The sequence below is a fragment of the Labrenzia sp. VG12 genome (genome assembly GCF_002237595.1).
Classification (GTDB): domain Bacteria; phylum Pseudomonadota; class Alphaproteobacteria; order Rhizobiales; family Stappiaceae; genus Roseibium.
Genome location: NZ_CP022529.1, coordinates 5,744,470 through 5,859,463, shown reverse-complemented (window position 1 = coordinate 5,859,463; position 114,994 = coordinate 5,744,470). Strand labels below are relative to the sequence as shown.

101 protein-coding genes, 1 tRNA gene, 1 pseudogene and 1 riboswitch (2 of these 104 running past the window's edge) are annotated in these 114,994 nt (G+C 60.3%); of the genes and pseudogenes, 49 read left to right on the top strand and 54 right to left on the bottom strand.

The window, feature by feature from the left end; all coding sequences use genetic code 11:
* Positions 1-1,143: the 5' portion of a nitrogen regulation protein NR(II) gene (locus tag CHH27_RS27005; protein WP_094074349.1), read on the bottom strand. The gene continues 57 nt to the left of window position 1, outside the view; only the first 1,143 of its 1,200 coding nucleotides appear in the window; its start codon is at positions 1,141-1,143; the stop codon falls past the left edge of the window.
* Positions 1,144-1,217: 74 nt separating this feature from the next.
* Entirely contained in the window at positions 1,218-2,390 is a 1,173-nt protein-coding gene (locus CHH27_RS27000) for a pyridoxal phosphate-dependent aminotransferase (RefSeq protein ID WP_094074348.1), read from the bottom strand.
* A gap of 288 nt (positions 2,391-2,678) precedes the next feature.
* On the opposite strand from CHH27_RS27000, the pseudogene CHH27_RS26995 reads away from it, so the two are divergent.
* A pseudogene (locus tag CHH27_RS26995) lies at positions 2,679-6,199 on the top strand (NahK/ErcS family hybrid sensor histidine kinase/response regulator).
* Positions 6,200-6,238: 39 nt separating this feature from the next.
* Here CHH27_RS26995 and CHH27_RS26990 read toward each other — a convergent pair.
* Positions 6,239-8,587 carry a bifunctional diguanylate cyclase/phosphodiesterase gene (locus tag CHH27_RS26990; protein ID WP_208988400.1) on the bottom strand — a complete coding sequence of 783 codons (2,349 nt, stop codon included), beginning with the start codon at positions 8,585-8,587 and terminating at the stop codon, positions 6,239-6,241.
* Positions 8,588-8,995: 408 nt separating this feature from the next.
* Positions 8,996-9,679, bottom strand: coding sequence for a response regulator transcription factor (locus tag CHH27_RS28410; RefSeq protein ID WP_094074346.1), 684 nt, complete (start codon positions 9,677-9,679; stop codon positions 8,996-8,998).
* Between the two features lie 565 nt (positions 9,680-10,244).
* On the opposite strand from CHH27_RS28410, the gene CHH27_RS26980 reads away from it, so the two are divergent.
* On the top strand, positions 10,245-11,114 hold the full coding sequence (locus CHH27_RS26980) for a thioesterase family protein (protein WP_094074345.1): 870 nt from the start codon (positions 10,245-10,247) through the stop codon (positions 11,112-11,114).
* Positions 11,115-11,128: 14 nt separating this feature from the next.
* On the opposite strand, the gene CHH27_RS26975 is transcribed toward CHH27_RS26980, so the two are convergent.
* The 3 genes from CHH27_RS26975 to CHH27_RS26965 all read right to left on the bottom strand — a co-directional run bounded on the left by CHH27_RS26975 (position 11,129) and on the right by CHH27_RS26965 (position 15,840).
* Positions 11,129-11,659, bottom strand: coding sequence for a hypothetical protein (locus CHH27_RS26975; RefSeq protein WP_208988399.1), 531 nt, complete (start codon positions 11,657-11,659; stop codon positions 11,129-11,131).
* Between the two features lie 114 nt (positions 11,660-11,773).
* Positions 11,774-13,429, bottom strand: a complete 1,656-nt coding sequence (locus tag CHH27_RS26970; RefSeq protein ID WP_094074344.1) for a cisplatin damage response ATP-dependent DNA ligase — start codon at positions 13,427-13,429, stop codon at positions 11,774-11,776.
* Positions 13,430-13,518: 89 nt separating this feature from the next.
* Positions 13,519-15,840 carry a methyl-accepting chemotaxis protein gene (locus tag CHH27_RS26965; RefSeq protein ID WP_094074343.1) on the bottom strand — a complete coding sequence of 774 codons (2,322 nt, stop codon included), beginning with the start codon at positions 15,838-15,840 and terminating at the stop codon, positions 13,519-13,521.
* A gap of 308 nt (positions 15,841-16,148) precedes the next feature.
* Between CHH27_RS26965 and CHH27_RS26960 the strand changes: the two genes are divergently transcribed.
* Positions 16,149-18,209: a DEAD/DEAH box helicase gene (locus CHH27_RS26960; protein ID WP_094074342.1), complete on the top strand. Its 2,061-nt coding sequence runs from the start codon at positions 16,149-16,151 to the stop codon at positions 18,207-18,209.
* 45 nt (positions 18,210-18,254) lie between these two features.
* Here the strand turns inward: CHH27_RS26960 and CHH27_RS26955 are convergent, their stop codons facing one another.
* Positions 18,255-19,082, bottom strand: coding sequence for a MipA/OmpV family protein (locus CHH27_RS26955; RefSeq protein ID WP_094074341.1), 828 nt, complete (start codon positions 19,080-19,082; stop codon positions 18,255-18,257).
* A gap of 300 nt (positions 19,083-19,382) precedes the next feature.
* Here CHH27_RS26955 and CHH27_RS26950 point away from each other — a divergent pair, with 300 nt between their 5' ends.
* Both CHH27_RS26950 and CHH27_RS26945 read left to right on the top strand, forming a co-directional pair.
* Positions 19,383-20,015 (top strand): TetR/AcrR family transcriptional regulator, encoded by a 633-nt coding sequence (locus tag CHH27_RS26950; RefSeq protein WP_157739119.1) that lies wholly within the window; start codon positions 19,383-19,385, stop codon positions 20,013-20,015.
* 70 nt (positions 20,016-20,085) lie between these two features.
* Positions 20,086-20,727, top strand: coding sequence for a PAN domain-containing protein (locus CHH27_RS26945; protein ID WP_094074339.1), 642 nt, complete (start codon positions 20,086-20,088; stop codon positions 20,725-20,727).
* A 10-nt stretch (positions 20,728-20,737) separates the two neighbouring features.
* On the opposite strand, the gene CHH27_RS26940 is transcribed toward CHH27_RS26945, so the two are convergent.
* Genes CHH27_RS26940 through CHH27_RS26930 form a run of 3 tightly spaced genes read right to left on the bottom strand, consistent with a single transcriptional unit; the run spans position 20,738 to position 23,631 of the window.
* Positions 20,738-22,123, bottom strand: coding sequence for a right-handed parallel beta-helix repeat-containing protein (locus CHH27_RS26940; RefSeq protein ID WP_094074338.1), 1,386 nt, complete (start codon positions 22,121-22,123; stop codon positions 20,738-20,740).
* Entirely contained in the window at positions 22,116-22,559 is a 444-nt protein-coding gene (locus tag CHH27_RS26935; protein WP_198338311.1) for a DUF4440 domain-containing protein, read from the bottom strand. The genes CHH27_RS26940 and CHH27_RS26935 overlap by 8 nt, the downstream gene beginning before the upstream one ends.
* Positions 22,560-22,608: 49 nt before the next feature.
* A complete protein-coding gene (locus CHH27_RS26930; protein WP_094074337.1) occupies positions 22,609-23,631 on the bottom strand; it encodes a ligase-associated DNA damage response exonuclease in 1,023 nt (340 codons plus the stop codon).
* A 335-nt stretch (positions 23,632-23,966) separates the two neighbouring features.
* Between CHH27_RS26930 and CHH27_RS26925 the strand changes: the two genes are divergently transcribed.
* Both CHH27_RS26925 and pdeM read left to right on the top strand, forming a co-directional pair.
* Positions 23,967-26,471: a ligase-associated DNA damage response DEXH box helicase gene (locus CHH27_RS26925; RefSeq protein ID WP_094074336.1), complete on the top strand. Its 2,505-nt coding sequence runs from the start codon at positions 23,967-23,969 to the stop codon at positions 26,469-26,471.
* A complete protein-coding gene (gene pdeM, locus CHH27_RS26920; RefSeq protein ID WP_094074335.1) occupies positions 26,468-27,205 on the top strand; it encodes a ligase-associated DNA damage response endonuclease PdeM in 738 nt (245 codons plus the stop codon). The genes CHH27_RS26925 and pdeM overlap by 4 nt, the downstream gene beginning before the upstream one ends.
* Before the next feature lie 45 nt (positions 27,206-27,250).
* Here the strand turns inward: pdeM and CHH27_RS26915 are convergent, their stop codons facing one another.
* From CHH27_RS26915 to CHH27_RS26895, 5 genes are all read right to left on the bottom strand, one after another.
* On the bottom strand, positions 27,251-27,562 hold the full coding sequence (locus CHH27_RS26915; protein ID WP_157739118.1) for a hypothetical protein: 312 nt from the start codon (positions 27,560-27,562) through the stop codon (positions 27,251-27,253).
* A 307-nt stretch (positions 27,563-27,869) separates the two neighbouring features.
* On the bottom strand, positions 27,870-29,012 hold the full coding sequence (locus tag CHH27_RS26910) for an AI-2E family transporter (RefSeq protein ID WP_094074333.1): 1,143 nt from the start codon (positions 29,010-29,012) through the stop codon (positions 27,870-27,872).
* Between the two features lie 308 nt (positions 29,013-29,320).
* The gene (locus tag CHH27_RS26905) at positions 29,321-30,100 is read right to left on the bottom strand and encodes a TIGR02186 family protein (RefSeq protein WP_094074332.1); all 780 of its coding nucleotides are present in this window, start codon (positions 30,098-30,100) and stop codon (positions 29,321-29,323) included.
* A complete protein-coding gene (locus CHH27_RS26900) occupies positions 30,097-31,026 on the bottom strand; it encodes a sulfite exporter TauE/SafE family protein (protein ID WP_094074331.1) in 930 nt (309 codons plus the stop codon). The genes CHH27_RS26905 and CHH27_RS26900 overlap by 4 nt, the downstream gene beginning before the upstream one ends.
* A gap of 193 nt (positions 31,027-31,219) precedes the next feature.
* Positions 31,220-35,191, bottom strand: coding sequence for a peptidoglycan-binding protein (locus CHH27_RS26895; RefSeq protein ID WP_094074330.1), 3,972 nt, complete (start codon positions 35,189-35,191; stop codon positions 31,220-31,222).
* 424 nt (positions 35,192-35,615) lie between these two features.
* Here CHH27_RS26895 and CHH27_RS26890 point away from each other — a divergent pair, with 424 nt between their 5' ends.
* A complete protein-coding gene (locus tag CHH27_RS26890) occupies positions 35,616-36,077 on the top strand; it encodes a MerR family DNA-binding transcriptional regulator (protein ID WP_094074329.1) in 462 nt (153 codons plus the stop codon).
* Between the two features lie 93 nt (positions 36,078-36,170).
* Here the strand turns inward: CHH27_RS26890 and CHH27_RS26885 are convergent, their stop codons facing one another.
* Positions 36,171-36,920 (bottom strand): VOC family protein, encoded by a 750-nt coding sequence (locus CHH27_RS26885; RefSeq protein ID WP_094074328.1) that lies wholly within the window; start codon positions 36,918-36,920, stop codon positions 36,171-36,173.
* 337 nt (positions 36,921-37,257) lie between these two features.
* On the opposite strand from CHH27_RS26885, the gene CHH27_RS26880 reads away from it, so the two are divergent.
* From CHH27_RS26880 to CHH27_RS26850, 7 genes are all read left to right on the top strand, one after another.
* Positions 37,258-39,054: an acyl-CoA dehydrogenase C-terminal domain-containing protein gene (locus CHH27_RS26880; RefSeq protein WP_094074327.1), complete on the top strand. Its 1,797-nt coding sequence runs from the start codon at positions 37,258-37,260 to the stop codon at positions 39,052-39,054.
* A 114-nt stretch (positions 39,055-39,168) separates the two neighbouring features.
* Positions 39,169-39,807 carry a glutathione S-transferase family protein gene (locus CHH27_RS26875; protein WP_094074326.1) on the top strand — a complete coding sequence of 213 codons (639 nt, stop codon included), beginning with the start codon at positions 39,169-39,171 and terminating at the stop codon, positions 39,805-39,807.
* A 24-nt stretch (positions 39,808-39,831) separates the two neighbouring features.
* Positions 39,832-41,040 carry an acetyl-CoA C-acetyltransferase gene (locus CHH27_RS26870; RefSeq protein ID WP_094074325.1) on the top strand — a complete coding sequence of 403 codons (1,209 nt, stop codon included), beginning with the start codon at positions 39,832-39,834 and terminating at the stop codon, positions 41,038-41,040.
* A gap of 163 nt (positions 41,041-41,203) precedes the next feature.
* Positions 41,204-43,414: a 3-hydroxyacyl-CoA dehydrogenase NAD-binding domain-containing protein gene (locus tag CHH27_RS26865; RefSeq protein ID WP_094074324.1), complete on the top strand. Its 2,211-nt coding sequence runs from the start codon at positions 41,204-41,206 to the stop codon at positions 43,412-43,414.
* Positions 43,415-43,571: 157 nt separating this feature from the next.
* Positions 43,572-44,645, top strand: a complete 1,074-nt coding sequence (locus CHH27_RS26860; RefSeq protein ID WP_094074323.1) for an AraC family transcriptional regulator — start codon at positions 43,572-43,574, stop codon at positions 44,643-44,645.
* Between the two features lie 534 nt (positions 44,646-45,179).
* Positions 45,180-45,458, top strand: coding sequence for a DUF6460 domain-containing protein (locus CHH27_RS26855; RefSeq protein ID WP_094074322.1), 279 nt, complete (start codon positions 45,180-45,182; stop codon positions 45,456-45,458).
* Positions 45,459-45,571: 113 nt separating this feature from the next.
* A complete protein-coding gene (locus tag CHH27_RS26850) occupies positions 45,572-46,522 on the top strand; it encodes a hypothetical protein (protein ID WP_094074321.1) in 951 nt (316 codons plus the stop codon).
* Here the strand turns inward: CHH27_RS26850 and CHH27_RS26845 are convergent.
* On the bottom strand, positions 46,493-47,455 hold the full coding sequence (locus tag CHH27_RS26845; RefSeq protein WP_094074320.1) for a histone deacetylase: 963 nt from the start codon (positions 47,453-47,455) through the stop codon (positions 46,493-46,495). The genes CHH27_RS26850 and CHH27_RS26845 overlap by 30 nt on opposite strands.
* Positions 47,456-47,610: 155 nt before the next feature.
* Between CHH27_RS26845 and CHH27_RS26840 the strand changes: the two genes are divergently transcribed.
* Positions 47,611-48,951, top strand: a complete 1,341-nt coding sequence (locus tag CHH27_RS26840; RefSeq protein WP_094074319.1) for an MATE family efflux transporter — start codon at positions 47,611-47,613, stop codon at positions 48,949-48,951.
* 148 nt (positions 48,952-49,099) lie between these two features.
* Here the strand turns inward: CHH27_RS26840 and CHH27_RS26835 are convergent, their stop codons facing one another.
* The 3 genes from CHH27_RS26835 to CHH27_RS26825 form a co-directional block, all read right to left on the bottom strand.
* Positions 49,100-49,612, bottom strand: coding sequence for a DinB family protein (locus CHH27_RS26835; RefSeq protein ID WP_094074318.1), 513 nt, complete (start codon positions 49,610-49,612; stop codon positions 49,100-49,102).
* 84 nt (positions 49,613-49,696) lie between these two features.
* Positions 49,697-50,791 carry a quinone-dependent dihydroorotate dehydrogenase gene (locus CHH27_RS26830; protein ID WP_094074317.1) on the bottom strand — a complete coding sequence of 365 codons (1,095 nt, stop codon included), beginning with the start codon at positions 50,789-50,791 and terminating at the stop codon, positions 49,697-49,699.
* A complete protein-coding gene (locus CHH27_RS26825; protein ID WP_094074316.1) occupies positions 50,788-51,132 on the bottom strand; it encodes a DUF952 domain-containing protein in 345 nt (114 codons plus the stop codon). The genes CHH27_RS26830 and CHH27_RS26825 overlap by 4 nt, the downstream gene beginning before the upstream one ends.
* 177 nt (positions 51,133-51,309) lie before the next feature.
* Between CHH27_RS26825 and CHH27_RS26820 the strand changes: the two genes are divergently transcribed.
* From CHH27_RS26820 to CHH27_RS26805, 4 genes are all read left to right on the top strand, one after another.
* Positions 51,310-51,945, top strand: coding sequence for a helix-turn-helix transcriptional regulator (locus CHH27_RS26820; protein ID WP_094074315.1), 636 nt, complete (start codon positions 51,310-51,312; stop codon positions 51,943-51,945).
* A gap of 17 nt (positions 51,946-51,962) precedes the next feature.
* The gene (locus CHH27_RS26815; protein WP_094074314.1) at positions 51,963-52,862 is read left to right on the top strand and encodes a thermonuclease family protein; all 900 of its coding nucleotides are present in this window, start codon (positions 51,963-51,965) and stop codon (positions 52,860-52,862) included.
* 157 nt (positions 52,863-53,019) lie between these two features.
* Entirely contained in the window at positions 53,020-54,996 is a 1,977-nt protein-coding gene (locus CHH27_RS26810; RefSeq protein ID WP_094074313.1) for a methyl-accepting chemotaxis protein, read from the top strand.
* Between the two features lie 91 nt (positions 54,997-55,087).
* On the top strand, positions 55,088-55,891 hold the full coding sequence (locus CHH27_RS26805) for a pyrroline-5-carboxylate reductase (protein ID WP_094074312.1): 804 nt from the start codon (positions 55,088-55,090) through the stop codon (positions 55,889-55,891).
* Positions 55,892-56,007: 116 nt separating this feature from the next.
* Here CHH27_RS26805 and CHH27_RS28405 read toward each other — a convergent pair whose 3' ends face one another.
* Complete coding sequence (locus CHH27_RS28405; protein WP_198338509.1) at positions 56,008-56,223, bottom strand: hypothetical protein; 216 nt, start codon at positions 56,221-56,223, stop codon at positions 56,008-56,010.
* A gap of 312 nt (positions 56,224-56,535) precedes the next feature.
* Between CHH27_RS28405 and CHH27_RS26800 the strand changes: the two genes are divergently transcribed.
* Positions 56,536-57,975, top strand: coding sequence for a VWA domain-containing protein (locus CHH27_RS26800; RefSeq protein WP_247646164.1), 1,440 nt, complete (start codon positions 56,536-56,538; stop codon positions 57,973-57,975).
* A gap of 52 nt (positions 57,976-58,027) precedes the next feature.
* Here CHH27_RS26800 and CHH27_RS26795 read toward each other — a convergent pair whose 3' ends face one another.
* On the bottom strand, positions 58,028-59,686 hold the full coding sequence (locus CHH27_RS26795) for a lysine--tRNA ligase (RefSeq protein ID WP_094075040.1): 1,659 nt from the start codon (positions 59,684-59,686) through the stop codon (positions 58,028-58,030).
* 214 nt (positions 59,687-59,900) lie between these two features.
* On the opposite strand from CHH27_RS26795, the gene CHH27_RS26790 reads away from it, so the two are divergent.
* From CHH27_RS26790 to CHH27_RS26780, 3 genes are all read left to right on the top strand, one after another.
* Positions 59,901-60,314, top strand: a complete 414-nt coding sequence (locus CHH27_RS26790; RefSeq protein ID WP_094074311.1) for a tellurite resistance TerB family protein — start codon at positions 59,901-59,903, stop codon at positions 60,312-60,314.
* Between the two features lie 19 nt (positions 60,315-60,333).
* Entirely contained in the window at positions 60,334-61,419 is a 1,086-nt protein-coding gene (locus CHH27_RS26785; RefSeq protein WP_208988398.1) for a S9 family peptidase, read from the top strand.
* 121 nt (positions 61,420-61,540) lie between these two features.
* Positions 61,541-61,948 carry a hypothetical protein gene (locus CHH27_RS26780; protein ID WP_094074310.1) on the top strand — a complete coding sequence of 136 codons (408 nt, stop codon included), beginning with the start codon at positions 61,541-61,543 and terminating at the stop codon, positions 61,946-61,948.
* A 12-nt stretch (positions 61,949-61,960) separates the two neighbouring features.
* Here CHH27_RS26780 and apaG read toward each other — a convergent pair whose 3' ends face one another.
* Entirely contained in the window at positions 61,961-62,362 is a 402-nt protein-coding gene (gene apaG / locus CHH27_RS26775; protein ID WP_094074309.1) for a Co2+/Mg2+ efflux protein ApaG, read from the bottom strand.
* Between the two features lie 173 nt (positions 62,363-62,535).
* Here apaG and CHH27_RS26770 point away from each other — a divergent pair, with 173 nt between their 5' ends.
* Positions 62,536-63,147, top strand: coding sequence for a CDP-alcohol phosphatidyltransferase family protein (locus CHH27_RS26770; RefSeq protein ID WP_094074308.1), 612 nt, complete (start codon positions 62,536-62,538; stop codon positions 63,145-63,147).
* A gap of 7 nt (positions 63,148-63,154) precedes the next feature.
* On the opposite strand, the gene CHH27_RS26765 is transcribed toward CHH27_RS26770, so the two are convergent.
* Positions 63,155-64,069 carry a LysR family transcriptional regulator gene (locus tag CHH27_RS26765; protein ID WP_198338309.1) on the bottom strand — a complete coding sequence of 305 codons (915 nt, stop codon included), beginning with the start codon at positions 64,067-64,069 and terminating at the stop codon, positions 63,155-63,157.
* Positions 64,070-64,162: 93 nt separating this feature from the next.
* Between CHH27_RS26765 and CHH27_RS26760 the strand changes: the two genes are divergently transcribed.
* The gene (locus CHH27_RS26760) at positions 64,163-64,777 is read left to right on the top strand and encodes a LysE family translocator (protein WP_094074306.1); all 615 of its coding nucleotides are present in this window, start codon (positions 64,163-64,165) and stop codon (positions 64,775-64,777) included.
* Between the two features lie 707 nt (positions 64,778-65,484).
* On the opposite strand, the gene CHH27_RS26755 is transcribed toward CHH27_RS26760, so the two are convergent.
* Both CHH27_RS26755 and CHH27_RS26750 read right to left on the bottom strand, forming a co-directional pair.
* A complete protein-coding gene (locus CHH27_RS26755) occupies positions 65,485-65,997 on the bottom strand; it encodes an Hcp family type VI secretion system effector (protein WP_094071493.1) in 513 nt (170 codons plus the stop codon).
* A 1,201-nt stretch (positions 65,998-67,198) separates the two neighbouring features.
* Positions 67,199-68,398: an O-succinylhomoserine sulfhydrylase gene (locus tag CHH27_RS26750; protein WP_094075038.1), complete on the bottom strand. Its 1,200-nt coding sequence runs from the start codon at positions 68,396-68,398 to the stop codon at positions 67,199-67,201.
* Positions 68,399-68,442: 44 nt separating this feature from the next.
* A riboswitch (SAM riboswitch) is annotated at positions 68,443-68,522 on the bottom strand.
* A gap of 128 nt (positions 68,523-68,650) precedes the next feature.
* Here CHH27_RS26750 and CHH27_RS26745 point away from each other — a divergent pair.
* The 5 genes from CHH27_RS26745 to CHH27_RS28565 all read left to right on the top strand — a co-directional run bounded on the left by CHH27_RS26745 (position 68,651) and on the right by CHH27_RS28565 (position 72,318).
* Positions 68,651-69,787 carry a 2'-deoxycytidine 5'-triphosphate deaminase gene (locus tag CHH27_RS26745; protein WP_094074305.1) on the top strand — a complete coding sequence of 379 codons (1,137 nt, stop codon included), beginning with the start codon at positions 68,651-68,653 and terminating at the stop codon, positions 69,785-69,787.
* A gap of 53 nt (positions 69,788-69,840) precedes the next feature.
* Positions 69,841-70,314 carry a hypothetical protein gene (locus tag CHH27_RS28010; RefSeq protein ID WP_094074304.1) on the top strand — a complete coding sequence of 158 codons (474 nt, stop codon included), beginning with the start codon at positions 69,841-69,843 and terminating at the stop codon, positions 70,312-70,314.
* Positions 70,259-70,852: a YigZ family protein gene (locus CHH27_RS26735; protein ID WP_094074303.1), complete on the top strand. Its 594-nt coding sequence runs from the start codon at positions 70,259-70,261 to the stop codon at positions 70,850-70,852. Before CHH27_RS28010 ends, CHH27_RS26735 begins: the two co-directional genes overlap by 56 nt.
* 643 nt (positions 70,853-71,495) lie before the next feature.
* Positions 71,496-72,083 (top strand): hypothetical protein, encoded by a 588-nt coding sequence (locus tag CHH27_RS26725; RefSeq protein ID WP_094074301.1) that lies wholly within the window; start codon positions 71,496-71,498, stop codon positions 72,081-72,083.
* Between the two features lie 112 nt (positions 72,084-72,195).
* Complete coding sequence (locus CHH27_RS28565; RefSeq protein WP_256386410.1) at positions 72,196-72,318, top strand: hypothetical protein; 123 nt, start codon at positions 72,196-72,198, stop codon at positions 72,316-72,318.
* A 5-nt stretch (positions 72,319-72,323) separates the two neighbouring features.
* Here the strand turns inward: CHH27_RS28565 and CHH27_RS26720 are convergent, their stop codons facing one another.
* Positions 72,324-73,124: an ion transporter gene (locus tag CHH27_RS26720; RefSeq protein WP_094074300.1), complete on the bottom strand. Its 801-nt coding sequence runs from the start codon at positions 73,122-73,124 to the stop codon at positions 72,324-72,326.
* Positions 73,125-73,310: 186 nt separating this feature from the next.
* Between CHH27_RS26720 and CHH27_RS26715 the strand changes: the two genes are divergently transcribed.
* Positions 73,311-73,384: transfer RNA gene (locus CHH27_RS26715), tRNA-Gly, on the top strand.
* Between the two features lie 24 nt (positions 73,385-73,408).
* Here CHH27_RS26715 and CHH27_RS26710 read toward each other — a convergent pair.
* On the bottom strand, positions 73,409-73,636 hold the full coding sequence (locus CHH27_RS26710) for a DUF1127 domain-containing protein (RefSeq protein WP_094074299.1): 228 nt from the start codon (positions 73,634-73,636) through the stop codon (positions 73,409-73,411).
* Between the two features lie 147 nt (positions 73,637-73,783).
* Between CHH27_RS26710 and CHH27_RS26705 the strand changes: the two genes are divergently transcribed.
* The gene (locus CHH27_RS26705; protein ID WP_157739116.1) at positions 73,784-74,230 is read left to right on the top strand and encodes an Lrp/AsnC family transcriptional regulator; all 447 of its coding nucleotides are present in this window, start codon (positions 73,784-73,786) and stop codon (positions 74,228-74,230) included.
* Positions 74,231-74,931: 701 nt separating this feature from the next.
* Entirely contained in the window at positions 74,932-75,795 is an 864-nt protein-coding gene (locus tag CHH27_RS26700) for a transporter substrate-binding domain-containing protein (RefSeq protein WP_208988397.1), read from the top strand.
* 8 nt (positions 75,796-75,803) lie between these two features.
* On the opposite strand, the gene CHH27_RS26695 is transcribed toward CHH27_RS26700, so the two are convergent.
* Positions 75,804-76,652 carry a sterol desaturase family protein gene (locus tag CHH27_RS26695; RefSeq protein WP_094075037.1) on the bottom strand — a complete coding sequence of 283 codons (849 nt, stop codon included), beginning with the start codon at positions 76,650-76,652 and terminating at the stop codon, positions 75,804-75,806.
* Positions 76,653-76,768: 116 nt separating this feature from the next.
* On the opposite strand from CHH27_RS26695, the gene CHH27_RS26690 reads away from it, so the two are divergent.
* Positions 76,769-77,413, top strand: a complete 645-nt coding sequence (locus tag CHH27_RS26690) for an alpha/beta family hydrolase (RefSeq protein ID WP_094074296.1) — start codon at positions 76,769-76,771, stop codon at positions 77,411-77,413.
* Positions 77,414-77,428: 15 nt separating this feature from the next.
* On the opposite strand, the gene CHH27_RS26685 is transcribed toward CHH27_RS26690, so the two are convergent.
* From CHH27_RS26685 to CHH27_RS26665, 5 genes are all read right to left on the bottom strand, one after another.
* Positions 77,429-80,830 (bottom strand): efflux RND transporter permease subunit, encoded by a 3,402-nt coding sequence (locus CHH27_RS26685; RefSeq protein ID WP_094074295.1) that lies wholly within the window; start codon positions 80,828-80,830, stop codon positions 77,429-77,431.
* A gap of 11 nt (positions 80,831-80,841) precedes the next feature.
* Positions 80,842-82,212: an efflux RND transporter periplasmic adaptor subunit gene (locus CHH27_RS26680; RefSeq protein ID WP_094074294.1), complete on the bottom strand. Its 1,371-nt coding sequence runs from the start codon at positions 82,210-82,212 to the stop codon at positions 80,842-80,844.
* 214 nt (positions 82,213-82,426) lie between these two features.
* The gene (locus CHH27_RS26675) at positions 82,427-83,401 is read right to left on the bottom strand and encodes an Hsp33 family molecular chaperone (RefSeq protein WP_094074293.1); all 975 of its coding nucleotides are present in this window, start codon (positions 83,399-83,401) and stop codon (positions 82,427-82,429) included.
* A gap of 12 nt (positions 83,402-83,413) precedes the next feature.
* A complete protein-coding gene (gene argF, locus CHH27_RS26670; RefSeq protein ID WP_094074292.1) occupies positions 83,414-84,343 on the bottom strand; it encodes an ornithine carbamoyltransferase in 930 nt (309 codons plus the stop codon).
* Complete coding sequence (locus CHH27_RS26665) at positions 84,340-85,539, bottom strand: aspartate aminotransferase family protein (protein ID WP_094074291.1); 1,200 nt, start codon at positions 85,537-85,539, stop codon at positions 84,340-84,342. The genes argF and CHH27_RS26665 overlap by 4 nt, the downstream gene beginning before the upstream one ends.
* Before the next feature lie 428 nt (positions 85,540-85,967).
* Here CHH27_RS26665 and CHH27_RS26660 point away from each other — a divergent pair, with 428 nt between their 5' ends.
* The gene (locus CHH27_RS26660; RefSeq protein WP_094074290.1) at positions 85,968-86,498 is read left to right on the top strand and encodes a GcrA family cell cycle regulator; all 531 of its coding nucleotides are present in this window, start codon (positions 85,968-85,970) and stop codon (positions 86,496-86,498) included.
* 445 nt (positions 86,499-86,943) lie between these two features.
* Here CHH27_RS26660 and phoB read toward each other — a convergent pair whose 3' ends face one another.
* From phoB to CHH27_RS26615, 9 genes are all read right to left on the bottom strand, one after another.
* Entirely contained in the window at positions 86,944-87,642 is a 699-nt protein-coding gene (gene phoB, locus CHH27_RS26655; protein ID WP_094074289.1) for a phosphate regulon transcriptional regulator PhoB, read from the bottom strand.
* Between the two features lie 80 nt (positions 87,643-87,722).
* Positions 87,723-88,418, bottom strand: a complete 696-nt coding sequence (gene phoU, locus CHH27_RS26650; protein WP_094074288.1) for a phosphate signaling complex protein PhoU — start codon at positions 88,416-88,418, stop codon at positions 87,723-87,725.
* Positions 88,419-88,448: 30 nt separating this feature from the next.
* On the bottom strand, positions 88,449-89,237 hold the full coding sequence (pstB, locus tag CHH27_RS26645) for a phosphate ABC transporter ATP-binding protein PstB (protein ID WP_247646349.1): 789 nt from the start codon (positions 89,235-89,237) through the stop codon (positions 88,449-88,451).
* A gap of 20 nt (positions 89,238-89,257) precedes the next feature.
* Positions 89,258-90,607: a phosphate ABC transporter permease PstA gene (gene pstA, locus CHH27_RS26640; protein ID WP_094074286.1), complete on the bottom strand. Its 1,350-nt coding sequence runs from the start codon at positions 90,605-90,607 to the stop codon at positions 89,258-89,260.
* Positions 90,607-92,079: a phosphate ABC transporter permease subunit PstC gene (gene pstC / locus CHH27_RS26635; protein WP_094074285.1), complete on the bottom strand. Its 1,473-nt coding sequence runs from the start codon at positions 92,077-92,079 to the stop codon at positions 90,607-90,609. Before pstC ends, pstA begins: the two co-directional genes overlap by 1 nt.
* Before the next feature lie 80 nt (positions 92,080-92,159).
* Positions 92,160-93,197, bottom strand: a complete 1,038-nt coding sequence (locus tag CHH27_RS26630; RefSeq protein WP_094074284.1) for a substrate-binding domain-containing protein — start codon at positions 93,195-93,197, stop codon at positions 92,160-92,162.
* A 316-nt stretch (positions 93,198-93,513) separates the two neighbouring features.
* On the bottom strand, positions 93,514-94,512 hold the full coding sequence (locus tag CHH27_RS26625) for a substrate-binding domain-containing protein (protein ID WP_208988395.1): 999 nt from the start codon (positions 94,510-94,512) through the stop codon (positions 93,514-93,516).
* 138 nt (positions 94,513-94,650) lie between these two features.
* The gene (locus CHH27_RS26620; protein WP_094074283.1) at positions 94,651-95,988 is read right to left on the bottom strand and encodes an ATP-binding protein; all 1,338 of its coding nucleotides are present in this window, start codon (positions 95,986-95,988) and stop codon (positions 94,651-94,653) included.
* Between the two features lie 188 nt (positions 95,989-96,176).
* Positions 96,177-96,656, bottom strand: coding sequence for an SRPBCC family protein (locus CHH27_RS26615; protein ID WP_094074282.1), 480 nt, complete (start codon positions 96,654-96,656; stop codon positions 96,177-96,179).
* Between the two features lie 145 nt (positions 96,657-96,801).
* On the opposite strand from CHH27_RS26615, the gene CHH27_RS26610 reads away from it, so the two are divergent.
* Complete coding sequence (locus CHH27_RS26610) at positions 96,802-97,701, top strand: MBL fold metallo-hydrolase (RefSeq protein WP_094074281.1); 900 nt, start codon at positions 96,802-96,804, stop codon at positions 97,699-97,701.
* A gap of 41 nt (positions 97,702-97,742) precedes the next feature.
* Here the strand turns inward: CHH27_RS26610 and CHH27_RS26605 are convergent, their stop codons facing one another.
* A complete protein-coding gene (locus CHH27_RS26605) occupies positions 97,743-98,738 on the bottom strand; it encodes a DUF1499 domain-containing protein (protein ID WP_094074280.1) in 996 nt (331 codons plus the stop codon).
* A gap of 145 nt (positions 98,739-98,883) precedes the next feature.
* On the opposite strand from CHH27_RS26605, the gene CHH27_RS26600 reads away from it, so the two are divergent.
* The 3 genes from CHH27_RS26600 to CHH27_RS26590 all read left to right on the top strand — a co-directional run bounded on the left by CHH27_RS26600 (position 98,884) and on the right by CHH27_RS26590 (position 100,880).
* Complete coding sequence (locus CHH27_RS26600) at positions 98,884-99,321, top strand: hypothetical protein (protein WP_094074279.1); 438 nt, start codon at positions 98,884-98,886, stop codon at positions 99,319-99,321.
* 281 nt (positions 99,322-99,602) lie between these two features.
* Positions 99,603-99,746, top strand: coding sequence for a hypothetical protein (locus tag CHH27_RS28005; protein ID WP_198338308.1), 144 nt, complete (start codon positions 99,603-99,605; stop codon positions 99,744-99,746).
* 159 nt (positions 99,747-99,905) lie between these two features.
* Complete coding sequence (locus CHH27_RS26590) at positions 99,906-100,880, top strand: magnesium transporter CorA family protein (RefSeq protein ID WP_094074277.1); 975 nt, start codon at positions 99,906-99,908, stop codon at positions 100,878-100,880.
* A 43-nt stretch (positions 100,881-100,923) separates the two neighbouring features.
* On the opposite strand, the gene pdxH is transcribed toward CHH27_RS26590, so the two are convergent.
* A complete protein-coding gene (pdxH, locus tag CHH27_RS26585) occupies positions 100,924-101,559 on the bottom strand; it encodes a pyridoxamine 5'-phosphate oxidase (RefSeq protein ID WP_094074276.1) in 636 nt (211 codons plus the stop codon).
* Between the two features lie 80 nt (positions 101,560-101,639).
* On the opposite strand from pdxH, the gene CHH27_RS26580 reads away from it, so the two are divergent.
* Both CHH27_RS26580 and CHH27_RS26575 read left to right on the top strand, forming a co-directional pair.
* Entirely contained in the window at positions 101,640-102,107 is a 468-nt protein-coding gene (locus CHH27_RS26580) for an RT0821/Lpp0805 family surface protein (protein WP_208988394.1), read from the top strand.
* Positions 102,108-102,304: 197 nt separating this feature from the next.
* Positions 102,305-103,288 (top strand): DnaJ C-terminal domain-containing protein, encoded by a 984-nt coding sequence (locus CHH27_RS26575; protein ID WP_094074275.1) that lies wholly within the window; start codon positions 102,305-102,307, stop codon positions 103,286-103,288.
* A gap of 81 nt (positions 103,289-103,369) precedes the next feature.
* Here CHH27_RS26575 and CHH27_RS26570 read toward each other — a convergent pair whose 3' ends face one another.
* Positions 103,370-103,861: an SRPBCC domain-containing protein gene (locus tag CHH27_RS26570; protein WP_094074274.1), complete on the bottom strand. Its 492-nt coding sequence runs from the start codon at positions 103,859-103,861 to the stop codon at positions 103,370-103,372.
* 10 nt (positions 103,862-103,871) lie between these two features.
* Complete coding sequence (locus CHH27_RS26565) at positions 103,872-104,225, bottom strand: helix-turn-helix transcriptional regulator (protein ID WP_094074273.1); 354 nt, start codon at positions 104,223-104,225, stop codon at positions 103,872-103,874.
* Positions 104,226-104,322: 97 nt separating this feature from the next.
* Between CHH27_RS26565 and CHH27_RS26560 the strand changes: the two genes are divergently transcribed.
* Genes CHH27_RS26560 through CHH27_RS26550 form a run of 3 tightly spaced genes read left to right on the top strand, consistent with a single transcriptional unit; the run spans position 104,323 to position 105,861 of the window.
* Positions 104,323-104,853: a MarR family winged helix-turn-helix transcriptional regulator gene (locus CHH27_RS26560; protein WP_094074272.1), complete on the top strand. Its 531-nt coding sequence runs from the start codon at positions 104,323-104,325 to the stop codon at positions 104,851-104,853.
* A complete protein-coding gene (locus CHH27_RS26555; protein ID WP_094074271.1) occupies positions 104,850-105,170 on the top strand; it encodes an antibiotic biosynthesis monooxygenase in 321 nt (106 codons plus the stop codon). The genes CHH27_RS26560 and CHH27_RS26555 overlap by 4 nt, the downstream gene beginning before the upstream one ends.
* Positions 105,163-105,861, top strand: coding sequence for a GNAT family N-acetyltransferase (locus tag CHH27_RS26550; RefSeq protein WP_094074270.1), 699 nt, complete (start codon positions 105,163-105,165; stop codon positions 105,859-105,861). Before CHH27_RS26555 ends, CHH27_RS26550 begins: the two co-directional genes overlap by 8 nt.
* A 29-nt stretch (positions 105,862-105,890) precedes the next feature.
* Here CHH27_RS26550 and CHH27_RS26545 read toward each other — a convergent pair whose 3' ends face one another.
* Positions 105,891-106,409 (bottom strand): ClbS/DfsB family four-helix bundle protein, encoded by a 519-nt coding sequence (locus CHH27_RS26545; RefSeq protein WP_094075034.1) that lies wholly within the window; start codon positions 106,407-106,409, stop codon positions 105,891-105,893.
* A 76-nt stretch (positions 106,410-106,485) separates the two neighbouring features.
* Positions 106,486-107,112, bottom strand: a complete 627-nt coding sequence (locus tag CHH27_RS26540) for a GNAT family N-acetyltransferase (RefSeq protein ID WP_094074269.1) — start codon at positions 107,110-107,112, stop codon at positions 106,486-106,488.
* A 356-nt stretch (positions 107,113-107,468) separates the two neighbouring features.
* Between CHH27_RS26540 and CHH27_RS26535 the strand changes: the two genes are divergently transcribed.
* Positions 107,469-107,693: a hypothetical protein gene (locus CHH27_RS26535; RefSeq protein WP_157739115.1), complete on the top strand. Its 225-nt coding sequence runs from the start codon at positions 107,469-107,471 to the stop codon at positions 107,691-107,693.
* 41 nt (positions 107,694-107,734) lie between these two features.
* Here CHH27_RS26535 and CHH27_RS28175 read toward each other — a convergent pair whose 3' ends face one another.
* The 3 genes from CHH27_RS28175 to CHH27_RS26525 are packed head-to-tail and all read right to left on the bottom strand — an operon-like array spanning position 107,735 to position 110,383.
* Positions 107,735-107,959, bottom strand: coding sequence for an FAD-binding oxidoreductase (locus CHH27_RS28175; RefSeq protein ID WP_208988393.1), 225 nt, complete (start codon positions 107,957-107,959; stop codon positions 107,735-107,737).
* Positions 107,947-109,056, bottom strand: coding sequence for an FAD-binding oxidoreductase (locus CHH27_RS26530; protein ID WP_208988392.1), 1,110 nt, complete (start codon positions 109,054-109,056; stop codon positions 107,947-107,949). The genes CHH27_RS28175 and CHH27_RS26530 overlap by 13 nt, the downstream gene beginning before the upstream one ends.
* Before the next feature lies 1 nt (position 109,057).
* Positions 109,058-110,383 carry an FAD-binding oxidoreductase gene (locus CHH27_RS26525; RefSeq protein ID WP_094074267.1) on the bottom strand — a complete coding sequence of 442 codons (1,326 nt, stop codon included), beginning with the start codon at positions 110,381-110,383 and terminating at the stop codon, positions 109,058-109,060.
* A gap of 203 nt (positions 110,384-110,586) precedes the next feature.
* Here CHH27_RS26525 and CHH27_RS26520 point away from each other — a divergent pair, with 203 nt between their 5' ends.
* Positions 110,587-110,817 carry a hypothetical protein gene (locus CHH27_RS26520; RefSeq protein WP_208988391.1) on the top strand — a complete coding sequence of 77 codons (231 nt, stop codon included), beginning with the start codon at positions 110,587-110,589 and terminating at the stop codon, positions 110,815-110,817.
* Between the two features lie 6 nt (positions 110,818-110,823).
* Entirely contained in the window at positions 110,824-113,205 is a 2,382-nt protein-coding gene (locus CHH27_RS26515; RefSeq protein ID WP_094074265.1) for a fatty acid cis/trans isomerase, read from the top strand.
* Between the two features lie 60 nt (positions 113,206-113,265).
* Here CHH27_RS26515 and CHH27_RS26510 read toward each other — a convergent pair whose 3' ends face one another.
* Positions 113,266-114,153, bottom strand: a complete 888-nt coding sequence (locus tag CHH27_RS26510; protein ID WP_094074264.1) for a LysR family transcriptional regulator — start codon at positions 114,151-114,153, stop codon at positions 113,266-113,268.
* A gap of 182 nt (positions 114,154-114,335) precedes the next feature.
* Between CHH27_RS26510 and CHH27_RS26505 the strand changes: the two genes are divergently transcribed.
* Positions 114,336-114,994: the start of a GMC family oxidoreductase gene (locus tag CHH27_RS26505; RefSeq protein ID WP_094074263.1), read on the top strand. 955 nt of this gene lie beyond the right edge of the window; 659 of the gene's 1,614 nt are visible here — the first part of the coding sequence; its start codon is at positions 114,336-114,338; its stop codon lies beyond the right edge, outside the window.

Sequence of the window (114,994 nt, the reverse complement as noted above, 5' to 3'; positions counted from 1 at the left end):
GTTATCCGGCGGATCAATGGGCAAGGTCAGCAGAAAGGAGGCTCCGGTTCCCTGAGACACCGGCTCATGCCGCAAGTCGCCCCCGTGATTTTGCGCGATCGAGCGCGAAATGGCCAATCCGAGACCAACACCCTTGTGTTTTGCCCCGGTGAATGCCCGGAACAAGCCGTCGACGACTTCCGCCGGGACCCCTGGACCATTATCCGTCACCCTGAACTCCAGCCGGTCCGCGGCGCGGCGGACAGACAACACAACCTTGCGATCGACCTGGTCGGCCACCGCCTCGCGTGCATTGCGCAGAAGATTGATCAGTATCTGCCGGATCTGAACCGGGTCCGCCTTCAGGGGAGGCAAGTCCGGCTCGACATCCGCCTGCATGACGGGGGCGCTGTCGCCAGCCCCGAGCTCCGCCATTTCCAGGCAGGTTGCGACCAGCTGTGCCACCTCCACGCTTTGCCGTTCCGGCGCCTTCTTTTCCACCAGCTGACGCATGCGCTGGATAATGTCACCCGCGCGCTCGGCTTCCCGGACGGCCTTGTCGATCACTTCCAGGATCAGGGGATCCAGTGAGGCCTCAGCCCTGGCCTTGCGGGACACTGACTGGAGATAAAGCAGGACGGCGGTCAGCGGCTGGTTCAACTCGTGCGCGATGGCCGCTCCCATCTCGTCGAGAGCGCTGATCCGCGTCATATGCAGCAGTTGCGCCTGTGTCTTGGCCAGCCGGTCCTCGATCTGCTTGCGCGGACGCAAATCCCGCAAGATGCCGATGAACTGGCGTCCGCACGGTGTGCCGGCTTCTCCCACAGACAATTCGATCGGGAAAATCGTCCCGTCCTTGTGCTGGGCCTGAACCTCGCGACCGATACCGATGATCTTTTTCGTCCCGGTCTTCAGATAATTGTCAACATAGCGATCATGCGCCCGGGCATATTCGGGAGGCATGATCCGGCTGACATTGCGCCCAAGGAGATCCGCGGCCTCATATCCGAACAGGCGCTCGCAGGCCTTGTTGAAGGCAAGCACCTGCCCACGGTCATTGATCACGACAATGCCGTCTGCCGCCGTATCGAAAACGCTCGCAAGACGCGCTTCCGTTACCGCGGCATGTTCCTCATCCTGGTCGATTACGTCGTCGTGGGCCATCCCGGTACCCAAATGGAAATCACGTCCATTCAAGGTTTAAGGGGTTTCACGTATGCCAGCAACCCATTGAATGTCTAAATCTCTGGTATCCAAGCGCTAATTCGACGCACCGCTTCCCTCAGCTGATCCTCGCTGCGCGCATAACACAATCGCAGGCAGTGTGCGCCACCTTCTCCAAAGGCCGTTCCCGGGGCCAGACCGACACCTGTCTGGCGAACGAGATCCAGAGCGAAGCGACGGGTATCCGTCACGCCATCCACCGAAAAGAACAGGTAAAATGCGCCTTGAGGCGGCACGACACGAACCCGGTTCAGACCCTTGAGCCCGTTGACGACGCAGTCCCGCCCGGCGCGCGCCCTGGCGACCTGCTCCTTCAGGAACTCCTGCCCTTCCGTCAAAGCCGCGACGGCGCCCCATTGCGAAAAGGACGGCACGCCAGAGGTCGAATACTGGATGAGATTTTCAAAAACCTGCCCGAGTGCGGGCGGGGCTGAAATCCAGCCAACCCGCCAACCGGTCATGGCCCAGTTCTTGGACATGGAATTGACAAAGATGATCTGATCATCGTCTTCGGCAACGTCATAGAAAGACGGCGCCCGCTCGGCATCACCGTAATAGAACAGAGCGTAGATTTCGTCGGCGATAATCCAGAGGCTGTGGCGGCGTGCCAGCTCGAGAAATGCCTTGAGCAGGTCTTCGCTCGCTGCCCAGCCCGTCGGATTGCACGGAGAATTCAGAAAAAGCGCCGTTGTCTGGGGCGTGATCGCCGCCTCGACATCTTCGACGCTCAAGTGCCAGCCGGTCTCATCTTCATGCATCGGCACACTGACAGCCCGTGCACCGTGCACTTCGACCGCTGCAGTGATGTTCGGCCAGGCCGGTGTCGGCACTATGACGTCACTGCCGGCATCACAGACCGCTTGCACGGCGAGCTGGATTGCCTGCATCCCGGAGCCGGTGACATAAAAGCGTTCCGACAAGAAGGGCCGGCCATAAAGGCGCTGATGATAGTCGGCGAGAGCTTCACGCAGCGGCGGAATTCCGCGCTGCCAGGTGTAAAACGTCTCACCCCGGTCGAGGGACTCCTTGGCGGCTCTCGAGATGAAATCCGGCGTCGGCAGGTCGCCCTCTCCCGCCCAGAGGGGGATCAGGTCCTCGCGCCCCCATCCAGCATTGAATATCTCGACAATTCCGCTTTCCGGCGCCTTGCGCGCACCCATGCTCAACCGGTCAATCAGGCTGGTCACACTCAAATCCCCTGTGTCCTGTTTTGGCGCAGCTTAGCCCGTTTGACGCTCGATGTTTCATGAAAGAATGTGAAACAGACTTCACCAGTCGTGATCGGTCCGGAAGGGACAACCCGTTGAACCTGATCGTGCTTCGCAGCGATCTCCATCACATGACCAATGGACAGAACATCCTGGCTGTGGTCCGATCAGCACGGATAGCGAACGAAGAATTCGCGACTCGGTTCCAGAGGCCATAGCCGAGGCACGGGAACCGGGCAACCGCTCGGGAGGACGGTAAACCAGACCATGATGCACGGATGGCTCGTGATATTGGCCGCGACGGCCTATATTCTGTGCTTGTTCGCGATTGCCAGCTATGGCGACCGCATGACCCGGCGCAAGTCACCTCGCTCGCGCGGCCGCCCGTTTATCTATGCCCTGTCGCTGTCGGTCTACTGCACGTCCTGGACGTTTTTCGGTTCCGTCGGCAATGCCAGCCGAACCGGCATTGAGTTTCTGACCATCTATATCGGCCCGCTGCTGGTGTTTGCCCTCGGCTATCCGCTGTTGCAGCGGATCATCCAGATTTCAAAGACGGAAAGCATCACCTCGATTGCCGATTTCATCGGCGCCCGTTACGGCAAGAGCCAATCGGTGGCTGCTCTGGCAACGATCATCGCGGTGATCGGTGTCATTCCCTATATCGCGCTGCAGCTGAAGGCCCTGTCGCTGTCGATCACGACGCTTGCCGGGTCGCTGATTTCACCCGGCTTCATGTTTGCGCCGATCTTTGACGACATCACGTTGATGATCGCCCTCGGCATGGCGATCTTCAGCTGGGCCTTCGGAACACGCTACATCGATGCGACCGAGCACCAGGAAGGCCTGATGCTGGCAATCGCCGCGGAAGCTGTGGTCAAACTGATCGCCTTTCTGGCCGTCGGTATATGGGTTACCTACTTCCTTTTCGACGGACCGCTGCACCTGATCCGCTCGATTTCGGAAGCGCCGGAGGTTGCCGAAGTCTTCGACCAGCCGATGAATATCGGCAACTGGCTGGTCATGTCCTGTCTGTCCGCCTTTGCCGTGCTGCTGCTGCCTCGGCAATTTCACGTCACCGTCACCGAAAACAACTCCGATGCGGAGCTGCGGCGGGCGACCTGGATGTTCCCGCTCTACCTGGTGCTGATCAACCTGTTCGTGATCCCGATCGCAGCTGCCGGCATGTTGCGCTTCGGTCAGGATATCAATCCGGACACTTACGTTTTGGCCCTGCCGCTCGATGCAGGCCAGCACTGGCTTGCATTATTTGCCTTTATCGGCGGATTGTCCGCAGCGACTGCGATGGTGATTGTTGCCACCGTGGCGCTGTCGATCATGATTTCCAATGACATCGTTGTGCCCCTGCTTCTTCGGCGGCACAGCGAAGAGGAGATCGTCAACACCTCCGGAAAGGACATGAGCAGCCGTCTGCTCACAATTCGAAGGCTGTCGATCTTTGCCATTCTTCTTCTCGCCTATGCCTATTACAAGGCAGCGGGGAATACGGCTGCGCTCGTCTCGATCGGGCTGCTGTCCTTTGCGGCCATTGCGCAATTTGCACCGGCCTTCATAGGGGCCCTGTTCTGGCGGCGGGCAACGTCTCTTGGCGCGATCGCCGGGCTTTGCGGCGGCTTCTTCGTCTGGGCCTATACGTTGCTGCTGCCGACCTTCGCCAAATCGGGCCTCATGTCCGACGGCTTTCTCGCAACTGGCCCTTTCGGCATCGAGGCTCTGAACCCGCAAGGCCTGCTCGGCCTCGACATGGATCCCTTCATTCACGGCACACTCTGGAGCCTGGGTGTCAATATCTGCCTGTTTGTCGGCGCTTCCTTCCTGCGCAAGCCGCTGCCGGCGGAAACGCTGCAGGCGAACGTGTTCGTGCCGGCCGAACTCACGCCTTCCCCCAACCTCCGGTACTGGCGCACGTCCGTCACTGCAGGCAATCTGCAGGCGACAGTGGCGCGCTACCTTGGCGAAGAACGGACCGAGCGCTCTTTCCTCAGGTTCGCCAGCGAACGGGGCAAGGAGCTGGATCCGAACACTTTGGCGGATGCCAACCTGCTCCGGTTTTCCGAACAGCTGCTTGCCAGTGCCATCGGTGCGGCGTCATCACGGCTGGTGCTGACCTTGATGCTGAAACGGCATGACCCGTCGACCAAAGGCGCGGTCAAGCTGCTCGACGATGCCTCCATGGCGATCCAGTACAACCGCGATCTCCTGCAGACCGCCCTGGACCAGGTGCGCCAGGGCATCGGGGTGTTTGACCGGGACCTGAGGCTGATCTGCTGGAACCGCCAGTTCCGTGACCAGTTGGGACTACCGGCAGAATACGGTCAGGTCGGAACAACCCTCGACGCCATCCTGCGCTTCAATGCGGAGCGGGGTGAATTTGGTGCGGGCCCTGTCGAGGCCCTGATTGCCGACCGGATCGAGAAGCTGGTGCTGCTTCAGGAGACCTTCCAGGAAAAGCTGGAATCAAGCGGCACCGTGTTCGAGGTGCGCATCAGCCCCATGCCCGACGGCGGCATCGTGACCACCTACACCGACATCACCGAACGCGTCCTGGCGGAAGAGGCGCTTGCCAGAGCCAACGAGACGCTGGAACGCAGGGTACGCGAACGCACGGAAGAACTTACCCACGTCAACGAACGTCTTGTGGAAGCGACACGCGCGGCTGAGGAAGCCAATATCGGCAAGACGCGGTTTCTGGCAGCCGCCGGGCACGACATCCTGCAGCCGCTCAACGCGGCCCGCCTTTATGCCTCCGTGCTGGTCGACAAGCTCCGGGAGGCCGAGGACGGGGAACTGGTGCGCAACGTCGAAATGTCGCTGGAATCGGTCGAGGACATTCTTGGCGCCGTTCTGGATATTTCCCGGCTCGACACGGGTGCGCTGAAACCCGAGCCGACTGTGTTCAGACTTGACGAGCTGCTCAGCGGACTTGCACTGGACTTTCAGCCTGTTGCGGAAGACAAGGGCCTGGACCTCCGCATTGTTCCGACATCCGTGTCGGTGAGAACAGACCGCAGACTGTTGCGCCGCCTGTTGCAGAACCTGGTGTCCAACGCCTTGAAGTATACGCAGGAAGGACGTGTCCTGGTGGGCTGCCGCCAACGCGGCAATCGGGTTCTGGTCGAGGTTCACGACACGGGCATGGGCATCCCGAAAAGCAAGCAGAAAGCCATCTTCCAGGAATTTCATCGCCTGGATGACGGCATGCGCATGGCGAAGGGCCTGGGTCTGGGACTGTCGATTGTCGAACGGATCAGCCACGTCCTGAAACATCCGGTCGAGCTGCGTTCCGAAGCCAACAAGGGCTCTTGTTTCTCAGTCGAGTTGCCCCGATCGACGGCGGTACCCGACAGTGCGCCCGTGCACCAGATTGCCCCCCCTCCGGTCAGCTTGAAGGTCTTTGTGTTGTGGCCATCGATAACGAACCCGACATCCTGAGCGGCATGCGCCACCTGTTGACCAACTGGCATTGCCGCGTCATCACCGCCCCTGACGAAACGCAAGCGGCGCTGGAACTGAACAAGGCGGGGCTTACCCCGGACGTCATTCTGGCGGATTACCATCTCGACAACGGCACCGGCATCGAGGCAATCGTGAAACTTCGCTGGAAATTCGGCCAGCATACCCCGGCGATCCTGATCACTGCGGATCGCAGCCGGGCGGTGCGCACCGAAGCCAGCGACAAGGACATCGCGTTTTTCAACAAGCCGCTCAAGCCCGCCGCCCTGCGTGCCCACCTGGCGCGCTGCCAGGCGGGACAGGCTGCAGAATAGGCGCAATCCGTTTCAGCTCGTGAACAGAGCGGTTGGGCGTCAGGAAACCGAGCGCATGTCGGAAGGGTTCCTGGGCGCCGTGCTGGGTGACCGGTCTTCCCAGTCTTCCTTGCGGATCTGCGCAATCCTCATCGGATTGGAGTCCGGTTTCCCAAAATAATAGCCCTGCATCGTGTCGCAGCCGAGCGTACGCAGGGCATCGACCTGGAACTGGCGCTCGACCCCTTCTGCCGTCACTTCCAGTCCAAGATTATGCGCCAGGGCGATAATGGCCGAGATGATCGCAAGGCCGTCGCTGCGCTCGCCGATCTCGTCCACGAAGGACTTGTCGATCTTGATCTTGTCGAACTTGTATTGCCGCAGGTAGGACAGTGACGAGTATCCCGTTCCAAAATCGTCCAACGCGATCTTGATGCCGCGATCCCGCAGTTTCTCCAGCTTGGCCGCGGCAGAACCGAAGTCACGCAGGAAGACCGATTCCGTGATTTCCAGGACGAGGCGTTCCGGCGGAAAACCGGTTTCCTCCAGGACCGCACAGACATGATCAACCAGGTTTGGATCCATGAACTGGACCGGCGACAGGTTGACCGCGACACTTTCCAGATCGGGACAAAGAGCTGCCGCAGCACACGCCTTCTTCAGGACCCAACTGCCCAGCGGCAGGATGAGCCCGGCATGTTCGGCAATCGGGATGAACGTATCGGGTGGAATCTCGCCACGGACCGGGTGCAACCAGCGCACCAGAACTTCACTGGAGACCACCTCCCCGGACCTGGCATTCACGATCGGCTGGAAATCGACATTGAGTTTTTCATATTCGAATGCCTCACGCAGATCCGATTCCAGCTCCCGGCGCTCGAGAACTTCGCGCTCCATTTCATATTCAAAGGCGAGCGCGCGTCCCCTGCCACCTTCCTTGGCCTTGTAGAGCGCAATGTCGGCCTTGCGCATCAGGTCGTCCAGCGTGTCCCGACTGTCGCGGAACCGCGTGTAGCCAACGGTTGCGCCGATCGCAAAATCGCGCCGGCCGATCCGGAACGGCTTGCGAGCGGCGCTGACCAGATCATTGGCAAAAGCCAGAGCAGCCTCGTCGCTCTCGAACCGGCCAAGTGCGGCAAACTCGTCCCCTCCAAACCGGGCCAGAACCGTCGTCTCGCCGCCGATCACCTTGAACCTGCTGGCAACCTGCCGCAGCAACTCGTCACCTGCCGGGTGGCCACTGGTGTCGTTCACGACCTTGAAATTGTCCAGATCAATCAGGAACAGGGTCAGCGTGTCGTCACTGAAACTGGTCTGGCTCTCCAGCCGCATCTCGGCCTGTTTGAGGAACCAGCTTCGGTTGCCGATACCGGTCAGAGAATCGTGTTCGGCAAGGTGAGAGACCAGAGCGTTCGCCCTGCGCGTTTCAGTTACGTCGGACGCCACCCCGCGATAGCCCGCATAGGAGCCATGTTCATCAATGACCGGTCGCGCGGCCAGGGACCACCAGCGCTCCTCGCCCTGTACGTCAATGCCTATGACGATGTCCCGAAACGCCTCTTGCTCGTCAAACGCGTTTTCCAGCCTGACCAGCGCCGTGCGTGCTTCGGCTTCGTCGAGGGAATAGGCCAGATCGACCATGCGCTTGGTTTCAAGCTCCGACCGCGTGCGCCCACTTGCATGCAGGAACCGGTCAGAAATGTTGCGGAGAAGACCCGCGCTGTCGGCTTCCCAGATCCAGTCGCTGGCCTTTTCTTCAAATTCGTTGAGCAACAGGGCGATCAGCTCGCCACGCTGCTCGAGTTCCGCTTCTGCCAAAAAATGCGAGGCAAACAGCCAGCCTGCGGAAGCCACGCTGCAAATGACAACCATCGTGTAGCTGGTCAGCAGCAAAAACAGCATCAAGATGTCAGCGCTCGGTCCGATCGCAAGAGACACCAGCGACGCCAGATAGAGGATCCCCACCCAGCGGAACGCGGCCTGTGGGACTGTGGCCAACGTAAACCCGCCACCACACAGCATGCCGATCGTCACGCAGGAGGCCATCCAGATCCCATTGGCGTTCCCAGAGACAAAGGCGGCAATTGGCACCACCGCCCAGAAGCTGCTGAAAACCGTTGCATGCAAAACGGCTTTGTTGAGCGCGTTTCGGGACACGAACTCGACGGGCTCTTTGCGGGACTTCAACCACTTGTGCGTCGTGAACGCCAGGAACCCGCAAATGCCGATCAACCAGGCAGCAAGATACTCGACCGGCAGAAAGGACCGGAACGACAGTGCAATGACAATCGTGTTGATGACATTGGCGAAGATGATGAAGGGCGTCAGACGCGCAATGCTGGCAATCTGTGCCGCACGGACCTTGCGCGCCACCTGCTCGTCGACGACCGGGTGACCGAAGGCGAGCAAAAACGCTTTCGTGGGATTGCTTTCTTGCTTGCCAGCCTGTTCCGGGCCCTGGCTGCGACTCACAGCAGAAAACGATTTGCCCGGCCTGAAAAACGCCATGCAAATGGTCGCAAGGATCAGTGTCCAATTGGAGCTGAGCCGCATTTTGTCTCCGCAATAGGGTCCCGCACTGTGCGGCGCACAGCCCCACGAAGACGATTGTTACCGCCATTCCCTGAAATTCCGGTAAAAGAACTGGTAGAAATCAGGAGCCTTGAAATTCAGCCGGTCGGGCTGTCCGAGCGACGCAGGGAAGACGGTTCAGGTCCGTCTTTCCAAACAAAAACGGCAGGTCAATCCCTGCCGCCCAAGTGCTCTTCAGGAGATGGTGCCGAAGACAGGCACATATTTAGGCGACCAGGGACAGCCCTAGGGAGCGTTCGCAGCTTCCGTAGCCTCGCCGCCCAACTGCCACTGACCTGCCTCGATTTTGGAGGCGGCAATCACGGCCTGGGTGCGGCTTTCCACGCCCAGCTTCTGGAGAATGGCGGAAACATGCGCCTTGACGGTCGCCTCTGACACCGACAATTCATATGCAATCTGTTTGTTCAGCAGGCCTTCGGACAGCATCATCAACACCCGCACCTGTTGCGGGGTGAGCGTTGCAAGGCGTTGCACGAGGTCACCACTACCATCGTCCGCCGTCAGGTCGACATCGGGCGGCGTCCACATATTGCCGGTCATGATCTCGGAAATCGCTTCCCTGATCACCTCAATACCGTGGGACTTCGGAATGAAACCCGAGGCGCCGAACTCCACGGCCCGCCGGATCGCCTGCGGGTCCTCATTCGCGGAGACCACCACCACCGGCACCCCGGCATATTGTGCCCGCAGATACATCAGCCCGGAAAAACCGCGCATTCCCGGCATCGACAAGTCCAGGAGAATAAGATCGACGTCACCGTCCTTTTCCAGGCTGGCGGTCACGTCTTCCAGCGCGCCTGCTTCCTCGATCGCAGCAGTCGGGTACTGCGTCTCGATCGTCTGGCGCAGCGCACCGCGAAACAGGGGATGATCATCTGCGATAATGAACCGATACGACGTCGCCGACACCTTGCTGTTCCTCCCTCGAGGGCCTTGAGTTCGCTCTCCCTGCTCAGAGAGACCGTGCGCTCGTTCCTCCCAGCGCTCAGTCAGACCAGATTTCTCAGGCAGAGCCCTTTTGTTGCGGCCTTTGAGAAGTATGTTTGCAACACCGATAACGCGCAAGTCAAACAATGCTTTCGGACTAGGCGTGAACGACCTCCGATTTGCGACCCATCCGCCAGGACCTTCAACATGGTGACAACAAATTTTGAGCTGATTCAGGGACCATGAACCAACCAGGTTGCAAGTTCTCGACTTGAACCTGTCAGTTCTACGAAGTCCGTTCTTGAAATTGCGCTTAGCGTTCTCTCGAAAATCAAGCCAAAGAATTGCAAGGCACCCTGAAAGACAACTCATGATTAGTGAGATAGCAAATTCAGTTGAATAATAAACTTCAGTTGCGAGCAATTCGTCGGATACACTCGTTTTCCATAGTCTGAATTTGCGGTTGCTATTCATTGCAAAGACAGCAACAAATGACCTGCCTCTGGTGGGCCTAAAAACAATATCACTGAGTGCGCGAAACCATACTATGACCATCCAAACCACCCTATTGTCGTTTGTAAATCGCTGGGAATGCGACGAAAATGATCACCTGAACGTCCAGTTTTACTTCAGCCGGTTTGACGAGGCAGACCGGCAGTTCAGACTGCTATCCGGGCTCAGTGAAACGCTGGTCGGCGCCCGCCGTGTCCGGCATGTGCGCTTTCACGCAGAACTGCGGACAGGAGATCTGATCACCGTTCATTCCAGCATTGCCTTTGACGGCCCCCATATGCTGACGGTGATTCACGAACTGCGTGACGGCGCCACCGGAGAACTGGCGGCAACCGCCCTCGATGGCTATGAACCAAGCGCGAACTCAGCCAAGACGCTGAGACAGCGTTTCAAGGCATTTCAGACGTCGATGATCGACGAGGCAGCGCCACGCGGCATTCCGGCCGGGCCAGCGAACCCGCGTGTAACAATTGCCAACCTGGAAGCCAAGGGTGCACAGATTGCCTATCGTGGCACCGTCCTGCCGCGGGATGTTGGCGTGGATGGCCGGGCGGACGACCGGTTTGCGCTGTCCTGCTGCACCGACGGTGTGGCCCATGTCTGGCAACGCACGCCAATGACCCACGCCTACCTGACCGAAAACGGATTTGGCCGGGTCGCAGTGGAAATGAAGCTCACCTGGGCCACCCCGCTGAAATCGGGCGACACGATGATTGTCCTGTCCGGCTTTACCGGCGTCAGCGCAAAGACATTCGCCATGCGTCATCACCTGTTTGAAAGCCGGACAAGCCGGCTTGTGGCAACGCTCGACGTGATTGCCCTGACCATGGATCTTGAAAAAAGAGCGGCCGTGGAGCTGCCTCCGGAGGCGCATCAGGCCATCAACAAGATGCTGATCGACTAAGGCGCTTTTCCGGCTCAGTTCCCCTCGCCGTCAAGGTCCTTCTGCAGGTCGCGGACCATGCCGAAGAAGCGCCGCATTGCGCTTTCGGTAAAGGTGAGAACCTTCTCAAGCTCCTCATCCTCTTCGCTCAAGAGCGACGTGGTGTCATCCTTGTCCCGTTCGGAGCGGTCCAGAGCGGATCCGGGCGGCAGTTGCCGGTCCGGGCCGCCATCCCCACTCTCCAGCTGTTCAAGCCGGGCACTCAGGCGGTCCACTTCGCCAGCAAGTTCGCTGATCTCCGCAAGGTAGGCTTCTTCGGCAAGCGGAACGGGGTTGCAGCGCCAGGCGTCATTGCGCTCCTGGCAGATCGACACCGTGCCATTCTGACGATCCACGCGCAGGATCTCGTCATCAACGGCGACCAGGGAGAACCGGTCCGGTCTGCCCTCGCTTACGGCTTCCGCATCAGCTTGGGACATGTTGTCCTGCGCAGCGGCCCCAGCACTGAGCATCAGCGCGGTCAGTCCACCGGCAATCAGCGTCTTCAAGGTATCACGTGTCATCATGTCGCCTTTCCGATGCCGGCAGGCACCGGCTGTGTTCAGGTGTTCAAGACCTGACATGATTCCATGGCCAAAGCACGACCAATCCCGGCTTTTTCGCCAAGTGTCACCAGAGCGTCACCCTGTTTCACGCGGCAGCAGGGCTTCCAGTGTTTCCAGCCGGTCCGCCTCGGCAGCCGGTTTGTCCCAACGAAGGCGTGCGATCCTGGGAAACCGCATGGCAACACCCGATTTGTGACGCCCGGACCGATTGAGACCCTCAAACGCCACTTCCAGAACCAGGCCCGTCTCGGGACCGTAGGCCACTTCCCGCACAGGGCCGAAGCGGTTGGTCGTGTTGTTGCGCACGAACCGGTCGATTTCCCTGAGCTCTTCGTCGGTGAAGCCGAAATAGGCCTTGCCGACGGGCACAAGTTCGAGCCCGTTGTCCCCGTCTCGCCAGACACCGAACGTGTAATCGGAATAGAAAGACGATCGTTTGCCGTGACCTCTTTGTGCATACATCAGGACAGCGTCGACCAGATGCGGCTCGCGCTTCCATTTGAACCATTGCCCCTTTGGGCGGCCCGGCACATAGGGTGCATCCCAGCGTTTCAGCATCAGACCTTCAACGGCCTCCGCGTCGGCCTCAGCCAGATGATCCTGCGGAGCTGCACGCGCCGCCGTGATCTCCTCCCAGCTGGCCACCTCCACCATTGGCGAGAGGTCAATTCGGGGATTGGAAAGTCCTTGCACGAAATCTTCAAGCAGCTTGCGACGGTCGGCGAGGGGACGGTCGCGCAGGTCCGTCCCCTCCAGGGCCAGAAGGTCATAGGCACGGATCGCGGCAGGGTACTCGCGCAACAGTTTCGGGCCGGCCGTCTTGCGATTGAGCCGCTTCTGCAGATCGGAAAACGGCCTGACCTTGCCCTCCGACACCACCAGCAGCTCTCCATCGATCGATGCTTCGAAGCCCAGCAGGTCGACTATGTCCGGAAAGGCTCTGGAGATATCCTCACCCGTCCGGCTGAAAAGGCGCCTGACCTCCTGGCCATCGGAGGTTTTTCCCGCAGCGGCCTGAACCCGAATGCCGTCCCATTTCCATTCAACTGCAAAGTCCGCCGCCGCGAGCTGTGGTGTGTCCTTTTCGACATCAAGCGGGTGGGCCAGCATCGCCGGACGGAATGGCGCCGGATCATCAGTCTCGGGCGGGCCGGCCCTTCCCTCGGCCCAGGCGAACAGGGGTTCGTACGGGACCTTCAGCCCGTGCCAGACCTCCTCGACCCGGTCCACTTCCAGTTCACCCAAGCGTGCCACGGCAGACTTCGCCAGACGCGCCGATACGCCCACACGCAATCCACCTGTCACAAGCTTGAGCAAGGCCCATCGCCCTGTTTCATCAAGCGCATCCAACCAGCCGGCGAGCAGACCAGGCACGTCTGTCTTTCCAGACCCGGCAAGCATCTCGACGACCTGTGCAAGACCCGGTGCATCCGGCGACGCGGCGGCCAGAGACCTTTCCTGTCTTGGCCACATGAGCGCGATGGTCTCAGAAAGATCGCCGACAAAATCATAGGAAAGCGCGAACAGCTGCGGGTCTGCCCGCTCACTGATCAGGCCTCTGAGAAGAGCCGGTTTGGCATGTTTGAAGGACAGTCCGCCGGTCAGAGCTGCCAGGGCGTATCCCCGGTCAGGATCGGGCGTGTCTCTAAAATAGCGGACAAGCAGGGCCTCCTTGGCAAGGCGGCGCGGCTCCAGGGAAAGCCTGTCCAGTAGTTGGGAAAAGCATTGCATCAAAAAAGATCCAACCGGGAAAGTTGCGCGCACGCAAGTCTTTCCCGGTTAGATACAATTTTGCATCACTGTTTCAAGCAGACAGCCAGTCAGGCTGCGGCGGATTTCTCGCCCATGGCATGCAGGAACTGCAAACCGACGATGTCGTCTCGAACCCACTTGATTTCCATCGAATAGGCATTGCCAGACTGGTCTTCATAAGTCAGCTGCAGGCCTTCATGTGCGCCTTCAAAGTTCATGACACCAATGCCGCCTTCGGAGCTGTTCATCAGGCGCGTTTGATACGAGCGACCATCACTGGCCACCAGCGTCACCCGCTGCCCCATCTCCTGCTTGCGGCTGGCCCGACGGCGTTCCTCGACGTCGCGAGTCATTTCTTCCAGGAAGCCCTCAATGCCGTGCGCCATCTGATCGGCGACCTGCTTGACCTCACCGGCGATGCGGTCAACCGATTCCGCTTCGCTGGCGGTCGCCTGGATCGCCTGGTCCACGGTCTCTGCGCTGTTGACGGCATTGCTGGTCTCGCTGGCCGCCATGGTGATGCTCTGCGAGATCTCCTGTGTGGCAACGCTCTGCTCGCCAACGGCCGCCGTGATGGCCCCAGTGACTTCACTGATCATCTCGATGGAACCGGTGATCCGCCTGATGGACTCCACCGCCTCGTCGGTCAGACCCTGAACGGACGAAATCTGGCTTGAGATTTCCTCGGTCGCCTTTGCTGTCTGCGTCGACAGTTCTTTCACTTCTGCGGCAACCACCGCGAAGCCCTTGCCGGCTTCCCCGGCCCGCGCGGCCTCGATCGTTGCGTTGAGCGCCAGCAGGTTGGTCTGTTCCGCAATGGCGCGGATCATCTCGACCACCGTTCCGATTTTTTCGACCGCCTCGGCCAGGCTGGAGACGCTTGCATCCGTGCGCTTGGCGACATCCGTTGCCTCGTCGGTTGCGCTCGAGGCCCGTTCCGACTGGCTCATGATTTCCTGGATGGCGGCGGACATTTCCTCCGCTGCAGCGGCAACCGTCTGAACATTGTTGGAAGACGAAGCCGATGCGTTCTTGGCCTGGGTTGCGGCACCCGAAGCGTCCTGCGAAATGGCACGCACCCTTGACGCAATATCGGTCATGTCGCCGGTCTTCTGGTTCACGTCGCCTGTGACGCTATCCATCAGTTCTTCAAATTTCCTGATCAGGTCCTCGACATGGTTCTGGCGCATGCGCTCCTTGTCGCGCTCCTTCGCCGCTTCGGCTTCCAGCGACGCCCGCACGCGCGCATTTTCCTGGAAGATCTTGCCAGCGCGCGCCAGATCGCCAATCGCATCCGAACGTTCTGCCAGCGGCATCTTGAAGTCGGTGTCGCCTTCCGCAATCCGAACCAGGTTCGTCGTCAGCGAGCCCAGAAGGCCGTTGACGTTGCGCAGCGTCCAGATGCAGATCGCAAGAGTAACAAGAATAACAATGATGGTTTCGGCAAATACATAATTCAGGTGCGTGTCTGCGGCAGCGGCAATTTCAAGGGCTCGTGCTTCAGCGGCCTTGAGCATCACATGCGACGCGTCGCGAATGAGATTGAGACGTTCTGTGGCCTTGCCGAACCAGACGGACCCGTCAATACCCTGACCGTCCTTCGTTTCCGGCAGCGTGCGCAGCACCTTGCGCCACTCCGTCACCTGATCGACGGCCGGTCCTGATACCAGATCTTTGTAGGTGGCAAGTTCTTCCGGGGTGGCGACGCGCTTGAAGTCGTGGAGAAACGCCCCCTCGACCGACAAACGGTCAAAATAGGCCAGATAACGTTCGTGTGGGACTTCGCCGGTCTTTGCCACGATGGTGAACAGTTGCCCGCCGATTGCACGCTCGAGACCACCCGCTTCAATCGCTTCGGTCAGCAGCAGGAATGGGGTCATCTGCTCCGCATAAATATGATCCGCGCTGGCGTGCTGGGCCTCCTGAACAATATTGATCAGGCTGTGCACCTTGCCGGAGTAAAAGGCAATGTTGCCCTTGCCGTCGATGGATCTGGAATCGATGCCAGACCTGTGCCGAGCAATTTGGTCGAGACTCTTGCTGGCCTCCCGGACTTCCTTGAGGAGCTTTTCATTCGCGACCTCGAAAGACGACACAAAGGCGGTCATGTCCGCAACGGCCTTGTCGGTTGCAAGCCGCTGCTTGTCCAGAGCAGACCGCGGTCCTGAAGCGTAGTCGGTTGCCAGCATTACGGCCGTGCGCCCTCGCTCTTTCTGAAGCTCGTGCAAAACCGCTTCGGCCTTTTCCGCGACGACACTTGTCGGATAGATATCCGATGCAACCTTGCTTTCGGTATAGGCCTCGTTCAGCGCGATGAAACTCGCGATCGCGTAAGCGACCAGCGGCACGATCGCCAGCAGCGCAATTTGTGCGCGAATGGACTTCAGCATCAATAGCCCCCAAACCTGGACATCTCATCTGATTAACGCGGAGGCAGGTTAATTTTTTCAATAACCTAGAGGTGAAAAAATAGGCAGCATTATACCCTCAGTATAATTGCCAAGGCAATTTGTTCGCGGTTGCAATATCCCTGGTCAATCTATGCAATATCGCCTGGGCAGGTGTGAAACTAACAGGATGGACGGCGCGCCCAAATGGCTATATAAGCCGCGGCCATCCAAGGGCACGTGTGGTATTTGCCCGATCCGGTAGACTGCTGATTGGCATGCAGATGATCCGGAGCAGTTGAAAGATCTTTATGTCCGATTTGACTTCCGTCGCCCCGGCCCTTCAGGCCGCGCTGGCGAAACGCGGCTATGAAAGCCTCACCCCCGTCCAGGAAAGCGTGCTTACCGACGCACCGCCCGAAGCGGACCTCCTGGTGTCTGCCCAGACCGGTTCCGGCAAGACCGTCGCCTTCGGTCTGGCCCTCGCCCCGACACTGCTGGGCGAAGATGACAAGCTCGGCCAGGCAGGCGCTCCGGTCGCCCTTGCCATTGCCCCGACACGCGAACTGGCGTTGCAGGTCAAGGAAGAGCTGACCTGGCTCTATGCCGATGCAGGCGCTGTCACCACATCCTGTGTTGGCGGCATGGATCCGCGCACAGAACGGCGCGCGCTGGAACGCGGTGCCCATATCGTCGTCGGCACGCCGGGCCGCCTGCGTGACCATATCGAACGCGGCGCGCTTGACCTGTCGGAACTCAAGGCCGTCGTTCTCGACGAAGCCGACGAAATGCTCGACATGGGCTTCCGCGAAGACCTGGAATTCATCCTGGATGCCGCGCCCTATGACCGGCGCACGCTGATGTTTTCCGCCACCGTTCCCCGCCCGATTGCCGAGCTCGCCAAGCGCTTCCAAAAGGATGCGGTGCGTCTGTCGACCATCAACGCCCGCGAACAACATGGCGACATCGACTATATCGCCCATCCGGTTGCACCCAACGAGCGCGAGAATGCGATCATCAATGTGCTGCGCCTTTACGAGGCGGAGAAGGCAATTGTCTTCTGCTCAACCCGTGAAGCCGTCAGCCGCCTGACGTCACGCCTCGCCAACCGTGGTTTTTCCATTGTCTCGCTCTCCGGCGAGCTCAGCCAGGAGCAGCGCTCCAGCGCCCTTGCGGCCATGAAGGATGGCCGCGCCCGGGTCTGTGTTGCAACCGACGTTGCCGCCCGCGGCATCGACCTGCCCAATCTGGATCTGGTCATTCACGCCGACCTGCCCACCGGTAAAGCAGCCCTTTTGCACCGGTCCGGCCGGACCGGACGCGCCGGCCGAAAAGGCACATGCGTGCTGATGGTTCCGTTCCCGCGCCGCCGCCAGGCAGAGCGGGTCCTGCATTTCGCCGGTATCACCGCGACCTGGAAAGGCGCGCCGACTGCCGACGACATCCGGGCCAAGGACAAGGAACGGCTGCTGGCCGACCCGGCTCTCACCGTGGAGCTGGAGGATGAAGACCGCGCCATCGCCCTGGAACTTCTGGCCTTGCACAGCCCGGAACAGCTTGCGGCAGCTTTCGTGAAACTGCGCCAGTCCCGCCTGCCGGCACCGGAAGACGTCTCCGATCTTGACGAAAGCTCGCTTCGGGGCCGCGATGCCGGTTCCAAGGGCGGCCGCAGCGCCGAGATCACCGGCAAGTTCGAGGACGGCATCTGGTTCTCGCTGTCACTTGGCCACCGCCAGCGCGCCGAACCGCGCTGGATCCTGCCGATGATCTGCCGTGCCGGTCACGTCACCAAGAAGGAAGTCGGCGCGATCAAGATCTTCCAGAACGAACTCTACTTCGAGATCGCCGGCAACCACGGCCAGCGTTTCAATGAAGTGATCAAGCGTGACGGCACCGGTGAAGACAATGTCACCATCACGCTTCTGGACGCCCGCGGCGGCAAGATACCGGCTCCGCCGAAGGAAAGCGGTTTCCGTCGCGACCGCTCCGGCCCGCCCAGGCGCCGCCCGCGCGGTGCGGATGCGCCGGACTATGAAAATCTCGGCCGTGAAGACAGTCTGAAGAAGGACCGCCCCAAGCGCGGCCACAAGGACAAGTTCGACGGCCCGCGTGGCAAGAAGCGGCGCCACTCCGACGATGACGCCCCGCCGCATCACCCGGCTTACGAGCCGCTCGACATGAAGGCCCTGGCCCGGGATCTCGACGGCGGCGACCAGCCGGCACGCAAGGGCCGGCACGGCGATGCGGAGGACGGTGACCGCCGCAAACCGCGCAGCCGTTCTGCGGCCAAATCCGCTCCGCCAAAGAAAAAGGCGGCCAAGAAAAACAAGCCGTCCCGCTCCGAACGCAAGGCGGCGAAGTCCAAGTCCTGATCAAGTCAAAAAGCCGGCGGCACAAACCGTCGGCTTTTTTGATGGTCAGAAGGAATAGGAAATCCCCAGTCCGCCCATGAACTGGTCCGGAGATCCTTCCTTCTTGACGATCGGACTGTCGGCAGCATCACCAAGAAGCCTGGAATAGGACGCCCGGCCGACGATGCCCCAGCGCTCCGTGACATTGTAGCTGGCCGTGACGCCGAGACTGACGTCCTTGACACCGCCGGCGGCTGTATAAGCCGCCAGACCGGAACGGTTCGCCCCGGCAGTCGTCACGCCGAAATAGGTATCCATGTACCCATCACTGGCGAGCCCCAGCGACACATCCGCGCCGAGCCGCAGCCGTTCGGTGGCCGCCACCATGTAGGAGGCGGAGACGGATCCGGAAACGCCTTCATGAACACCTGAGATATCCGCCATCAGTTCCGCCGAGATCTCGAATACGGCGGATTGCATCAGAAAGGCGTTGAACTGATAGGCCGCGAACCCGCCGACCTCGAACGCCCCGTCGATCTTGTCGAGCCGGTCAACCACCTTGTTGCTGGCACCGTCCCGCCCCATGTCGTAGCGGATCGCCGGCCCGAACTGAAAGGCCGCATCGGGCCTCAGGTTCAGGGCCGCTTCCGGCCCTTCGATTTCCAGCCCCAGACCGAAAGCCTCCAGATTGGCATTGAAAAACGGCATTGCGGCATATTCGGTCGCGCCTTCGTAATCCGGCATGGCGCCGCCGCCGACAATGACCAGCCCGTGAAAACCATCCTTCTCGTCAGGTTCCTCGGTGGGCCAGTCCGGTTGCTCCTGTGCCAGATCCGCGGCAAATGCCGGCGCAACCGCACAACCCGTCGCTGCCCAGGCCGACAGGGGCACCATCAATAGATTTCGAAACGAACACAAAACCCACAACCTCCGTTGAACAAGATCCCCTCCGGTGAACCGGATGGTTGAGGCACTTTGACGGGAGGCGGGATCTCAAAAAACTCGCGTTCAGACGGGTCTGGAAGGCTGCAGTTCGAGCGCACATTGTTTAATTAAGATATTGATTTATATAATCTTACTGATACCAGCCCAGAAATTGGCGATGACGACATGAGAAAGTCACTCGCGTTCCGGTCACATTTCCGTCCAATCTCGCGCCAGATATAGGCCATTCCCATTTGAAGAGAGACTTTCGTGCCGACACTTCTGAACCCTGGCCAGCGTCGCCAGCCAAAGCAATTGCGCTCCCGACTGATGGTCGAAACGATCGTGGAGGCGGCCCATCAGGTGTTTTCGGAGCATGGCTTCGAGGGCGCCACCACCAACCAAATTGCGGAACGTGCCGGCATCAGCATCGGGTCGCTCTATCAGTATTTTCCGAACAAGGACGCACTCATTCTGGACGTTCAAAGACGGCACCATGAGGACGTCCTCACCACCGTCAAGAACGCGATGCAGCTGTCCGGCGTGTTGCCTTTGCGCGATGCAATCCGGTCCGTCATTGCCGCCAATCTCGACATGCATCTGCAGTCACCGAAATTGCATGCCGCGTTCGAGGAGTGGATCCCGGCAGAATCCAAACTGGTGGACCGAGACGGTTTCCGTAAGGAGATGGCGACAGTTATCCGTGCCTTCCTGTCAAAGCGGCCGGAAATCGCGCAGGCAGCCCCGCTGGACCAGACCGTTTTCGTGATCATGAACATGGTCCGTTCCGTTATGCATGCGTCTGTTCGCGATCAGGGTTCACACGTGGACAGAACCAAGGTCATCGACACGCTGACCGATAGCCTGCTTGGCTGCCTTCAACCGGTGTGCGTCGGTCGGTAGGCACATTCAACAGGCTTGTCGTCCCGTTCCGCTCACCGTTACCTTGGGTGAAATCGTTAGGGGGGACGACATGACAAATCCGTTTACTGCTTTTTCGGGCGCCGCATTCCTGTTGCTGGCAGCAACCACCACCACTGCTGCTCAGGACACGCCAGACTTCCACATGGATTGCCACGCTGCCAGAACCAACAACGAGACCTTCATCTGTTCCGATGAAGATCTACTCAGGCGGGACGCCCAGCTCGGAGAGCTGTCGGATCGGCTTTACAGCTTCCTGGATGCGCAGGGAAAAGCCGAGATGGCGCGTGAATATGCGGAATGGCTGGCCACACGCGACGACTGCGAAGACAGCTATATGTGCAATGCCAGCATGTATTCGGAGCGGATCACGTTTCTGCAGGAAGAACTGGACCACATGGACGCACCTGGGTTTGCCGCACCTGCCACACCATCCGTCGGCGCGGATGGTTTCGGCATGGTCGCAAATGCCGGCATCCCGGGACACAACCAGGAGAGCTTTCCCGGAATGACTCTCGACATCTGCAAGTCGATCTGCGTTCAAAGGCCCTGGTGCAAGAGCATCGACTTCGATCGCACCAATGGCGCCTGTTACGTGCAGCCGGTTGCCCAGGAAGATGTCGGCTCACTCCGGACAGATTATCCGGGCAATCCATACGACCACTATTTCTACGCACCGCGCCTGCGGAACTGAACTTCTTCGCTTAAGAAGGGGCTTCTGCCGGGGAAGGGCAATGCGGCGTTGCCGCCGAACCGTTTTGGCTAAGCGTGGTGCCGACATGCTCCCCTTCGGCAAGGAAACTGTTTTCCAGAAATCCCTTTCCCGACGGGGAGACCGCGAGGTTTCCCTCTATAACCGTGTCCCTCAATGGCCGGTCCAGATACCGGGCTCTGAAGGGGCTACCCAGGTAGAGATATTCAAAGTCGCCTATGAAAAGATTGTCGGCAACCACGTTGCCATCGTCCTCTATGCGGATGCCTGTTTTCAGCTCTTCGAAGCAGTTGTTTTCGTACCGGTTGTCCTTGGCGAAATCCTCAAAGAGATAAAGGGCCATCGGAAACGGCCAGCGCGGTTCCGGTGCTCTGTCGTCAACGAGCCCAGCGATCAGTTCCGGATTGAAATGATAGCCGAGGAAAGCATCGGACACGCCCCAGGGGCGCTCTGACATCATGATCGTGAGCGGAACAGGGTTTTCGTAGGGGCTTTGGTCGCCGCAGTCCCAGGTTACCAGGTCACGCGCCTGGCGGGATGCAACCCAGATGCCGATGTCCATGTTGCGGAACGTGTTACCACGGATGACGTTCCCGTCTGAGCCTTGCAATCGCGGGCGGCTTTCAGGGTTGGTGGTATGGAATTCCCAACAGTTCTTGTAATGAAAGATGCCACCGAACGCGTTGCCATCAAACACGTTGTCTTCAATCAGATTAAACGCCGAGCCGTCGACGGACAGCCCTTCTCTGCGTGTCGGGCCAATCCGGCGAATGCCCCGGTTGGTGAACAGGCCATTGTTGCGGATAAGATTGCCTGAAACGACGTTTTTCTGCGATCCGTGTTCCAGATAGACGCCCACATGGTGGCCGTCTTCAACGATCGAATTGCGGATCGTCGCACCGACCACATAGTGATCGACGAAGACGCCGGTCATGTAGGAACTCGTGATGGTCAGGTGATCAAGCACCACGCCCTGCGAAGAATTGGCCCGTGCCTCATCCCGGGCGGCGGCATCATCCGCCGGCGTTTGGCCTTCGATCAGCACACCACCCGTGTCGTGCAGACGGCAATCGCGGATGATCACGTTTTTCAAGCCCGGCCGAATTGTGATCCCGCGCCGGGTCATGCTGGCAATGGTCGCCCCACGGCAATCAAGCAGGACATCGCTGTGGCTGATGACAAGTGGGCTTGTGTAACGGCACCCGGTCTCCAGAAGGGTTAACCCGGTAACGATGTCGGGCGGCTCACATGCACGCAGGTCTTCAGGCGCGGGCGTCAATGCGCCGGGTTCGGCTGCGGCCTCCGCCGCTGTTGCGGCTGCGGTGAGGGCAACCAGCAAACAACCGGCAATGCGGAGCAACACACCGCGACTATTCATTGACGATACAGGCAATGACCCAGTCGGCACCGTCCTGGATCAGCTGATAATGGCAGGTGAATTCGAAAACCGCTTCACCGTCCGAGCTTTCCTGGGTCCAGTCGAGGGTTACCAGTGCGGTCGAACCGCTGACATGGCTCGAGACAACGTGAAAGTCGGAATGGCTGACGCCTTCTTTTTCCAGCGCCTTTAAGAGAGCCTCTATGTTTTCGATCAGCTCTTCGTCGTCGTTGAAGACGTGGCCCTTTTCATGCTGCCAGATGATCGCCGGCAGCGCGAAGCAGTCGCAGATGCGGTCAATATCATAGTCGTTGAAGCCGGCCTGATAGTCGTCAAAAAGCTGGGCAATCGCCTCTTCGGCATCGCCGTTGCTGTCCGCCCCGGCGCCATTGGTCGAACCATTGCCGGCTCCCTGATATCCACCGTCGTCCGCCATGCGTGCCTCCCCAAAGGATTGAACCACCGGTTGACTAGCGCGGGTCGGTTTAAGGTTCTGTAACCGGCGCTGCGTCGGTGTCCTCGCCGTCATCATAGCCTATCATATTGAGGGGGCGAGCATTTCGTCCATTCAATTCACACCAGTGGACAAGTGCCTCCTCAGCACCGTGGGTGACCCAGATCTGTTCGGCGCCGGTCTCCAGGATCGTTCGGCACAGATCGTCCCAGTCGGCATGATCGGACAGGATCAACGGCAGTTCCGCCCCGCGCTGGCGCGCCCTTGCCCGCACGCGCATCCATCCGGAGGCCATCGCGGCGACCGGGTCGCCGAAGCGTCGGGCCCAGCGGTCGCTCAACTGGCCGGGCGGACAGAGCACGATTTCGCCCGCAAGTTCCTTGCCGCGTTTTCCGACCGGCTCGACCGGCCCGAGCGCAATGCCCTGGCTTTCGTAATAAGCCGTCAGCTTTTCCAGGGCACCGTGAAGAAAGATGGTCTTGCCATAACCGGCTGCTCTCAATTCACCAATCACGCGCTGCGCCTTGCCAAGCGCGTAGGCGCCGACAAGATGCGTCTGTTCGGGAAACAGATCCAAAGACGCAAGCAGTTTGCCGATTTCCTCCGAGGCGGGCGGATGACGAAACACCGGCAAGCCGAACGTCGCTTCCGTCACGAAAGTGTCGCAGGGCACAAGCTCGAAACTGGCGCAGGTCGGATCGGCCTGTCGCTTGTAATCACCGGACACAACGGTTCGCCGCCCCTTCGCTGCCAACAGAACCTGTGCGGAGCCCAGAACGTGCCCGGCCGGGTGCAGGGTGACCGACACTCCGCCAACCTGCAGCGTTTCCCCATAGCCGATCTCCTGTGCCTGACCGCAAAAATTCTCGCCGTAGCGGATGGCCATGATGTCGAGCGTCTGCCGGGTCGCCAGCACCGCGCCGTGCCCTGCCCGGGCATGATCGGCATGACCATGCGTGATGATGGCCTTTTCAACCGGGCGGACCGGGTCGATATGCGCACCGGCTTCGGCGGAATAGAGGCCTTCCGGCGTGAGTGTGAGGAGGTCGATCATTCTGAAATTAATAGGTCTCTTGAGCGGGTTTGTCAGTGCTGGTCCGTGGTCGTTTTGTGCACAGTTTACAAAGTTTATCCGGTTGTCATCCCGGACGAAGCACAGCGGAGATCCGGGACCCAGGACGCCCGGGCAGCCGTTCTTTTTTCAAAAGAGTCGCAGCATGTTCCCGGGTCCCCGCATTCGCGGGGATGACAGGTGCCAGAACGGCATCGAGCGCTCTTCCAGCAACTTTCGCGCTCCGCATTTCAACAATGAGCCTCACAAGAACACAAGCAGAACAAATTTCCCCCTGCCCTCTCGCCTTTTGCGGGCGGCTCACCTACAACAGGCTGATGGACGTGCAGCTGCTTCCCAATCGGTTCCAGAGCTGGTTTGCCGCGCGAGGCTGGGCGCCTCGGCCGCATCAGTTGCAGCTGATCGATCATCTTGCCCAGGGTCATTCCACGCTGCTGATCGCCCCCACCGGTGCCGGCAAGACGCTCGCCGGTTTTTTGCCCAGTCTCGTTGAGCTGGAGGCCCGTGGTAAACGCAAACCGGGGGCGGGTGGAAGCGGCATTCACACACTCTATATCTCGCCGCTGAAGGCGCTCGCCGTCGACATTGCCCGCAACCTCGAGGCTCCTGTTTCGGAAATGGGCCTGCCGGTCAAGCTGGAAACACGCACCGGCGACACGCCCTCTCACAAGCGCCAGCGGCAGAAACTGAACCCGCCGGATATCCTTTTGACCACACCGGAGCAAATCGCGCTGCTCCTGTCGGACCCGGCCTCGGCCCGGCTCTTCGCGTCTCTGAAAACCGTCATACTCGACGAGCTGCACGCGCTGGTGACCTCCAAGCGCGGCGATCTCCTGGCGCTCGGCCTTGCACGTCTGCGGCGCCTCGCACCGGGGCTCAGGACCATCGGCCTGTCGGCAACGGTTGCCGAACCGGATGATCTCAGGGCCTATCTGGTCGATCAGCCGGAAGCGGACGGCCGCAGCCTGTCGCATATGGTCCAGGTGGTCGGCGGCGCCCAACCGGACATCTCCATCCTCGACAGCGAGGAACGGGTCCCCTGGTCCGGCCATTCCTCGCGCTACGCGGTGCGCGATATCTATGAACAGATCAAGAAACACAATGTCTCCCTTTTGTTCGTGAACACCCGAAGCCAGGCGGAAATGGTGTTCCAGGAGCTTTGGCGGATCAACGACGACACGCTGCCAATCGCGCTTCACCACGGCTCGCTCGATGTCGGTCAGCGTCGCAAGGTGGAAGCGGCCATGGCCTCCGGTGGCTTGCGCGCCGTTGTCGCGACATCGTCGCTCGACATGGGCATCGACTGGGGCGACATCGACCTGGTCATCAATATTGGCGCGCCGAAAGGGGCCAGCCGGCTGGCACAGCGGATCGGTCGTGCCAATCACCGGATGGACGAACCGTCCAAGGCCATTCTGATCCCCTCCAACCGGTTTGAGGTGCTGGAGTGCCAGGCCGCGCTGGCGGCCTCCAAACGCGGAGAGCAGGACACCCCGCCCCTGCGACAAGGGGCGCTTGATGTGCTGGCCCAACACCTGCTCGGCCTCGCCTGCGCCGACCCGCTCGACGCGTTGGCAACTTATGAAGAGATCCGGTCGTCGGAGACCTACCGGCACCTCACCTGGGAGACTTTTGAAAGCGTGCTCGACTTCGTGGCGACCGGCGGCTATGCGCTCAAGAGCTACGACCAGTATGCCAAGCTGCGGAAAGGCAAGGACGGGCTCTGGCGGATCGCCCATCCAAAGATTGCCCAACAGTACCGGCTCAATGTCGGCACCATTGTCGAAGCGCCGATGCTGAAGGTTCGGCTGGTGCGCTCGAAAGCCGACGGACGGCGCACGCCGGTCGGCCGTGGCGGCCGGGTGCTTGGCGAGATGGAAGAGTATTTCATCGAACAGATGTCGCCGGGCGACACGTTTCTATTCGGCGGTGAGGTCGTGCGCTTCGAGGGCCTGCGCGAAAACGAGGCCTATGTCTCACGCACCAAATCTGACAACCCGATGATCCCGTCCTATATGGGTGGCAAGTTTCCGCTCTCCACCTATCTGGCCGAAGGTGTCAGGACCATGCTGGCAACGCCTTCATCATGGAAAGCCCTGCCGGACCAGGTCCGGGAGTGGCTGGAGATCCAGAAGGACAAGTCAGTGCTGCCGGCACGGGACGGGCTGCTGGTGGAAACCTTTCCTCGCGCCAACAAGCACTACATGGTGTGTTATCCGTTCGAGGGCCGGCTGGCCCATCAGACCCTCGGCATGCTCCTGACAAAACGGCTTGAACGGCTGGGGGCCCGCCCGCTCGGATTTGTCGCCAATGACTATGCCCTCTCGGTCTGGGGCCTCGGCGATCTCTCCTTGCTGTTCTCGTCCGGCAAGATCCCGCTCGACCAACTGTTCGAAGAAGACATTCTCGGGGACGATCTCGATGCCTGGCTGGCTGAATCCAGTCTGATGAAACGCACATTCCGCAACTGCGCGGTGATTGCCGGGCTGATCGAGCGACGCCATCCGGGACTGGAAAAAACGGGACGGCAGGTCACCGTTTCCTCGGATCTGATCTACGATGTCCTGCGCGCCCACGAGCCCGATCACATCCTGCTCAAGGCCACCTGGAACGATGCAGCCGAAGGACTTCTGGATATCTCGCGACTGGGGGAACTTCTTGCCAGAATTCGCGGACGAATCACGCATACTGGTCTTCCACATGTCTCTCCCCTCGCGGTGCCCATTCTGCTGGAAATCGGCAAGGAACCGGTCTACGGGGAAGCCATCGACACGCTGCTGGCGGACGCGGCGGAAGAAATGATCCTGGAGGCCATGGAATGAGTGCCCTGACATCTCATTTGCGCAAATATGCTGCTGCGCCGGTGTGTCATGACATTCAGATCAACGGTCAGCTGGTCGGCCTGCATGACAGCGGTGTCCTGTGGTGGCCGGATGAATCCATTCTCATCGTCGCCGACCTGCATCTGGAAAAAGGCTCCAGCTATGCCCGCCGTGGCGTGATGCTGCCACCTTACGATACCGGCGCGACGCTGGAGAAACTCGCAGGTGTCATCGACACGTTCGATCCGGCCTGCGTCATCTGCCTTGGAGACAGTTTCCACGATCCGGACGGCTCCGACCGCCTGCCCGCCCCCTACCGCGCCATGCTGACGACGTTGCAGCTCGGCCGAGAATGGATCTGGGTCACCGGCAATCACGACCCGGTTGCTCCGGTCAGGCTCTGTGGCGTGACGGTGGAGGAAATCACCATCGGGCCGCTGACCTTTCGCCACGAACCGATCGAAAAGGTCGGCTCCTCGGAAGCGGCCGGTGAAGTCTGCGGTCATTTGCATCCTGCGGCCCGCGTGCGCCGTTTCGGCCGGTCGATCCGCCGCGCCTGCTTCGTCACCGACGGCTCCCGTCTGGTCCTGCCGGCCTTTGGCGCCCTGACCGGCGGCCTCAATGTCACCGACAAGGCCTACAGCATGATCTTCCGCCGCCGCCAGTTCTCGGTGTTCATGCTGGGCAATGACCGCCTGTTCCCGTTCACGGCGACGCGGCTCGTCGGGGACTGACACCGGTCCCATTGCGGTGTTGCCGCCGGCTTCAACGCATCCGCTCTACTGGTTGAACGGCAGTGAGTATCTCATTTTTCCACTCGGCAACTGACGCGCAAGAAGTGTGATCTCTGTACCCACAGGTGGAAGTGTCGGCTTGTAAGCCCTGATCCTGATTTCCTTGCCATCCTCAAGCCGTACGCGCAGGTAAGCGACGTGCGAGCCTTCGTCGTTTTGCACTCTCGTGTGGTGCAGCAGTGTTCCGCGCAGCTCGGTATAGGGCAGCTCGGCGAACTGCGTTTGTTTTGTCAGCACGAAAATGACAAGTGCGAGCAATGGACCAATGATCGCCGACACAATGACAATGGACTTCAACCGTTGCCACAACAGGTACCTGCTTAGTCTATCCACGACGACGTCATCCAAAAAAAAGCCAGATAATCAATGCCCCTGAACGCTTTCCAGGACAACCTGCCTCAACACCTTCGCTGGTGGCGTGAATTGCAGGCAGCCGCTTTCAATACGGCATGGCACCTGGACAGCAGACCCAGACATTCCCGAAAACTCAAATCAGCCGGTAGCCCACCCAGGCCAGCACCGCAATTGCGACCGCTGCCAGAATGATCGTCTTGCGCAACTCCTTGCGCAGAAAAGTGTCGAGCTCCTTGCTCATGTGCCGTCCTTATTGCCCTTCCCGTTCGGTTCCGGGTGCTTCGGCCCCGCCCCTCTCTTCTTCGCCGACTTTCACCCAGGCAATGACCAGCTCATAGAACACCGCCAGAATGACAGGCCCGAGAAACAGGCCCAGCAACCCGTGGGCAATCGTGCCGCCCAGCACGCCGATCAGGATCACCAGCATCGGCACGTCCAGACCGCGCGACATAAGGATCGGCCGAAGCACGTTGTCGACCAGCATCACCGGAACCATGAGAACGGTGAAGAGCAGCGCCGGCACCAGGTCCCAGGAACTCCAGGCCCAGATGATGGTCGGTAGGATCACCAGAGCCGGACCGATCTGGATGATGCACAGGAACAGGGCGACGAAGGTCAGGAGACCGGCCAGCGGCACGGCAAAGGCGATCAGCAAGATGCCGGTCAAGAGCCCCTGAATGACGGCAACGCCGATCACGCCGCGCGAGACGTTGCGGATTGTTGCGCCCGCCAGGTCCACGAATTCCGCACCGCGTGGTGCGATGATCCGGTCGGCAACGCGTTTCGCGCCTCTGGCCAGGGACGGGCCCGGCACGAAGAGGCAGCCGGCGAGGATGATCGAGACAACAAAAAACAGGATGGATCCGCTCAAGGAAGCCAGGACGGACAGGATCCGTCCACCGGCCGGCACCACCATCGGACCGATCTTGGCAAAGAGCGCCTCCAGCCCCTGCCCGGCCGTCTGCCAGAAGTCCGCAATTTTGCTGCCGATGAGGGGCAGTGTGGCCACTCTTTCCGGCAATACCGGCATTTTCAGACCACCTGTGGTCAGGCTCTGGTACCAGCCCTGCAGCGTTTCCACGAGACTGACCACGAGCACGGCCACCGGTCCAACAACGATGGCAAGGCACAGGAGCGTTAGAAGGATCGCCGACAGGACCTTCCGCCCCCCCAGCTTGCCCGCCAGCCAGGAATAGGCCGGGTAAAGCGCGACGGTGAGCACCACCGCCCAGAGCAGGAACAGGAAAAACGGTGCGATCAGCTGCAGCGAGAAATAGGCAAACAGCCCGAGAACCCCGAGCCGGACGGCAATGTCGATGACGCGGGCATCGACCGACGGTTCCGATTTGCCATTCTCGGTGGCATGAGGTTCGTTCGAAGACTGATCGGCCATGTTACCCGCCATAATGATCTGAAAAATCAATAAGCTCGACAATACCGGCCGGACACCGGACTTCCAGCAGAAAATGTGGGAAACGCGAAGCAGCCAGAGCATATTGCTGCCAAGGCAACCTTGCTTACCATCGACCTCATCCTGAGGAAGACTTATGGCCTGTCTAAAAGGATGGACCAAATACACCGGAGCAAGCAGCCATCCTTCGAGACGCCTGACTGTGCCAGCCTTCTCAGAATGCGGCTGTTCTCAAGAGCGGCGCTCGTTCGTCCAAGATGAAGAACTTGCCGGTTCCGGTCGCCGAAGCCTCAATCCTTGCGGAAGATCACGCCGGCGAGCCAGCCGGTGAAGATGGCAAGAGCGACGGCCAGCACGCCGTAGACGAGCGGATAGTTCTGGGCCAGCTGGAAGGTGATCTGCTCAAACCCCGTCTTGGCGACCGACAGCATCTGTTCGGTCTGCGAGACCAGTTTGCCATGGTGAAACAGAAAGCTCTTCACCTTGTATTCGCCCACCGGAATGGTTGCCGGCAGGGGAATATTCGTGCGGAACATGGTTTCGGTGAGGAACTCGATCGAGGTTTCCTGTTCCGAATAGAGGCCGGTCTCTTCGCGCAGCCGGATGAAGGCACGGCGGAAGTCGTCGCGGTCGGCCAGGGCCACATTGGAAGAGCCGGACACCGCGAGATTGATATGATTGAGGCCGATGCCGAGGTCGTCCAGGATCGTGCGGTTGGCCATGGCGCCGATATCGACCGTGCTGGCCACCGCATAGAAGGACGGTACGTTCTGGAACCGCTCCGCCTCGCGATTGACCCAGACGCCGAGGAAGCGCCCCTTGCGCCGCGTGGTGATGTCCTGCGGCGGACCTTCCACGACAATTGCCAGCTCATAGCCGCTCGGGTCATTGGGCTGGCGTTCGATATTGCTCGCCTGGCCGAAAATAACGATTTCCGTACCGGTAAAGTTCGACTGGATCGAGATCACGTCGGACGACAGTGACGTCACGAGGTCGAGACCATGCCGGTTCTGCGCCTGGGCCTGGGTTGCAGCGAGGCTCAGCACCAGGAAAAGAAGAAAGCGGATCATGCGCCCGCCCCCTTCCGAATGGCGATGGAATAAAGATCATCCGGCACCAGCAACAGGTCCACCGCAAAGCGCAGCCCGACCCCGAGAACCAGAAGCGCCAGAAGCAGCCGGAGCTGGTCACCACGCAGGTTCTGGCCCATCCGGGCACCAAACTGGGCCCCGATGACACCACCGATCATCAGCGTCATGGCAAGGACGATATCGACGGTCTTGGTGCCCATGGCATGAAAGATGGTGGCGGCTGCCATCGTGAACAGGATCTGGAACAACGAGGTGCCGATAACGATGCTGGTCGGCACGCGCAGCAGGTAGATCAGCGCGGGCACCATCATGAAGCCGCCGCCGATGCCGAGCACCGTGCCGAGAAAACCGATGATCGCTCCAAGGCCAACGACAGGTATGACGCTGACATAGAGCTTGGACCGGCGAAACCGGACCTTGAGTGGCAGACCGTGGATCCAGTTGTGCTGACCCGGCTTGCGAGCCTTAGGTGCTGCGCCCGATTTGCGCCGCCGGATGGCCCGGACAGATTCGAACAGCATCAGGCCACCGATCGTGCCGAGAAAGGTGACGTAGGACAGGGAGATCACCAAATCCAGCTGCCCGACCGACTGCAACACCTCGAACAAAACGACGCCGACCAGCGAGCCCATGACACCGCCGGCCAGCAAGATACTGGCAAGTTTCATGTCGATGGCCTTGCGGCGCCAATAATTGACCACCGCAGAGGCCGATGAGGCGACGACCTGGGTCGTCACGGTGGCGACAGAGACGGCCGGCGGAATGCCGGAAAAGATCAGGAGAGGTGTCAGCAGGAAACCGCCGCCGATGCCGAACAGGCCGGAGAGAAAGCCCACGGCACCGCCCATCGCAAATATCACAAAGATATTGACCGGTATCTCGGCTATGGGCAGGTATAATTGCACAGGGTCACGCCGGAACTGACTGCAGACAAGTCTGCTGAAAGACTACAGTTAAATTGGTTAAAGACCCGTGCCGACCGGTGTGTCAACCGGCCAGCGGGCCTGTTCGGTTCGTTGCGGCGATTTTTGGCTGGCGCCAGTCGTTTTTTCTGTCCCCTGTGGCAGGTATGCTGCCAACAGGGGTCTTAGCTGGTCCTCAGATCGCCTGGCTCTTGAGTTCATCCATCAAACGATTGTCGACTTCACCCGTTTCCGGCAGACCGAGGCTGCGTTGGAAGGCCCGGATCGCGCTGCGGGTGCGTGGCCCCATCTGCCCGTCCGGTGTCCCGGTGTCAAACCCAAGATAGTTGAGTTTGTCCTGGGCTTCGCGGACCATCGCACTGTTGTCGACCGTTTTCACCGCTGCCTTCTCGGCCGGCAGCGAGGCGCCGTCGCTCCAACCCGGTTCCATGGTCACCTTGTTGGCCGCAGGAACCGGTGTCTTCAGCGAGAATTGCTCGACCGCCAGACGCGCATTGGCCAGGGCTTCCTGATCCATCATGTTGGCAACGTCATCCCGGCGCTTGGCTGCCTCCGGGTCCCCCTGGTCGGCCGCGATCGCAAACCACTTGTAGCTCGCCACAAGGTCCTTATCGACACCGATGCCGCCGGCATAGAGGATGCCGAGATTGAACAAGCTGTCCTTGACCCCGAAATTGGCGGCCTGTTCGAACCACTTGGCAGCCGCGGCATAATCCGGCTGCGTACCGCCGCCTTCGGCAAACAGAACTGCCAGATTGTGCATGGCCTTCGCGTTTCCGGCTTCTGCGGCCCTGGTGTACCAGGCCTTCGCCTTCGGCACGTCCTTCTCCACACCCCGGCCCTTTTCATAAAGGCTGGCAAGACGATACTGGGCCGGTGCGAGCCCCTTGTCCGCGGCTTTCTGGTACCAGACGGCGGCCTTCGAGAGGTCCGCCGGGACACCGCTGCCTTCGGTGTACTTGACCCCGACCATGAACTCTGCAGCGGCGTTGCCGCTGGCGGCCGCGCTGCGCAGGGCCATCGGCCCGACACCTTCCGGCGGCAGGGACGCAATCAGGTTCGACGGCACGTCGCCGGTGCCCGCAGGCTTGAAACCACCGCTGGTATCGGCCGGCGGCTCGCCGAAGCTGCCGGAAACACCGGACGGCGGCGCAAAGGCCAGGTCGGTTTCCGGTGTTGCCGGGGCGGTTGCCGAGGCAGCCTGGACATTTTCGGTGCGGGAGACCGGTGCCGCGTCTGCCGGGGCGGCAGCCACCGCCGGTGTCTCGACAGTTGTAACAGGCTCGGTTCCTGGCCCGCTTTCGTTGCTTCGGCTTTCCGCCTGGGTAGTCGGTGTGGCTTCCGTCTCCTGCGGCGCGGCAGGGGCAGTGGCGGTCTCGGCAGGTGCCGCACCCGTGTCTTCCGTCACCTGCGTTTCCTGCGGTGCAGAAGCAACCCGGTTGCCTTCTTCCGGACCGGAAGATGCCAGCCGGAAGACCTGCAGCGTACCGATCAGCAGCACCACCGCAGCCGCGGTGTAGAGGATGGCGCGGCGACGGCCACCGGAGCCTTGCGGAGCTTCCGGTGCGGGCCGGTCGCCAGGCAGAACGGCTGCTTCTTCAGCTTCAAACGCACGATCCGTGACATCTTCCGGGCTGAGCTGCAGATCTTCGTCCTGCGTGTCCTCGTCCTGTTTCTTCGCCGACTTGTCGCGCTTCAGCACGTTGCGCAGCCAGCCCACACGCGCCTTGCCACGTTCTTCATCCGCAGCGTCCGCTTCCTCGTCGACCTTCTGCTTTTTCTCAAGCTGTGCGGCCTCGGCAGATGCTGCCTGGGCAGCGCGGCGCGCAGCGGCGATGAAGTCGGCCTTGCGATCCCTTGCCCGGTCTTCGGACTGCTGAGCCTCAGCCGGGTGTTCGAGATGCGGCGTGGCATCACCTTTTTCCGGCTGCGGCGTACGGCTGAACAGCGGAGCGGGTTCCTCGACCTTGAGCGGCGAGAAGCTTGCTGCAGGTGCGGCCGGTGCCGGCTTTTTGGGTTGCGCCTTCTCGACGCGTTCCAGGTTGTCCAACCGCTCCGTGAGCGATCCGAGAACGGATTTCACACCGTCAAATGTATTGCGGGTCCGCTCTTCGCTGCCTTCCGCGGCATCCAGCAGCTTTCTCAGATCGCCCTGAAGCTGGTTGATTGCCTCGTCATATTGCGTGTTCTGCGGTGCCGGGGCATTCGCCACAGCTTCCCTGGCCGCCTGTTTGGCAATATCAGTGACATCCTCGCGGGTCTGTGCCAGACCTTTTTCAAGCCGCTCGAAATAGGGTGAAAACTGGTCGACACTGAAAGCCTTGGATGAGGTGCTTTCAATTTGCGCCGCCAGGGCCGCAACCTTTTCGCCCAGCTGCTCGAAACGGCCATCATCGGTCACTTCCGAACCCTTGGACACAATCTGTGCCAGATCGGAGATCCGCTGTTCCAGCGCTTCGGTGTTCGGCGGCGTTGCCACACTGGCGCGCATGGAACCGATTTCCTGGCGCAGCTTATCGAGGTCAGACGTGGTGACACGGTCCTGGGGCTGATCCAGACGGGCCGTCAGATCGTTCAGGCGGTCCTGCAGCTGGTTCAGGAACTTGGTGTCCTGTCCGCCGCCGGCACGCATGGTCGCGGCATCCAGGACAGGCACCGGACGTGAGGACTTTTTCTCAATCGTGTCGATCTTGCCGGAAATTGCCTCAAGACGCATTTCCAGGGCTTCGAAAGCACCGCTGTCCGCAGCGGTCGGCAGAGGGTCTGCCTGCTCCATGCGCTCAAGGCGATCGACGATCTCGTCAAGGCGGCGGTCGACCTTCGACAGATGGGCATTGTCCACAGGCGCTGCCCGGTCGTCCGCCATCATGCCGACAATGTCTTCCAGGCGGCCCTGAAGCCGGGAAATCGTCTCCGGCTCGGGCATGCGCTCTTCCATGGCGGAGAGACGACTGTCCAGTCCGCGCTGCTCGCGCGCCAGCACTTCCAGGTCGTCCAGACGGCTGGAGACAAATTTCATGCGGTCGTCGATGCCCTCGACGAGGCCCTTGATGTCGATCTGCTCGACAAACCCGCGCACTTCGCGCAGCTCGGCGCGCAGCGGTTCGATATCCGCATGGCTCTTGTTCTGCAGCAGCTCTTCCATGCGCTCGGCAATGCTGACCACACGGTCCTCCAGCACCATCATGTGCTCGGAGCGCGGCAGCACCGCAAAGGCGTCCTCGATCTCGTTGAGGCGGGCGGTTACACCGCGCAGGACCCGCGGATCCACGGAGGCACGGGACAGCTCGTCCAGGCGCTGGAGAATATGGGCATAGCCATGTTCGAGGGTCTGGAGCGCACCTTCGACATTGGTGCGGCCGACCATCGATTTCAGATCGGCAACTTCCTTGCGGATCTCCTTGGCAAGCTGGTCGTTCTTCTTGTCGGCGCGCAGTCGCTCGACCATGTCCGCCAGGCGGCGCAGTTCGGCATTCTGGCGACTCACGGTCTCGCTGGTGCCACGGGACAGCCCGCCAAGCGCATCGCGCAGGGAACCGATCTCGTCGCGCACCTGATTGAAGGCCTTTTCCTGGGGCGCTCTCAGCGCATCGATCCGCCGGCCAAGATCCTTGTAGATATGCATCGACGCGTCACGGTTTTCACGTGCGCCGCGTCTGCCAAGCCGGTTTGCCCGCGGGGCGTGGTCGAAATCGTCTTCCTCGTCCTCGTAGTGATCTTCCTCGGGCAGGTTGTCGATGGCATAGCCGCCGGCACGGCGGGGCCGCCGAGGCGCATTTTCGTAGCGCTCATCCATGTCGTCGCCGCGCGCCAGTCCCTGAACCTGCTCGTCGAGGCGATCCAGGGCCCCCATCACCTCGTCCATCCCGGTTTCGCGGCGTGCTGAGCGCCGCCGCGGTGCCGGACGGCGTCCGGAAGGCGCCTCCTGGTCGGCCAAAAGCCGGTCCAGCTCATCGGCAACGGCATCGAGATCCTCGTCCCGTTCGTCCTGGGGATAGCGGTCATGGCCGCCGAGAGACGTCGCCGTGCGGGTCAGCCTTTCAATTCGGCTGCGCGCGGGTTCACGGCGTGGTGCATCGTAATAGTCGTCGCTTTCATACGCATCACGGCCGCGGCGTCCTGCCTCGTGTTTCTTCCAAGCCGGCATGTCTTGACCCTGGACTGACGGTCCTTCGGACCGCTGATGGAACAGTCTGCGCCCGAAAATCGCCCAAGAGGGGACAAGCGCATCGTTTGGTAAGACTTTGTCGGTTTAGGGTAAACAGGCCGTTAATTGGTCTTGCTAAATGCGAAAACTGGCTGTTTTCATATGAAAATTTGCTATCCACAGCCCAATATTATGCGAATCGCCCAAGACGACATTAACGAATTTTACCAAGGCGACCTTACGCGACTGGACCTTAACGCAAACGTAAGCTAAACAGTGCAGCAGAAACAGGCCGGTCCGATTGCGGATTTCCGCGGGTTTGCGGCCTGAAACCGGGCCGGTGATATCAACGCGGCGCGGGTTTCGATCAAGACAAAACACCAGAATGAGCCGAACAACGGCTGGAAGACGAGTAGATTAGGCTATGAGCGAAGCGCTTTCGATCCTTAACGAAAACGAACTTGTGGACGTCGTGTCCGCAGCAGACGACAGCACAAAAAAGACCCAGTTCACGATCGGCGACCTGTCCAAGGAATTCGGCTGCACCCTTCGGACCCTTCGGTTCTATGAAGACAAGGGCCTGCTCAATCCGAAGCGCGACGGCATGAACCGGATTTACAATCGCCGCGACCGCGCGCGCCTCAAGCTGGTCCTGATGGGCAAGAGCGTCGGTTTCTCCCTCTCCGAAATCCGCGACATGCTCGACCTTTACGACCTGCGCGACGGCCAGGTGACGCAGCTGCGTGTTGCCCTGTCCAAGTTCAATGAACAGATCACGGTTCTTGAAGACCAGCGCAAGGACATCGAGCAGGCAATCGAGGAACTGTCCCGCACGGTCGAGATCGTGTCCGGCATGCTGAAGCAGAAAGAAGCCGAAGAAGCGTAAGCTTTCGGGTTGCTCCGATCAGAAAACCGCCGTTCCCGACCGGGGACGGCGGTTTTTGCTTTTTCAATGGGCGTCACGCGTCATCACTCACGTTCACACCTTTTCCATTCGAACGCCGAAGACATCCTCCCACACGGTCTCTTCAGCCCCCTCGAACACGGTCTCCACATATCCCGCCGCGCCGGCAGCGGGCAGACGGGTGTGCGTCAGGGATGGCCGGTGCTGGACCTCGAAAACCGTATAGGGCCTCTGATAGACCCAACTCCGGTTTTCGATCGCCCTCGGATCTGCTGATGGCGGCTCCTCATCCGTGAAGGCATAAAAGTGCAGCGTGAAGCCGTAGCGCTCGACTGGCATGATCGCCAGGCGCTTCAAGCCCCAGCCTTCACACTTTTCGGCAATCAACTCTTCCGAGGCGCAGCGCAGGGTCAGGAGATTGAGAACGGCCCCACCACCGAACCGCTCCTTGTCGACCGGTGCCGGACTAGCCTCCCCTTGAAAGCGATGTGCGATCAATTCGATCGTAAACCCTGCCGGGTCCTTCAGATGCGCCAGGTAGCCAATGTCGCCAAACTGCTCCGGTTTGCCGACGGGCGTTCCCTTCTCCGCCAACTGGCAGCAGGCCAGATCCAGATCCGGGACCGCCAGCGCGATTTTCCAGTAAAGATCGTCCGCAGAAGGAACATGATCTGTTTCGGCCGGGACAAAACTCAGCCTCGCGCCCTCGCCCGGATATCCGACGCTTTGATCCGCAAACTCCACCATGCCCAGAACGTTGCAATAAAACTCTATCTGAGCGCGCGGATTGCGACTGCGCAATACGATCCTGTCAATCCTCGCCATGGCCTGTACCTGTTCTTCGGCGACTGCAAACCGCCTGGTTTGGACTGGTCCGGCACTATCCTAATTGGTGCCAAGCGGCCGGAATTGACGAATTTAGCGCGACTGACGCTACCAGCACCAGATGGACAAACGCTTCAAAAATGCGTCACCTGAACATGAAACCGTGCAGTCAGTGCTCCAAAATCATTCCATTGAGCATGTTTTGGGCGTATTTTTTTGTCATCCCTTCCCTAGGGACACCACTTGCCGGACCGCATCAAGCCGCGTATATAGAGCTCAAGGTGACGTTTACGGAAACGTAAACCTGAGACAAACCGGCAGATCTGGGAGGATTTCCATGCCGAGCTATTCCGCGCCCGTCGATGACACGCTTTTTCTCCTGAAAGATGTATTTGGTTACGAACGCTACTCGAACCTTCCCGGTTTTGCGGATGCCCCGCTCGACCTTGTGGAAGCGATCCTGCGTGAAGGCGGCAAATTTGCCGAGGAAATGCTGCAGCCGCTGAACCAGACCGGCGACCAGGAAGGCTGCACCCGCAACGATGACGGCACGGTGACGACACCCAAAGGGTTCAACGAAGCCTACAAGGCGTTCTGCGAAAACGGCTGGGGCACGCTGTCGGCCGATCCCGACTATGGCGGCCAGGGCCTGCCGCATACGCTGGCCACCATCTTCAATGAATATGCCTCCTCGGCCAACATGGCGTTTTCCATGTATCCGGGTCTGACGGCAGGCGCCGTTGCCGCGCTGACCATCCACGGGACGGATGATCAAAAGCAGAAATACCTGCCGAACATGATCGCCGGCACCTGGACCGGCACCATGAACCTGACCGAACCGCATTGCGGCACGGATCTCGGCCTGATCCGGACCAAGGCGGTCCCGCAAGCCGACGGCTCCTACAAGATTACCGGCACCAAGATCTTCATTTCCGCCGGTGAACACGACATGGCGGAGAACATCATCCACCTGGTTCTGGCCCGGATCGAAGGTGCACCGGACGGGGTCAAGGGCATCTCGCTCTTTGTTGTGCCGCGCAACCAGATCGCCGATGACGGCTCTGTTGGTGACAACAACGGCGTTTCCTGCGGCTCCATCGAGCACAAGATGGGCATTCACGGCAATGCCACCTGCGTGATGAACTATGACGACGCCACCGGCTGGCTGGTCGGCGAGGAGAACAAGGGCCTCAAGGCCATGTTCATCATGATGAACGAAGCCCGCCTCGGTGTTGCCGTGCAGGGTCTTTCCCAGTCGGAAGTCGCCTATCAGAACGCGGTCACCTACGCCAAGGACCGGCTTCAGGGCCGTTCGCTCACCGGGCCGAAAAACGCGGACAAGCCCGCCGACCCGATCATCGTGCACCCGGATGTCCGCCGCACGCTGATGTCGATCCGTGCCTTCAACGAAGCGGCACGGGCGCTTGTCATGTGGACTGCGCTCCATGGCGATGTCTCCCACCGGTCCGACGACGAGAAGTCCCGCCAGTTCTCCGATGACATGATGGGCCTGATGACGCCGGTCCTGAAGGGTGTCCTGACCGACACCGGGTTTGCCAACGCGGTCAATGCTCAGCAGATGTATGGCGGACACGGCTATATCGGCGAATGGGGCATGGAGCAGTTCGTGCGCGATGCTCGTATCGCCATGATCTATGAAGGCGCCAACGGCATTCAGGCGCTGGATCTGGTGGGCCGCAAGTTGCCGGCCAATGGCGGCCGCGCTGTCATGAGTTTCTTCAACGAGGTCAACACTTTCCTGAAGGAAAACAAGGACAACGAAGACCTTGCCGCCTTTACCGGCCCGCTGAAGAAAGGGGCCGACGATCTCCAGGCCGCCACCATGTGGTTCATGAACAATGCCATGAAGAACCCGGACAATGCCGGGGCCGGCTCAACCGACTACATGCATCTCTTTGGCCTGGTCGCGCTTGGTTACATGTGGACGCTGATGGCCAAGACCATCAAGGAGAAGCTGGCAACCGGCGCCGGCGACAAGGCCGAGTGGCTGGAGAACAAGCTGGCCTTCGGCACGTTCTTCATGGAACGCACCATGCCGGAAACCGCAGCCCATCTTGCCCGGATCTCGAGCGGTTCGGACACGATGATGTCGCTCGGCGCCGAGGCATTCTGACCCCAACGGCCCGGTCAACGTTTCGTGTGCCCGGGCCGGAAATTCACCCAAGCAAATTGGATCCAATCCGGTTAATCTCACGTCCGATTCAATTTGCCAGGGAGAAAACACGTTATGGCTGATTACGTTCTTCACTGCATGGCCCAGTCCGGTCACTCCTACAAGGTGGCCCTGATGCTGGAACTGTGTGGCGCCGACTGGAAACCTGAATGGGTCGACTTCTTCAATGGAGAGACCCGGACGGAGGAATTCCGCTCGACCCTGAACGAAATGGGTGAAGTGCCGGTGCTGGACCACCGCGGCAAGCTTCTGACCCAGTCCGCCGTGATCATGGACTACCTGGTCGAGAAGTTCGGCCGGTTCGGCTGGGACACGGATGAGGAACGCCGCGAAGTGCTGCGCTGGACGATCTTCGACAACCAGAAGGTCTCCGGCATGATCGGCCCGCTCCGGTTCATGCGAACGCTGATCAGGACCGGTGAAACCGAGGTCACCAAATTCCTGGATGGACGCGCCCAATCCGCGCTCGCCATCCTGGACAAGCATTTTGCCAACTCGGAATTCGCCATTGGTGCCAAGCCGACGACCGCCGATTTTTCCCTGTGTGGCTATCTCTATGTCCGGGACGAAACCGGCATCGACTTTGCGCCCTACCCCAATGTCATTGCCTGGCTGGACCGCATCAAGGCCCTGCCCGGCTGGAAACACCCTTATGACCTCATGCCCGGCCATCCGATGCCGGAGACAAACTGAGGACAGACCCTAGAGGAGGATCTGATGCCCGAAGCCTATATCTACGATCACGTGCGCACGCCGCGCGGACGAGGCAAGAAGGACGGCGCCCTGCACGAAGTGCCCGCCGTCCGGCTTGCCGCGACAGCGCTGGAAGCCATCCGCGACCGCAACGGGCTGGATACGGCCCGGGTCGACGATGTCGTGCTGGGCTGCGTCGACCCGGTCGGTGAAGCCGGTGGTGACATTGCCCGCGCGGCAGTCTTCGCGGCGGATTACGACACGTCGGTTCCGGGCATGCAGATCAACCGCTTTTGCGCCTCCGGTCTCGACGCCGTCAACATGGGGGCGGCGCAGGTCATGTCCGGCCAGCACAAGCTCGTCGTTGCCGGCGGCGTGGAAAGCATGAGCCGCGTCGGCCTCGGCGCGTCGGGCGGTGCCTGGCCGATCGAGCCTCAGGTTGCCATCCCCTCCTATTTCATGCCGCAGGGTGTCTCGGCTGACCTGATTGCCACCAAATACGGCTTCAGCCGCGACGACTGCGACGCCTACGCGGTGGAAAGCCAGAAGCGTGCCGGCAAGTCCTGGGAAGACGGCCGGTTCGCCAAATCCGTGGTGCCTGTGAAGGACATCAACGGCATCACCATCCTCGCGAAGGATGAGCACATGCGGCCGGACACCGACATGCAGTCACTTGCCTCGCTCAACCCTTCGTTCGAGATGATGGGCTCCATGGGCGGTTTCGACGCGGTCGGCATCCAGGCCCATCCGGAAGTCGAGGCCATCAAGCACGTCCATCACGCGGGCAATTCCTCCGGCATCGTCGATGGCGCTGCCGCCATCCTGATCGGCTCCAGCACCGCGGGCCGCTCCTCCGGGCTGAAGCCACGCGCGCGCATCAAGGCCTTTGCCAATATCGGTTCCGAACCGGCCCTGATGCTCACCGGACCGGTGGACGTTACCGAGAAGCTTCTGAAAAACGCCAAGATGGAAATGAAGGATCTCGACCTCATCGAGATCAACGAAGCTTTTGCCTCCGTCGTCTTGCGCTACCAGCAGGCTTTCGATCTCGATCCCGAAACCGTCAATGTCAACGGCGGCGCGATTGCACTCGGCCACCCGCTGGGAGCAACTGGCGCCATGATCCTCGGCACCGTGCTCGACGAACTGGAGCGCCGCGATCTCAACACCGCATTGGTGACCCTTTGCATTGGTGCCGGGATGGGAACCGCAACGATCATCGAGCGGGTCTGAGCAATGGCACAGCCCCTCACCAGGACCAGACCCTGCGTGACGGTGACCGCTCCTGCCGAGACCAAACACACCGGAAGCGGCGTCGTGAACGGTATTCCGGAGGCAGCGCGGAAGCGCTCCTTTCTCCGGCCGGTCGACGCGTGATCCGAGGAGGATATTTGAGATGAGCTACAAGAACTTTACCATTGAAACCGACGAGGACGGTTTCGCCCTGATCACCTGGGACATGCCGGAAAAGTCGATGAACGTCATCGATCTTTCCGTGATGGATGAACTCGACGCGCTGGTCGACCAGATCGCGGGCGACGAGGCCATCAAGGGTGCCGTGATTGCCTCCGGCAAGGCCGCCTTTTCCGGCGGCGCGGACCTGACCATGCTGGAAGGCCTGCTGAAGGACTTCCACGTCAAGCGTGGCAACGACCCGGAAGCAGCCGCCAAGGCGCTGTTTGAAGGCTCCCGCAAACTGTCGCTGGTCTATCGCAAGCTGGAAACCTGCGGCAAACCGTTTGTTGCCGCCGTTGCCGGAACCTGCATGGGCGGCGGCACCGAGCTGGCGCTTGCGTGTCACGGCCGCGTGGTCGACGAAGGCCTGAAGATGGGCCTGCCGGAAGTGAAAGTCGGCCTCTTCCCGGGCGCCGGCGGCACCCAGCGCGTCATGCGCATGACCGACGGCCAGCAGGGCATGCAGTTCCTGCTGCAGGGACGCACCCTGCGTGCGCCACAGGCAAAGCAGATGAAGCTGGTCGACGAAGTCACCGGCACCAAGAAACTGGTCGCAAGTGCCAAGAAAATGCTGAAGGCGGGTCTCGATCCGGTCAAGGACTGGGACAAGAAGGGCTACAAGCTGCCCAACGGCAAGGTCTATTCCCCGGCAGGCTTCCAGTTCTGGCCGGCGGCCAACGCCATCTACCGCCGCGAGACCTTCGACAACTACCCGGGCGCGCGCTACCTCTTGCATTCGGTGGTCGAGGGCCTGCAGCTGCCGATGGATCTCGCCCTTCAGGTGGAAAGCCGCTACTTCGCCAAGGTGCTGCAGACCCCGGAAGCGGCCAGCATGATCCGCTCCCTTTTTGTCTCCATGCAGGAACTCAACAAGCTGGCCCGCCGTCCGGTCGACCAGCGGCCGAACAAGATCAAGAAGGTCGGCATTCTCGGCGCCGGCTTCATGGGCGCAGGCATTGCCTATGTGACGGCTCAGGCTGGCATCGATGTCGTGCTGATCGACCGCAGCCAGGAAGCCGCCGACAAGGGCAAGGCCCATACCGAAGAGCTGATCACCAAGGCGATCAAACGCGGCCGGGCCACGGAAGAGCAGAAGGACAAACTGCTCTCCAGGATCAATGCGACCACCGACTATGAGGCCCTGGCGGATTGTGACCTGGTGATCGAGGCCGTGTTCGAAGACCGCGAGATCAAGAAAACCGTCACGGAGCAGGCGGAAGCCGTGATGAAATCCCGCGCGATCTTTGCCTCCAACACCTCGACCCTGCCGATCACCTCGCTGGCCCAGGCCTCCAAGCGGCCGAAGAACTTCATCGGCATTCACTTCTTCTCGCCGGTCGACAAGATGATGCTGGTGGAAGTGATCCTCGGCAAGCGCACCTCTGATCGGGCACTCGCCATGGCTCTCGACTATATCAAGGCCATCAAGAAAACGCCGATCGTGGTCAATGACAGCCGCGGCTTCTACACGTCGCGTGTTGTCATGACCTATATCCGCGAAGGCCTGATGATGCTGGCGGATGGTGTGCCGGCCGCGATGATCGAGAATGCCGGCAAGATGGCCGGCATGCCGGTCGGCCCGCTGTCGCTCGGTGACGAAGTCGCGCTGGATCTGGCCTGGAAAATCGTCTCGGCGACCCGCAAGGATCTCGGCGTCAAGTATGTGGAAGGCCCGCTCGACAACATCCTGGAAGAGATGGTGGTCAAGCAGGAACGCTTCGGCCGCAAGAACGGCAAGGGCTTTTACGACTACAAGGGCCGGGACAAGAGCTTGTGGCCCGGCATTCCGGACGTCGTCGGTCAGCCGAAATCCGCCGACAGCTTCAATATCGAGGAACTCAAGCAGCGCCTCCTGGTGATGCAGGCGCTCGAAACCGCCCGCATCTTTGAGGAGAAGTGCCTGACCGATGTTCGCGAGGCTGATGTCGGCTCGATCCTGGGCTTCGGCTTTGCCCCCTATTCGGGCGGCACGCTCAGCTACATTGACATGATGGGCACACCTGCCTTTGTGGAACTTTGCAAGAAGTTCACGCGCAAATGGGGCCCGCGCTTCAAGCCCAACAAGCTGCTGCGCGAAATGGCAAAGGAGAACGCCACCTTCTACGGCAAATTCCCGCCAAAGGCAGAAGAAAAGGTCAAGGACGCGGCCTGATGCACGCTGGCAATACCGCCTAAAGTTGAAGCGGTATTGCCACTTTTACCTAATACCAACGACATAATTGTTAGCAAAAGGCGACAAAACTTGATCCGCGGCGTCCGGTCATGCACAGTCTGCTGAAGAACTGTGCACGGGCCGGCTGGAGATAGGCATGTCGCTTGAAGGCGAATGGGCGCGCTCGGACGTGTTCCGGGTGTTGCGCGACATTTGTTCAGATGCCAATCTGGATTGGCCTGATATGGCCAGACGGTATAATTTCGACCTTGAGAGCCTGGACGATCCGCAGGGCACCGTTTCGATCACAGCTTGGCACGCCGTTTTTGAACATATCGCGGAGGTTCTTGGCGATGACGCCGTTATGTTCGACCTGTTCAACACCGTCGATATCGGCTGTTTTTCCATATTCGACTATCTGTTCGCCTGTGCGCCAACGTTAAGAGAAGCGTGTCAGGCCTGGGTCAAGTTCCTGCCTATCCGGACCAATGCCTACCGCATGATTTTTGAAGAGAATGACACAGGCGGCTATGTGGAATGGCCGATCCTTGAGGGCCGCGGGGAATGGCGCCAAAACATGTTTGGCCGCATCGGCTGGGCGACGCAGCAGCTTGAGCACGCGCTGGACATGAAGGTCCCGCCCATCCTGATCGAACTGGCGACCTCGGCCCCCACCTCCACATCAAATTTTCAGAAGAAATATCAGGGCCGACTGAAATTCGGGGCCTCCCACAACAGGATCCTGATCCCCAGCGCGCTGCTGGCCCGTCCTTTGCGCCGCAACGATGCGCATCTCTACGACATCATCCTGAAATCCGCGATGGGCGAACTTGAACAGTTCGGCCAGATGGAAGCGCCTCTGTCGCGCATTGCCAACGAGGTCGCTTCGAACCTGTCGAACGGTGCAAACTCGCTTCCGCAGGTTGCCGCCAAACTCGGTATGTCGCAACGTGCCGTGCAACGCCTTCTGGAGAAGGAAGGCACCAGTTTTCGCAAGCTCAGCGAGGAAATTCGCCGATCGGCCGCCGAAAGATATCTGCGGGGAACCGAACTGCCCATGAAGGAGATTGCCTATCTTCTCGGATTTTCGGAACTGAGCACGTTTTCGCGCGCGGTAAAATCCTGGTTCGGCGTCCCGCCGAAAAAAGTGCGTGAGCGGTCGGCTCTCAGAAGCCCGCGTCGCCTGCCCTTGCCCAAAACACCGCGAGGCGGCTCAGAGGCTGCAGAGTAGCCACTTCAGTGGGGTCCACGAAACATTGGGAGAATTTTGGCACGGTGATGGCTTCGGGCTATGCCACCGCCGTGCCAGTAACGTCTGTGGCGAGCAGAACGCGTCGAAACTCCCTTCGACTGATCTACCCGGCGCCGCTTGCTTCCGGATGCAGGAACGGTGAGGTGCAATCCGAAACTCATATCGCAGGCGCGACCTGAAATGTGCTTGTCTTTTGGTGTCAGACCACCTTCCGCACTGGCCTGACGACAGTCTTTCACTTCAGGTTGAGGAAGACCCGGCGCGAACAAGAGTGGGTCCTTTGCCAACGCCCGGTTGCAACTTCCTGTCCTCTTGCATACGTCAGCAAAGCCGTCTTGTCTTTGGCGGAACACGAACAGGATTTAGCGATTTACGACACCACATGTATTTAATCGATATGATTGACAGGGGTTCAGGCGACGCGGCGCCCTCTACTTTGCCTGCCACGTTGCAATTTCCTGTCAGACTTCCTAACTCTCATTGCGACCAGCACTCGATTTTCAGGAGCCCGACATGTCCGATACAGGCCTGAGCCGTTTCTTGGGAGGATCTCCCGCGCAGGTCCTGTTAAGGCTTGTCTTTCTGTCCTTCGTGGTCGGGATAATCCTGTCGGCTCTGAACCTCGACCCGCTCGACCTCATCGACATGGTCGTAACCTTTGTCGAACGGCTCTGGGACATGGGCTTCCATGCCATCGGCCGGCTGGGCAACTACCTGGTGATCGGCGCCATGGTCGTGGTGCCGATCTGGCTCCTGTCCCGCCTGCTGGCGATGGGCAAACCCAGGGATTAAAGTGAGATGCCTGACAGGTTGGCGGCACAGCAACCTGGGATGGAAAATTAACACTGCATTAACCATGTTTCAGCGAGAGTGCCAGGACCTGTCTCGGTCCTGAAAGACACCTCATGAGCATCAACGGCAATCTCGCCCAGGCCGCAAGGCATTTGGGGAATGTGCAATTTGGCACCAGCTCTGCCAAACCCTCCGCCAGACTGTCCGCAGCGGGTAGTCTGGTTCAGGCCATTGCCAAATCAGGCGCGGAAGATGCCGAGGACAAGGCCAGGTCGCTGTTTGACACGTTCAAGGAGTCCGTTGAACTCGGCAACGGCCTCGAGCGCGCCGCACAAGACAGCCAAGATGCGATGCGCAAGCAGAAGATCGAGCTCATGGCAAAACGCATCGAGCAGCTCAAGGAACTGCTGCGATTTGCAACCCCCGAGCAGGCCAAGCGCATGCTCAAGGAGCTGAAACAGCTATCCCGGGAATTCAAGTCCGTTTCCAAGGAGCTGGGCAGTTCAGCCGAGGGTCTGACGTCTGCAGCTTCCTCCGGCAATCTGCAATCAACCGCGTCCGTTTCCTCCACTCCGTCATCGGTGACCGGCGCCGGTTCAACCTCTTCAGGCACAGATCAGGAGCATCGAAGAACAGAGCCGGTTTCCGCACCCAATCGCCCTGCAGACCCCTCCGCAGAAGAAAGTGCTTCCGCCAACGATGACGACAAACAACCCGGTTGGCAGGTGGAGCTGAGCGCAGCCATATCCTCCTACACGCAATCGCAACTCGAAACCGAACAGACTTATTCCACCACGCGGCGCGAGCGATTGAAGCAGGACAAGGAAGATCTCGGCAAGATCGCTTCCGGTCTGGAGCAACTGGCCGATGCGCTTGAGCGGCTGGCAGACGACGACAAGGACGCGCGAAAAGACCTCAAGAACATCCGGAACAACCTTGAGGATGGCCTCGACGCGCTACGGGACGTCGATCTCGCCGGCTCCCCCGTGTCGTCCACGCTGATTGCAACACAGGTCTCGACAGCCGGCTCGGTTTCATTTCGGTCGACCGACATCGTGATCTGAGCCCGACCAGACCACGCGCGCTTCCTTTTGACCGTGAACCTGTCTGGCGCTCCTGTGCAAGGTCACATGCCGGTCGGCCAATTCGTCAATATCGTCTGAATAGCCGCCGCCCAGCACGCCCGCGACGGGAATGCCGGCGTCGCGAAGTGTCCGGATCACATAAAGGTCGCGCTGGCGCAAACCGTCCCGTGACAGGGCCAATCGCCCGAGGCGATCCTCAATGTAGGGATCGACACCGGCGTTGAAAAACGCCAGATCCCAGGTGTCGCGTGCGATCAACTGCGGCAGCACGTCAGCAAGCGTTGCAAGATAGTCCGCGTCTCCCGTGGCATCGGCGAGTCCGATATCAAGATGCGAGGGAACCTTGCGCACCGGATAGTTCTTTTGCGAGTGCATGGAGAAGGTGAAGACATCCGGATCACCCTGAAAGATGTCCGCCGTGCCATCTCCCTGATGGACATCAAGATCAATCACCAGGGCCTTGCGGATTGCCCCATCGGCCTGCAGAACCTTGATGGCCACCGCCACGTCGTTAAACACACAGAAGCCGGCGCCGTGGGCTCGTCTGGCGTGATGACTGCCTCCGGCCGTGTTGCAGGCAATGCCGTGTTCAAGCGCCAGATAACCGGTCAATACCGAGCCGCCCGTGGCGCAGCGTGCACGCAGGGCAATGTCCTCGCGCATGGGAAAGCCGATTTCCCTTGCGACCTTGTCAGGCACCTGCGCGGTGAAGACCTGGTCCACGTAAAGAGGATCATGGGCCAGGGCGACCCATTCAAAGGGCGCCGGCCTCGGTCGGTAGAAAGCCTTGCCGTCGAGCAGTCCTTCGTGCCGGACCAGATCGGCCACGGCGCGAAACTTGTCCATGGGAAACCGGTGATTTGCCGGAAGGTCGGCGCAATAGGCGGGGTGGTGCACGATGGGGAGCGTCATTGCCCGCAATATAAGCCAGCTGGCCCTGTCTTAAAGGCCTCTTCCGGTGCAATTGAACCCCCTCTCCGGATCCGAATGACCGGTATGTTCAGGCAAGGATTGACGAAACAACCTGCAGCGGACAAGAAGGGCCCCGTCGTTGTCCTGAGTGTTCCATGTCCCGCACCGCGCCTGATCCCTCCCAGCTCGCCTTTGCCGTCACCCATCGCTCGGTGCTTGCAATCGCCGTCCCGATGACGCTGGCTTACCTGTCGACACCGCTTCTGGGTGTGGTTGACATGACGGTGATCGGCCGCATGGGGGACGCGGCCCTTCTGGGCGGCATCGCAATTGGCGGCATCATATTCGACCTCGTCTTCACCACCTTCAATTTCCTGCGTTCCGGAACGACAGGCCTGACCGCCCAGGCTTTTGGCGCCAAAAACGAAGAAGAAATCCGCGCGACGCTGCTGAGAGCCATGATCCTGGCGGCAATCGGCGGCGGCCTAGTGGTTCTGCTACAGGTGCCCTTGCTGGAACTGGGACTCTGGTTTCTGGGCGGCAGCGATGATGTGCAATCCGCGACAACACGTTATTTCGACGTGAGGATCTACAGCGCTCCGTTCCTTCTGGCCAATTATGCCATTCTCGGCTGGTTCATTGGCCTGGGACGCGCCGGCACCGGCCTGGTTCTGCAGCTGTTCCTGAACGGCCTCAATATCGTGCTGAGCCTGTGCTTCGTCATCGGCCTCGGCTGGGGCGTCGAAGGCGTCGCTTTCGCAACGGTTCTGAGCGAGATCTCGGCGACGATGGTCGGCCTTGCTCTGGTATTCGCCAGCACACGACAGGGCCGCTGGCCCGCTGCCTCGGTCATTTTCGACAGGCGCCTTTTGATGCGCATGATGGCGGTGAACCGGGACATCATGATCCGCTCGTTCACCCTGCTCTACGCATTTGCCTTCTTCATGGCCCGGTCAGCCGACCAGGGGGACACGGTGCTTGCGGCCAACGCGCTTCTTGAGAAATTCATCATGGTGGCGGCCTTCTTCCTGGACGGGCTCGCCACGGCCGCCGAGCAGCTGGCCGGCCGCGCCGTCGGCGCACGCCATCGCCCTGCTTTCGACAGGACCCTGAAACTCACTGCGCTCTGGAGTTTTTCGCTGGCCGCCATGTTGGCGGTGCTGTTCTGGGTTCTGGGCCCCTATCTGATCGATTTCATGACTACGGCGCCAGAAGTTCGCCAGACCGCGTCAAACTACCTTGTCTGGGCCATCCTGACACCGCTTCTAGGTGTGCTCGCCTTCCAGATGGACGGGGTCTTCATCGGTGCGACATGGTCGGCGACCATGCGCAACATGATGCTGCTGTCCCTCGCCATTTATCTGGCAGCCTACTATGCCCTCTTCCCGCTCTTGGGCAATCACGGCCTCTGGCTCGCCTTTCTGCTGTTTTTCGGCATTCGCGGCCTGTCTCTTCTGGCAGCCTGCCAGCGGCGCGCGGCGGAGACCTTCGGGTAGGTCGGCACAGCAAGGGGTCCCGAGACCCGCTGCTCAGCAATCTCCTTCGTGTCATCCACGCAAAATGCTGCAAAGCCTTCCGGTCAAGCCGGCGGCGCCTATGCCGGACAGGCCGCGAATGCCGCTCGCATCGATCTGCAAGACAGACCTAGCCTGCGAAATATCCGGCGCCCAGGCGCCACGGAATGTCCGTGTTGCCATAGTCGATGCCCATGGCATGCAGAGCACTGGTGACCTGGCTGCGGTGGTGGGTCTGGTGGTTGAAGATCTGCACCACCATCACCCAGCGGGCAAAGGTCGGCGGGTCGTCGAACCGCGGGCTTTTCATCACGATCTTTTCCGCCAGCCACGCCTCGGTCCATTCACGGCCGCCTGCCGACAAGATGTCGTCCTGCATCAGCCGGATGCGTTTCAAGTCCTCCCAGTCAGACCAGACAATCTGCCTGGGCGATGCGCGTTCCGGCATGACGCCATCGAGGAATGTCAGGATCGAGCGATTGACGAGGCAGATATGGTCGAGCGTATGGTGGATCGATCCAAAGAACAGGCCCCGATCTCGCAGCCGTTCCTCCTGACCGATCTCATCGCAAATCCGATAGATCGTGTCGTTCTGCCAGCGCGAATAGGCCGCCATTTCTGCAACGTAGTCCGGCGTGATCATGCTCGGGTTTCCTCATGTGCGGCTGAAGGCGGACTTGGGCACAACACCCTCCGTAACTCGCGCTCCCCCTGTTACGGCGACAAACTAGGCCGTCTCGGACGCCCAGGCTTCCACGTTGGCGTCGCGCGCCTCGCGCAGGGTCGACAGGCCGTGTTGATCCAGTCTGGCCGACAAGCCGGAAAGGATCTCGTCCACCAGCCCCGTTCCCTTGAAGACCAGAGCGGAATAGAGCTGCAGCAGGTCTGCGCCTGCCGTGATCTTCACCCAGGCCGTTTCCGCGCTGTCGATCCCCCCTACCCCGATGATCGGCAGATCCGGGCCCGCCAGCTTGCGTGCCTTTGCCAGAACAATGGTGGATCTTCGGAAGAGCGGCCGACCGGACAGGCCGCCCGCTTCGTCCGCAGGACCGGCACCGCTCAAACCATCACGTGTGATCGTCGTGTTCGAAACGATCAGGCCGTCGACATTCTTGAGCAGCACCTCTTCGACAATGTCCTTCAGATCTTCTTCGGCGACGTCTGGCGCAATCTTGAGCAGAACGGGAACGTGGCGACCCAGTTCGTGGGTACACGCGTCACGCGCCGAGATCACGCCGGTCAGAAGATCTGCAAGGGCGGAGCGCGCCTGCAGGTCCCGCAGGCCGGGCGTGTTGGGGGAGGAAATATTGACCGTGAAATAGGAAGCAATGTCCGCGAACGCGTTGATGCCGGCGACATAATCCGCGATGCGGTCATCCGCGTCCTTGTTGGCTCCTACATTCACGCCGACAATGCCCGACAGACGTTTGCGCGCGTCGAGCCGGCGGCGCACGGCCGCGTGCCCCTCGTTGTTGAAACCGTATCGGTTGATGACCCCTTCATCGGCAGGCAGCCGGAACACACGCGGGCGCGGATTTCCCTCCTGCGGCCGCGGCGTTACGGAGCCGATCTCCGTTGACCCGAATCCAAGCCTGAGCAACGCGTCCGGCACTTCACCGTTCTTGTCGAACCCGGCGGCCATACCGAGCGGATTGGGAAATGTCAGGTCCCAGAAGGCCTGCGACAACCGAGGATCCGGTTTTGCGCGCCGTGCCGGCACCAGGCCTGTCTTCAGCGCCAGAACGGTCATGCGGTGCGCAGTTTCCGCGTCCAGCAGATGCAGCCCCTTCAGGGCGGCGGCTTCCAGAAAAGGTGCTGTCATCGGCTGAGCTCCGGAAAGACATGCGTGCCGTCTTCGGCAAGCGGCAGGTCCTTGACCCAGAGGGCCACAGCCGGATCAAACGTTGCGTAGAGATGGGGGAACAGGGCACCGCCGCGCGAAGGTTCCCACTTCAGCTTGTCGCCAAACCCGTCGGCCTCGAAGGCCACCAGCAGCAGGTCTTGCTGTCCGGCAAAGTGTTTCGCAGCGGTTTCCTTCACCTGGTCCGGATCGGAAAAATGGATGAACCCATCCGCCAGATCGACGGGGGCTCCCTGGAAGGCCTTCCGGTCGAGAGCCTCCTGCCAAAGCGTTTCTGGAACAATCTTGAATATCAGTGTCATCTGCCTGCCCTGGTGCTGCCGGCCAGACTGCCGACGCGGTCGGACACTACTCAGGAGTACGGATCTGAACAAGCCACGCAAAGGTGATGATGCATTCTGCTTGGTGTTTTCGCCCGGAAAAACCATATGCACGTAGGGTGAGTTGACGTACTCGATCGCAAACAGGGAACACGAACCTTGCTTTCGCATGACAAAGTCTGGGCAGCCATCGACGCGCTCGCGGCCCAAAACGGGCTGTCGCCATCAGGCCTTGCGCGGCGCGCGGGTCTGGATCCAACCGCATTCAACCGGTCCAAGCGCTTTGCGGGCGACGGCCGGCCACGCTGGCCATCAACGGAATCCCTTGCCAAGGTGCTCGAGGCGACCGGAGAAGCGCTCGACACCTTCGCGGCCCGGGTTGGCTCATCCACGTTGAACACTCCGGAGCGCCCGTTCCTGGTGCCCCTTCTCAGCCTGTCGGACCTGGCCGACACCCAAAGCTTCGACGCCCACGGTCAACCGGCCGGAAGCGGATGGACAACGTTTCAGGTTCCCGCGGCCTCGTCCGATGCCTTTGCACTGCGTGTCTCAGACGACCGGTTCCTGCCCCATTACAGACCTGGCGACACCATCATCGTGTCTCACGAAACGCCGATCCGGCTGGGCGACCGCCTGGTCGTGAAACCCTTTCAGGAGCCCGTCCAGCTCTGTTTCCTGGAAAACGAAACGCCGACATCGCTGAATCTCATGACAATCGGGGACAATTCCAAATCCATGCGATTTCAACCCTCGGCAATCGAGTGGAGAGCCCGTATCATCTGGGCAAGCCAGTGACAGCGAGTTGATGCGGAATGAACCTCCGGCCACTTTTGGTGCCCGTCCTTGTGCTGACCGCCAGCGGCGGTCTGCTCGGCTGGCTGTTGCTTGCCGATCCGCCGGAAGTGGAACCGGAAACAGGGCCTGTCGCCCATGCGACAAACGTCCAGCCGCCGCCTTCTGTCAATGCCGAACGCCCGACCGCTACGCCGGGTGAACAGGCCCCGTTTGCGGACACGGCAGCTTCGGCCCCCGCCCCTCTCCCGGAAGACATTCGCAACGTTTCCCCGGACGGGGTATCGGCGCCAAGAGTGGACGGTAATCTGAAGCGCATTGAACCCTCAAAGCGCTATCTGGAGCTCAAGGATCCGCCGATCGAGCCCGTTCCCGACGGTCCGCTCGAACTTGTCCGTGTACAGGTTCTGAGCGGCGGTCACATCAAGTCGGACCGCCTGACGGTAACGCTCGCTCATATTGCGCCGCTCGACCTGGAAGAAACCTGCATCTCGCGCCTGGGCGGCAAATGGCCCTGCGGGGCACGGGCGCGCACCTTCCTGCGGGGCCTGATCCGTCAGTTCAAGGTCACCTGCGAAAAGATCGAGGACACCGGTCCCCAGCAGATCCTGGCGACCTGCAATCGTGGCAGTTTCGACCTCAGCAAGCGGATGGTCCGCTATGGCTGGGCGGACCCAACGGAAGATGCGCCTGAGGAGTTCTTTGAACTTGCCAATCAGGCCAGGGAAAAGAAGATCGGCAAATGGCAGTCCGAATGGCTTGCCGAGCTGCCTCGAAACGACTGGGAGAACAGGCCGGCGGATCCACTACCGGGCCTTGAGGATCTGGAGCCGGAAATCGTGGAATGGAGCCTTCGAACCGGTCCGGCAGTGCCTGACGGCCAAGACACTGAATCAGTTCCCGCGGCTCCGGTTCAATGATGCAATTTCAAAAAACTCCCCTACGTCAAGTAGGCTATAGCCAAAAGTATATTTGGGTTAATACGTATATTTTACAGAGATTACAATTAGAACAATTTTTACACAGAGCGGCGAAACTTGGCCCAATTTCTCCCGTCGTCACAAGGGCCAAATAGTAATGAGTGCAGCAGCCCCCAGCAAAACAGTCGAAAACGACAATATCAGCAAATACCTTCAATTCATGTCTGACGCTGGAAGCAACACAGCTTCCGCGCAACGGGCCTGGAAAACGCTGCAACCTGCCCTCCCCGGCATTCTCAACCGCTTTTACGACACCCTTCTGAAGCAGGAAGAATTGCGACAGAAAATGGGTGTTCACGAGAAGAATACCAGCGCGCTCAAGTCTGCACAGGCCAAGCATTGGGACTATATCTTCAACCATGATCCAGACCTGGAATTCATCGGCCAGGCGGCCCGGATCGGCCAGGCGCATGTGAAGATCGGCTTGCGTGCGGAATGGCTGATGTCGGCCTTCGGCCGCCTCCTGAATGAGTTGCTCCCGGTTGTCGTCAGGAAGAACCGGTTTTCACAAGGCGCCATGGTGCGCGACCTGCAAGCTGTGGTCACGCGCCTGTTTCTGGACATGATCCTTGCCCAGCGGGCCTTTGAAACCGAAGAACGCCGGCAGGAGGAGGTGCTGGCCCGTGAGACCACGGGTTTGACCAATCTGCGAACAACCGCCACCACCATCTGCGAGTTGAATGAACTGGTGATGGCGATGGCGCTGCTTTCGCGCAACACGCAAGAGGCCAATGCCAACGGCCAGTCCATCTCTGCGGCTGCGGACGAGTTGGTCGCCTCCATTGGCCAGATTTCCGAAAACAGCGAGGGAGCCGCCGAAGAGGCCAACCAGACGAACAACGCTGCCAAGGATGGGCTGAACAAGATGTCGGCGGTGTCCAAAGCCATTGGCGATATCTCGTCAACGTCCCGGCAAACCTCGCAAAGCCTGACAGATCTCAGCGAGGCCGCATCGCAGATCAGCGAGTTCCTGTCCGTCATTCAGTCGATCGCCGATCAGACCAATTTGCTGGCATTGAACGCCACGATCGAGGCTGCCCGCGCTGGGGAGGCCGGCAAGGGCTTCGCAGTTGTCGCCTCGGAGGTCAAAACGCTGGCCTCGCAAACCGGCAAGGCGACCGAGGACATCGCCCAGCGCATCGACGCCCTGACAGCCGGCATGGAAACCATCCAGACAGCGATACGGAGTTCGGAAGGGGCTATTCTAAATGGCGAGGAAGCCATTGGAGCTGCCAACGAGATCATGCAGTCCATTGACGGCATGGTTGGCACGGTGTCTGAACGGGTCACGCAGATCACCGAAATTCTGCACCAGCAGAAGGAAGCCAGTCACGAGATTGCGCGCAATGTTGCGAATGTCGCTGAATCCAATCAAAACACCGATCTGCAGCTGAGCGACATGCAAAGAATTCTGAAAACCAGCAATGATCACTTCAGTGAATCGGCCAAGTCCTTCTTCGATGCAGACTCAGACAGGTCTCTTCTGGAAATGGCACGGATCGATCATGTGCTGTTCAAGAAGCGGGTCGTTGATACGGTCACGGGTCACGACGACTGGGCGTCTTCCGCGATGCCGGATCATCATCATTGCCGCCTTGGCAAATGGTACGACAACATCCAGAACGAGAAAATCAAATCACACCCGATCTTCGTAAGCCTGGTCGCGCCGCACAAGGCTGTCCATGACGCAGGACACCGCGCCCTGAGCGCTGCAGAACAAGGAGACACGCCCACTGCCTACCAGGCACTGGCGGAGCTCGAAACAGCGAGCAAGGAAGTCATCCAGGGCCTGAACGACCTGGGTGCTGCGATGGAGAACGAACTCAAGGATGCAGAAGCGCGCCGGTCTCCACGCAAGGATATCACCACACGAGCTGACGTCATTGTGGACGGTAAAGTACAATCCGTCGAACTTGAAAACGTCTCCAGAACCGGCGTCGGCATCAAAGGTGTCAGAGGTGCTCAGGAAGGCAAAACGGTCAGCCTGCAGCTCGACGGAACCGAGCGTATGGGCCATGTGATCTGGGTGGACGGTTCCAGGGCGGGCGTTCAATTCTTCGATGAACACAAGTAGTCACGAGGGCCGAGGCGCGGTATCGGCGTGACACCGAAATGCGCAAACGTTTAAGCTCCGGGGACATCCAACGTTTCCACGGAGCTTCTTCATGGCCCTTACGCAAACGGTCGGTATCATCGGTGGCACAGGTCAGCTCGGCAGTGCCATTGCAACTGCGCTGCATGAAAGCGGGTGCCTGGCGCCGGAACAGCTCTGGATTTCGAACCGGTCCGGCGCTCCAGCCGGTTTCGAGCCCTGGCCGCAGGTCACATTTACAAACAACAATCAGGCGCTGGCCGATGCGTGTGATGTGATTGTCCTGTCCGTTCCCCCTGCCCTGTTGAGCAGCGCCCGCATCGCGGCGGCAGACAAGCTGGTCATCTCTGTCATGGCGGGCGTTTCCCTGCACCAGCTGAGCAGTCTGTGCGGATCGGCCCGGGTGGTGCGTGCCATGTCGAGCCCGGCGGCCAGAGAACGGCTGGCCTATTCGCCCTGGTGTGCCAGCAGCGACCTTGCCCCAACCGACCAGGAAACAGTGGCCGCCCTGTTGTCGGCCTGCGGCCTGTCGGACAGGGTCGCAGACGAAACCCAGATCGAGATATTCACGGCACTGACCGGTCCGGTGCCCGGCTTTGCAGCGTTTTTTGCAGATGCCATGGTGCAATATGCGACAGCCAACGGCGTCGATGCCAAGACTGCCCTCCGCGCCGTCAAACAGCTGTTTCTGGCCTCCGGCCGGATCTTGTCCGAAGATACGATCACCCCAGCCGAACGTGTCACCGAAATGGTGGATTATGCCGGCACCACGGCTGCAGGGTTGATCAAGATGCAAGAACTGGATCTGCCCCGCCTCATCGCCGAGGGGCTCGATGCCAGCACGGCCCGGGTGCGCACGATCGCTGACGATACATGAGCACAATATTCACTTCCGAACGCAACATCCTTCCGACACGCGCCACAATTGTGCCGGAATGAAGCCCGTTTTCCCGCGAAGTTTGCCCTCAAAACCGGCCGTTTTGTCGCCTCTTCTTATAAGATTGCTGCGGGTTTCAAGGTCTTTTTGCCTGCCCGTCCCGGTTTTTCTGCCTGCTGCAGGAGCACATCGTGACCAACAAGCGTTCCAGAACACTCATTTCCCTCGCCCTTTTCAGCCTTGTCCTGATTGCGGTCTTCGCCATTGTCTTGATCAACCGGACGGGCACCTACAATCTTTATAGCGACGAGAGCATCGGCCAGACTGAACACCGACAGAGGCCGGAGACGACGGTGATTACAAGATCTCGTCAACCGCTGAAGGAGGCACCGGCTCACTTGCCCACGCCCGAGCCTGCTCCGGTCCCGGACACAAAAAAGACCGAGGTCTTCCGACTGTCTGGCGGAACAAGATTTCCCCCCGACTCACAAGGTCTGGTTCCGCGGACCGGGGACAGCCTTTACGCTGAACAAGGCGTTGTGGAAGGATTTAGCGACCGCGCCGTGCTGCATGCAGCTCCCCCTTCACCCGGTGTCGCAAACGAAGCCAGACGATCGGAACCCAGCCGAGTAAGAACAGCTGTCGTGGCCCCACAGCGTCTTCCCGACCGGGAACGCTTTCCCGAAGCCGAAAGCAACCCGGTCAGGAAAGTCACCGATGCTCCGGTCTCGACCTTCTCGATCGATGTCGATACAGCGTCATACGCCTTTGTCCGCTCGGAACTGACCCACGGCCGCATGCCCCGCTCTCAAGCGGTGCGACCGGAGGAGCTGATCAACTATTTCGACTATGCGTATGCGGTGCCCGGGGACACAGAGATACCGTTCTCCACCAGCGTCTCCGTGATTGAAACGCCTTGGAACGCGAATACCAGGCTGCTGCAGATCGGCCTGCAGGGTTATTCCGTGCCGCTGGATCAGCTGCCGCCGCAGAACCTGGTGTTCCTGATCGACACGTCCGGATCGATGTCGGCCCCCAACAAGCTGCCACTGCTGCAGCAGGCCTTCCGCTTGCTGCTGTCGAGCCTGCGGCCGGAGGACCGCGTCGCCATCGTCACCTATGCCGGCCAGGCGGGACTGCTTCTGGAACCGACCCGTGTCGATGACAGGAAAACCATCGTACGGGCCCTGAATGCCCTTCATTCTGGCGGCAGCACAGCCGGTCATGCGGGACTGCAAGGCGCCTATGCCATTGCCGAAGAGATGAAGGAAGATGGCGGCGACGCGAGGGTAATCCTGGCCACCGATGGCGACTTCAATGTCGGCCTTTCGGGCCCCGACGATCTGAAACGCTACATCTCCGACCAGCGCCAAAAAGGGATCTCCCTGTCCGTGCTCGGTTTTGGCCGCGGCAACTACAACGACACGCTGATGCAGACACTTGCCCAGAACGGCAACGGCGTCGCTGCCTATATCGACACGCTGGCGGAAGCCCGCAAGGTTCTGGTCGACCAGGTGGTGAGTTCGATCGTGACGATCGCACAGGACGTGAAAATCCAGGTCGAGTTCAATCCGGCCACGATCACCGAATACAGGCTGATCGGCTACGAGACCCGCGCGCTCAAACGGGAAGACTTCAACAATGACAAGGTGGATGCAGGCGATATCGGGGCGGGCCATACGGTGACCGCACTCTATGAGATCACGCCCGTCGGCTCGCCGGCGGTTCGTCTGGATGATCTTCGCTACGGCCCTGCCACACCTGAAGCCTTGCCGGCAGCGGCGGGCGAGTTCGCGGATGAGCTGGCTTTTGTGAAACTGCGCTACAAGCTGCCGGGCGAGAACCAGAGCCACCTGATCACCACGCCGGTGACCGGAGACACCGCCGGCATCCCGGAGGGCGAAGCCCTGTTCGCGGCCTCCGTTGCGGGCTTCGGCCAGCTGCTGCAAGGCGCGGATTATCTGGGGGACTGGAGCGTCGGGGACGCCGAAAAGCTTGCTGCGGCAAACCTGGGAGACGATCCGCACGGCTATCGGGCGGAATATCTGTCATTGCTTCGCCTGGCAGCCTTCGCGGAACATTGACAGGTCATCAGAGGCGGCGGGAAGCCGCCGCCTCTGAAACATCGGGACTGGGTCAGGCTGCCAGTTCGCCGGCCAGAGCCTTGCGGATCATCTCGCGGGTTTCGGCAATGCCGTAAAGCGCCACGAAGGAGCCGAAGCGCGGGCCCTTTTCCTGACCAAGCAGCAGCTGATAGAGCGCCGAGAACCAGGCGACCGAAACGCCCGGGCCACCATCCGGGCCCTTCTTGTTCGGGTCCTGGTAGCGCTCGATGGCGCGGGCGACGTCCAGAACACCGTCCTGAATGGCCGCACCATCTGCATCCGCAGGCAGGGAAGCAAGCTTGGCATCGAGCTGTTCCAGTGCCGAGCGTTCGATCTCGTCCGGCGTCTTGAACGACTTGGTCGGCTTGACGAAATCGTCGAAGTAGCGGATCGCATAACCGACCAGGGCATCGAGCGCCGGGTGCGTTTCAGCGGTTACGCCCGGTGCATAGCGCGAGATGAACGCCCAGAGCACGTCCTTGTTCTCCGCGTTGGAGGCGGAGACCAGGTTGAGCAGCATGGCAAACGGTACCGGCATGTCGATCTTCGGGATGTCACCCGAATGGATATGCCAGGCCGGGTTCTGCAGCTTCTGCTCCACCGGCATCTGCTCGTATTTCTGGACAAAGGTGTAGTATTCGTCCACCGCCTTCGGGATGACGTCGAAATAGAGCTTCTTCGCCGTTTTCGGCTTCTGGTAATTGTAGAGCGCCAGACTTTCCGGCGAGGCATAGGTCAGCCACTCGTCGATGGTCAGGCCGTTGCCCTTGGACTTGGAGATCTTCTCCCCCTTGTCGTCCAGGAACAGCTCATAGACGTAGTGTTCCGGTGCCTTGCCGCCCAGGATGTTGCAGATCTTGTCGTAGATCGGCGCGTTGGTCATGTGATCCTTGCCGAACATCTCGAAATCGACGTCAAGGGCCGCCCAGCGCATGCCGAAATCCGGCTTCCACTGCAGCTTCACATTGCCGCCGGTGACCGGCAGCGTGATGTCTTCACCCGTCTCGTCCTCGAAGGTGACGGTGCCGTCCTTCGGGTTGACGTCCTTCATCGGCACATAGAGTACACGGCCGGATGTCGGCGAGATCGGCAGGAAGGGCGAATAGGTCGCCTGGCGCTCCGCGCCGAGGGTCGGCAGCATCACGTCCATGATCTTCTGGTACTTTTCCGTCGCTTTGATCAGGACATCGTCGAACTTGCCGGCCTTGTAGTATTCGGTTGCGCTGGCGAACTCGTAGTCGAAGCCGAACGTATCAAGGAAGCGACACAACATGGCGTTGTTATGCGCGGCAAAGCTCTCGTAGTCGCCGCCGAACGGGTTCGGTACGGCGCTGAGCGGCATCTGCAGATAGGGTTCCAGCGCGGCCCGGTCCGGAACATTTTCCGGGATCTTGCGCATGCCGTCCATATCGTCGGAAAAGCTCAGGAGCCGCGTCGGGATCTTGTCTTCGGTGAGCAGGCGGAAGGCCGTGCGCACCATGGTCGTGCGCAGCACCTCGCCGAAGGTACCGATATGCGGCAGGCCGGACGGACCGTAGCCCGTCTCGAACAGAACCGGTTTGCCCGGATCCCGCTTTTCGATCCGTTTGACCAGTTTTCGCGCTTCTTCGAACGGCCAGGCTTTCGATTTCCGGGCCGCCTCGACAAAGTCTTGCGAAAGGTCAAGCGGAGGCAGGGATTGGTCGGTCATTTTGGATTTCGTTCTGTTCATGGGATTGGTTGGATTGCAGCTCAGGCAGGTTTTTGTGTCTTCCTGCCAATTGCTGCGGCGCGACACTAGATCAAGCCGCATGCATGTGCAATCACATGTCGCAAGCCCGTGACTTGATGCTTGCCGTGCAAGCCTATAAACCGGGCGTTCAATTTGCCCTGGAACCGGCGCCACTGGAGAATGAATTGTGTCTATGAATGAGCCCATCAGCGTTCAGGAAGCCCTCATCTACGTGATGGTCATCGTTTCGGCGTCGGACAATGAAATGACCGACATGGAACTCGCCACCATCGGCGACGTCGTCAAGATGCTGCCGGTCTTTGACGGCTATGACGGCAGCCGGATCATTCCCGCCGCCCAGCGCTGCGGCGACATCCTGCAGGAAGAAAACGGTCTGCAGCTGGTGCTGGAGCTTGTTGGCGACGTGCTGCCGCACAAACTTTACGACACAGCCTATGCGCTGGCGGTTGAAGTCGCGGCAGCCGATCTCCATGTTGAGCAGGAAGAGCTGCGCATCCTGCAGTTGCTGCGGGACCGCTTCAAGCTCGACAAGCTCACCATCGCTGCGATCGAGCGCAGCGCGATTGCCCGCCACCGGTCAGCCTGACCACATCGGAGCGCATTGATTGAAACGTAGAAGGCTCGTTTTCTGGGCCGGGACAGCTATTGCCCTTGTCCTGGTCCTGTTCATCCTCGCCTTCGAGGGTCTGGAAGATTTCGACTTTTCCGAATACCGGACCCGGCCATTAAGTTTCAGCTTCAAGGACATGTCCGTCGTCGGCACGCTGCATCTGCCCGAGGCCGAAACGTCCGCCGTTGTTCTCTTGGTCCATGGCGACGGTCCGGCGGACCGCTATAGCGGCGGCGGTTACATGCCGATGATCAGCGCACTTCTGGACAGTGGCATTGCGGTCTATTCCTGGGACAAGCCGGGTATTGGCCAGAGCTCCGGCGACTGGCTGGCCTTTTCCATGACCGACAGGGCCGGCCTTGCCACCGCCGCCCTTGAGGCCGTGAGGGCACAGCCGGAACTGGCCCGGGCGCCCACCGGCTTTGTCGGCCTCTCGCAAGGCGGCTGGGTGGTGCCGATCCTGGCAAAGGAACCGGCACAGGCGGATTTCTTTGTCATCATTGGCGGCGCGGTCAACTGGCTGCGGCAGGGTGCCTATCTCACGCGGCGCCGGCTGGAACGCGAGGGTGCTTCCCCGGAAGACATTGACGCCGCACTGCAGGCGACAGCTGCCGGCAACAAGCACCTTCTCTCCGAAGGCTACAGCTACCAAACCTATCTTTCCGACACCCGTTCGGGGACACCCATGTCCGAAGCGCGGTTCGGGTTTGTGCTGAAAAACGCACTTGCCGATTCCGGCAAGGACCTGGTTCAGGTCAAAGCTCCCGTCCTGACCTTGCATGGCAGCGACGATCTCAATGTCGATCCAGACTATAATTCGGACCGCTACCGCCAGATCCTGCAGGACCGTAACGTCGCCAACAGCTCCCTCGTCATTGCGGACGGCACCCATGCGCTGTTGAGGGCGTCGTTGTTCAATCAGCAAACGGAAGGTGACATGCCGGCCTGGTCGAAGCTGGCTTTTGCCATCCTTGGCCGCGAAGCCTATGCGCCCGGGGCCCTAGATATTCTGAGTAACTGGATCAATGACCAGGCCTCGGCCGGCTCCAGACAAAGCGCATCCGCAGATCGTTCAAATTGAAGCGAATTTGTTTGCCCTTCCCTAAAGCCCGCTGACCTATGACCGACATCGGGGGAGCGGTGTCCTGGCAACGACCTGAGGGTCTGCCACCACGCTCATCAACGTGCTGTGGGAAGGTTGCATGAACGGACAGGCTTTCGGGGATCAGGTCAGCATTCGCTATCCGCTGCGGCGGCACCGGCAACAGGCTCCGGTACGCCGGTATCGGCCGGCAACGGAAATGCGCCGGATCCGCGTTCACAGCGGCCCCAGGCCGGTCAACTGGGGCGCGCGCATGCTGATTGCCTTTGCAGGCTTTGTCTGCGGCCTGGCAGCCGACAGTCTGGTGACCTTCGCCGAAGACCATTTTCACCTGGCCAAGAACACCGATCCGGACCTGTTTGCCATTGTGCTTGGCACCGGCTTTGCCGGTCACGGTCTCTATCTGGTCTTCGGGACTCTGGCGGTGACGCTTCTGACGGCCTTCAATCGCCGCAAGTGGATCCTCTGGCTTCTGATCGGCTTTGTCGGCGGGCTGTTCAGCATCTGAGCGCAGACGCGCTCAGTTCAGGCTGTGAACCGCATCCGGAAGGTCCAGGGAAAAGGCCGGGATCATGACGTCGAAGCGCGAACCGTCCGGGCGCTCCATTGAATAGGATCCGGCCATGATGCCGCTCTCGGTCGAGAGCGGACAATGCGAGGAATACTCGTAGGTCTCGCCGGGCTCGATCACCGGCTGCTCTCCGACCACACCCTCGCCGCTGACCTCTTCCTGGCGTCCCATGGCGTCCGTGATCTGCCAGTAACGTGTTTTCAGCTGGACCGGTTCGCTGCCGCCATTGTGGATCTCGACCATATAGGCCCAGATAAAGGAGCGCTCATCCGGCTGCGATTCATCGTCCAGATAAAACGGCTCGACCGAAACCTCGATCCCATGGGTTATGGCACTGTAACTGCCCGACACGATTGTTCCTTTTGCCTTCAGGCCAGGGTGTGAACCCGAATGTTCCGGAGGCGCTTATAGGGCGAATGACACAAGCGTGAAAGGGGGTTGTTCGTTCAAGGGCCGGATTCGCTTGTGATTTGCAGAGGGATTTTGCATGTAGGCGGCACAAACTCACAAAAAGCCGAAGCCCCATGTTCGATGCCCGCCTGCGCCCCTTGATCAATCCGCCGCTCAACGAGCTGGGACGGCTTGTCGCCGGCATCGGAATTGGCGCCAACACCGTCACCATCTGCGGTTTTGCAATGGGCATGGGCGCAGCGATTGCCATTGCCTGCGGCCAGTTCCTGCTCGGCTTCTTTCTGATCGCTCTCAACCGTTTAGCCGACGGCCTCGATGGTGCGGTTGCCCGCGCCAACCACAAGACCGATCTTGGCGGCTATCTGGACATCACGCTCGACTTCTTCTTCTACGGGGCCATTCCCCTGGCGTTTGCCGTGCAGAATCCGGAGGCCAATGCACTGGCCGCAACGGTGCTGCTGGCGAGCTTCTACGCCAATGGCTCGGCCTTCCTGGCCTTTGCCATCATGGCGGAAAAGAACCGGCTCTCGACCACGGCGCAAGGCTCGAAATCGCTTTATTACATCGGCGGTCTCGCGGAAGGTGCAGAAACCATTGCGCTTTTCCTTCTGATGGCCCTTGTACCAGACTGGTTCCCGGTGCTGGCCTGGGGGTTTGCAGCGATCTGTTTTCTCTCAGCAGGTGCCCGGTTGCTCATCGGGGTGAAGGCCCTGCGGAAGTCCTGAGATCCCGTCACCCGGGGTCAGGCCCCAGGAGTTCCAACCGGCTACAGAACTGCCAGAATGTGTCCGGCGCATGCGCACGAAATGGTCTGCCGGTCCGCGCAAAGCCGATCGTTCTGGGGACGGTCGGATGAAGTGGCACCACATGGCACCTGCCGCTCACATCAGGCAGCGCTTGTTCCGCAATGATGGAGACACCAAGCCCGGCCTGCACAAGGGCCACGATCGAATTCACTTGCAGGATCGTGTGCGTTATCCGGGGCCTGATGCCGGCTTGCGCGAACCAGCGCTCCACCAACGGTCCGCTGCCCCCCTTCGTCAAGATGAACGGATCGTCTGCAAGGTCCGCGGCGGTCAGTTGCCGCCTGGACATCAGCGCATGACCTAGCGGCAGCAACGCCACCAGCTTGTCGGCGGTGATCGGCAAGACCTCGAATGTCTCGTTCACCTCGATTGACAGGATCGCCACATCCACAAGGCCCTCCGCCAACACCTTGCGTAGTTCGTCGTCTGGAAATTCCTGAACCTCCAAGGAAATTCCAGGGTGCTTGCGGGCGAAGGCCGCCAGGGTTTTCGGCAGGATGTGGAAGGAGGCCGACGACCCGAAGGACCCGAGCCGCACCGTGCCGCGGCGGTTGCTCCGGGCATCCTCCAGTGCCCCCAGGGCCTGGCTTTGCGCCAGGTCGGACTGGCGGGCGAAGCGGGCCAGCGCTTCACCTTCTTCGGTGAGTCTCAATGGCCTTGCACCGCGCTGCAAGAGACTGAGACCAAAACGTGCTTCCAGCTGGGCAATCCCCTTGCTGACCGCGGGCTGCGTGACACCAAGTGTCTCGGCAGCTTCCGAAACACTGCCGGTCCGGCCAATCAGATCGAGGGCACGGGCAACGGTCAGCGGAAGATCTTGGGAGCCGGGAAGTGTTTTCATAACTCTCAGTAATTTTTTTATGACATTCATTTCTGATAGAAATGCCACGAATACACCCTCCCGTCATGTCCTTCCTTTCGTATCGTGGTAGAAATGTCCCTTGAAACCTATCTGGCCTTTATGGCCGCCGCGCTGATCCTCACCATGAGCCCCGGCCCCAGCATCCTGCTCGGCATGGTGCACGCGTTGCATTTCGGGTCAAAGAGGACGCTTTTCACAGCCCTGGGCGACATCACCGCCAACCTCATCCAGATGCTTCTGGTGGCGATCGGCCTGGGCGTCCTGATAGCCAATTCGCTGTTCGCCTTTCAGTTGCTGAAATGGGGCGGGGTCATCGTTCTGATCTGTATGAGCCTCAGGATGCTGCGCGCAGCGCCAGCATCAGCAGGACCGGGAACACCGGATGTGCCCTCTTCCCGCCCGGCCCGCTTGTTCCTGTCCGGTTTTCTGGTGGCCTTCGGCAACCCGAAGGCCCTTGTCTTCTTCACGGCCTTCTTTCCGCAGTTCATCGACCCGACAGCAGATCTCGGCCCGCAACTGCTCCTGATGTGCCCGACCATGGCGGCGCTCGATTTCGCCTTTGTCATGCTCTACGCAGCTGGCGCTCGCGCTGCCTTCGGGTTTTTGCGGGCGCATCCGGGTTTGCTCAACAAGGTCGGCGGCACTGCCTTGATGGGCGCCGCCGGCTTCCTGGCCTTCGCCAGGTAGAACCCGGCTCGAGACCCATGTCAGCGCAATCGGCAAATCGATCAAGGTGTTCCGGTGAACGGGTCTCGCAAGGCTCGCCCGGGGCGACACGGGAGGGGAGACCCTTTCACGGCCCCCCTCCCCAACTCTCGATGTCTTACCTGCAACGCCAAGCCCCCAATGTCACCCCGGCCGCAGCGAAGCGGAGAGCAGGGGCCTACTCGCAGATCCGCTTGCTGAGGGGAGCAAGAAGGGCTGAGAAGCGCAGCCATGCCCTTTGAAGATCCCAATGCTCTGGCAACGAGTAGGCCCTGGGTCTCGCAAAGCTCGCCCGGGGTGACACGGGAGGGGAGGCCGATTTCTCCAAAGGCAGTTGAAAATGAGGGCACGACAGCAAGTTAGTGCGCCCCAACTCCCCGTCATCCTTGCAGCACCATTCCCCCAATGTCACCCCGGCCGAAGCGAAGCGGAGAGCCGGGGCCTACTCGCAGATCCGCTTGCTGAGGGGGAGAAAGAAGGGCAGAGAAGCGCAGCCACTCCCTTCTGAAAATCCGACCACTCTGCAAGTGAGTAGGCCCCGGGTCTCGCGTTGCTCGCCCGGGGTGACACGGAAGGGAAGGCAAAGAAAAACCGCCCGGTCGCAGAACCGGGCGGTTTGAGCCGGCAGGAGGGGCACCCTGTCCGACAGGTGGGCTGCGTTGCAGGTCGCAGCCCGGAGGCGTTTTGTCTTAGGTGACTGGGGCGCGGTAGTCGTCGGACGCGCTGGTGCCAGCCTTTTCGTGGGTCCAGTCACACTTGCGGTAGGTGAAGGACCACTTGTCAGTGTCGCCGCGGGAGGCGTTGGCTTCGTCATTGACGTCCGGCAGGATCGTCTTGCCTTCCACCAGAACCGCGTCTTCAAACTTGATCGTGTAGTAGTGTTCCTGAACACCTGAGGTCGAGGTGCGCCAGAACTGGACTTCGATTTCCAGGCTCTCGCCGGTGGCCAGGGCCTGCCACAGCAATGGCGTTGCCTTGTCGACCGGCTTCATGAAGGTGGTCGGCATGTGGCGGCGGGTGGCGATGATCGAACCGGATTGCGGATCACGGGGCACGATGGCGTTCTGTTCGAAGGCATAGACGAGGGATTCGCCTTCATGGCCTTCCTGCCACAGGTTGCCGATGCTGTCGGCGGTGGTTGCGTCGGACGTCATGTCGCCCTGGGTTGCGCCCTTGATGGTGATGTAAGCGATGTTGGACATTTTGAAATCTCCTGGCTGGCTGTGCGTTCAGTGAGTGTCTGTTCTTGTTGTTGACTTCCGGGGCTCGTTGTCTGGAGCCGATGGGGAGAGAATTGCAACGGGTGTGCCAACTTGCCGAGAATTCGTGATGTCATTGTTTTCGCAACGGAAATTCTCTCCCCAGCGAAAGTGTTAAAATATGGAACTGTGCAGTTTTCTGCACAGTCGCCTCCGGACTGCGAAGAAACACGCGCAGGCAAAGTGTGACGAACATCACAAAACGGGTTTTAGGAGGGGCAAGTGAGGGGATGGCGGCGGAGTTTTTGCAGGATCGAGAGGTCGTATTGACGATCCACAGCCCTTGCATTGTGGTCGGGTGTGCAGGCTTGCTCCCACTAGACCGCCTCAAAAGCAGCCTTCGTAAAGGTTCAGACTTAACCACCGGTGTCACCCCGGCCGCAGCGCAGCGAAGAGCCGGGGCCCACTCGCTGCTCTGCTTGCTGAAGCGCAGGCATTCAAATTTCTGCGGATCCGCTGTGCGAAGTGACCAAGCGCTCTGCAAACGAGTAGGCCCCGGGTCTCGCCAAGCTCGCCCGGGGTGACACCGGAGGAGACGGGCCAGCAACAACTAAACTGCTCTCACAAGTTCTTCATCCTGCAGCATTTCCTCGGTGTCACCCCGGCCGAAGCGCAGCGGAGAGCCGGGGCCTACTCGCAGGGCTGTTTGCTGAAGCGCAAGACACCAAGAATTCTGCGGAGGCTCCCTGCGAAGTGACCAGGCGCTCTGGCAATGAGTAGGCCCCGGGTCTCGCGCAGCTCGCCCGGGGTGACACCGGAGGGACGGCCTGGCGAAGTGGGACCGGCAATATTAGGCCACTTGTTCAGCTCTGCTCAAAGTGGTGCGGCCTTCGCACCTGTGTCACCCCGGCCGCAGCGCAGCGGAGAGCCGGGGCCTACTCGCAGACCCGCTTGCTGAAGCGCAGGCATTCAAATTTCTGCGGATCCGCTCTGCGAGACGATCAGGCTCTCTGGCAACGAGTAGGCCCCGGGTCTCGCATCGCTCGCCCGGGGTGACACCGGAGGGGACAGCGTGGCGAGCGGGGAAAAACCCTAAAGGGGCGCGACGGGCCTTTCGGTTCTGGATAGTCCCGACAACTCGGCGCTCATGCCCTGAACCCGGTTCGACACGCGGCCCAAGTCACAATGCACGCCCCCCTTAAGCTCAGATCGCGCCGAGGGCCTTTTCGATGTCTTCCAGAAGATCGAGCGGGTCTTCCAGACCGATCGACAGCCGCAGGATGCCGTCGGAAATGTCGAGTTCGGCGCGGGCTTCCTCGCCGATTGACTGGTGGGTCGTCGTGGCCGGATGGGTGATCAGGCTCTTGGCATCCCCCAGATTGTTGGAGATCTTGATGATCTCAAGCGCATTGGTGAAGCGGAACGCCGCCTCCTTGCCGCCGTCGATTTCAAAGGCGACCATGGTGGAGCCGGCCTTCATCTGGCGTGCAACCACATCGGCCTGCGGGTGGTCAGCACGGCCCGGATAGATCAGCCGCGAGACCTTGGCCTGATCGGCCAGGAAGTCGGCCACCTGGCCGGCGCTTTCGGTCTGGCGCGCCACGCGCAGCGGCAGGGTTTCAAGGCCTTTCAAGAGCACCCAGGCGCTGAACGGGCTCATATGCGGGCCGGTGTGCTTGATGAAGGGCATCACCTCGTCGGTGATCCATTCCTCGTCGGACAGGACAACCCCGCCCAGGCAGCGGCCCTGGCCGTCAATATGCTTGGTGGCGGAATAGATGACGACATCCGCTCCGAGTTCAAGCGGCGACTGGTAGAGCGGCGTTGCAAAGACGTTGTCGACGATCAGGCGCGCACCACACTCCTTGGCGATGTCGGCGACGGCGGCAATGTCGATCACTTCCAGCGTCGGGTTGGTCGGGCTTTCCAGGAACATCGCCCGGGTGTTCGGCCGCACCGCAGCCTTCCACTGGTCGATGTCCGTACCGTCGACCAGCGTGCTTTCCACGCCGAAGCGCGGCAGCAGCGTTTCGCAGATATAGCGGCAGGAGCCGAACAGGGCCTTGGAGGCAATGACATGATCGCCCGCCTTGACGGAGGCCATCAGCGCCAGATTGACGGCGGCCATGCCGCTGGCCGTGCCGCGGGCAGCTTCCGCGCCTTCCAGTCCCTTGATCCGGTCTTCGAACATGGTGACGGTCGGGTTGGCATAGCGCGAGTAGACATAACCCGGATCGTCGCCGTTGAAGCGCGCCTCGGCGGCCTCCGCACCGGCATAGGTGAAGCCCTGCGTCAGGTAGATGGTCTCGGAGGTCTCACCAAAGGGCGACCGCATGGTGCCGCCATGCACCAGGCTGGTGGCAGGACGCCAGTTCTTGTTTCCGGTCTTGGTGGTCTCAGTCATGTCTTCCAGTGCTCCAAACGCAAAAAACCCCAGCCTCAAGACCGGGGTTCGCACCTCCGGCCTTTTTAGCAACTTGTTTAACGTGGCTGCAAGCCGGCCGGCCCAAATCACCACGAGGTGCGCTTCTCCTACGGGAAAACGCCGCGCCGGTCAATGTTCTTTGCCGAATTCTCGTCTGGCGCCGCAAAGCCTGTTGGCGCAGCGCGCCGCATCCGTTAAGGACGATAGAAGAGAATAAAGCAGGACAAAAAGATGAACGTGACAGCGGGCCAGACCTTGAACGGAAGCGCAACTCTCTCCGCCGAGGGGATCCTGCCCGAACGTATCATTGAGGCCATGTTCTCCGCCGGCGAGATCGCCGCCGCCCTGCCCCCGGTGGAGGGCCAGATCCAGCCCGCCAGTCTCGACCTGCGCCTCGGCCAGGTGGCCTACCGGGTGCGTGCCAGTTTCCTGCCCGGCCCGGAGATCAAGGTCGCCGACCGGCTGGAACAGCTGAAACTGCACACGGTCGATCTTTCCGAGGGTGCCGTTCTGGAGACCGGCTGTGTCTATATCGTGCCCCTGCAGGAAAGCCTGGCTCTGGCCGCCGACATTTCCGCGACCGCGAACCCGAAAAGCTCAACCGGCCGGCTCGACGTCTTCACCCGCGTCATCACCGACAACGGTCTCGCCTTCGACACCATCCCGGCCGGCTACACCGGCCCGCTCTACGCGGAAATCTCGCCGCTGACCTTCCCGATCCTGGTACGCTCGGGCTCACGCCTCAGCCAGATCCGCTTCCGCCGCGGCCAGTCCCTGATCGCCGACAGCGTCCTGGAAGAGGTGCACAAGACCCACACCCTGATGAGCGGCGGCAACGAGCGCATCGGCAATGGCGTGCAGCTTTCCATCGACCTGGAAGGCGATGGCGAGAACAGCCTGATCGGCTACCGCGCCAAACATCATTCCGGCCTGATCGATGTCGACAAGGTCGGCGCACAGGACCCGCTCGATTTCTGGGAGCCGATCTATCGGCGACAGCATGCCGAGCTGATCCTCGACCCGAATGCCTTCTACATCCTGGTCAGCCAGGAAGCTGTGCATGTGCCGCCGGATTATGCCGCTGAGATGGTGCCTTTCGACCCGCTGGTCGGCGAGTTCCGCGTTCACTATGCCGGCTTCTTCGATCCGGGCTTCGGCCACGCGGGCGCCGGCGGCATCGGCTCCAGAGCCGTTCTGGAAGTCCGCTCCCACGATGTGCCCTTCATCGTCGAACATGGCCAGACCATCGGCCGGCTCGTCTATGAACACATGGCCGAGAGGCCGCAGCGGCTTTATGGCGAGGGCATCGGCTCCAACTACCAGGGTCAGGCGCTGAAACTCTCCAAGCATTTCAGGGTCCCTGCATAACCTGACGCGGGAGAAAAAGCATTCGGACGAGAAGAACATTTTGGATCGCCCTGTTGTGCCTGGTCGGGCTGTTCGGTCTTCAGCTGACTTCTTCCTCCAACCAATTGTTCTCGATTGATACGGTTGTCCCCTCCGAAGTCTTCGAGCGCTTCTACTCGGAATTTGCGAGCTGCAGAGGACTTCCTTCGCAGATTTTGGAGGAGCTTAAGGAAAGTGGTCACAACCTCTTTCTTGGCGGGCGCTACAGCTGGTCAGAAGACAGCAACGAAATCACCGCGACCACACTGATCCTTCAAAATAGAAACATCTGCCACTGGAGCGAATGCAGAACCCATTTCTTCAAAGGCGATCCGCGGAAGGACACCTGCGAATATGCATTCACCATCCAGGCCTACAAGGGCATCGGTTTTACAGGGTCATTCCTTTTTGCAAACGATCAAATCTACAAACCAAGCTGCAACGTGTATTTCAATGGAAGCTGCTTCACAGGCGATACCACTCCCTGGTACCGGAGATACTTCTATTAAAACCGTCACAAGCGAATTCGAAGGTTTCCTGGAAGACCGGAAGTCGCGCTTTCTGGCGCATCTGGTGCCGCTGGACCTGTTCGAGCAGCGCCTGGAGGAGCTGCGCAAGGAACACCGGAAAGCCAACCACGTCGTCACCGCGCACAGACGCCTTCTGGACGATGGCCGCATCGAGGAAAGCGGCAAGGATGATGGCGAACCTGCCGGCACGTCCGGCATGCCCACCTTGCGGGTCCTGCAGGGTGCCGGCCTGATCAATTGCGCCGTCCTGATCGTGCGTTATTTCGGGGGAACCAAACTCGGTGGCGGCGGCCTCGCCCGCGCCTATGCCGGCGCGGCCCAGGACGCGATTGCAAATGCCGAGCTCGTTCCGTTTCAGAAGATGCTGGTGAAACAGGTCAGCGCGGACTTCGCCGCAAGCTCGGAGCTGGAACGCCGGATCGACGGCCTTGGTCTCACCGTGCTGTCACGCGACTACACCGAAGACGGTGTGACGCTGACGGTCGAAGGACCGGAAGAGGTCCTTGCCGCGCTTTAGGCCCGCGGCGGAGACTGTAGCCGATCCTTATCTGTTTTCAATTTGGTAGATTAGTCTTTGGAGATCTGCCCGCAAACGCAGGCTGCACCGCTTCTCCGGGTTACCCCGTTTGGGATCTGCTGCGCTCGAACGCAGGCAGGCCGGGCGCCTGCGTGTTTGACAAGGCGTCACGCTTCGATTGCCGGCCAGTTTTGTTCAGGTGTGAGAACGCGGTCAGCAGATCATGATCTCGTGTCCGCAGTGATACCAACTTTAAAAACATTCGAAAGTATCTATGATTCAGTCTGACAACAAAAAGAAGCACCTGGTGCAGACCCTTGATGCAGAAAAACCCGAACCATGTCCTGAGGTTTCTATCCTGCCTTTTGCTTATTCTGTTGCAAGTCGGCCCCCTCGGCAGAACGGTGCTTGCGGCGGACCTGGAAGTCATCATTCGAGACCCTTCGGCCTATGAAGACCGTCATGCCCGCTACATCAACGAGACCTTGGCAAAGGCTCTTCAAGAATCCGGTGTGCAGGCGCGCTTCGTCGTTGCGAGGTCAGACTTCAGCCGAAAGCGCCTGCTGCGCGAACTGATATCCGGCGAAAACATACATGTCGTTGCCCATGCCCCCGTCCCGGCTGGGAGGAGCAGCTTCTCACCGTGCGGGTTCCGCTGCACAAGGGGCTCCAGGGCATTCGCCTGTTCCTGATAAACAAGCGCGATCAGCAAGACCTGTCAGAGGTCAAGACGCTCAAGGACTTGCAACGTTTCCCAACCGGCTCTGGTGAGCAATGGTCCATCACACCCGTGTTGCGCGACAGCGGCTTTCATGTGGTCACGGCAGAAGGTCAGCGCGAACTTTACGAGATGCTGCGTCTCAGGCGGATGATCACGTTTGGTCGCGGTGTTTTTGAGATCTTCGAAGAACTGGAGAAATATGGCGCCGGATATCCCGAACTTGTCGTTGAAGACCACCTGGCCCTTTTTGTGCCGCTCCCGGTCTATTTCTTTGTCAGCCCCAGGCACCCGGAATTGGCCCGGCACATAGAAACCGGTTTGCAGCGCATGATCGAGGATGGCTCGTTCGACGAGCATTTTCTGAAGTACCACGGGGAGGATATCGAGAAGGCATCTCTTTCCCGCCGCACTCTGTTTCGCATACCGAACCCACACTTGAGCGCCAAGACACCGACTGAAAACTCGCCTCTTTGGTTCAATCCCTCTTTGCTGACGCAAGACCTGAACTAGCGACTGCTCTGGTTTGCCGGTTGGCACCCGACAACATCCGACGTCTCAAGACAATGATCGGCTGAGGGCTGTTCCAGCGTAAACGGTTGAACCCATCTCGCAGGAGCCCATCATGAAGCTGAACATCGCCCTGATCGTCCTTGCCCTTGCCTCAATGCTGGCCGGCTGCCAGTCCACCGGCTCCGGCGTGCCGGCGCCCGAGCCGCGCGAGTCCGAAGACCGTGGCGGCTACTGACCGGGTCAGGCCCGGGTGCGCTCGACCTCGGCGCGCAGCTGGCTGAGTTCCGCGCGCATGGCCTTGACCTCTTCCAGGATCAGGCCGGTCTCGTCGTGGATCGCCTGGCGGTTGGCATCGGCCTCCGCCTCGTGCTCCTCCTGCATCGCCGAGACGATGATACCGATGAAAAGGTTCAGCACCGTGAAGGCCGTGCACAGGATGAAAGGCACGAAGAACAGCCAGGAATAGGGGTATTGTTCCATCACCGGCCGGACGATGCCCATGGACCAGCTTTCCAGCGTCATGATCTGGAAGAGCGTATAGAGCGAGGCCCCGAGGTCGCCAAACCATTCGGGAAAGCTGGCGCCGAACAGTTTGGTCGCCATGACGCCGAACACATAAAAGACCAGTGCCATCAGGACGACAATCGAGCCCATGCCCGGCAAGGCAGCGATCAGGCCGCCAATCACGCGGCGGAGCGACGGCACCACGGAAATGAGCCGCAGCACACGCAGGATGCGCAGCGAGCGCAGCACGGCGAGCGGCCCGTTGGAGGGCAGCAGCGCGATCGCGACAATGGCGAAATCAAAAAGGCTCCAGGGATCGCGGAAGAACTTTGCACCGTGGGCAAAGAGGCGCAGGGCCAGCTCGATCACGAAGATGCCGAGAATGATCTGGTCGATCAGGACCAGGGCCGGGCCGATGCTGTTCATGACCGCATGGCTGGTTTCCAGCCCCAGCGTCACCGCATTCAGGACGATGATCCCGATGATGCAGAATTCCCATGTGCGCGACGTGACCAGCGCCTTGACCTGATTTCGCATAAAGCCGACCCGAATATCTAGAAGTTCCGGCGGCTTTCTGCCGCGCCGGGCGGAACATGGCGATTTCTCTGCCGCAGTGCAAGATCAAACCGAACCGGGAAAAGCCGTGATCCCCGGCGAAGCCTGCTTGACAGGCAAATAGGATCGGCGCAGAAAGCGGGCTCGGCCTTGACAGGGACCGGATCAGCGGGTGTAGCTCAATGGTAGAGCAGGAGCTTCCCAAGCTTAAGACGAGGGTTCGATTCCCTTCACCCGCTCCATTTTTTCTTCATCGATTTCGTGCATCACCGCCACCCCTCCTCGACCGGTGGGTTCCCTGGCACATCCGCCCGCGTCAGCCCGATATCTTCCAGAAGGTAATCCGGCAACTCGGACAGGTGCGCGCGGTCGCGGCGACGGCGCAGCAGGCGGGTGAGGGTTTCAAGGAAGTGCCCGAATGATCCCGCATTCCGAACGCCCCTGGGGGCCGTTGTTACAGTGAGAAGTCTCGGGGTCAGGGTCTGGTCGGTCATGGTCTTGCTCCTTCTTGGATCGATGCAACAAGCCTATGCAGCGCCGACGCGAACGGTGCGCAATTTTCTTGCGATTGAGAGAAATAATCGCATATACATCCATTTTCCGATAGTTTTTCACAAAACCTGCAATTGGAACCCGAATTCATGGATCTCGACGATTTCGATCATCAGCTGTTGCGGCTGCTCAGTCTGGATGCACGCCAGACCGGCAAGGAACTTTCCGAGAAAGTCGGCCTGTCGCCGGCGGCCTGCCTGCGCCGGGTGCAGCGGCTGCGGGAGATTGGGGCCATCCGGAAGGAGATCGCCATCCTGGCGCCTGAAGTGACCGGGACCACCGTCACCCTTCTGGCGATGCTGGAAATGGTGCGCGGTCAGCCGGAGCGGAACGCCCGCGCCCGCGAAAAGCTATTGAAGCTGCCGGAGGTGAAGAAGCTCTACCACGTCACCGGCAAGGCCGACCTGGTGCTCACCATCGAGTGCGCCTCCATGGAGGCCTATGCCGCTTTCACCGAACGGCATTTTTATGCCGAAGAGATCAAGGGCTTCGACACGATCGTCGTCCTGCGCTCCTATGATCCGGAAGTGGAATAGCGGACCAAAGCCTCAACACTCCATGGGTGTCACCCCGGACAAGCGCAGCGCAGATCCGGGGCCTACTCGAAGTGCAGCTTGCTGACGCCATGGGTGTTTTGCAGCACCGCCTCCCACCGGTTTCATAGCTCTGGAAACGAGTGGATCCCGGATCAAGTCCGGGATGACACTGAGGGGAAGGCGACGCTCCGGGGCCTACTCGCGGGGCCGCTTGCTGATGCCATGAGTGTTTCGCAGCAGCGCCTCCCACCGGTTCCATTGCTCTGGAAACGAGTGGGTCCCGGATCAAGTCCGGGATGACACTGAGGGGAAGGCAACGCTCCGGGGGCTGGCCCACGGATCGTAATCGCCTCTCCCTCTCTGATGTCATCAACTCATTGCGTTGATGGCAACTGGGAGACGGCAGCGCTCTGGTGTCACCCCGGACAAGCGCAGCGCGATCCGGGGCCTACTCGCGGGCCCACTTGCTGGCGCCATGAGTGTTCTGCGGCAACGCCTCCCACCGGTTCCATCGCTCTGGAAACGAGTGGGTCCCGGAGCAAGTCCGGGACGACACCCGAGGGGGAAGAGTTACAACAAGAAGTCTGATCACTTCGGGTCGCATCGGGCTGACAAGCCCCGCTTGTTCGCGATAGTCTTGAGGCAACGAATCCCGGTTCGCTGAAGCCGGACCTGATCAGACACGGAACGGACCCGGCCGCGTGCCCATTTCACGAGCTCTTTTCAAATTTCGCAAGCAACTGTGTGGCGGATTGCTGGCCCTTCTCCTGAGCGTGTCGGGCCAGGACGCATTTGCTCAGGAGCCGGATGTGCGCGTGCCGAATTTCTGGGACCCGAAGGCCGTTCATGACCGGCCGACCTCCATTCCGGACCGGATCCAGTTCCTGGCGATCGACCGCTATCCGCCGTTTGTCTTCCGCGATCCTCAAGGCCGCCTGACCGGCTTCAACGTCGATCTGGCCCGCGCGCTCTGCCAGGAGCTCGGCAGTTCCTGTGCGCTCAGGCTGAAGCTGTTCGACGTTCTGATAAAGGCGCTGGACGAGGAAGAAGGCGACGCGATCATTGCCGGTCTTTCCCGCAACCGGCCCGGTGCCGGTCAGCTCAACTTCACCGAAGACTATCTGAAACTGCCCGCCCGCTTCGTGGTGCTGACCGACGATCTGGAGAGCTTCGACGAGCAGGCGCTTGGCGGCAGGAAAATCGCGGTCGAGGCAGGCTCCCGTTTCGAGGCCTTTGCCGAGCGGTTCTTTCCCGATGCGGAGACCGTCAGCTTTGAAACCGCGCAGGACGCACGCGACGCCCTGAGGGCGGGCGAGGTGGATGCCCATTTCGGCGACGGGCTCAGCCTGTCTTTCTGGCTGCCGAGCGAGGCGGCGGAAAACTGTTGCAGCTTTGCCGGAGGCCCCTGGCTGGAACCGGGATATTTCGATGAAGGCATGGCGATTGCCACCCGCGCCGATGACCCGGAACGGGCCGCCGCCCTCACCTATGCCCTGCGCCAGTTGCACCAGAAGGGCATCTACCGCGAACTCTATCTGCGCTATTTCCCGCAAAGCTTTTATTGAAAACGGGCTCAGCTGTCTGTTGATGCGCCGCGTTCATCATCCCCTTGCCGTTTCTGTTCGTTGCTATTCACGAACGGGATCATCAGGCTGAAGGGGAAAGAATGGGCTCTGGGTGTCAGGGACGGGCCGAGGCCGATCTCCATTCCGTCATGGCCTTTTTCCGGGTCATGTGTGTAGGTCCCGAAGAGGCGGTCCCAGACGGAGAGATAGAAGCCGTAATTGCTGTCGGTCTCCCGCTGGATCACCGAATGGTGGATCCGGTGCATGTCCGGCGTGACGATCAGCCAGCGCAGCATCCGGTCGGTACGCTCCGGAATGCGGATGTTGGCATGGCCGAAGACCGCCGAGCCGTTCAGGACGATCTCGAAGATCAAGACCGCTTCCCACGGCCCGCCAAGCGCGACGATCACCGCGCCCTTCCAGACAAAGGACAGCAGGATCTCGATCGGGTGGAAGCGCAGGGCCGTTGTCGCATCGACCTCGCTGTCGGCGTGGTGGACCCGGTGCAAGCGCCAGAAAAGCGGCACCTTGTGGGAGACCAGGTGCTGGAACCAGACGGCCAGGTCAAGCAGCAGGAAAGTCATCAGGCCGGCCAGTCCGCCGGACCAGCCGAAAAGACCGAAGAGGCCCCAGCCCTGTTCCTGCGCCAGAAGGGCAAGACCGACACCGCCGATCGGAAAGATCAGTCGCACCAGCGTGGCATCCAGAACGATCAGTCCCCAGTTGGTAGGCCAGCGCTTCAGACGGCCGCTTTTGAGCCCCCGGCGCGGCAACCACACTTCCAGGAGGGCCATGACCAGAAAGATGCCGCCAAAACAGGCCATGCGCAGCTGGTTTATATCGATCTGGTCAAACATTCCCGAAATCCGGTCGTCCTTGTCGAAGCCGCTTGCCATTCAGATGGCGCTTCTTTACGGCAGATGAAACCATATCCTTCTATACAGTTCCTGCCTCTGCGACAGATCACATCACCATGACCGCCTTTTTATGGACCCGTCCCGACACCGACCCGGCTGCAACCCTGCTGCTGGCCCATGGCGCTGGAGCGCAGATGGATTCCACCTTCATGGAAAAGCTGGCCGCCGCGCTTTCAGCCGAAGGGATTGCTGTCGCGCGCTTTGAATTTGCTTATATGGCGGGCCGGCGAACAGGCGGCCCCAAAAAACCGCCGCCGCGCGCCGACAAGCTGATCGGCGAGTTTCAGACCGCCCTGCAGGCCCTGATGGGTGAGAGCGACGGCCTCCTGCTGGTCGGCGGCAAATCCATGGGCGGCCGTGTGGCGGCAATGCTGGCCGGCGGCGGCTCCCTGCCCGGCCGCGTCAAGGGTGTTGCCTGTTTCGGCTATCCGTTTCATCCGACCGGAAAGCCGGATGCGGACTGGCGCCTGGCGCCGCTGGAAGAGGCCAAACGGCCGGTGCAAATCCTGCAAGGGGATCGCGATCCGTTCGGCTCACGCGCCGAGATCGAGGCCATCACAGTGCCGGATCATGTGGCCCTGACCTATCTGGAAGACGGCAATCACGATTTCGGCCCGCGCGGCAAGTCGCCGGCAACGCTCGACGGCAACATCAGGCAAGCGGCAAAGGCAACGGCTGCCTTTGCCAAGCGCCTCGGCTGATCCTTCGGCCGCTGTCTATTCGGCAGGCGTCAGATCCCGGCCGGCGGACCGCAGAGCCTCGGGTGGCGGCCGGCGCCGCAGCCTGACCAGACTGCCGAGGTCATCGCCGATCTTGATCAGGGCCGGCACCAGCACCAGAACGAGGGCCGTCGCCGTGCCGAGGCCGAAGACGATGGTGATTGCCATCGGCAACAGGAACTGGGCCTGCAGACTGGTTTCGAACATCAGCGGCAAGAGACCGCCAATTGTCGTCAGCGAAGTCAGCAGCACGGCGCGCAGTCGGTCACAGCTGGATCCGACGGCGGCGGAGTTCAGATCCTCGCCTGTCTTGCGGCGTTCCTCGAACCGGGCGACCAGGATGATCGAGTTGTTGACCAGGATACCGGCCAGACCCAGCAGTCCGATCATGCTGAGGATGGTCAGGTTGAAGCCCATCACCCAGTGACCGACGATCGCCCCGACAATGCCGAAGGGGATGATCGACATGACCACGATGGGCCGCGAATAGCTGGAAAAGATCGCCGCCAGGATGATGTAGATGCCGACAACGGCCAGCATGACCCCGGTCAGGAGATCGGAAAACGCATTGGACTGCTCTTCCGCCCGGCCGGCAAAGGAATAGTCCAGGCCATAGCGGTCGGCGAGGCTCGGCAGGAAGTCCTTGCTGAGTTCGGCGATGATCTCCGTGTTGGACGTGACCGTGCTGTCGACGTCGGCCACCACGGAGACAATCGTCCGGCCGTCACGCCTCAGAATGACGGAAAAACCCTGATCATCCGTCAGCCGGACCACTTCGGTCAGAGGAATGAAGTCCCCCGCCGGGGTCTTGAGCGACAGTTGCCGGAGCGCTGCGGTGCCGTCCTGGTCGAAGACCTGCTTGACGCGGACCGCAACTTCTTCGTCACCTTCGGCAAAGCGCCGGGCAATGTTGCCTTCAAAGGCGTTGCGGATCTGACGGGCGGCGCTTTCCACCGTGAAGCCGAGCGCGTGGCCGCGCGGGGTCAGCTCGACCACTAGTTCCGGCTTGCCATAGGGCAGATCGTCCTCGACACCGCTGGTGCCCGGGAAGCCGGATAGCTCCTGCTGCAGTTCCTGGGCGGCGGCTTTCAGATCGTTCAAGGGCGCACCGGTGAGACGCACATCCAGGTCGCGCCCGGGAGGTCCGCCCCGCCGCTCGGCAATGGCGATCCGCGACGTACCGGGAATTTCCGGCAAGGCGGCCCGCCAGGCCCGGACGATGTCGGGCGTGCGGATCGTTCGGTCTTCGGAGCGGCTGAGCTGCACGGTTATGTTGGCAACATTGTCGCCGCGATTGTTGCCGGCCTTGCCGAGCGTTGCATAGGTGGCAACCACCAGCTCCTGATCGGTGCCCTCCGTGAGTTGGGCTTCTGCCCGGGTCAGGGCGTCCTCGATCCGGAAGATGCCGGCAATGGCCTCGTCTTCGGGAATGCCGGCATGGAAGAAGATCGAGGCTGTTAGGTTTTCCGCTTCCGGCGACGGGAAGAAGGTGAAGCCGACCCGGCCACCGCGCACTAGGCCAACGGCCAGGATCATGGCGGCAACCGCAACGGCAAGGGTGACATAGCGCCAGTTGACGGCCGCGGTCACGAAGGCTCGGAAGGGGAAGTCACGCACCCAGCCAAACCCTGCATCGAAGCCCCGGCGGAACCAGCCCGGACGCTCATAGGCACCGCGACGTTTTTTCGATCGGCGCAGCGCCATCAGCAGCGTCTCGAAGCCGACGGCCAGCAGGAAGCAGGACAGGATGATCACCAGCTCGAACGGCACGAGACCTACCGTATCCCGGAAAGCCCGCAGCGGGTCGTCGATCAGGTCGAAATAGGGCGGCACGGACATGTCCGGCTGGGACACCAGCGCCGTCACGAATATCGCCGGGATCGCGGCCAGGATGACGACACGCCACCAGCTCCAGCCCGGGCGGTTCTCCATCGCATGCGAGAGGTGTCCGGGCAGGACCAGGAAACATTCGATCAGCGAGGCAATCACGACGGCAACGACAACCACGGGAAGCGTTCCCATGATCTGGCCAAGCACGTCGCTCACCAGCAGGATCGGCAAAAACGCGGCGATGGTGGTGAGGCTGGCGGCAAAGATCGGCGCCAGCATCGTGGTGGCGCCATTGACCGCCGCATCGCCCGGACTGTCGCCGAGGCTACGCCGGGTCGCCGTATGTTCGCCGACGACAATGGCGTCATCAACAATCACGCCCAGCATCATGATCAGCGCGAACAGCGAGATCATGTTGATGCTTTCGCCCATCAGCCACATGATCCCGACCGTTGCCATCATGGCGACCGGAATGCCGGCGGCCACCCAGAAGGCGATCCGGGCATTCAGGAACAGGAACAGGATGCCGACAACCAGCACCAGACCAGACAGGCCGTTCTCAAGCAGCAGGGTGATGCGGCCCTCAACGGCATCGGCCCGCACGTCATATTTCAGGATCTCAAGGCTTTGCGGCAGCTGTGGGGTCATTTCCGCCAGATAGTCGTCGACGATCTTGGCGGCCTTGATCGTGTCGGTCTTTTCCGTGCGCAGGATCTGCAGTTCCACCGCCCGCTCACCGCCGGAAAAGCCCTGGTTCTCGCTGGAATCAAAGTCGCGGACGACCGTACCGATGTCTTTCACCAGCGTCTTTTCGCCCGAAGCAAAGGCCTTGACCTCCACACGCCCGACCGCATCGGGCGATCGTTCCTCCGAAAGCGCCCGGATCTGCCGCTCCACAGCCCCGTCGAGATTGCCCGCCGGCAGATCGATCGTGTTGCCGGCGATCTGACTGGAAACGTCGGCAATGGTCAGGTCGAGACGGCGCAGTTCGCGCTCCGGGATCTCGACCAGATATTCCGGAGACCGGTAGCCATAGAGTTCGACCTTGTCGATGCCGCGCGCCAAGAGGTCGTCGCGCATCTGACGCGCGAACACCTTCAGCGCTTGTTCGGTGAAGGGACCGCGCAGGGCCAGCGTCGCGACGCCATCGGTGAAGGTCGAAGCGGCGACGACCGGTGTTTCGGAATCCACCGGCAGCGTGGTGACACCGGCAACGGCCTGTTCCACATCGGACAGCGCCTGCTGCATGTTGGTGCCTTCGATGAACTCCATCTGAACAGAGGCACTGCCTTCGCGGCCATAGGAGACGATTTCGTCGAGCCCGTCGATGAAACGCAGTTCCGGTTCGATCACTTCCAGAATGTTGGAGGCGACATCTTCCGCGCTGGCGCCGGGCCAGGAAATCGAAACCGCGATCCGGTCGGTCTTGATGGTCGGGAAGAACTGGGTGTTGAGCTTGGCAAAACCATAGACGCCAAAGAGCACCATGACGGCCATGATCAGGTTGGCCGCATTGGCGTGGCGAACCAGCAGTTCGAGAAAGCCGCGGGATTTGTTACCGATATCCATGGAACGCCCCGTTACTCGGCCTTGGCCGCGCTGGTGGCGATATCCCTGACCAGGAGGCCTTCACCGGCTTCCGGAATGCGGGTGGTCAACAGGGTCTCCCCGTCCTCCAAAGCGCCCGTGACGAGAATGAAACCGTCATCGATGGCGAGCGACGTCACGTCGCGCGGCTCCAACCGGCTGTCGGTGACGACATAGACGGTGCCGCCGCCGTAATAGGCCGTTTCCGGAACCCGGAAGCTTTGTGGATAGACCCGGTCGGACAGCGCCACCTCGACAAAAGCCCCGGGGCGCAAGGGAATATCGACGCCGGACGTATCGATCTGGGCGATCAGGTCAACACCGCCCCGGTTGCTGGCGACATCTGCGCCGATCCGGGTCACCGTTGCCGGATAGGTGACGGGTTCATTGCCCAGATACCAGGTCACGTCGACCGGACGGCCAACCACGGTGCCGGTCTCTGCCAGGAGACGGCCATACTGGTTGTCGGAGAGCGTGAAACGGACCTCGAAGGCATCGCTGTCATAAAGCGAGACGATGGCGTCATTGACGCTGACCAGCCGGCCAAGTTCGGCGGCTTCAGACCGCACGATGGCATCAAACGGCGCGGTCAGGATGGTGTTTTCAAGCTGCCGCTGCGCGTTCTGCAGGCGCCATTCCAGGCGCTTGATGGCTGCGGTCTGCTGATCGACCCTGGCCGCTTCCAGAGCGAGGCTGTTCTGGGATTGCTCAAGAGACTGCTGGCGCTGCGAGACGATCAGCTTGCGGTCATCCAGCGTCCGTTCGGTGACGGCGCCCTTGCCAAGCAGATCCTCGGCCCGCTGCAGATCCCGCTGGGCAAATTCCAGCTGCTCTCGGGCACGCACCACATTGGCCTTTTCCAGTTCGACCCGGCCCTCGCTTTCGACAAGGGCCGCGCGGGCTTCTGCCAGATTGGCTTCCGCCTCGGTCACCGCGCCCTCGTAGTCGAACCGGTCGATGGCCACCAGGACGTCCCCCTGTTTGACCGCACCTCCGGCCTTCAGGTCCGGATGGACCTCAATGACCTCGCCGGCAACCAGGGCCCGAAGTTCGACCTCCCGGCCCGCCATGGTTTCCCCGAAGACATTGATCTGAGGCGCATGGTCGGCGCGCGCAACGGCGATCGTTTCAACCGCGTAGCTCTTTTCCTGGATAGGACGCTTGGGCACGTCGGGCTTTGACGCCACCAGCGCATTCATGCCCTTGACGGCCCCGAACAGGATGGCAAAGGCGAGCAACACCTGCAGCATCGCCTTGAAGACAAGCAGCACCCGTCCGCTTCTCCGGGTTTCCTCAGACTGCGGTGGCGGCAGGACTTCGGAAACGGGCTGTTGGCCGGACTCTTTCTGTAAGGACTGCAACATCTCTGCTCACAAGGCGTTTCGGGCTGTGCCTGGAGCCTGCCCCTTGAACCCTGGACATGCTCCTGCGTACGAAGAATAGATTTACTTCGCGCTGCAAAATTCAAGCCCGGCTTACCTTTCAAGGTGGTTTAAGGCACGCCGAAAAATGTAACAGGATGTTTCCGGCGGCGACAATTGCGACCGCCGGTTACTTTTTTGAGGCCGAAATGACGGATCAGCGATCGAACTCGTAGCGGCTGCTGCAGAATTCGCAGGTAACGACAATCTTGCCGTCCACCGTCATATGCTCGACTTCCTCTGCGCTGAAGCCGGCCAGAACACCTTCGATCTTCTCGCGAGAACAGCTGCACTTGTCGGCCAGCGGCTGTGGTTCGAACAGGCGCACGCCCCGCTCATGGAAGAGGCGGAACAGAAGCATCTCGACGCTGACTTCAGGGTCGGTCAGCTCGATATCCTTCACCGTTTCAACCAGCACCTTGGCTTCTACCCAGGCATCGTCTTCCTCGACTTCGTGAGGCACGGCACCTTCCGGAGCGTCGCCCGGATCGAGATCAGCCTGCTTGGCACGTTCCGGCGCTTCGGGCAGGAACTGAACCAGAATGCCGCCGGCCGTCCAGGATTTGACCGGCCCTTCGCCTTCCTTGCGGGTAAACAGTTCCCCGACGCTCAACCGCACTTCGGTCGGGATCTGTTCGGAGCGCTCGAAATAGCGCCGTGCGACTTCTTCCAGTGAAATGCCGTCCAGTTCCACCAGGCCCTGGTAGCGCTGCATGTGGCGCCCCTGGTCGATGGTCATCGCCAGGTGCCCGCGACCCAGGAGGGTTTCCTGGGTTGCCTTGCCGCCCGCCATCAGTTCTTCGACCAGCTCGCGGTCGAACGTGGCGCAGGCCCGGATCGCATCCGGGGTCGAAAAATCGACAACCAGCATGGAGACCGGACCATCGGTCTGGGTCTGCAGGGTGAACCGGCCATCGAATTTGAGCGATGTGCCCAGAAGGCTGGTCAGGACAATGGCCTCGGCCAGAAGCCTGGAGACCGGCTCGGGGTAATCATGCCGGCTGATAATGTTTTCAAGAACGGGTCCGAGCGCGACCGCCCGGCCGCGCACATCAAGGGCTTCAACGGCGAAAGGCCGGACTGCATCCAGTCCGGCCGGCGTGATGCCCAGGTCATCTAGATTGAGTGCCACGATGGCTTTGCCTTAAGCTGCGCCGAAACACCAGGCCAGAATGCCCTTCTGGGCATGGAGCCGGTTTTCGGCTTCGTCAAACACAACGGAATTGGGACCGTCCATGACCTCCGAGGTGACTTCCTCACCCCGGTGGGCCGGCAGACAGTGCATGAACAGGGCATCTCCGTTCGCTTCCGCCATCAGCCGTTCATTGACCTGATAGGCGCTCAGGAGGTTGTGACGCGTTTCCGTGTCATCGTCCCCCATGGACACCCAGCAGTCGGTGACGACACAGTCGGTCCCCTTGACGGCCTCATATGGGTCTGTTGTGACCTGAATGGAACCACCCTTGGCGCGGGCAGCGTCGATCAGGTCCTGCGGCGGCGCCAGTTCACCCGGCGTTGCAATGCGCAATTCGAAGTCGAACCGCGGCGCCGCGTGGATCCAGGACGCCAGAACATTGTTGCTGTCGCCGGTCCAGGCAACGCTCTTGCCGGCAATCGATCCGCGATGCTCCTCGAAGGTCAGAAGATCGGCCATGATCTGGCACGGATGCGACAGCTTGGTCAGACCGTTGATCACCGGCACGGTTGCCGCCTCGGCCAGTTCCCTCAGATCATTGTGATCAAGGATGCGGATCATGATGGCATCGACAAAGCGGGACAGCACCCGCGCCGTATCGGCGATGGTCTCCCCTCGGCCGAGCTGCATCTCTGCGCCCGTCAGCATCAGGGTTTCGCCGCCGAGCTCGCGCATGCCGACATCGAAAGAGATGCGGGTTCGGGTCGAAGGCTGCTCGAAGATCATGGCCAGCACCTTGCCGGCCAGCGGGCCGACGCCGCGATGAACGCCGTTGCGTTCCGCCTTGATCTTGCGGCTGGTCGCCAGAATGGCGCGCAGGTCGTCGCCTTCAAAATCGGTCAGGTCCAGAAAATTCCGGTAGGATCCGTTCGCGGTCATTCGGCCGCTCCTTCCACCAATTTGGCTTCCACCGCTTCGGCTGCCTGTTCCAGGCGCTCCACGGCCAGCGCTATTTCATCTTCGGTCATGGTCAGCGGCGGCATGATGCGCACCACATTGTCGCCGGCCGGCACGGCCAGAAGACCAGCCTCGCGGGCCGCCCCGACAAAGTCGCCTGCCGGAACCACGCATTTGAGGCCAAGCATCAGGCCGTTGCCACGCACCTGGTCCAGCACGTTCGGATGGCCGTCGACGAGACCTGCCAGCTTCTGCTTGAAGCTGAGACCCTTTTTCTGGACGTCCGCCAGGAACCCGTCTTCCAGAACGACATCCAGAACCGCATTGCCGACGGCCATGGCCAGCGGATTGCCACCAAAGGTCGTGCCGTGGGTTCCCGGTGCCAGCGCCGCGGCCGTTTCAGCGGTCGCAAGACAGGCGCCCATCGGGAAGCCACCACCGATACCCTTTGCGATCGCCATCAGGTCCGGCTCGACATCCGTCCATTGATGCGCAAACAGCTTGCCCGTGCGGCCGACACCGGTCTGGATCTCGTCGAAGATCAGCAACAGGTCATTGTCGTCGCACAGCTTGCGCACCGCGCGCAGGAAATCGGTCGGGATTTCGCGAATGCCACCCTCACCCTGGATCGGCTCAAGACAGATCGCAGCCGTTTGCGGGCCGATGGCCGCCTTCAGGGCTTCCAGGTCGTTGGCGGGCACCTGGTCGAAACCGGGCGCCTTGGGGCCGAACCCTTCCAGGTATTTCGCCTGACCACCGGCAGCAATCGTTGCAATGGTCCGGCCGTGAAAGGCCCCCTCGAAGGTGATGATGTGAAAGCGTTCAGGCTGGCCCTTGTCATACTGGTAACGACGCGCGCATTTGATCGCCGCTTCCATGGCCTCGGCGCCCGAGTTCACGAACAGGGCCTTTTCGGCAAATGTCGCCTCGCACAGACGCTGCGCCAGCCGTTCCCCTTCCGGGATCTGGTGCAGGTTGGAAATGTGCCAGAGCTTGGCGGCCTGGTCCTGGAGGGCTTGCACCAGATGCGGATGGCTGTGGCCGAGAGAATTGACCGCGATGCCGGAACCGCAATCGAGGAATCGTCGGCCGTCTTTCGTGACAAGCCAGACACCTTCCCCATGATCGAAAGACAGGTTCGATCTTGCGTAATTTCCGAATAGTGCAGTCGCGGACATAACCTCTTTTATCTCCTCAAGAACGCCCAAATGGCCCCAACGTCACCTTGACGCGGGACCGGCACCTTGTCAGATGCGTTCGGGCCAAAACGCAACGTGCCGCCCGATGAGGCGGCACGCAGCGGAAGTCTTATACACCGCCCCCACCATGGACTGTCAATGGAAATGCCGCTCCAGGGTCGCCGAGGACAGATTTCGTAAAAGTCTCAAGGGCATCGCTTATTTGGGGAAAAGTCCCTTCATCCCCAACTGGTTTGGGTCAAACGGTTGCCTGATAAATTAACGTTATTGTAACCTCTGGGACATCGAACACGAGATCTCGTGCGGCAAATCACTTAGAGGCACTAGATATGCCATACTTAGGCATGCACGCGCATGCTTAACACGGGGTTAATGGCCGCAAGGCGGTCAAATAAAAGGGTGCGGCAATGAGTTGGACAAACGAACGGGTCGAGCTTCTCAAGAAGCTTTGGAGCGAAGGCTTGAGTGCAAGTCAGATCGCTGGCGAACTGGGTGGTGTGACCCGAAACGCCGTGATCGGCAAAGTGCATCGCCTTGGCCTGTCCGGTCGCGCGAAATCCTCTTCCTCCAGCGCCAAGCCGCGCCGGCCGCGGACGGCCGCTCCCAGCAGCGCTGCTCCCAAGAAGCCAACGCAGCAACCACAGAGCATTGGTGCGACGGCCCTGAAAGCCGATATCACGCCGGCTCCGGTTGTCGAAGCCAAGCCGGAAATCGAACCGATCGCCGATGTGGTGCCGATCTCCCAGCGGGCAACGATCCTGACGCTTACCGAGCGGACCTGCAAATGGCCGATCGGCGATCCGGCGACCGACGACTTCTATTTCTGCGGCCGCCAGTCCGAAGCCGGTGTCCCCTATTGCACCTACCACTGCAAGATCGCTTACCAGCCGGTCGCCGACCGTCGGCGTGACCGCAAGGTGGTCGCCAAGGCCGGATAACGGCAGCACCTCAAAGGGCTGCCCTTGTTGAAAGCCCGCCAATCGGCGGGCTTTTTCTTTTTGCGGTTTTTGGCGGCAGGAAGCTGCCGTTTCCGCCATCGTCGTGCCACGGCCAGTCCATGGCGTCCATGCCAGTGCCTTTGGCGAACGTATGGCCCTGCGCAACCGGACCGTCACGGCGTGGCTTGCCGGATCAGGTCCGGCAATGACGGAGCTGAGGCTGGGGTCCCTGTCATGGCCTTCCTTACCTCACTTCAGCCACGCAACGCGTCTGCCGGGATCCTGAAAGCCCAGCGTTCGCCCCTGACCAAATTTGAGAGAAACCGAAAGCTCGCCGGTCCTGGATTTCCGCTTCGCTGCATCCGGAATGACGATGAACTAGGAATATCAAATACAAAAGCCCGCCAAGGGCGGGCTTTTAGATGTCTTGCTCCACGGTCAGCGCTCAGGCGCTGGCCGAGAACTGGTCATTGAAGGCGTAACCGGCACCGCGCACAGTGCGGATCGGGTCCTTGGCCTTGCCCCGGTTGAGCGCCTTGCGGAGCCGGCCGACATGAACGTCCACGGTGCGTTCGTCCACGTAGACATCATGGCCCCAGACACCGTCGAGCAACTGCTCGCGCGAGAAAACGCGGCCGGGCGACGTCATCAGGAATTCCAGAAGGCGGAATTCGGTCGGACCAAGATGGATTTCCTTGGTGTTGCGACGAACCCGGTGCGTTTCCCGGTCGAGCTCGATGTCGCCGGACCGCAGCATGGTCGACACCACTTCCGGGCTAGCCCTGCGCAGGATGGCGCGCACGCGTGCCATCAGTTCCGGAACGGAAAAAGGCTTTACCACATAGTCGTCGGCGCCGGTCGACAGGCCCCGGATGCGCTCAGCCTCTTCGCCGCGGGCTGTCAGCATGATGACAGGCAGACGCTCGGTATCTTCTCGCGCGCGCAGACGGCGGCAGAGTTCAATACCGGACAGGCCCGGCAGCATCCAGTCGAGCAGAAGCAGGTCGGGCAGGCTTTCCCGCAGGCGGATTTCGGCCTCGTCCCCACGGACACACGATTCAACCGCATATCCTTCGGCTTCCAGATTGTATCTCAACAGAAGGCTGAGGGGTTCTTCGTCTTCGACGATGAGCACCTTCGGCATGCATTCGCTCCAATTTCAGCAACCGGCGCAGGGTGAAGGTTGTTGCGCCGGTCGGACCGCTACCGCGACAGGTGTCGAAACTAGGCCGCGCCCGTCTCGTCCACCTTGGCGCGTTCTTCCGGCAGACGATCGCCGGTCACCATGTAGTAGACGTTTTCCGCGATGTTGGTCGCGTGGTCACCGATACGCTCGATGTTCTTGGCGCAGAACAGCAGATGGACGCACTGGGTGATGACCCGCGGGTCTTCCATCATGTAGGTCAGCAACTCGCGGAACAGCGAGGTATAGATCGCATCCACTTCAGCATCGGCTTCCTGGACCTTGCGCGCCGTTTCCGCGTCCTTGCGGGTATAGGCGTCCAGAACCTGCTTCAGCTGAGACAGCGCCAGTTCGGTCATGTGTTCCACACCGATGGCGAGTTTCTTGGACTGCAGATCACTGTCGATGGCGATCACGCGCTTGGCCACGTTTTTGGCCAGATCGCCGACACGTTCCAAGTCGTTGGCAATACGGGTTGCAGCCGTGACTTCCCGCAGATCCTGCCCCATGGGCTGACGGCGCGCGATGATCTCTATCAGCTTGATCTCGACTTCCTGATGCAACGCGTCCAGGCGCACATCGTTCGCGATCGTGGTCTTGGCCAGATCCAGGTCCTGCGAAACCAGAGCATGGACCGCGTCGGCGAAGGCTTTTTCTGCCAGACCGCCCATTTCGGCGATCTTGCCGGCCATAGCCGTCAGTTCCTCGTCATAAGCCGAGACTGTATGTTCAGACATCCTGTGTCCCCTTCAGAATTCGAAAAGCGCTTAGCCGAAGCGGCCAGTGATGTAGTCCTGCGTACGCTTGTCCTTCGGGTTTGTGAAGATGTCCTCGGTCGGACCTTCCTCAACCAGAATGCCAAGGTGGAAGAACGCGGTGCGCTGAGACACACGAGCAGCCTGCTGCATGGAGTGCGTCACGATCACGATCGTGAAGTTTTCGCGCAGTTCGTCGATGAGCTCTTCAACCTTGGCCGTTGCGATCGGGTCCAGTGCAGAGCAAGGCTCATCCATCAGGATGACTTCCGGGCTGACGGCGATGGCACGCGCGATGCACAGGCGCTGCTGCTGCCCACCGGACATGCCGGTGCCCGGCTCGTCGAGACGGTTCTTCACTTCTTCCCAGAGGCCGGCCTTCTGCAGGCTCGAGGCGACGATGTCGTCAAGCTCGGACTTGTTCTTGGCAAGGCCGTGAATGCGTGGACCGTAGGCAATGTTGTCGTAGATCGACTTCGGGAACGGGTTCGGCTTCTGGAACACCATGCCGACCTTGGCTCTCAGCTGCACCGGATCGACCTTGGGATCGTAGATGTCCTCGCCGTCGATCTTGATCGAACCTTCCACGCGGCAGATGTCGATCGTGTCATTCATGCGGTTGATGGTCCGCAGGAACGTCGACTTGCCACAGCCGGACGGACCGATGAAGGCGGTCACAGAGCGCGGCTGGATTTCAAGGTCCACGTCCTTGATGGCGTGCGTATCGCCATAATAGACCTGCACCTTGCTTGCGGAAATCTTGCTGTCGGTCATGTTGTTTGCCCGTTCAGTATTGAGCATCTGGTTCATCGGTTCGTCCCTTACCAGCGGCGTTCAAATCTGCGGCGCAGGAGAACCGCAAGAATGTTCATTGTGAGGAGGAAAATCAAAAGAACGATGATCCCGCCCCATGCTTTTTCATAGAAGGCAAAGTCGGCACGCGCTGCCCAGGTGTAGATCTGGGCCGGCATCGCCGAGTTGGGCTCGATAAACCCGTCAACGAACCCATCCGGATAGCCACGGGCGACGAAGCCGACCATACCGATCAGGAGCAAGGGTGCCGTTTCGCCGAGGGCCTGTGCCAAACCGATGATCGTGCCGGTCAGGATGCCCGGCATGGCCAGCGGCAGCACGTGATGGAAGATCGCCTGCATCTTGGAGGCTCCGACACCGAGCGCCGCATCGCGAATGCTCGGCGGTACGGCCTTGAGCGACGCACGGGTGGAGATGATGATGGTCGGCAGCGTCATCAGGGTCAGCACGAGACCACCGACGAGCGGAGCCGATTGCGGCAGGTGCATGAACTGGATGAAGACGGCCAGGCCAAGAATACCGAACACGATGGAGGGAACAGCCGCCAGGTTGGAGATGTTCACTTCGATGAGGTCGGTAAACTTGTTCTGCGGCGCGAATTCCTCAAGGTAGATGGATGCGGCCACACCGATCGGCAGCGACAGGAACAGCACCACCAGCATCATGAAGAAGGACCCGATAACGGCTGCGCCGATGCCGGCCCCGCCCGGGTTGTCCACGCCGGAGTCGGCGCCCGTGATGAAGTTCCAGTTGAACACCGTCTTGATCACGGAGGCTTCCACCAGCGTGTCGACCAGGTCCAGATCCGCTTTCATCAGGAAGCGGCTGTCGGTCATGTTGTCCCGTGTCACACGGCCATTCATGTAGCCGTCCACCCTGGACGCCGCGGCCAGTTCGAACCGGACCGGCTGGCCCAGCTGATCCGGGTTGGCCTTGAAGAAGGACCGGATGGTCCCGCCCGGTTTGCCGACAATGCGTTCGATGGTTGCTGCATCGAACGGAACACTGACACCGCTCTCCTCCAGCTGTCCCTTCAGTGCCTCGATGAAGATCCCTTCATAGGCCTTGGTCTTGAAGAGCGTACCTTCGGCCTTGTCGAACTGTTCCTGCGTGAGGGTGAAGTCGACTTCAACAACGGTCTTGGTGAAGGCCGGGATGCCCTCCGAAATGATTGCGTAGGCCAGCACCACCAGGAAGAACAGGCCAATGCCGATGGCCGTAATACCGTAAGCCTTGAACCGTTTTTCCGCTGCGTTGCGCTTGCGGGTCAGGTCATCGAGCGCATACAGCGATTTCGGCTGTTTCGGCGCGCTGGCAGGGGTCTCGGACGTCGTGGGAGTAAGTGTCGTGTCGGTCATCAGTCATACTGCTCCCGGTACTTGCGCACGATGTAAAGCGCGACGATGTTCAGGCCCAGGGTGACAACGAAGAGTGTCATACCCAGCGCAAAGGCGACCAGGGCCACGGGAGATGCAAAATCCGCATCGCCGGTCAGCTGGCTGACGATCTTTGCCGTCACCGTGGTCATGGCTTCAAAGGGGTTGAGGCTCAGCCGGGCAGCTGCCCCGGCGCCGAGCACCACGATCATGGTCTCGCCGATGGCGCGCGAGGCGGCCAGAAGGATCGCACCGACAATGCCCGGCAGTGCCGCCGGCAGGATCACCTGTTTGACGGTCTCCGACTTGGTTGCACCAAGGCCATAGGAGCCATCACGCATCGCCTGCGGCACCGCGTTGATGATGTCGTCGGAGAGCGAGCTCACGAAGGGGATCAGCATGATGCCCATCACGAGGCCGGCGGTCATGACGGCCGTACCCGCCTTCATGATGCCGAGACCGCCATCACCGAAGACCGACAGAAGCAGCGGGCCGACCGTGAGAAGAGCGAAGAGACCGTAAACAATGGTCGGGATACCGGCCAGGATTTCCAGAAGCGGCTTGGCAATGGCGCGCACTTTGGGTCCGGCATATTCAGACAGGTAGACAGCTGCGAACAGTCCGATCGGCACGGCCACGGCCAGTGCGACGAGCGAGATGTAGAACGTGCCCCAGAGCAGCGGAATGATGCCCAGCTCGGACGAGCCGCCACGACCGGAGAAACTCGGCGACCAGGTCAGGCCGAAGAAGAAGTCGGAGGCGGGATAGAGCCGGAAGAATTCGGCGGTGTTGAAGACCAGCGACAGGACAATGCCGACGGTCGTCAGGATCGCGATTGAGGCTGCCGACAGCAAAATGACGCGAACACCTTTTTCAACGGTGTTGCGTGCCCGGAAATCGGCGTTGGTCTCGCGAATGGCCCACAAAGCGCCACCGATAGCGGCCAGGATGACCACGATCGACATGAAGAAATTGCCGGTCGCGACCTGCACGCGGTAGGCCTGCGCAGCCCGGAGGATCGGCTGCGTGATCTGCGAGGTAACGATCTGCCCCGCATCTTTGAGGCGCGTCGTAACATCATTGAAGTCGGCGCGGGCGTTGCGGGCGAAGTCTTCGTCCATCAGCCCCGAGGCAACCGCGTTGTCGAGGCCGCGCGCAGCGCGGCGAACTTCGGCCAGCACAAGACCGCGCGATGAGCCTTCAGCAATCGCGCTGTCCGGGATCATGCCGGAAATATTGCTGTTGATGAAAAACGGCTGCGCGAGCAGCCAGACAATCAGGATCAGAAAGGCCGGGACCGCAGCTTTCATTGCCACGTTCGACCCGTAGTAAGACGGAAGAGAATGCAGGTGTCGCATGTCTCCCCCAGCGCTGGCCAAGGCGCGCCCGCGCCCGACAACGTAGCCAACCACCGCAATGGCAAGCACGATCACAACGAGCCAGAACAAGGACATTGGGTCCCCCGAGTATTAATGTCCGGAAACAAAAAAGGGGGCGGCGGGAATTGCCGCCCCCGGATCGAGCCGGGGCTCGATTACTTCATGGTTTCTTCAGCTTCGACGGAAGCCTGGACAGCTGCCAGTTCCGGATCGGAAACCAGGCCGTACTGAGCCAGCGGGCCCTGCGGGCCAGCGATTTCGTCAGCGATGAAGAACTGAGCGTACTCTTTCAGGCCCGGGATCACGCCGATGTGAGCCTTCTTGACGTAGAAGAACAGCGGACGGGAAACCGGATACTCGCCGGAAGCGATGGACTCGGTGGACGGAGCAACGTCGCTCATGGTTGCGACCTTCAGCTTGTCCTGGTTGTTCTCGTAGAATGCCAGGCCGAAGACGCCGATGCCGTTCGGGTTGCTGTCGATGCGAGCCAGGGTCTCGGTGTAGTCACCGTCGATGTCGGTGGACTTGCCGTCAGCACGCACGTCGATGCAAGCGTCTTCAGCGTCGTCTTCGGACATGCCAGCGTCCATCATGGCTTTCATGGCACCGGTGTGCTCACAGCCAACTGCCAGAACCTTCTCTTCGAAGACTTCACGGGTGCCGTGCTTGGTGCCCGGGATGAAGGCAGCAATTTCCACGTCCGGGAGGTTCGGGTTGAACTCGGACCATTTGGTGTACGGGTTGTCGACGATTTTGCCGTCAACCAGAACCTTGGCAGCCAGACCGTTGAAGATGTCGTCCGGAGTGAAAGCGGTGAAAGCCGGGCCGTCTTTCTGGGAAGCGAACACGATGCCGTCGTAACCGATGCGGACTTCGATGATGTCCTTGACGCCGTTTTCAGCGCAGGCCTTGATCTCTTTTTCACGGATCTTGCGGGAAGCATTGGCAACGTCGATGGTGTTTTCGCCAACACCTTCACAGAAGCGCTTCAGACCAGCAGAAGAACCGCCGGACTCAACAACCGGGGTCGGGAAGTCGGTGTTTTCACCGAAAGCTTCAGCAACGATGGAAGCATACGGCAGAACCGTGGAAGAACCGGCAACTTGGACCTGGTCGCGAGCCTGGGCTGCGCCAACGAATGCAGTGGAAGCAACGGCCAGAGCAGTTGCGCTAACGAGGGTCGTAAATTTCACTTGACCACTCCCTTTGAATGTCAAGGTTTCTAGAGGATCGCCTCGTGTCGATATGCACGAGCGATGCCGGGAACCTAGGCCCCGTGGATGAGAGTTCTATGACAGTTGTTTTTCAGTTTTGTGACAATTTAAGCATCTGAAAAATATGATAAAATTTCGCCTTCTTACGGTTTTGTGTCATCTTGAGGCGAAATATGTCTCTTGTCAGGGCGCCTTGTGAAGGTCCTTGCAGATATGCGCAATGATGACAGTGTTTTTTAAAAGACCACTCTGCCAATCACCACCGCGCGGCCGCATTTCTTATCCGGCTAAGCACTCAGAGTTGCAGCGCGCTTAGAGAAAGCGCCGCAGCGGCCTGCGTTTTGCGGGCTTCGGGCGCAAGTGGGATCAGTCCCTTGTCCGCAAGGTAGCCGTCGTCGCCCCAGGCAGTTTCATCGGTGAAAGCTGCAACATAGTCTTCGATCCCGGGAATCACCCCGACATGTTCCTTCTTGATGTAGAAGAAAAGCGGACGGGAAACAGGGTACTGGCCAGATGCAATCTTTTCGAAGGTCGGCTCGACACCGTTCACGCTTACGCTCTGGATCTTGTCCAGGTTTCCTTTCAGGAAGGAATAGCCAAAAATTCCGACCGTGACGGGGCTGGCCTGCAAGGCACCGACAATCAGCTCATCGTTTTCGCCCGCCTCGACAAAGCTGCCATCATGCCTGATCCGCGTGCATTGCTCATCGTCCAGGCCTCCGGTCATTTCGCAGCCTTCTTCCATGACGAGTTCCTCGAAGGCATCCCGCGTGCCGGAGGTCGGCGGCGGGCCGAGCACCTTGATCTTTTCCGCGGGCAACAGAGGGTCGATGTCCGACCAGGTCACATGGGGATTGTTCACGAGAACGTCTTGTCCTGGAAGTTTTTCGGCAAGCGCCTGGAAAATCTGCTCAAGCGTCAGGGATATCTTTTGCCCCGACCGGGAATTGGCGAGAACGATGCCGTCATAGCCGATCTCGACTTCGACCGGCGTCACACCGTTTGCCTTGCATGTCTCGAACTCTTCCGGCTTCATGCGGCGGGACGCGTTGGTGATATCCGGTGTGGCTGCGCCGGTTCCGCGGCAAAACAGGTCGAAGCCACCGCCTGTCCCGGTCGATTCGACAATCGGGTACTTCATACCCACTTCGCCGACCTTCTCGGCCACCGCCGTTGCAAAGGGATAAACCGTGGAGGATCCAACAATCAGAAGCCGGTCTCGCGCTTCCGCGACTGTCGAGGCCAGACAGACAAGGCCTCCCAGGACCGCCAGGGTGGTCAGTTTGTGCGACACAAGGTTTCTCCCAGAAAGGCATTTCGCAACACGGCGGAAATCAGTTTCGCCCTAATTGATCGGGCGGTTCGATGTGCAATAGCAGTTGCGGGCGTCAGCTTTACGACACCTGACACAAACACGTCAGACCGGCGTTCTTTATGAAATCGCTTCAGACTCTTCCGATGCCGGCAGTTTGATCTTGAACGTCGCCCCCTCGCCGGCTTCGCTGTCCACTTCCAGGCGCCCCCGATGCCGTGTGAGAATGTGCTTGACGATCGCGAGCCCCAGGCCGGTGCCTTTCATGGCACGGCTCGATTCAACATCGACGCGGTAGAAACGCTCCGTCAGGCGCGGCAGATGCTCCGGCGGGATGCCCTCGCCATAATCTCTGACAGACAATTGCCAGGTGTGTTCGTCCACATCGATCAGCTCGCTCAGCTCCACGTCGACGAACTGGCCGCGATGGCCGTATTTCAAGGCATTTTCGATCAGGTTCTCGGTCACCTGGATAAGTTCGTCGCGATCGCCCTTGATCCGTACAGGCCCATCCGGCAACTGAACTCGGATGCTCACGTCCATGTCAGCGGCGAGTGGTGAAAGTGCATCGGCGGTGTGTCGGATGATCTCTGCAAAATCGACCGTGCTCACCGGACGCACATGGGCCTTGAGCTCAATGCGCGACAGCGACAGGATATCGTCGATCAGCCGGCGCATCCGCCCGGCCTGGTCCAGCATGATGGACAGAAACCGGTCCTGAGCCTCCGGATCGTTCCGGGCAGGTCCCTGCAGGGTTTCAATGAAGCCTGTCAGCGATGCAAGCGGCGTGCGCAATTCGTGACTGGCGTTGGCGACAAAATCGGTGCGCATGCGTTCCAGCCGCCGGTTTTCGGTCAGATCCTGGATCGCCACCAGGATGAAATCCGGCAAACCTGCTCCCTGTTCCGGCGTGGTATTTCCGGGCATGTAGATCGGTGCGATGTGGGCTTCGTACCAGGTTTCCGTCGGCACCTTCTCGATCCAGCTGATCCGTTCTGAGTCTCCGGTCGAACAGACGCGGTCAAAAGCCTCCAGCAGGGACGGCGCCCTAAGGGAAAAGGACAGGGGATCACCAGGCTTGACACCTTCATAAGAGGCCTGGGCCTGACGGTTCACATAGCGCGTGATGCCGCGGCCATCTGCAACGAAGCAAGGTGTGGGCAGCGCATCCAGAGTCACCTTCATTCCGGTACCCGGCCACATTCGCCGGATTTCCCGCTGGGCATTCAGTTTCACCCGTCGGCTGGCAGCCCGGCGCGGAACAAAGCCGGCAACAGCGCACATGGCCACCAGAAAGGCAAAGGCCCCTGACGAGGGAACGTCATACAGGAGGACGGCGGCAAGCGCCGCGAAAAGGGCCGTGAGCAAAAGCCACCTGGCTTCCCCAAGGCGTGTCAGCGGCGAGGCTGCCGGCTGCGGTTCCGGGGCCTGCTCGATTGACGTCGGCGATTGTGTCATGGGTTCATGCGTAAACTATAACCAGCGGGATGCGCTTTCAGAGAAAAGCACTATTTCGACGCCTTAATAATTGCACAAGCCCGAAACAGCGAAAACAAAAGCGTTTTTGGACTTTCCACCTAGCATGGAAAGCATGTCAATCAAGCGACAGCGATGAGAAATTCCGGCGACAGCGGCAGGAAGGTGCTTCAGCGCATACCCCCTGAGCCGGCCGCGGCTTTGAGGTTCTGAAGGATAGTCGGCCAGCCCTCCGGCGCGCGCATCCGTTCCGTGTAGTCTGCCGCCGCTTCCCCATGACGCAAGAATTCCGTATGGACAACTTCAAGACGCGTTGATCGGCCTGCATCTCGGAAATTGACCATGACACGGCTTGCCGCAGCAGGATCCGCTTCTTCTTCACCCTCCAGGGTCACCTGCCAGGCAAGCCGGATGAATAGTGGTTCCTCGATGGACAGGACCGTGCCCCAGATTCGCCGCCGCCCGTTGCTGTCGATTTCGTAACAGACGCCGCCTGCAAAAGGCTCGATCCCGGCCTCCGTTTCTTCCTCGTCCACTTCCCTGAAAGGCGATGTCCACCAGAGGTCCAGCCGATCGACGAAAAGCGAGAACGCCTGATCTCTCGGAAGATCAAGCAAGCAATCGAAGCGGCATTCCGTTTCATACGACATGTTGGTTCGCCATGTTCAAAACGATTAAATTCACGGGCCACTGTTTCACATGTTGCCGGGGCTTGGCAAAGTTCTGCTTCCCTATCCGATTCAAACGTCAGATACATGACGCAACAGGACCGCGGTACAAGGTGATATCGGCCAAATGAAACATGATCGACAGTTCGACCCCTGTTACGGTTCTCCGGTCGAAATCCAGTCTGGAATACGCCGCCTGACAGCGCAGAATCCCGGTCCCTTCACCTTCCATGGCACCAATACCTATCTGCTTGGAACACGGCGTCTGGTGGCCGTCGACCCCGGCCCGGCGCTGCCGGACCATATAGAAACAATCCTGAAGGCTGCTGACGGCGCCGAGATCGAGGCGATTCTGGTCAGCCACACCCATGTCGACCATTCACCGGGAGCACGGCTGTTGCAGCAACAGACCGGTGCGCTGATCGTCGGCTGCGGGCCGCACCGCGCCGCCCGCGATCTCGCCGCCAATGAAATCAATCCGCTTGATGCCAGCGGCGACAAGGACCACCGGCCTGACCGGCAGCTGGACGCTGGCGACCTGTTCGCCGCATCGGAAATGTCGCTGGAGACCGTCGCCACACCCGGGCACACGGCAAACCATCTCTGTTTCGCTATTGCGGGAACCGACATGCTTCTTTCGGCTGATCACGTCATGGCCTGGTCAACCTCCATTGTCGCGCCGCCGGATGGCAACATGCGGGACTACATGGCCTCCATCGACACCTTGCTGAGCCGGTCGGAGGAAACCTATCTTCCCGGCCATGGCGGTTTGGTGGTCAAGGCGCGGTCCTATGTGGAAGATTTGAAGCGGCACCGGCTTCAAAGGGAAACCGCCATTCTTGATCAGCTCCGCGAAAACCGGAGAACGATCCCGCAAATCGTTGAGGCGCTTTATGCCGACATTGACCGCGCGCTCCATCCGGCCGCAGGCCTGTCGGTCTTCGCCCATCTGGAGGATCTTTGCAGCCGCGACCTCGTGACAGCCGAGCCGTCGCTCACGCTTGACGCAACCTATCGCCTGTCCTGACCGGTCAGCGCGACGGGGGCCACATCAGGCACGGCTTCACTCTACCCTTCAAGATCCGTCAGTTCGACGCCATCTGGGACGGGAGCGTCTTCTTCTTCGAAATACGGTTTGAACCCGGGCAGCGGGATCGTGTCGCGCGGCTCTTCGACAGGCTCCGGTTCGAGGCCCTCCGCCTCCGCCTCACTATCATCGACAGCCAGACGAGACAGATCTCCGTAGGTTTCCAGCAAGACGCGGTCGATTTCGGCAAAAACACCGCGAATATGGTCGTCATTGCCGGTCAGGTCCTTGAGCGGTGTGCGCGACCGCGCACGCACGTCCAGCAATGCGCCGACCGGATCCGGCCGGATCCTCAGTGCCACATCGTGGTCCAGTCCAAGCAACTGTGACCTGCCGACCGCCTGCAGGCGCGTGGCGACGTCCAAAAGATCTGGCGGCAATTCGTCCACAAGGCTCCAACCGAGCCCATCCAGCGCCTTGCGTCCGGCGGCATGCAACTGCGCTGTCGAGATTCGATAACGGCGTGAGACAATGTCGGGGTAAAGAGTCACCTGTTCCGCAGCTTCTTGCGTGTCAGCCGGTTCCGTCTTGAGTTGAGCCAGGACAGGCCAGACATCTCGTACAAGCGTCGCGTCAAACCAGATCAAAAACGGTTGCTCGCTGAAAACTCCCGCACTGATCAACTCTGGGGGGTCGATGCGATCGGTTGACACGTCATGTCCTCCCGGGCGAAGCACCAGAATAGCCACGGTCAAAGCGGGCGGACCGATCGCAAGCAAGCCGAGCACCACACCTGTCAGGGCTGCGGGCACGCCGGGTCCCCCCAGGGTCCAGACACGATGAAGCGCAAAGAGCGCCAGAAGGATCGCTAGCAACGCTACGGCCGCGGCGACCATGAAGGACAGAACGAAGATGTCGGCATCGATCAGTCCGAAACGTTTTGCCAGGAACGCGACAACCGCCAGCGCCAGTGCACAGGACGCCAGCGTACGACTTGCAGGAGCCGTTGCGGTTCGGTGGGTGGCATATCGCTTCATTTCGTCCTGACTCTGGAGTCTGCCGACTTATGCATTGTTTGTTCGCATCTGGCCGAAATGTCAAAAATGAACTTCACTTCCGCTTTGGACAAGGCATAAATGAAGATCGGCAGGCAGGTTCGTTTCGCAGGATCCGAGGTGGGGAATGACCGGACTACGCTCCCGTCATCCGGTGAAAAAACCGGACTACCGGGATCGCGACAATCAGACGAGATCAGGCTGGTCCCCGACGGCCCTGTTCCAGCCGGGATTTGCAAATATCTGCCTGTGTCACGTTCTGGTCGCGGCGGTACTGACCGTGCCTTTCGCATTTTTCATGGCGATCCGACATGCCGAAACTGGCGAAAAACCAATTGAAGCACACTATCTCTATGTCCGGACAACGATTGCTCTGCTTGTGATAGGGACCGGCATCGGATCCTTTTTGATCCTGCTGGGTGCGCCACTGTCGTCCAGCCTCATGCTCAGCGGTCTGGCCCTGATTGCCGCAACGCTGCTTCTGACGCTGCCAAGATGTTGTTACGGCTTGTCTTGCGCCGCGCGGCGCAAGCCACTCCGCAACCCGAAAAGCTTCCTGATCTGAGCCGTTACAGGCAACAGTCCGCGCCGACGCACCCAAAGGTAAAGAAACCCTTAGCCGATTACTTCAAATCAACGAGGGTTTCGTTACAACCTGTTATGGTTTTTGACTGGCCGAAACTCTCCAATAAGCGCATGCTTTTTTCACGTTCCAAGCAGGAACTGTCAGCTGCGAAGGCAAAACGCCTTCCCTTTGCCGCAATTGGATACCAAATGCACGACGCCCGCGAAACATCAACCGATCACCAGCTTGCGGGCTCTGGAAATGAACAACGGACTGAGGACATGTCTGAGCAATCTTCCCGCCCGACCCCGACCAACACGGCCGGAGCCAAGCTCGTAAATCTCTACAAGCCGGTCGGCATTGCTGCGCTCAACGCCGCCGCCATGTGCCGGAAACCCGGCGGACTGGGCAAAAGCGGTAAGTAATCCGCACCGTTTCAGCGCTGCACTCACGCCAGACTGCCGGACCGGACGTAATTTCGTCCGGCCTTCTGGCTTCGCCGCGAAACTGTTGCCCCGTCAACGCCACTTGGGCAAACTGCCGCCGACCCGGACACGCATTGTGTCCCCGCGGAGATTGCCTGAATGATTATTGCCTATTGTCCTTCGGTAAATGGTCTTGACCGCCATGAGCTTGCGCCGGGGGACGCAGTACCTGCGACCTCGGTCTGGATCGACCTTGTGGCTCCGACGCCCGAGGAACAGCAGGCCGCCGAAAAACTGATGGGGGCGGAAATCCCCACACGCGACGAAATCGCGTCAATCGAAACGTCTGAACGTCTCTATCTGGAACCGGGCGCTGTGGTGATGACCGCGCAGTTGCCAATCGCCACACGCATGATCGATCCGGCGCTGTCGTCGGTGACCTTTGTGGTCAGCGCCAAACGGCTGGTGACCGTTCGCTACGGCGAGCCGAAATCCATCACCATTGCCTCAAAGAGAGTTCAGGCCGACAAGACCATACCGCACAATGGCCCAGCGGTTCTGTTCACCATGCTGGATATCATCGTCGACCGCTGCGCCGACGAGATGGAAAGCGCGTCCGCAAAATATGACGAGTTGGCGGTCGAGGTATTCGGTGACGGCCTCAACACGCGCAAGACGGCCAGCTACCAGATCGCCATCAAGCGCCTCGGGCAAATTGGCCTGCACGTTTCCAAGATGCATGACGTGTGCACGGGCCTCGCCCGGATGCTGTTCTACATCAGTACCCATGCCAAGCGCCTCGGACTGAACGATGACCAGTTGGCGGATTGCAAGATGTATGGCCGGGACATCCACTCGATCAAGGAACATGGTGACGCGCTGGACAACAAACTGGCGTTTTTGCTGGATGCGACTGTCGGCCTGGTCACGCTCGAACAGAATCAGATCTCGAAGATCTTTACCGTTCTCGGCCTGATCTTCCTGCCGCCAACCCTGATCGCTTCGATCTATGGCATGAACTTTACCAACATGCCGGAGCTGGAATGGCAGCAGGGCTTCCTGTTCTCGATCGGACTGATGCTTGTATCCGTCGTTGCAACGTTCCTGTTCTTCCGCTGGAAACGATTGCTTTGAACTGGTTTGCAGAATGCGCCGTCAGGGCACACCGGACAGAACGTCAGGGATAGAGCCGCTCTTTCGTCCAGGGCTGATCCGTCGATGAGCGGGTGAATTTCACACGGTCATGCAGGCGGAACGGACGGTCGTGCCAGAACTCGATCTCGGTCGGCACCAGGCGCATGCCGGACCAGTGGTCCGGACGGGGAATGTCGCCAATACCGAACTTGGCCGTGAACCTGGCAACTTCCTTCTCAAGCGCAAAGCGGCTTTCCAGCGGCCGGGACTGCTTCGACGCCCAGGCCCCGATACGACTGCCGCGTGGCCGGGAGCGATAATACTCGTCCGCCTCTTCCTTGCCCACTTCGACAACGTCGCCGCGAATCCGGACCTGGCGTCTCAGGGACTTCCAGTGAAAACACATGGCCGCCTTGCCGGCGGACAGGAGTTCCCGCCCCTTCGCGCTTTCAAAATTTGTGTAAAAAACAAATCCGGCCTCGTCGAACCCCTTCAACAGAACCATGCGCACATTTGGCAGGCCGGTCTCGTCGACCGTTGCCAAAGAAAGCGCGTTGGGGTCATTGGGTTCGGACGCCTTGGCATCCTCAAGCCATTCAGCAAACAGTTCAAATGGCTTCACGACTTCCGTGAAGTCACCTTTTGTTAACTCTTCCGGCGGATCTTTTAGGTCGGTCATAGGAAACCTGTCTAAGGAATTGGCGGCCTTGAGCACGGCAGCGAATGCGCCAAATCGGAGGCCGTCCAAACATGTATCGTATGCGTTCATATACTGACGGACACATCAAGATCCACCCCCTTGGAGGCATCCTCCTGGCGATTGGCCTGTCGCTCGGCGGCTGTGCCCAGGTGTCCGTGCCAATGGGCAGCAACAACGTGGCGACCCCGACCGTCCTGACCGGGTCGATCCCGTCTGCATCCGATGTCGCCTATTCAGACGTTGACGAAGACGATCGCAGCATCATCGCCGGCCATCTCGATACGCTCGGCGCAACCCTTGCGGACGGACAGGCAGCAACCGGCGTTGCCCTGCCCTGGCTCAACTCCGTAAGCGGCAATTCGGGCACCTTGACCGGGATCGACACGAGCGTGCTGAGCGCAACCGGCTGCCTGACGTTCCGGACCACCGCAAACACCATTGCCGGCATCAAGCTCTATGACGGCACGGCCTGCCGGGACATCACCCGGAAATTTGCGGTCACGGCCCTCACCGTTTCCGAAGCTTGAACTAAGGCAAAAACCCGCTAAAACCGATGTGTCCCTGAAGCGGAGATGGAGGGCTGGAATTTTTTCCTATCCATCCCGATATAAAGGATAAATCCGGTCAGGCTTGACCTCGAAACCGCCTGAGCTCGCCGGCGCAACCGGCAGAGCCGCGGAAAGCGGGTCGCCTTGCTGGAACTCTTAGAAACCTGGTGAAACGAATGCGTGATCCCTATAGCGTTCTCGGCGTGGCGAAAAACGCCAGCGAGGGCGACATCAAGAAGGCCTTCCGAAAGCTGGCCAAGAAATACCATCCGGATCAGAACAAGGATGATCCGACGGCACAGAAGCGCTTTGCCGAGGCCAACCAGGCCTACGAGATCATCGGCGACAAGGAAAAGCGTGCCCAGTTTGATCGCGGCGAAATCGACGCGGAAGGCAAGCAGCGCTTCCACGCCGGTGGGTTCGATGGCTTTACGGGTCACGAAGACTTCGGAGCCGGCGGCCGGCGCAGCTACAGAAGCTCTGGCGGAGGCGGTGCCGGTGGCGGCAGCTTCGATGACATCCTGAACGACATTTTCGGCGGCTTTGGCGGCGGCAAGGCCCGCGGCGGAGCGGCCGGTGGCGGTTTCGGCGGTGCCGGGGCGAGAGCCAAGGCACCACCGAAGACCAAAGGCAGCAATGCCGATATCGTGGCGCGGGTCTCGCTGGAAGACATCGTCAATTCCGGCAAGACGCAAGTGACGCTGCCCAGTGGCAAGACCGTCAACGTCACCCTGCCCAAGGGCGTTGTCGAAGGCGAAAAGATCCGCCTGAAAGGCCAGGGGCATCCGGGCGAGAACGGCGGACCGTCCGGGGACGCCATGGTGGAGATCGGCCTCAAGCCGCACAAGCTGTTCGAGGTGAAAGGTTCGGACCTGCATCTCGACCTGCCGCTGACCCTTTACGAGGCGGTGCTGGGCGCAAAAGTGCGCACGCCGACACTCTCTGGTGCCGTGAACCTGACCATTCCGGCCAATGCCTCAAGCGGCAAGAGCATGCGGCTGAAGGGCAAGGGCCTGCCGACCAAGACCGGCGGTCACGGCGATCTTCTGGTCAAGCTGCAGATCGTGATGCCGCCGCATGGCGACGACGAACTGGACACGCTCATGAAAGCCTGGAAGGAAATCACGCCTTACCGGGCGCGCGGACCGGAATTCGACTAACGAAACAGAACCCAGCAAGGCAAGACCGTGCCGTCGGCAAGGCGACACGGTCTTTCTGGCTGTTTTGGTGTGAGGCGTTCTTTAAGCCTGCAATTCCGCAAGCAGTTCGGCCAGCAGTTCCATGCCCTTGCCCCAGCCCTTGTCGAGACCGGCAATGGCGCCGGCAAAACAGGCGATTTCAGCCTCGCTTGCCTCATGCGGCACCCAGGTCAGGCGGACTTCGGTCTGACCGTCCTTCTCTTCGAAGGTGACGGTGGTCAAAAGGACGCGGGGCCAGTCCGGCATCATCGGGTTGGCGGCAATGTTCCAGTCGCCATCGGAGACGGAATGCAACCAGACCAGTTTCTCCGGTGCAATCACTTCAGTGTATTCGACCCGCTGGTAATGAGACCCGCCGCCCATCCGCATCTCGTTGAGCCAGAGCCCGCCCGGCGTGACATCCAGCTTGTGAATGACCGTCTCCACGCCAGGCCCGTACCAGCGCGCCAGTAGATCCGGTTCGGTCCAGCTCCGCCACACAAGTGCGCGCGGTGCGTTGAAACGTCTTTCCAAAACAAATTCAGGCAAAGCCATACTCTACTCCCTAACGATCGACTGATTTCAATTCTTCAAGCAATGCGTCGAGCTGGTCGAAGCTCGAGGTCCAGAACCGGCTGAATTCTTCAAGCCAGGCGATTGCATCCTGCATCGGCGCCGCATTCAGCCTGGCCGGCCGGCGCTGACGGTCCGTTCCGCGTGTGACCAGTCCGGCTTTCTCCAGCACCTTCAGGTGCTTCGAAATGGCGGGCTGACTCATGTCAAAGGGAGCCGCCAGCTCGTTCACCGATGCGTCACCGCTGGCCAGCCGCGTCAGGATCGCCCTGCGTGTCGGGTCCGACAGGGCTGAAAACACCGCATCGAGACTGGCCGGCGCACTTTCATAACCAACCTGTTCCATAACTATAGAGTTATATAGATTCTCCGGACCCTGTCCAGTCTTTCTTGACAGAGGCTTTCATGCATAGTTATATAACTTGTTATATATTGAGGTTGTCATGACGGAAGATGTTGTTCGCGTTCTTGGCTATGCCACGCTCGGCAGCCGGTTGAAACGGATCGGAGAGAAGCTGCAGATGCAGACCCAGGACCTGGCCTCGGAGCTGGCCGGCACCAACCTGCCAACACCGCACAATCCGGTGCTGGCAGCGCTCGACCGTCAGGGCTCCCTGAGCATCGGCGACCTGGCAAAAGCACTCGGCCAGAGCCAGCCGGGTGTCACGCGCATGATCAACAAGATGAAAGCCGACGGGCTGGTCAGGGCGGTTCCCCAGAAGGAGGATCGCAGGGTCAGTCGCATTGCCCTGACCGAAGACGGTCAGCAGCTGGTTTCGCACTTGAAGGCAACCCTTTGGCCGGCCGTCTCCATCGCTGTTGCACAGGCCTGCGCGGACCTCGAAGGCCCATTGCTTCAACAGCTGGACCAGCTGGAAGAGGCCCTTGACCGAGAACCACTCAGGACAGACCGGGGCGACGCCCCCCTGCCAGCCTGGGAAAGCCTCACGCCAAAAAGGGAGAAGCCCGAATGATCAAGCGCTTGTGGCATGGATGGACGACGCATGAAAACGCGGACCTATATTTTAACGTGCTGACCACACAGGTCATTCCGGGCATCGAGGCAAAGGCAATTCCCGGATACCTGGGCATCGAAGTGCTTCGCCGGGAGCTGGAGGACGAAATCGAATTCGTCACCATCATGAGTTTCCGGTCCCTCGACGACATCATCGCCTTTCAGGGCGCCGACTATCAAAAGTGCTACGTGCCGGAAGCAGCACAGCGCGTGCTGAAACGGTGGGACCAGACCGCACAGCATTATGAATTGAAGGAAAGTCGAAATCATGCCTGACGCCTCCGTTCCTTTGCTCAATCGAATTGTCTGGTCTGCGTTGACCACCCGACAGCGGAAATTCGTCAAGGGAGGGCCACTGGCACGCCGGTTCGATCCAGCTGTTTCCCCTTTTGCTTCCACAAAGGACAACAGCGGCGAAGCGCTCGAAGCGCTGGCGCAGCTGATTGCTCCGGGTGAAGATCACGTCTATCTGCTCCAGGCCGATGAGATCGAATTACCGGACACGCTGGCTGCTGAAACAACCGCCACAGGTGTGCTGATGACCGAAACCAGGCCAATTGCAGACAAGATGACTCCAGCCGAGATCGTGCGGCTGACCAGCGCCGACATTCCCGAGATGGTTGCCTTGGCCACCCTCACCAAACCCGGCCCCTTCACGTCCCGCACACCGGAGCTTGGCCCTTTCTGGGGTGTGAAAGCGGATGGACGGCTTACCGCCATGGCGGGAACGCGGCTGAATCTCACCGGTTATACCGAGCTGAGCGGCATATGCTGCCATCCCGACTTTCGGGGTCAAGGCCTTGCATCGGTCCTGTCATGCCACGTCGCCTCCCATATCAGGTCACAGGGAGACATCCCTTTCCTGCATGCCTATGCCGACAATCACGGCGCGATTGCGCTTTATCGGAAACTCGGATTTGACATCTGGCGCGAGGTGAATGTCGCCGTGGTCAAGCGGGCAGGCTAGGCCGAACGCATTTCTGCCGGAAGGTGTCGTCAGGCAGCCGTTTCCGGCCGGGCTGCCTTGAAAGCTCTGCTTCTCTGCCGCAGGTACTTCCCGGCCGAACGATAGTGGCTTGGACCGGCTGCCTCAGCCCAACGGCCCGGGGTCCATTTGTTGTTGGCTCCCTTCATCGCTCCGCCGTAAAGCTCTTCCTCGCTGAGGCTTTCAATCAGCGCGACAAGCTCGGCATGGCTGGTGTCCAGAAGCGAACGTGCGGCCTGCCACGAAAGTCCCGCCTGGTTCTGCCGCAGGTCAGCATTGTACCGTTTGATCTCGTTCCACTTGTAGCCCTTTGCAGGGAAATGGACCTCCCTGCCCTCCTGCCCGTCCTGGTACCAACCCAGGAAAAGCTGGATCCAGTGCGCCCGGTGTCCGACGATATCTTTCGGGGACGTGTCCTCTTCGTCCTTTTCCAACCGCAACATGGCCGGTAGCTCGTTCAGGACGGTTTGCAGCTTTTCAAACTCGGCATGCGTGACCGTCAGCAATTCCTGTTTGGATTTGGCTGGCATGACGTCCTCCTTTTCCACGCGCAATGGTGGTGGAACCAATCCCGTCCCGCCTTGATGTAAAGCAAGGGCGCTTCGGTCAAACCTGACGTCCGCACCAGATCGTGCCGCGACTGCCGCTTTCAGGCGCTTCCAGGACCGGCTCGAAGCCTCTGGCCGTCCAGAAGGCGAGGCCTGCCTTGTTGACCGCGCTGACCCCTGCATGCACCGCCGTTGCATTCCGAGACCGCGCCTGCGCCAGCCAGGCCTCCAGCAGCCTTGAGCCGACGCCCTTGCCCCGGGCGCGTGGCAGGAGGTTCATGTGAATATGCGCCGGAAAGCGGCAAACGATGTCGTCCGGTGCCGGCACGGGATGGTGGATGGATCTGATCCTCAGCGCGTCCTGCATTTCTCCGACGGCGCTATCAGCCACTTCAGGATATTGCAGCCTCAGTGCCGGCCACCAGTCCCGTTCCAGGCGTTGCTCGAAGGCTCTTGTGTCCGTCGCTCCGACCGCATAGCCCAACACGCCCAGGTCATCTTCGGCAACATGACTGACGGCCCCGTCAAGCGCGACATAGGGCGCCGCATAGATATGACCGACAAGCTTCGGATCCCGGTAAAGAGCGGTCGCGTCACGACCGGCATCGCCAGTCTTCAGACAAATGGAATAGACAGCCTCGAGGTCTCTGCTTTCTGCGGGGCGGATCTGGATGTTCTGCGTCATCGGCAGCTGGCTTCCTGCTTGGTACTCATGCGGCTCTCAAAAACCAGACTTGCCCTTACGGCGCAATGTCTTTCGGCATGCGGCAAAACTGCAACACCCAATCGGGAGCTGCCAATTCATGGTCTCGATCCGATTGTCAATCCGAAGGTCTGGCTCTAAGGGGGCCTTGATAAAAATACTAGGAGTAAAAAATGCGTATTTTCTTAGCTGGTTTGTTTCTTTTGTGCCTTTCATCCTTGTCCTTCGCCGATACGTTTCGTGAATCTGTTCCCCGGAACAAAGCAACGGTTGTCGGTTCCAGAGCAACGACACTTCCGGGGTGCCTCACTGGTGCTCCTCCCAAGATGAAGGTCAGAGTGGCACCGAAACATGGCAAGGTCAGCTTCAAGCAGGTCAGCGGCAAGCTTCAGGAGGGACGCTGCGCCGGTAAAACGGTCAAGGGCACCCTTGTGCTCTACAAGCCCAACAAGGGCTACAAGGGCGAAGACGTCTTCAAGGTCGGTTTCACGATGGACATGTATGTCTCCGGCTCCGCCAAGATCCGGAACGTGGTCGACAAATACGTTATCACGGTAAAATAATCAGCAGAACGGCGGCTCGGGCAGCACCTTGAGCCGCCGCATCAGCGATCCTGCCAGCCGTACCACCAGTAGGCGCCCTGCAAATACAATTTGCGCAAAGCCGGCATCGGGAACCTGGCAAAGGGACGTTGCAGCGGAAGCGGCAAATCCGATTGCTGCAATTTGCCCATGATCAGTCCGGCGACTTTCTCACCGGAGATCGAGGCCATGGCAATGCCGCTGCCATGCCAGCCCATTGCGGCAAAGACGCCTTTCAGGCCCGGCACCTCCCCACAAACGGCATCAGATTTCTGGCCAGGCACACATGGCCATACCAGCTGTATTCCGTGTCCACGTCAGACCAGGCCGGAAACATGTTCCTGAAATCCGCATCGGCGCGTTTTTCCATCGCAGCCAGCGCCGGCGCATTTTCAAAGATGCCACCCCGCGTGCCGAACAGGAAACGCCGATCCGGCAGCAGCCTGAAGTAATGCAGGAGGATGCGCGTGTCGGCCGACATCGTGTCCGCTGTCCAACCCTGGGCCTCAAGCTCCGCATCGCTCAGGGGCCGCGTCACCCTGATCGAAGACATCACCGGCAGGGTCCGGCCGTGCAGCCATTTCGGCGTGTCCTCACGGGCATATCCATTGCCGGCGAGAACAACCTTTCGCGCACGGACAAAGCCGTGCTCGGTTTCCAGGTGCCAGCGGTCGCCGTCTCGTGTCAGACCGGTGACCGGCGACTTGCCAAATATCTTGGCTCCCGCCCGGCGCACCTCGCTGGCAAGAGCCTGCACATAGGCCATGGGGTTCAGGGCGAAGCCGTAGGGCAGGTGCAAACCGCCATGGAAGCCAGGGCCGCCGTAGCCCTCGGCCGACAGGTCCTCTTTCGACAGCAACCGGGCCTTGATACCGAAATTTTCTTTCAGGAACGTCGCGTGGGCGCCGAGAGACGCCATATCCTTTATTCGGTGAGCCAGATACATTTCGCCTTGAGAATGGCGCCCGGCGTCGCACTGCCACTCGTTCAGCCTCTGCTCGACCAGATTGATGCCCGCCACCTGATAGGCAACGAATTTGCGGGCTTCCTCAAGGCCGAACTTTCTGATCAGCTGACGTTCATCAAGTGTGGTCCCACCCAGGCAGCAAAAGCCGCCATTGCGGCCCGAAGCCCCATACCCGACATGCTCGGCCTCCAGAACACAGACCGAAATGCCGGACTGGGCCAGCTTGAGTGCAGCACTCAAACCAGCGTATCCGGCGCCTATGATAGCGACTTCGAACACGGCATTGCCGATCAACTGCCGGTCCTGTTTCTGGGGTGGAACACTCGCCTCCCAGTAGCTGCCGATGGTCTTGAGCGGCTCTGTGCGGGTCTGTAACACCTCAGATCCCCAGCCTGTCGCGCAGGGAAAACCAGGTCATGGCCAGAACCAGAAGCGGGAAACGCAACTTGTCGCCCCCGGGAAAGGCCGGAATGTCGAGCTTCTCGAAAACGTCGAAACGCCCGGAGGTGCCCGCAACCGCCTCGGCCAGGATCTGACCGCCGAGCGTCGCCATGGCAACCCCGTGCCCAGAATAACCCGTTGCCGTCAGCATGTTGGGAGCCAGCCGCGCAAAATAGGGCATGCGTTTGGGCGTGATCGCCAGCGTGCCGCCCCAGCCATAGTCAATTGCAACGTCCTTAAGCTGCGGGAAGATCTCCAGCATGGGGGAACGCACGAAGGACTTGATGTCTTCCGGGAAGTGGTAGCCGTAATTCTCGCCGCCGCCGAAGAGCAGACGCCGGTCCGCGGACAGGCGGAAATAGTTGATCACGAACTTGCTGTCGGCCACCGCAACATTGTTCGGGATGATCCTTTTGGCCTCGTCTTCGGAAAATGGCTCCGTTGCCACGATGAAATTGTTGATCGGCATGACATGGGCCGCCGTCTCGCGGTCGAGCCGGCCAAGATAACCGTTGCAGGCCAGGATCAGGTGGTCGGCGCGCACTTCTCCACGTTCCGTCCGGACCGTGATCCGCGCCGCACCCTTGCCTTCGATGCCGGTGACCCTGGTCTCCTCGAACAGTTTGGCACCGGCCGCTTCGGCAGCCCCTCCAAGGCCAAGCGCAAAGTTGAGCGGGTGCAGATGACCAGCCCCCATATCCAGCGAACCGCCGTAATAGCGCGGACTGCCCACCTGGTTGCCGATCTCCTCGCCATCGACGAAGCGGATGTCCTGATAGCCGTAGACCAGCCGCAAATGTTCGACATAGTCGCGGCTTTCCTCAACAAAACTCTTGCGATGATCGGCATGCAGAATGCCGGGCGTGTAGTCACAGTCGATCTGATGTCTGGCAATCAGGCTCCTGACCAGCGCCTTGGATTCCTCGGCCAGGTCCCAAAGCAGCTTGGCATGCGACTTTCCATGACGCTCTTCCAGCACCGTCTGCTCGACCCGCTGGCCGGAGCCGACCTGTCCGCCATTGCGTCCCGATGCGCCCCAACCGATCCGGTTTGCCTCCAGCAGGATGACATCTACCCCGCGTTCGGCCAGATGCAGGGCCGCGGACAATCCGGTATAGCCACCTCCAACGACACAGACGCTGCAACTGCGCGGGCCTTCGAGCGGCGGATGCGCCGTTATCCGATTGGCCGTCGCAGCATAGTAGGAAGGGGCGTGTTGACCGGGAGTGTCATTAGCTGTCAGGAGATCAAGCGCACTCAGCATGTCGGCTCCACGGCTCCTTTTTCAACATGATTGGTGGCGACCCGGATAGGAAGCTCACAATCACTTGTTCAGTCGCTGGTTTCAAGGTGTAATCTGTCCAACGCGGCCAGGTTTTGTGTGCTATTGCAAGCTCTTGAGGCTATCGCAGCGTCACATGACATGCACCTGCCGACGCCCAGATGATGCATAAGGAAGGCAAAACTGTGTTTGGACCCGTTGAGCACCCCTGGTTTGACCCGCTTTGGCGCAGAATTCTTCTGGTCGCTTTCTGCGCGGGCTGGACGGGGATGGAGTACTCCCTCGGAAATTCGACCTGGACCATCATCATGGGCGCCATTACCGGATATGCCGGCTGGGCCTATCTTTTTGCCTACAAGGGGCCTGAACACCCGGACCGGGAAACCCGCCCCAGAATGGAAGAGGATGAAGGCTGACGCTTGATGGCAGTGTTCAAGGGTGCGTTGACCGGCTCCTCGTTCTGGTGGCCACGTCTGCAGATTGTCGCGATCTGCCTGACGGTCTTGACGGCAATTGTCGTCCTGCCGGACGGGCACGCAGCGGCGCAGCAGCAGTCCGCCCCTGCCATTCAGGATGTGCTGAACAAGCGCTGCGTTGTCTGCCACGGCTGTTACGACGCGCCATGCCAGCTGAAACTGTCCTCACCGGACGGCTGGCTGCGTGGTGCCAGCAAGCAGAAAGTCTATGAATCCACCCGGCTCGACGACGCCCCGATGACGCGGCTCGGCATTGATGCGAAGACCGTGCCGGAGTGGCGCCAGAAGGGCTTCTTCCCGGTCACAGACCAGTCTGACGGACCATCTGTTCTGGAGCAGCTGCTGCGGGCGGGACGCAACGCGCCCTTCAAGCTAGGGGCGCCCTTGCCGGATGACCTCGACATCAGGTCCCTGCGCAAAAATGCCTGCCCGGCAGAGGACGAGATTTCCCACTATCTGAACGACCACCCCACCGGCGGCATGCCCTTTGCCATGGCGCCGCTGCCGGATGCGGATTACGAGCGTCTCATTGCCTGGGCGGTGGACCGCACACCGGCACCAGCAGCCGACACTGACCTGCCGCCTCAGGTCCGCGAGCAGATCAAGGCCATTGAACGCTTTCTGAATGACAAGACGCTCAAACAGCAGCTGGTTGCCCGGTATCTCTATGAGCACCTGTTCCTGGCCCATCTTCATCTCGAAGGGGATCATCCCCGCCGCTTCTTCCGCCTGATCAGGTCGCGCAGCGCGCCCGGCAATCCGCCGGACGAAATCGCCACGCGGCGCCCCTTCGACGACCCGGGCGGGCACTTCCACTATCGTCTCGTCCCGCTTGACGGCACCATCCTGCACAAGGAACACATGGTCTACGAGATCGGGCGGAAGCGGCTTGACCGCTACCGGGGGCTGTTCCTGTCAGAGGACTGGACACTGGACAAGCTGCCGCCCTATTCCACGGCGGCCGGCGGCAATCCGCTTTCCACCTTCAGGGCCATCCCGGCCCGCAGCCGCTACCGGTTCCTGCTCGACGACGCACTCTATTTTGTGCGTTCGTTCATTCGTGGCCCCGTCTGCTATGGCCAGGTGGCCGTCAATGTGATCGAGGACCGGTTCTGGGTGTCCTTTCTGGAGCCGGATGCGGATCTTTCCGTGACCGACCCGGGGTTCCTCAAAGCGGCCATACCGATCCTGGAACTGCCGGTCGCCCGCTCGGACGGCAAAGTTAGCGAACGTCTCAAAAGCTTCCTGCAGCTTGGCCCGGTCAAGTACCAGGAATTTCGGCAAGCCCGCTATGCCCGCAAGTACCTCACCCAGGGCGGACCTGAGTATTCGGATATCTGGGACGGCGACGGTGCGAATGTCGATGCACGTCTGACCATCTACCGGAATTTCTCCTCCGCCTCTGTCACCACCGGCTTTACCGGAACCGTACCGGAAACGGCCTGGGTGATCGATTTCCCGCTGTTTGAACGCATATATTACAATCTGGTTGCCGGTTTCGATGTGTTCGGCAATGTCGAACATCAGCTGACCACGCGGCTCTACATGGACAGCCTGCGCCGGGAAGGCGAACGGATCTTCCTGTCCTTCCTGCCGCCGAACCGGCGCCAGCCGCTGCATGACAGCTGGTACCAGGGGCCGCTGGTCAATCTTGTCGACCTCTGGAAGGAGAGCGGCATCGACACATCGTCGCCGACCGGTATCGAGTTCAAGAGCCAGGCCCCGAAGGCAGAGTTTCTGCAGACCCTTCTTGAAACCGAACCGGCTCTCTGGCCGCTTGCCGACCCGATTAATCGTTGCACGGGTGACGCGTGCGCCCCGCCCGGTTCCCTTGCCAGCCAGCTCCGGCCGCTGAGCGCAACGCCCGCGCCCTTTGCGAAGTTCCTTCCCGATATAGCCATTGTCCTGGTGGAGACAGATCACGGCGACGAGATTTTTTCACTGATCCATGACGAAGCCCATGCCAATGTTGCCTTCCTCTTCAACGAGAGCCTGCGACGGCAGCCCGAGCGGGACAGCGTCACCACTGTTCGTGGACAGATCAGCAGCTATCCAAACTTTTTCTTCCGGCTGCAGGCGGACCAGCTTGCCAACTTTGTCGCGGCGCTCCGCCAGGTCAGAACCCAGGGCGATTATCTCAAGCTCGTGTCGACTTACGGCATCCGGCGAACTCACAAGAGTTTCTGGCAGGTCTATGATCGCGTTCAGACCGCGCTCAATGCCCAGGACGCTGTGGAAGCCGGACTGCTGGACCTCAACCGCTACCGCGACCCCAAGGCGCTCGACCCGATCGAACGGTTGTTCGAGTTCCGTTTTTCGGTTGAGTGACTGGCGTGTCTCATCCTGCGGCGGGCCATGTATCCGTCTCGATGGATCGGCAGCCCGGCGCTATCCGCCTCCCAGTTCCCGGATCATCCAGTTGCAGAACAGCTGGGCGTCGGGGCCGAGGGCCGGGCGAGGCCCGTTGGTGACGAGATAATAGCTGTGCCGGCTCTTGATCTGTTTGCCCGTTGACCTGATCAGCCGGCCGCTGTCGAGATAGGGCCGGGCGAGCGTTTCCAGCACCAGCGCATGCCCATGGCCAAGTGCTGCCAGTTCCAGAGCTGACAGGGTCTGGTCCACCTGCAGGCCGTTTCGCTTCGGCACGGCCTGGCCGAAATCGCGAAAAAAACTTTCCCAGGTGTCGATCACGCCCATGATGTCCAGCCGTGGCGCTTCGGCAAGTGCTGCGACATCCCGCGTGCCGGCCGGCAAGGCGAGGTCCGGATGACAGACCGGTATCACCGGATCGTTCAAGAGGAATTCAACGGCACCGTCCGTCCAGCTGCCGTCACCGAAGCGGATATCGATCTCAAACAGTTCCGGACTGAGGGTCTCCGCCCAGGAAGCCGAAATCATCTGCAGATCGACGCCCGGGTGCACCTTCTGAAACGCGCTGATCCGGGGGATCATCCAGAGCTGGCCGAAGCTGTTGAGGCAGCGAAAGCGGACCGGCTGGCGCGCACGTTCCCCGAACACGGAGACCGTCGCAATCGAGAGATCCGAGAAAGCCTTTTCGACCGTCGGCAGATAGGTCTGGCCCAGTCGGGTCAGCACAAGTTCCCGGTGTACCCTGTCAAACAGAGGATAGCCCAGCTGCTGTTCCAGCTGGCGCACCTGATAACTGACGGCTGCCGGCGTGATCAGCAGTTCTTCCGCCGCGCGGGTGAAATTGCCCAGCCGGGCGGACGCTTCAAAGGCACGAAGCCAGCCAAGCGGTGGCAGGTTATAGGCCATTCAGACCACCTTTTTTCCAGGAAAGACCAGCCAGTTCAGGCAAAGCGACATTCGAGTCTGCCCTTTGATGTCAGCACGTTCCTTCAAAATTTTTCAATGCTATACCAAATCATTTTTCGTTTCACCAATTTCGGCACCGCCTTCACACTCAAAGCGAACCTGCAATCTGACTGTGTTGCGACATGGACAAGGCCGATTTCATCATCGTGGGCGCCGGCTCGGCCGGCTGCATCCTGGCGGAGCGTTTGAGCGCCGACCCGCAGACACGTGTCCTCCTCCTGGAGGCGGGCGGATCCGACGCCTCGCCCTGGGTTTCTCTACCGCTCGGCTATGGCAAGCTGAATTCCGACCCGAAGCGCACCTGGCGTTTCATGACGGAGCCGGATGAAGGCCTTGGCGGGCGCCGTGTCTCCTGGCCGCGCGGACGTCTCCTGGGGGGATCCGGTTCCATCAACGCCATGGTCTATTGCCGCGGTCTGCCGGGAGACTTCGACGACTGGGCTGCCTCCGGTGCCGAAGGCTGGGACTGGCCCACTGTCAAACGGGCCTTCGAACGCCTGGAAACAAGGGTGTCGCCCGTCGGCGAAAAGCAGGGGAAAGGCCCCATTCACATCCAGAACGTGACGGACCAGGTGCACCCGGTGAACCGGCACTTTCGCGATGCCATACGCGAAGTCGGCTTGCCCTGGACCGATGACTTCAACGGCGAGCAGCCCGAAGGCGGTGGCATCTACCAGATCAACACGCAGAACGGCCGCCGCTGTTCCTCCGCGAAGGCGTTCCTGCACCCCGCGAAGACACGGCCAAATCTGGTCGTGCGCACCAGGGCTCAGGTTCGCCG

What these genes read in the sequence shown, in the direction of transcription:
- CHH27_RS26980 (WP_094074345.1), top strand. Translation starts at nt 10,245, where the DNA reads ATGACCATCCAAACCACCCTATTGTCGTTTGTAAATCGCTGGGAATGC.
- CHH27_RS26975 (WP_208988399.1), bottom strand. Translation starts at nt 11,659, where the DNA reads ATGATGACACGTGATACCTTGAAGACGCTGATTGCCGGTGGACTGACC.
- CHH27_RS26970 (WP_094074344.1), bottom strand. Translation starts at nt 13,429, where the DNA reads ATGCAATGCTTTTCCCAACTACTGGACAGGCTTTCCCTGGAGCCGCGC.
- CHH27_RS26965 (WP_094074343.1), bottom strand. Translation starts at nt 15,840, where the DNA reads ATGCTGAAGTCCATTCGCGCACAAATTGCGCTGCTGGCGATCGTGCCG.
- CHH27_RS26960 (WP_094074342.1), top strand. Translation starts at nt 16,149, where the DNA reads ATGTCCGATTTGACTTCCGTCGCCCCGGCCCTTCAGGCCGCGCTGGCG.
- CHH27_RS26955 (WP_094074341.1), bottom strand. Translation starts at nt 19,082, where the DNA reads ATGGTGCCCCTGTCGGCCTGGGCAGCGACGGGTTGTGCGGTTGCGCCG.
- CHH27_RS26945 (WP_094074339.1), top strand. Translation starts at nt 20,086, where the DNA reads ATGACAAATCCGTTTACTGCTTTTTCGGGCGCCGCATTCCTGTTGCTG.
- CHH27_RS26940 (WP_094074338.1), bottom strand. Translation starts at nt 22,123, where the DNA reads ATGAATAGTCGCGGTGTGTTGCTCCGCATTGCCGGTTGTTTGCTGGTT.
- CHH27_RS26935 (WP_198338311.1), bottom strand. Translation starts at nt 22,559, where the DNA reads ATGGCGGACGACGGTGGATATCAGGGAGCCGGCAATGGTTCGACCAAT.
- CHH27_RS26930 (WP_094074337.1), bottom strand. Translation starts at nt 23,631, where the DNA reads ATGATCGACCTCCTCACACTCACGCCGGAAGGCCTCTATTCCGCCGAA.
- CHH27_RS26925 (WP_094074336.1), top strand. Translation starts at nt 23,967, where the DNA reads ATGGACGTGCAGCTGCTTCCCAATCGGTTCCAGAGCTGGTTTGCCGCG.
- pdeM (WP_094074335.1), top strand. Translation starts at nt 26,468, where the DNA reads ATGAGTGCCCTGACATCTCATTTGCGCAAATATGCTGCTGCGCCGGTG.
- CHH27_RS26910 (WP_094074333.1), bottom strand. Translation starts at nt 29,012, where the DNA reads ATGGCCGATCAGTCTTCGAACGAACCTCATGCCACCGAGAATGGCAAA.
- CHH27_RS26905 (WP_094074332.1), bottom strand. Translation starts at nt 30,100, where the DNA reads ATGATCCGCTTTCTTCTTTTCCTGGTGCTGAGCCTCGCTGCAACCCAG.
- CHH27_RS26895 (WP_094074330.1), bottom strand. Translation starts at nt 35,191, where the DNA reads ATGCCGGCTTGGAAGAAACACGAGGCAGGACGCCGCGGCCGTGATGCG.
- CHH27_RS26890 (WP_094074329.1), top strand. Translation starts at nt 35,616, where the DNA reads ATGAGCGAAGCGCTTTCGATCCTTAACGAAAACGAACTTGTGGACGTC.
- CHH27_RS26885 (WP_094074328.1), bottom strand. Translation starts at nt 36,920, where the DNA reads ATGGCGAGGATTGACAGGATCGTATTGCGCAGTCGCAATCCGCGCGCT.
- CHH27_RS26880 (WP_094074327.1), top strand. Translation starts at nt 37,258, where the DNA reads ATGCCGAGCTATTCCGCGCCCGTCGATGACACGCTTTTTCTCCTGAAA.
- CHH27_RS26875 (WP_094074326.1), top strand. Translation starts at nt 39,169, where the DNA reads ATGGCTGATTACGTTCTTCACTGCATGGCCCAGTCCGGTCACTCCTAC.
- CHH27_RS26870 (WP_094074325.1), top strand. Translation starts at nt 39,832, where the DNA reads ATGCCCGAAGCCTATATCTACGATCACGTGCGCACGCCGCGCGGACGA.
- CHH27_RS26865 (WP_094074324.1), top strand. Translation starts at nt 41,204, where the DNA reads ATGAGCTACAAGAACTTTACCATTGAAACCGACGAGGACGGTTTCGCC.
- CHH27_RS26860 (WP_094074323.1), top strand. Translation starts at nt 43,572, where the DNA reads ATGTCGCTTGAAGGCGAATGGGCGCGCTCGGACGTGTTCCGGGTGTTG.
- CHH27_RS26855 (WP_094074322.1), top strand. Translation starts at nt 45,180, where the DNA reads ATGTCCGATACAGGCCTGAGCCGTTTCTTGGGAGGATCTCCCGCGCAG.
- CHH27_RS26850 (WP_094074321.1), top strand. Translation starts at nt 45,572, where the DNA reads ATGAGCATCAACGGCAATCTCGCCCAGGCCGCAAGGCATTTGGGGAAT.
- CHH27_RS26845 (WP_094074320.1), bottom strand. Translation starts at nt 47,455, where the DNA reads ATGACGCTCCCCATCGTGCACCACCCCGCCTATTGCGCCGACCTTCCG.
- CHH27_RS26840 (WP_094074319.1), top strand. Translation starts at nt 47,611, where the DNA reads ATGTCCCGCACCGCGCCTGATCCCTCCCAGCTCGCCTTTGCCGTCACC.
- CHH27_RS26835 (WP_094074318.1), bottom strand. Translation starts at nt 49,612, where the DNA reads ATGATCACGCCGGACTACGTTGCAGAAATGGCGGCCTATTCGCGCTGG.
- CHH27_RS26830 (WP_094074317.1), bottom strand. Translation starts at nt 50,791, where the DNA reads ATGACAGCACCTTTTCTGGAAGCCGCCGCCCTGAAGGGGCTGCATCTG.
- CHH27_RS26825 (WP_094074316.1), bottom strand. Translation starts at nt 51,132, where the DNA reads ATGACACTGATATTCAAGATTGTTCCAGAAACGCTTTGGCAGGAGGCT.
- CHH27_RS26815 (WP_094074314.1), top strand. Translation starts at nt 51,963, where the DNA reads ATGAACCTCCGGCCACTTTTGGTGCCCGTCCTTGTGCTGACCGCCAGC.
- CHH27_RS26810 (WP_094074313.1), top strand. Translation starts at nt 53,020, where the DNA reads ATGAGTGCAGCAGCCCCCAGCAAAACAGTCGAAAACGACAATATCAGC.
- CHH27_RS26805 (WP_094074312.1), top strand. Translation starts at nt 55,088, where the DNA reads ATGGCCCTTACGCAAACGGTCGGTATCATCGGTGGCACAGGTCAGCTC.
- CHH27_RS26795 (WP_094075040.1), bottom strand. Translation starts at nt 59,686, where the DNA reads ATGACCGACCAATCCCTGCCTCCGCTTGACCTTTCGCAAGACTTTGTC.
- CHH27_RS26790 (WP_094074311.1), top strand. Translation starts at nt 59,901, where the DNA reads ATGAATGAGCCCATCAGCGTTCAGGAAGCCCTCATCTACGTGATGGTC.
- CHH27_RS26780 (WP_094074310.1), top strand. Translation starts at nt 61,541, where the DNA reads ATGAACGGACAGGCTTTCGGGGATCAGGTCAGCATTCGCTATCCGCTG.
- CHH27_RS26770 (WP_094074308.1), top strand. Translation starts at nt 62,536, where the DNA reads ATGTTCGATGCCCGCCTGCGCCCCTTGATCAATCCGCCGCTCAACGAG.
- CHH27_RS26765 (WP_198338309.1), bottom strand. Translation starts at nt 64,069, where the DNA reads ATGAAAACACTTCCCGGCTCCCAAGATCTTCCGCTGACCGTTGCCCGT.
- CHH27_RS26760 (WP_094074306.1), top strand. Translation starts at nt 64,163, where the DNA reads ATGTCCCTTGAAACCTATCTGGCCTTTATGGCCGCCGCGCTGATCCTC.
- CHH27_RS26755 (WP_094071493.1), bottom strand. Translation starts at nt 65,997, where the DNA reads ATGTCCAACATCGCTTACATCACCATCAAGGGCGCAACCCAGGGCGAC.
- CHH27_RS26750 (WP_094075038.1), bottom strand. Translation starts at nt 68,398, where the DNA reads ATGACTGAGACCACCAAGACCGGAAACAAGAACTGGCGTCCTGCCACC.
- CHH27_RS26745 (WP_094074305.1), top strand. Translation starts at nt 68,651, where the DNA reads ATGAACGTGACAGCGGGCCAGACCTTGAACGGAAGCGCAACTCTCTCC.
- CHH27_RS26735 (WP_094074303.1), top strand. Translation starts at nt 70,259, where the DNA reads ATGGAAGCTGCTTCACAGGCGATACCACTCCCTGGTACCGGAGATACT.
- CHH27_RS28565 (WP_256386410.1), top strand. Translation starts at nt 72,196, where the DNA reads ATGAAGCTGAACATCGCCCTGATCGTCCTTGCCCTTGCCTCAATGCTG.
- CHH27_RS26720 (WP_094074300.1), bottom strand. Translation starts at nt 73,124, where the DNA reads ATGCGAAATCAGGTCAAGGCGCTGGTCACGTCGCGCACATGGGAATTC.
- CHH27_RS26710 (WP_094074299.1), bottom strand. Translation starts at nt 73,636, where the DNA reads ATGACCGACCAGACCCTGACCCCGAGACTTCTCACTGTAACAACGGCC.
- CHH27_RS26705 (WP_157739116.1), top strand. Translation starts at nt 73,784, where the DNA reads ATGGATCTCGACGATTTCGATCATCAGCTGTTGCGGCTGCTCAGTCTG.
- CHH27_RS26695 (WP_094075037.1), bottom strand. Translation starts at nt 76,652, where the DNA reads ATGTTTGACCAGATCGATATAAACCAGCTGCGCATGGCCTGTTTTGGC.
- CHH27_RS26690 (WP_094074296.1), top strand. Translation starts at nt 76,769, where the DNA reads ATGACCGCCTTTTTATGGACCCGTCCCGACACCGACCCGGCTGCAACC.
- CHH27_RS26685 (WP_094074295.1), bottom strand. Translation starts at nt 80,830, where the DNA reads ATGGATATCGGTAACAAATCCCGCGGCTTTCTCGAACTGCTGGTTCGC.
- CHH27_RS26680 (WP_094074294.1), bottom strand. Translation starts at nt 82,212, where the DNA reads ATGTTGCAGTCCTTACAGAAAGAGTCCGGCCAACAGCCCGTTTCCGAA.
- argF (WP_094074292.1), bottom strand. Translation starts at nt 84,343, where the DNA reads ATGACCGCGAACGGATCCTACCGGAATTTTCTGGACCTGACCGATTTT.
- CHH27_RS26665 (WP_094074291.1), bottom strand. Translation starts at nt 85,539, where the DNA reads ATGTCCGCGACTGCACTATTCGGAAATTACGCAAGATCGAACCTGTCT.
- CHH27_RS26660 (WP_094074290.1), top strand. Translation starts at nt 85,968, where the DNA reads ATGAGTTGGACAAACGAACGGGTCGAGCTTCTCAAGAAGCTTTGGAGC.
- phoB (WP_094074289.1), bottom strand. Translation starts at nt 87,642, where the DNA reads ATGCCGAAGGTGCTCATCGTCGAAGACGAAGAACCCCTCAGCCTTCTG.
- phoU (WP_094074288.1), bottom strand. Translation starts at nt 88,418, where the DNA reads ATGTCTGAACATACAGTCTCGGCTTATGACGAGGAACTGACGGCTATG.
- pstB (WP_247646349.1), bottom strand. Translation starts at nt 89,237, where the DNA reads ATGCTCAATACTGAACGGGCAAACAACATGACCGACAGCAAGATTTCC.
- pstA (WP_094074286.1), bottom strand. Translation starts at nt 90,607, where the DNA reads ATGACCGACACGACACTTACTCCCACGACGTCCGAGACCCCTGCCAGC.
- pstC (WP_094074285.1), bottom strand. Translation starts at nt 92,079, where the DNA reads ATGTCCTTGTTCTGGCTCGTTGTGATCGTGCTTGCCATTGCGGTGGTT.
- CHH27_RS26620 (WP_094074283.1), bottom strand. Translation starts at nt 95,988, where the DNA reads ATGACACAATCGCCGACGTCAATCGAGCAGGCCCCGGAACCGCAGCCG.
- CHH27_RS26615 (WP_094074282.1), bottom strand. Translation starts at nt 96,656, where the DNA reads ATGTCGTATGAAACGGAATGCCGCTTCGATTGCTTGCTTGATCTTCCG.
- CHH27_RS26610 (WP_094074281.1), top strand. Translation starts at nt 96,802, where the DNA reads ATGAAACATGATCGACAGTTCGACCCCTGTTACGGTTCTCCGGTCGAA.
- CHH27_RS26605 (WP_094074280.1), bottom strand. Translation starts at nt 98,738, where the DNA reads ATGAAGCGATATGCCACCCACCGAACCGCAACGGCTCCTGCAAGTCGT.
- CHH27_RS26600 (WP_094074279.1), top strand. Translation starts at nt 98,884, where the DNA reads ATGACCGGACTACGCTCCCGTCATCCGGTGAAAAAACCGGACTACCGG.
- CHH27_RS28005 (WP_198338308.1), top strand. Translation starts at nt 99,603, where the DNA reads ATGTCTGAGCAATCTTCCCGCCCGACCCCGACCAACACGGCCGGAGCC.
- CHH27_RS26590 (WP_094074277.1), top strand. Translation starts at nt 99,906, where the DNA reads ATGATTATTGCCTATTGTCCTTCGGTAAATGGTCTTGACCGCCATGAG.
- pdxH (WP_094074276.1), bottom strand. Translation starts at nt 101,559, where the DNA reads ATGACCGACCTAAAAGATCCGCCGGAAGAGTTAACAAAAGGTGACTTC.
- CHH27_RS26580 (WP_208988394.1), top strand. Translation starts at nt 101,640, where the DNA reads ATGCGTTCATATACTGACGGACACATCAAGATCCACCCCCTTGGAGGC.
- CHH27_RS26575 (WP_094074275.1), top strand. Translation starts at nt 102,305, where the DNA reads ATGCGTGATCCCTATAGCGTTCTCGGCGTGGCGAAAAACGCCAGCGAG.
- CHH27_RS26570 (WP_094074274.1), bottom strand. Translation starts at nt 103,861, where the DNA reads ATGGCTTTGCCTGAATTTGTTTTGGAAAGACGTTTCAACGCACCGCGC.
- CHH27_RS26565 (WP_094074273.1), bottom strand. Translation starts at nt 104,225, where the DNA reads ATGGAACAGGTTGGTTATGAAAGTGCGCCGGCCAGTCTCGATGCGGTG.
- CHH27_RS26560 (WP_094074272.1), top strand. Translation starts at nt 104,323, where the DNA reads ATGACGGAAGATGTTGTTCGCGTTCTTGGCTATGCCACGCTCGGCAGC.
- CHH27_RS26555 (WP_094074271.1), top strand. Translation starts at nt 104,850, where the DNA reads ATGATCAAGCGCTTGTGGCATGGATGGACGACGCATGAAAACGCGGAC.
- CHH27_RS26550 (WP_094074270.1), top strand. Translation starts at nt 105,163, where the DNA reads ATGCCTGACGCCTCCGTTCCTTTGCTCAATCGAATTGTCTGGTCTGCG.
- CHH27_RS26545 (WP_094075034.1), bottom strand. Translation starts at nt 106,409, where the DNA reads ATGCCAGCCAAATCCAAACAGGAATTGCTGACGGTCACGCATGCCGAG.
- CHH27_RS26540 (WP_094074269.1), bottom strand. Translation starts at nt 107,112, where the DNA reads ATGACGCAGAACATCCAGATCCGCCCCGCAGAAAGCAGAGACCTCGAG.
- CHH27_RS26525 (WP_094074267.1), bottom strand. Translation starts at nt 110,383, where the DNA reads ATGCTGAGTGCGCTTGATCTCCTGACAGCTAATGACACTCCCGGTCAA.
- CHH27_RS26515 (WP_094074265.1), top strand. Translation starts at nt 110,824, where the DNA reads ATGGCAGTGTTCAAGGGTGCGTTGACCGGCTCCTCGTTCTGGTGGCCA.
- CHH27_RS26510 (WP_094074264.1), bottom strand. Translation starts at nt 114,153, where the DNA reads ATGGCCTATAACCTGCCACCGCTTGGCTGGCTTCGTGCCTTTGAAGCG.